The sequence below is a fragment of the Massilia sp. YIM B02769 genome, from assembly GCF_030411995.1.
Lineage (GTDB): Bacteria > Pseudomonadota > Gammaproteobacteria > Burkholderiales > Burkholderiaceae_D > Telluria.
In genome coordinates, this window is the sequence record NZ_JASNRC010000002.1 from 450187 (window position 1) to 534065 (window position 83879).

The window sequence follows — 83879 nt, forward strand, 5'->3', positions numbered from 1 at the left end:
ATCGAAGAATCCGGTCTACTGCACCGAAGACGCGCGCTACACGTATATCGATGAAGAGACCAAGGCCGGCGACGGCACCTCGCCGATGCGCCTGCGCGTGGACACCCTGGGAGACGGGCTGCGCTACGCCAGCGGCAACCGCGCCAAGGTGATTGCCGTGTCGGGCAAGGACCGCGGCGCCATCCTGCTGGCCGGGAAGACCGGTACCGCCTACATGTACATGGACAAGAGCGGCAACTTCGCTTCCAGCAGCTACTACATGGCGGCGCACCCGCAATGGGTACAGCAATATCGGGCGCGCCGGCCGCAGGACGGCTACTACGGCAAGACCTGGAAACCGCTGCTGGCCGACAGCGCCTATGCCGGCGACGCGCCCGACGAGCTGTTCCCGGCCACGCCAGGCGCGCCGAACCGCTTTCCGTTTTCCTTCTACAGCGACAGCGGGAGCCTGGATGCCGACTACTACAACCGCCTGAAGACCAGCCCCTTCCTCGACGAACTCACGCTGGAATTCGCGCGCGCCGCGGTCGAGGGCGAGCGCCTGGGCGGCACCGCCGGCGTGACCGACCTGCTGGGCGTGAGCCTGTCGGCGCACGACTACATCAACCACACCTACGGCCCGGAAAGCAAGATGTCGCACGACCACCTGCAGCGCCTGGACCGCATGCTGGCCGACTTCTTCACTTACCTCGACCGCAAGCTCGGCGCCGGCAACGTGCTGGTGGTGCTCACCGCCGACCACGGCTTTCCGAACACGCCGGAATTCGTCAAGGCAGCCAAGGGCGACGCCGGCCGCGTGAATGCGGGCGCGCTGGTGGCGTCGCTGAACGTGGCGCTGGCGGCGAAATACGGTGTCGAAAAACTGGTGATCGCGCAGTCGGCGCCGAACTTCCATCTCGACTACGCCGCCATCGACAAGCTGGGCGTGGCGCGCGCCGAGGTCGAGAACACGGCAGCGGCTTTCCTGCGCGCCCAGGAAGGCGTGGCCGAGGTCTACACGCGCAGCCAGTTCGAGGCCGACGCCCTTGGCGCCACGCGCATGGGTCTGCTGATGCGACGCACCTGGAACCGCGCGCTGTCGGGCGACCTGGTGGTGGTGAACAAGCCGAACTGGTATTTCAGCAGCGGCAGCAGCGGCACCTCGCACGGTTCGCCATATGCCTACGATACGAACGTGCCGCTGCTGCTCAGCGGCCGCAAATGGATCAAGCCGGGCTATTACGGCCAGTACGCCGAAACCGTGGACATCGCGCCGACGCTGGCGAACCTGCTGCGCCTGCGCCCTCCGGCGGGGAGCGAAGGGCGGGTGCTGGTCGAGGCCTTGCAGACGCCGTAATCTCCTATATCGTTTCATGCAGGGATGAACGCGGACATGGCGCGCCGCGTAGGGTGGTCGGCTCTACCCTGGCGTGTGATGCCACGAAGCGTATGCGCCGCCCACGCGTTCAACGGACGCATGCATCGACACGCCCTCAAGCGGAGCGGTTTTCGTACGGCCCTGAACGCGTGGACGGCGCCCCGGCCCAGGCACGCGCACACCTGGGTATAGCCGTCCACCCTACGAATAAGGCCCGATGACGCGTCAGTTCTGCCCGATCAGCACCACCGGATTGCGGGCATCGAACTGCACCTTCCCGCCCTTCACCACGGCGGTCTTGCCCGAGTACCAGTCGCGCACGGTCTGGCCATCCATGAACACGCCGGTCACCGGCACGGCGGTCGGCTTGTCCGTCGGCAGCCCCAGCGCCACCACCACGCGGTCGGTCACGTCCTTCGTTTCATAGGTGCGCTTGAAGGTGTAGGGATAGTGCTGGATCATCTGGTGCACGCCCGCGCCCACGGCCGGGTGGGCCTGGCGGAAGCGGCCCAGCTTGGCCCAGTGTTCGCGCACGTCGGCCACGCGGTTCAGGCCGCGCTGGGCGTTCGACGCCAGCTCGTCCCAGTTCATGAAGGAGCGCAGCGTGGCGTCGCCCTCGGCGCCCTCCACTTTCAGCAGGCGCGCGGTTTCGTCGCCGTAGTAGATCTGCACCGCGCCCGGCGCCAGCAGCAGCTTGTTGGCACTCTCGTAAGGGCGCTCGCGCATCGCGTCATACGGGTCGCCGTCGTCGTGCGAGCTGAGGTAGTTCAGGACCGACGCACCCTTCATCGGGCCATGCAGCGCCTTCGAATAGGTGCTGAACAGCGTCTCGTAGCTCTCCTTGGCGTCCGACTTCATGCCGAAGTTGATCATGCTGTCGAAGCCCTGGGCCGGGTAATCGACCTGCATGTCGCCCAGGTCGAAGGCGTGGCCGTGCTGCAGCGCGTAGTTGTAGACTTCAGCCGTCATGTAGAACGGCGTGTCGCCCAGCTTCTTGGCCGGGTTGGCGCGCTTCCAGTCCTCGAAGGCGGCGCTGGCGACTTTTTTCAGTTCCTTCCACACGCCGGGTTCGGTGTGCTTGACGGTGTCGGCGCGGAAGCCGTCAAAGCCGTACTTGCGCACCCAGTCGGCGTGCCATTTCATCAGGTAGTAGCGCGGCGCGCGCGGGTAGCCGGTGCGCTTGAAGAAGTCGTCCAGCTCTTTCACTTCGCGCTCGTAGCGCCCTTCCTTCTTCCACTTCTCCACCAGCAGCGGCGGCAGGGCCACCGCCTTGTTGCTGCCGGTGAGGATGTCGGGCAGGTTCTTCACCAGCGTGCAATCGATGGTCGTGCGCGCATCCTTGTAGGTGCAGGTCGGACCGGTACGCACCCAGTCGGCCGGCCAGACCGGGTCGGCGCTGGTGACCGGGCCGGTGTGGTTCATCACGACGTCGAGCAGCACGCGGATGCCCGCCGCGTGGGCGGTGTCGACCAGGGTGCGCATGTCGTCCTCGGTGCCCAGGTTCGCATCCACGGCCGTGAAGTCGCGCGCCCAGTAGCCGTGGAAGCCATAGCTCTTGCCGGTGCCTTCGTCGGTGCCGGCATGGATCTGCTCGACCGGCGGCGTGATCCAGATCGCGGTCACGCCCAGGTCGTTGAAGTAGCCCTCCTTGATCTTGGCCGTGACGCCCGCCAGGTCCCCGCCCATGAAGCCGCGCAGCACCGCCGCATCCTTCGCCCGGCCATAGGCCAGGTCGTTCGCCGGGTTGCCGTTGTTGAAGCGGTCCGTCAGCAGGAAGTAGACGGTCGCGTTCTCCCAGACGAAAGGCTTGGCCGGAGCCGCCCAGGGTGCGGCGATCCCGCTGCGGGCCTGGGCTTCCGTGTGGGCCTGGGCCTGGGCCTGGGGTGCAAACGCGATCAGCAACGCGGCGGCAAGTGCGGGTAGTTTCATGCAGGGTTCCTGTGGTGAGGGTTGGATCAGGTGATCACGCTCGGCTGCTGGCGGCCGGTGCGCTGGCGCAGTCCGGACACGTCGCCGGCAATCGCGATCAGGTTGGACAAGGCGTCCTGGGTTTCCAGGTCGTGCCGGCCTGGGTCGGCTTCGTAGCGTTCGAGGTAGACGCGGACGGTGGCGCCTTCGGTGCCGGTGCCCGACAGGCGGAACACGATGCGCGAACCGTCTTCCATGACGAGGCGCACGCCCTGCCTGGTGGCGACGGCGTGGTCGACCGGGTCGGTGTAGACGAAATCGTCGGCCACCGACACACGGTACTCGCCGAGCGCCTGGCCTTCCAGCGCCGGCAGCTTGTCGCGCAGCGCGTTCATCATCGCGTCGGCGGCGGCGGCATCGACGGCTTCGTAGTCGTGGCGCGAATAGTAGTTGCGGCCGAAGCGGGCCCAGTGTTCGCTCACCAGTTCGTTCACCGACTTGCCGGTGGCGGCAACGATGTTCAGCCAGAACAGCACGGCCCACAGGCCATCCTTTTCGCGCACGTGGCTTGATCCCGTGCCGTAGCTCTCCTCGCCGCACAGGGTCACCATGCCGGCATCCATCAGGTTGCCGAAGTACTTCCAGCCGGTCGGGGTTTCGAAGCAGGCGATGCCGAGGGCCTGGGCCACGCGGTCGGCGGCGGTGGACGTCGGCATCGAGCGCGCGATGCCCTTGATGCCGGCGGCGTAGCCCGGCGCCAGCTGGGCGTTCGCGGCGATGATGGCCAGGCTGTCGGATGGCGTGACGGCGATGCCGCGGCCGACGATCATGTTGCGGTCGCCGTCGCCGTCGGAGGCTGCGCCGAACTCCGGCGCGTCGGCGCCGTTCATCAGGGCGATCAGTTCGGCCGCGTTCACCGGGTTCGGGTCGGGATGGTGGCCGCCGAAGTCTTCCAGCGGCTCGGCGTTGATGACGGTGCCGGCGGGCGCGCCGAGCATGCCTTCGATGATCGCTTTCGCATACGGCCCGGAGACGGCGCTCATGCCGTCGAAGCGCATCGTGAAGCCGCGCGCGAACAAGGCGCGGATGGCGTCGAAGTCGAACAGGCTAGTCATCAGTTCGGCGTAGTCGGCCACGGAATCGATCACCTCGACCTGCATGCCTTCGAGCTGGGTCGTGCCGATGGCGTCGAGATTCACCGGCGGCGCGTCGCTGATGCGGTAGCTCAGCAGGCCTTCGGTCTGCGAATAGATCGCCTCGGTGATTTTCTCCGGGGCCGGGCCGCCGTTGCCGATGTTGTACTTGATGCCGAAGTCGCCGTCCGGGCCGCCCGGGTTGTGGCTGGCCGAGAGCACGATGCCGCCGAAGGCGCCGTGCTTGCGGATCACGCAGCTGACGGCCGGCGTCGACAGGATGCCGCCCTGCCCGACCAGGATGCGACCCACGCCATGGGCGGCGGCCATGTGCAGGATGGTCTGGATGGCGCTGCGGTTGAAGTAGCGGCCGTCGCCGCCGAGCACCAGGGTCTGGCCGGTGAGGTCGCCCAGGGTCAGGAAGATGGCTTCGACAAAGTTCTCGAGGTAGCCCGGCTGCTGGAATTCGGTCACCTTCTTGCGCAGGCCCGAGGTGCCCGGACGCTGTCCGGCGAACGGCGTGGTCGCCACGGTATGGATCGTCATGCTTGGCTCCTGTGTATGGGTTCGTTTATTAACAAAACGTTACGATACGACAGGCGCAAAAATCCCGGCGCAAGCTAATTCGTTATCGGTACCGGTACGGTGGGCACTCCGTGCCCACGCGGTTACGTGCATGCCCTTGCACCTGCGGCCGATGGAATTCGCTCGAAACATATCCGAAGTCAGAAAGCCGTGTCCGCCGGATATGGTGCGAGCGAATTGTCACGGCCACGTTTAAAAGGATGCGTACGTAACCGCGTGGGCACGGAGTGCCCACCGTACGGGATACGCCGCAGGCCACATGATCACGCCTGGTTCGGCGCCTTATCCGTCACCGCCAGCGTCAACACCGCCGCTACCAGCATGCACCCGCCACCCAGCACCAGCGTCTGCACGGTATGCCCGCCAAAGAACTCGCGCGTCACGAACCCCAGCAGCAGCCCGCTGACGATCTGCGGAATCACGACGAAGAAGTTGAACAGCCCCATGAAGTAGCCCATGCGCTTGGCCGGCAGCGAGCCCGCCAGGATCGCGTACGGCATGGTCAGGATCGACGCCCAGGCGATGCCGACGCCGATCATCGGCAGCATCAGCATTTCCTTCGAACCGATCAGCGCGATGCTGGCCAAACTCAGACCGCCAATGGCCAGGCAGACGAAGTGCACGGTCTTGCGGCTGGTGGCGCGGGCGAACACCGGCAGGATGAAGGCGGCCAGCGCCGACACGCCGCTGTACACCGCGAACATGATGCCGACCTGGTTGCCGGCTTCCTGGAAGGCGGCCGACTGGGCGTCGCGCGTGCCCCACACCGCGTCGGCAATCGCGCTGCCGGTGTAGATCCACATCGCGAACAGCGCGATCCAGGTGAAGAACTGCACGAAGGCCAGCTGCACCATGGTCTTCGGCATCTTGCCGAAGCCGCTCACGATCTCGACCAGGGCCGTGCCGACGTGGCGCGCCTGCTGGCGCTCGTGCTGGAAGCTGGCCAGGTCCGGCGGCGGCAGTTCGTCGGCGGTGAACACGGTCCAGCTGACGGCGACCATGAACACCACCGCGCCGGCGTAGAAGGAATAGCGCACGGTGTCCGGGATCATGCCGTCGACCGGCACGTTCGACACGCCGAAGTGGGTGAAGATGGTCGGCAGCAGCGAGGCGATCACCGCGCCGCAGCCGATGAAGAAGGTCTGCATCGCATAGCCCGCGGTCTGCTGCGAGGGGTCGAGCTTGTCGCCGACAAAGGCGCGGAAGGGCTCCATCGAGACGTTGATGGCGGCGTCCATCATCCACAGCACGGCCACCGCCATCCACAGCGCCGAGGAATTCGGCATCAGGAACAGGGCGATCGCCGCCAGGAAGGCGCCAACGAAGAAGAAGGGACGGCGCCGGCCCCACTTCGGGTGCCACGTGTTGTCGCTCATGTAGCCGATCACCGGCTGCACCAGCAGCCCGGTGACGGGGGCGGCGAGCCAGAACAGCGCCAGGTCGTCGGGGTTGGCGCCCAGGGTCGAGAAGATGCGGCTGGTGTTCGAGTTCTGCAGCGCGAAGCCGAACTGGATGCCGAAGAAGCCGAAGCTCATGTTCCACAGCTGCCAGAACGACAGGCGTGGCTTCGTGAGCGCGTTGGTGTGCATGTCCATCTGTGTCCCCAAGCGGCCGGCCTTCAGACCGGACTCTCTGTATGTGTGGCAAGCGGCCCCTGTGCTCCGGTCGGCGGGCTGGGAGCGCTCCCGTCCGGAAGGCCGGGAGGACGGGCGGGTTGCAGGGTAAATTTGTAGCAAAATAACATGGCGTTTTCCGAGTGTCAATCTGGCACTGACATAGTAGAATCGGCATGTCCGCAGACCCGGTACCCGGTTTTGTAGTCAAATAACACGATAAAACGATCGGAGACACCATGCTCGACATGCAGCGTCGGCTCAGCAATTCATTTTATGCATTGACCAGCCTGCCGGCGACCGCCATGGGCTTTGCCCTGTGCATCCAGATTTCCGCGCTCAGCTGGCTGCTGAGCACCAAATACCACCTCGACATCCACGAGATCGGCATCGTCTGGGCCGCCGGTCCCCTGGCCGGCATCCTGGGCCAGCTGATCATCGGCTTCATCAGCGACAAGACCTGGTTCTGGGGCGGCCGGCGCCGGCCTTTCATCCTGATCGGCGGCACCCTCGCCGCGCTGTCGGTGTTCCTGCTGCCGCGCATCGAAGTGGTGGCGGATTTGCTGGGCGTGACCAACCTGCTGGTGATCGCGGTGATCGTGGCGCTGACGCTGGATTTGTCGATCAACATCAGCTTCAACCCCACGCGCTCGCTGATCGCCGACGTCACGCCGGAAGGCCAGGCGCGCACCCGCGGCTACACCTGGATGCAGACGATCTCCGGCTTCTGGGGCGTGATGGCTTACCTGATCGGCGCCTTCATCGACAACTATGCGCTCATTTCGGTGGGCGTGGTGATCGTGCTGGCCTTCTCGGTGCTGCCGGTGTTCCTGGTCGCCGAGCCGCGCGAACTGGCGCCAGCTACCCAGGAGGCGTCCGCGCCCTCCTCCACGTCGACCGACTGGCCGCAACTGTGGAAGCTGTGGGCGGCCCATGCCTTCAGCTGGTTCGGGGTGCAGGCGATGTTTGTCTACATCATCGCCTTTATCCAGCAGCACGTGGTGACTGCCGGCGCCACGTTCGCCGAAGCGGCCGCGCAGTCGGGCCATGTGATCGCGATTTCGTTCGCGGTGATGAACGTGGTCGGCTTCCTGCTGCCGGCCCTGGTGCTGGCGCCGCTCGGCGCACGCATCGGCCGCGTGCGCACCCAGGCCGGCTGCATCGCCGTCATGGCGCTCGGTTATCTGGGCATCGCGCTGTTCGCGCGCACGCCGGCGTCGCTTTACGTGCTGATGGCGGTGGTGGGGATCGGCTGGGCGGCGGTGGTCAGCCTGCCGTTTGCGATCATGAGCGAAAAGGTCGACAAGCGCCGCATGGGCTTCTTCATGGGGCTGTTCAACCTGTCGGTGGTGCTGCCGCAGCTGGCGACCACGGCGGTCGGCTACGTGCTGAAGGACGCGGCGGACAAGAGTGTCCTGTTCCTGATTTGCGGCGGGTGTTTGGCGGTGTCTAGCGTGCTGTGGCTGCTGGTGAAGGATGGGGCGAGCGTGCCGCACGCGAAACCGGAGTTGGCAGCGGCTCACTGACGGCACGACGCATCGACGCGGCCGGCATTCATCCGGGCCGCATCAACGTAGGGTGGGCACTCCGTGCCCACGCGGAACGACGCATCGACGCGGCCCGGCATTGATCCGGGCCGCATTCACATGGCAGAGCATCCAAGAGAACATCGTTAGCGCAACGATGATGGCGAACGCCGCGGAACGAATCTTGTCTGCCGCGGACTCGCGGACCAGCACGTACCGCGTGGGCACGGAGTGCCCACCCTACGCGTCAGCCGCAGCTCTTACGACTTGCGCGGCTTCTTGAAACCCGGCTTCTCCGCCATCCGGCGTTCGGCACCGAACGATTTCTTCGGACCCGCTGCCTTCTTCGCTGGCGGCTCCTCGCCATCGCGCGTGATGTTCAGCTGCTGCCCCGCCACCCACACGGTCTTCAGGTGGTCCACCAGGTCCTTCGGCAGATCGTCCGGCAGATCCAGCGTGGTGAAGTCGTCGTAGATCTCGATGCGGCCGATGTACTTCGACTCGATCCCGCCTTCGTTGGCGATGGCGCCGACGATGTTGCCCGGCTTGACGCCATTCGCGTGGCCGACTTCGATGCGGTAGGTCGCCATGCCCGGCTCTGGCTCGCGCATCACGCGCTCCTTGCGGAAGCCCGGCTCACGTGCCTCGCGCGGCGCACGCGCCGGACGCTCTTCCCAGCCGGCGGCGTCGCGCGGCGCGCGCGGCAGGCGCTCGACGAAGTCGGTGCGCGCCGGGCGGTCTTCCCAGGTCGACGGCTTGGCGTCGCGGTCCGGCTTGTCCAGCAGCAGCGGCACGTCGCCGCGGCCGAGCTTCGCCAGCGCGGCGGCGATGTCCACCGCCGGCACGTTCTGCTCGCGCTCGTATTCCTCGATCAGGGAACGGAACTGTTCCAGGCCGCCCGCTTCCAGGGTCGCGGTGATCTGGTCCTTGAACTTGGCGATGCGCACGTCGTTCACCGCCTTCACGGTCGGCAGCGTCAGCGGCGACACCGGCTGGCGCGTGGCGCGTTCGATCGCCTTCAGCAGGCCGCGCTCGCGCGGGGTGATGAACAGGATGGCGTCGCCGCTGCGGCCGGCGCGGCCGGTACGGCCGATGCGGTGGGTGTAGCTTTCCGGGTCCGACGGCACGTCGTAGTTGATGACGTGGCTGATGCGCTCGACGTCCAGGCCGCGCGCGGCGACGTCGGTGGCGACCAGGATGTCGATCTTGCCGTTCTTGAGCTGCTCGATGGTGCGCTCGCGCTGCACCTGGGCCATGTCGCCGTTGATCGCCGTGGCGGCGAAGCCGCGCGCCTGCAGCTTGGTCGCCAGCTCTTCGGTGCCGAGCTTGGTGCGGGCGAAGATGATCATGCCGTCGAAAGGCTCGGCTTCCAGGATACGCGTCAGCGCGTCCAGCTTCTGCATGCCGGCCACCAGCCAGTAGCGCTGGGTGATGTTCTCGGCGGTGCCGGTCTTGGCGGCGACGGTCACTTCGGCCGGGTCGCGCAGGTAGGTTTTCGCGATGCGCTTGATGGCCGGCGGCATGGTGGCCGAGAACAGCGCGATCTGGCGCCGCTCGGGGGTCTGCTGCAGGATGTGCTCGACGTCGTCGATGAAGCCCATGCGCAGCATTTCGTCGGCTTCGTCCAGCACCAGGGTGGTCAGCTGCGACAAGTCGAGCGAGCCCTTCTCGATGTGGTCGATCACGCGGCCCGGGGTGCCGACGACGATCTGCACGCCGCGGCGCAGGCTGGAGAGCTGCGGGCCGTAGGCCTGGCCGCCGTAGATCGGCAGCACGTGGAAATTCTTCAGGTGGGCGGCATAGCTCTGGAAGGCTTCGGCCACCTGGATTGCGAGTTCGCGCGTGGGCGCCAGCACCAGCGCCTGCGGCGCGCTTTGTTTGGTATCGATACGGGCCAGCACCGGCAGTGCGAATGCGGCGGTCTTGCCGGTGCCGGTCTGCGCCTGCCCCAGCACGTCGCGCCCTTCCAGCAGCAAAGGAATGGTGGCTGCCTGGATCGGCGACGGCGTCTCGTAGCCGACCTCCTTCAGGGCCTTCAGAATGGGCGCCGGGAGGTTCAGGTCGGAAAACGATGGGATGGGGGTGTCAGACATGGATGAGTTACTCTTGAATTGAAACGAAAGCGACAGTTTACACCGTTGCCTCTTCCGACGCGCCGAATTGGCCGTGCGGCATGGATATTGAAAATAAAAACCCCCGCAAGCATTGCTGCCTGCGGGGGATATTGTTTCCGCCAAGAAGGCGGAAGCGTCTTACAGCTTGTAGTTCAGGCCCAGCAGCATTTGACGGCCGTATTTCGTGTAGCCGCGCGGACGGTCCTTGGTGCCGGCGTAGGTCTGGAAGTCGGTATCGGTCAGGTTGTTCACCTGGAACAGGACCGACAGGCCCTTCACCGATGCGAAGTCGTAGCCCAGCTGCAGGTCGACGACCCTGTCGGCCTTCACGAAGGTCAGCTCGTTGGCGCCGCCAATGCCGCCGATCTCGCCGACGAAGTCGCTGCGATAACGCTGGCTGACGCGGGCCGAGAAACCGTTCTTCTCGTAGTAGCCGGTCACGTTGAACACGCGCTTCGACAGGCCAGGCAGTGGAATGCTCATGCCGCCAAAGCGCTTGTCCTCGATCGAGATCTGGCTGGTGGTGAACGAGGCATTGGCGGTGATGCCGAAGCCGTCGAGCACAGGGTGCGCCATGTCCAGCGGCACCGACACGGCGAACTCGAGACCGGACAGGCGGCCGCCTTCGCCGTTCTTCGGCTGGGTCAGCGTACCGATGTTGCTCAGCGCGCCTTCCAGGTTATATTCCGAGAAATCGCTCGGCACCGTGATGTTGTAGATGTAGGACTTCAGGTCCTTGTAGAAGCCCGCGGCCGACACGTAACCCTTGTTGCCGAAGTACTTCTCGTAGGACAGGTCCAGGTAATTCGCACGCCATGGATCGAGCTGCGCATTACCGCCGTTGCCGAACGGCGTACCGGTGGTTTCCTGGGTCAGGCCAACTTCCAGTGCCGCGTTCAGCTCGTTCAGCTTGGCGCGCGCCAGGCTCTTGCCGGCGCCAAAACGAATGAATTGCTGCTCCGGCAGGCTCCAGGCCAGGTTCAGGCTCGGCAGGTAGTCGGTGTATTTCTTACCGTCGGTCAGCGGCACCAGGTCGGCGAAAGGCCACTTGCGCAGGGTGTTCGCAGTCGAGCTCTGGTCGGTCTTGACGACCTGGATGCCGACGTTACCACGCAGCGGCATCGCCATCAGTTCGGTATCGATATTCGCCTTGACGTAGCCGGTGGTGACCTTCTCGTCGATGGTCCAGTTCTTGGTGGCGCCCCACGGCACCAGGATCGCCGGGGTGTACGGGCCGAAGTTCTGGGCCAGCACGCTGTTGATGTCCCAGCTCAGGGTGTTCGGCAGGCCGTACAGGTCTTGCGAACCATTGATCACACTGTCAGCAAAGGTACCGGCGCCAATCTTCGTGAAGCCCGTCTCCAGGTGTTGCTTCTCCTTCGAACGCTTCGAGACATTGACGCCGAATTCGACGCTGCTGAAGGCGCCCTGGGCGAATTTGTATTCGAGGCTGGCGCGTGCCGAATTGAGCTTGTCGGTCAGCTGCGGCGCGTTCACGTAGCCGTCGCCGAATTCGCCGCCGATCGTCAGCTGCCGCGGATCGTCATACACGCCACTCAGGTTCAGGCCAGGAATGCCGCCACGGGTGTAGTCGAAGCCCAGGCTCTGGCGCGTCGGCAGCGACGCGTTGATCTCGATGACCTGTTCCTTGTGGTCGGCCTTCGAATGGCTCAGGTCGATGATGCCGACCCAGTCGCCCGAGGTGAAGCGGTTGTTCCAGCCGATTGCGGTGAGCTTGTCGTCGCGGGTGGTGCGGTTGTTGCGCACCACCGGAGCCACGTTGTTGGCGGTACCGCCCAGCAGCACGCCGTTGGCGATGTTCGGATTGGAGAAGCGGACGTTGCTGTCATCCTGCAGCTTGATCTCCATGCCGCGACGGACTTCATCCTGCTCGAAACGCGAATGATAGGCGTCGATGGTCGAGGTGAAGTTGCGGTTCGGACGGTATTCCAGTACGCCCATCAGGCCGTCGCGCACCTGGTCGCCAGTGGTTGCCATCGCCTTGATGCCCTTTGGCGCCTTGACGGTCTGGCCATTGACGGTGGTGTCGACCCAATCCCAGGTTTCGAACTGGTCGGACACATTCGGCTTGTCCTGGCGCGCATAGCCGATCGCCACGCCGACCGTGCGGTTGGCGAACTGGTCCACGTAGGAAGCGCTGATGCGGCTGCCGGTGTCCGGCGAACCGGCGCTGATCGAACCCTTCGAGTTCTTCTCGCCGCGCACGTTGACGCTGATGGCGCGCTCGCGCAGCGAGAGCGGCTTGATGGTCTGCATGTCGACCGTGCCCGACAGGCCCTGGCCGACGACAGCGGCGTCGCCGGTCTTGTACACGGTGACGGCGTTGATCAGCTCGGAAGGGTACTGGTCGTATTCGACGGTGCGGTTCGGGCTGGTGCTGACCTGTTCGCGGCCGTTCAGCAGCGCGGTCGACAAATCGCCCGAGGTGCCGCGGATGCTGATCTGCTGCGCCTGGCCATTCACGCGCTGGGCCGACAGGCCCGGCAGACGGGCCAGCGATTCGGCGATCGAGACGTCCGGCAGCTTGCCGATGTCTTCAGCAGAGATGGCTTCGACGATGCCGGTGGCGTCGCGCTTGACGGTGATCGCGTCTTCGATCGCGCGGCGGATGCCGGTGACCTGCACGGTCTGCATCGGCGCTTCGGCGGCCGGCTCGGTGACGGCGGTCTGCGCGTGGGCGCTACCGGCCAGTGCGGCCACGAAGATGGCGCAACCGGTTGCAACCGGGCTCAGCTGGAATACCAGGCCCGCCGTGTTCGCGGCGCGCTTGTTTGCGAAAATGTTCATTTGTCCCCTCAGATCAGAACTACATAATTTCCCGGAAAACAGCTGCAGAGCCACGGCACGGGATCCTCACCAACGTCTTTTTTAGACGTTCTGTCAACGATTCTGTACTAAAACTAGATGCACTGTCAACGGGAGTTGCTTGCCACTACGGGCCTACGTGGCGTATCTCGCTATTGTATAGAATGAACAACAGAAGACGTTGTATTCGGGCTACAGAACACGGTAAGGACACCTGTAGTCGGACTACAAGATGCTTGCTTTTCACCAAGCAGGTGCTCGCACGCACCAATCTGGTGCGATTTTCGGGTCGGGTCGTGTAAGCAGGACGACAACATTCCACCAAACCGCGTTTGACAACCTTACTCGGCTGACAAAGCGGAAATCCGGGCCGGGAACGATTGTCTACTCCGTATGTACCTAAACTAGATACTCGTCCGCGTTGTGTCGGACAGGTCTGTATAGTATTCTTTCCGCAATAATAGAGAGACAACTGGATAGCACCTGTTATACAGCCAATAAATCGTGTAGCGAAACTACCTTCTCCGCTCGCCTGCTTGCCGCAGCCTTCCCTTTTTCTTGCCGAGTCCGCCATGAGACGTTCTTTCGCAACACTTTTCCTCGCCTTCAGCCTGTCCAGTGCCGCCGCGGCCCCGACCATCGACCACATGGAGCCGCCCTTCTGGTGGACCGGCATGCAGCACAAGGGCTTGCAGCTGATGGTGCATGGGAAGGAGATCGGCGCCCTGCAGCCGTCCATCGATTACCCGGGCGTGCGCCTGGTGTCGAGCACGCGGGTGGCAAACGCCAACTACCTGTTCGTCGACCTCGAGATCGCGCCGGACGCCAGGCCGGGCGAGTTCGAGATCGTGTTCAGCGGCGCCGGGCGCAGCGAGCGCCTGCCCTACCGCCTGCTGGCGCGCGAGCCGGGATCGGCGAGCCGCCAGGGCTTCGGTCCGGGCGACGCCATCTACCAGATCATGCCCGACCGCTTTGCCAACGGCGACCCGGCCAACGACAACGCGCCCGGCATGCTGGAACGCGCCGACCGCAAGCACGGCGGCGGACGCCACGGCGGCGACATCGTCGGCGCCATCGCGCGGCTCGACTACATCGCGCAGCTCGGCTTCACCCAGCTGTGGCCGACGCCGCTGGTCGAGAACAATTCGCCCGCCTACTCCTACCACGGCTACGCCGCCACCGACCATTACCGCATCGACCCGCGCTACGGCAGCAACGAGGACTTCCGTCGCCTGTCGCAGGAAGCGAAGAAGCGCGGCATCGGCCTGATCCAGGATGTGGTGCTGTCGCACATCGGCAAGAACCACTGGTGGATGAAGGACATGCCGACGCCGGACTGGATCAACTTCGGCGGCAAGTTCGTGCCCACCCAACACCACCGCGTGGCGGTGCAGGATCCGTACGCCTCGCAGGCCGACAGCCGGAACTTCACCGCCGGCTGGTTCGTCGAAGGCATGCCCGACCTGAACCAGACCAACCCGCTGGTGGCGACTTACCTTATCCAGAACAACATCTGGTGGATCGAGTACGCGGGGCTGTCCGGCCTGCGCATCGACACCTACGGCTATTCCGACGGCGCCTTCCTCACCGAATACACGAAGCGCCTGATGGCCGAGTACCCGCGCCTGAACATGGTGGGCGAGGAATGGAGCACGCGCGTGCCGGTGGTGGCGCGCTGGCAGCGCGGCAAGCTCAACTTCGACGGCTACACCAGTTCCCTGCCCAGCCTGATGGACTTCCCGCTGGTCGAGGCCATGCGCGGCGCCCTGTTCAAGGGAGAAGAGAACGGCCTGAACGACGTCTACGAAACCCTGTCGCTGGATTACCTGTACCCGGAGCCGGAGAATCTCGTCCTGTTCGGCGGCAACCACGACATGGCGCGCATGTTCAGCGCCGTGGGCGAAAACTACGCGCGCTGGCGCATGAACCTGGTCTTCCTGATGACCATGCCGCGCATCCCGCAGTTCTACAGCGGCGACGAAATCCTGATGACCAGCACCGTCAAGGGCCGCGACGACGCCAGCTACCGGCGCGACTTCCCCGGCGGCTGGGCCGGCGACAGGACCGACGCCTTCAGCGGCGCCGGCCTTACGGCCCAGCAGCGCGCCGCCCAGGAACTGGTGCGCAAGCTTGCCAACTGGCGCAAGGGAGAGCCGGCGATCCACAGCGGACGCCTGATGCAGTTCGGCCCCGAAAACAATACCTGGGTCTACTTCCGCTACAACGACAAGAAACGCATCATGATCGCCATGAACAACAACGACAAAGCCATGACCCTGCCAACCGCGCGCTTCCAGGAAATGCTGAAGGGCGCCGCCGGCGGCGTCGACATCCTCAGCGGCCAGCAAATCGACCTCGCGCGCGAACTGCGCCTGGCCCCGCAGGCCGTGCTGGTCGTCGAACTGCCGGAGGCATGATGCGGCGCTCCCTCCTCGCACTCGCCCTCGCCCTGGCCCTGGCCTCTAACGGCGCCCACGCCGTCGAGAAGCCCGGTATCGACGCCTTTTTCGCGTCCATGGCAATCGACGCCGCACCTAGCCAGCAGGCGCGCTTCGTCGCCGGCGACAACCTGGCCGGCTATTTCGACGGTGTGACGCGCAGCTACGACAAGGGCGAAGGCTATGTCGTCAAGAGCGGCACGGTCTTCCGCAACTACATGGGTTTCACGGACGGCGTGCAAAACGACCGCACCGCGGCCGGCGCGACCGAAGCAGTCCTGCCTTGGGGCCACCGCGTGCGCTACGCGAACGGCGCGGCCGAGGAACTGGCGCTGCTGTCGAAGCAGCACGCACTGGCCCTGCGCGTGACGGCCAAGAAGCCCGCCACGCTGGCGCTGCGCCCGCTGCTGAAGACGGCCGGCGCGATCACGCAGGCGGATCATCTCGTGATCGTCGCGCCGGGCACGGGCGCCACCCAGTTCATGGCGCTGGCCGCCGACCGCCCCTTCACGCTGGGCCAGGACCTGACCCTGTCCACGCGGGCGCCGGCGCGGTCGTTCACCGTGGTCGCCGCCTTCGGCGCCAGCGCGGACGAAGCCGCCGGCCGCGCACGCGCCCTGGCGCAGGTGGACGCCATCGGCAACGAACGCCGCGTGACCTACGAGGCACTGACGCGCAGCTACCTCGCGACGGGCGACAAGGAATACGACAAGGCGCTGAACTGGGCCAAGGCCTCGGCGCGCATGTTCGTGGTGAACGAGTACGGCGCCGGCATGTGGGCCGGCCTGCCCTGGTTCCGCGAGAACTGGGGCCGCGACACCTTCATCGCCCTGCCCGGCACGCTGCTGGTGTCGGGCGAATTCCTTGATGCGAAAGCCGTGCTGGCCAACTTCGCGCGCTACCAGAACCTGCGCGAACCACGCGACAAGGATTACGGCCGCATCCCGAACCGCGTGTCGCCCGATGAGATCATCTACAACACGGTGGACGGCACGCCCTGGATGCTGCGCGAAGCGATGGAGTACATCCGCTACACCGGCGACCGCGACTTCGCGCGCCAGATGTACGCGCTGGCGGTACCGTATTTCGACGGTGCGATCGCCAACTATACCGATCCCGACGGCCTGCTGCGCCATGCGGCCTCGGACACCTGGATGGATGCGCGCATCGAGAACCCGACCCACCAGCCCTGGTCCGACCGCGGCCCGCACGCGGTCGAGATCCAGGCGCTGTGGCACACGGCCTTGCAGGTCGGCGCCACGCTTGCCACCTGGGCCGGCGACGACGCGCGTGCGCGCACCTGGGCCGAGCTGTCGCACAAGGTGCAGGCCACCTTCCTGCAGCGCTTCTGGGACGGCCAGACCGTGGCCGACCGCCTGCGCGCGGACGGCAGCCGCGACAACAAGCTGCGCCCGAACGCGCTGATGCTGTCCTCGATTCCCTTCGACGACTTCGTCCCCGACGGCGTGCAGGCCGCGGTCCTGAAGCGCACGGTGCCGGAACTGCTCTACCCCTACGGCATCGCCTCGCTCAGCCAGGACGACGTCTACTTCCACCCGCGCCACGAGAACCCGGGCTTCCACCACAAGGATGCGGCTTACCACAACGGCACCATCTGGGGCTGGAACGCGGGCTTCACGGTGACGGCGCTGAACCGCTTCGGCTACCAGGACCTGAGCTGGCCGCTGACCCAGAACCTGGGCCGGCAGATCCTCGGCCTCGGCACCCTGGGCAGCATGAGCGAAAACCTCGATGCCCTGCCCCACGAAGACGGCCGCCTGCGCCCTACCGGCACCTTTGCCCAGTCCTGGAGCGTGGCCGAGTACGCGCGCAACGCCTACCAGGACTACGTCGGCTTCCGGCCCGACCTGACCACGGACACGCTCGCCTTCGAGCCCGCCGTGCCAGGGCAGTGGACACGCTTCGCGGCGGTGCTGCCCTTCGGCGCGGACGAGCATGTGGAGGTCGATTTCAAGCGCGCCAAGGGCGGCGAGCGCTGGACCTTCACGCTGGCCGGCAAGACGGCGCGCACCGTGCGCATCGCCTACCTGGAAGCGGACAAGCGCCGCTCGCAGGTCGCCTTTACGCTGGCGCCGGGCAAGGCGGCGACGCTGGCGCTGTCCGGCAAGCGCGTCCTGCTCGATGGCCGCGCGCTGAAATCTGAGCCGGCGCGCGCCTCGTATGCGGCCCAGATCGGCACGCTGCGCTTCGCCCAGCCGAAGGTGTACCGGCCGCAGGACTTCCCGATGCTGCAGGGGCGGGATGTCCTGCGCGGCATCGTCGAACGCAACGAATACCGCTGACAGGAGCGCCCATGTTGTCACACCGCTGGCTGCTCGGCGCAGCCCTGTTCACCACTACCGCCACGGCGGTGGCGGCCGACCCCGGCCCGCTGCGCCAGGCGTTTTATGTGCGCGGCGGCTTCAATGGCTGGAGCCTGGCGCATCCGCTGCAGTACCAGGGCGGCGGCATCTACCGCGCCGACGTGCTGGTCAGCCCCGGCAACCACGGCTTCAAGCTGGGCAGCAAGGACTGGAGCCAGGAGTGGGTGCCGGATGCGGGCAAGAGCATCGCTGTGCAACCCGGCGCCACGCTGGCCCTCGATACCCAGGCCGGCCCGGAAGCCACCCTGTTCGTGCGCAGCACCGGCACCTACCGCTTCACGCTCGACGCGCGCCAGCCGCAGGCGCCGACGCTGACGGTAACGCGCCTGGACGGCGCCGCACATGTGGCGCAGGCCGATCCGCACGCCGGCCACGCGCGCGTCGCGACGCTGGCCTGGCCCACCTGGGACGGCAAGCGCGAGACGGCGCGCTTTTCGCTGGCCGATCCCGCCGCCCCGCTGCGCAGCTACACGCATTCCAGCACCATGCAGCTGCGCGACCCGGTGCCCCAGCACGCCAGCTATGCCGAGAGCGCGGACCGTCCCTACACACGCACGGGCAACCTCGCCTTCGATGCCTTGTTCGCGCTGGCGGGCAGCGAGATGGCGCAGGATGCCGTCAGCGCCATCCGCGACGGCAACTACGACGCCGGCGCGGCGATCCCCTGCGACTGTTTCGAGACCGGCGACAAGTGGCATTACGTGTGGACGCGCGACCTGTCGTACGCGGCCGACCTGGGCCTGGCCCTGCTCGACCCGGCACGCGTGCGCAATTCGCTCGACTTCAAGCTGGCCGGCTGGCGCGCCGCCGTCCCGAAAGCGCCGCAGGTTCCCGGCACGCCGGACGGCCTGCAAATCGTGCAGGACACCGGCAGCGGCGGCAGCTGGCCGGTCAGCACCGACCGCACCACCTGGGCTTTCGCGGCCGAGGAAGTGTTGCGTACCCTGCCGCCCGCCGAACGCCAGGCCTTCGCCGTCAAGGCCTTGCAGGCGCTGTCGAACACCATCGAGATCGACCGCGTCGCCGCCTTCGACCCGAGCGACGGCCTGTACACCGGCGAACAAAGCTTCCTCGACTGGCGTGACCAGAGCTACGCCGGCTGGATCGTCGACGACCTGGCCTCGATGGCGAGCGCCAAGTCGGTGTCGACGAACGCCACGCATTATCAGGCGCTGAAGCTGGTAGCGAAGCTGGCGCGCGAGCAGGGAGACGCGGCGCGCGCCACCCGTTACGACGGCTGGGCGCTTGAGCTGAAACGCGCGGTCAACGCCAAGCTCTGGCTGGCGGACGAAGGCATGTACAGCAGCCTCACCGCCGCCCATTTCGACGGTGCGCCCATGCACAAGTTCGACTGGCTGGGACAGTCGCTGGCGATCGTCACCGGCATCGCCGACGAAGCCCAGGCGCGCAGTATCCTGGCGCGCTATCCGCACGGCCCCATGGGTCCGCCCGTGATCTGGCCCCAGCAGCAGGGCGCGCCGGTCTACCACAACCGGGCGATGTGGCCTTTCGTGACCGGCTATGGACTGAAGGCGGCCGTCATCGGCAAGAACGCCAGCGTGGCCGATGCCGCCTACGAGTCGCTGATGCGCGGCGCGGCGCTGAACATCTCGAACATGGAGAACCTGGAATGGCTGTCCGGCCAGCCGCTGCTGCTCGACGAGCGGCACCCCGAGCTGATCGGACCGGTCATCAATTCGCGCCGCCAGCTGTGGTCGGTCGGCGCCTACATCGGCATGGTGGTCGAGCAGGTGTTCGGCGTGGCGGCCACGGACGACGGCATCGTGCTCGATCCCTTCGTCACGGCCAAACTGCGGCGCGAGACCTTCAAGGACACCGACCAGGTTACCTTGCACAACCTGCGCCTGCGCGGCCAGCGCATCGCCGTGCGCCTGCTGCTGCCGAAGGCGAGCGCCGGCGACGGCTACTACACGGTCGCGTCCATCCTGCACAACGGCGCCCCGAGCAGCGCCAGCATCCCCTGGGCGACGCTGCGCGACGGCGACACGGTCGAGATTCGCCTCGGCGCACTGGCGGGCCGCGACAGCACGATCCGCCGCGTGAACGCCGATCCGTATGTGGAGTCTCCAGTGGTCTTCGCGCCGCGCGAGCCGGCCATCGGCCAGCTGGAACGCGGTGCCGACGGCGGCACGCGGCTGCGCATCGATGCGGCCGATAATGACGCCGATAAGGGCGCCGGTACGGTCTACAACGTCTACCGCGACGGCAAACTGGTGGCCGCCAGAGTCCCGGCTGGCGCCTGGACCGACCGCGAGATCGCGCCGAACGCCTGCTACGCCGTCGAGGCGCAGTTCAGCGCGTCGGCCAACCGCAGCCACCACAGCGTGCCGCGCTGTGCTGCGCCGGCAACCGAGATCGCCGTGACCGACCCGCGCGTGCAGAGCAACCTGCACATCACGCCGGCGGGCGGCCGCTACGCCGCGCCGCGCCTGGCCGACTGGGGCCAGCCGACCGACCGTTTCGAGGTGCGCGACGTACAGATCGACCAGGCCGGCGACTACCGCGTGCAGGTCCGCTATCACAACGGCGCCAACCAGATCAACCTGGGCATCAGCGGCGGCGTGAAGTGGCTGGCCGTGCTGGATGCCCGGGGCAAGACCGTGGCGCAAGGCGTGGTCCAGCTGCCGCACGCGAAGTTCGACAAGACGCACACCCCGGCCGTGCTGTCGACGCCGCTATCCGCCCGCCTCCAGCCCGGCGCCTACAGCCTGCGCATGAGCGACTTCTACAACATGAGCTACCTGCAGAGCAACGCCAGCTTCAGCGGCGCCGGCGGCACGGCAGGCCCGTGGAACCGCATCGACATCGTCGGCATCCGCCTCCAGCGCGTGCAATGAAAACAGCCGGGGTCAGGTCTGACATTTAGACACGGCCTCGGCTGTCGATGCAGTTTCGCCCTCGGCTACCAGCCCCTTCTCACACCGATCCGACTGGATACGGCAGAGCTCGTGTCCGAATGTCAGACCTGACCCCGGCTGTTGCGCGAGTCGGCTGAGGCGTGGGGTGGCTTGAGCAGCGCCAGCCGCCCTTCCAGCACGCGGAATTCGAGCGGCATCTTCATGCGCGTGACTTCGCCGTCGGTGGCCACCTTCACGCTGCGCCGCGGCGACAGGCGGGCGTGCTTGACGGTCAGGCGCTTGAAGGAAAACGCAACCAGGTTCTCGGCCTCGCCCAGGCGCCCGAGCGCGCCGCGCAGCAGCAGGCCGAGCATGCCCAGCTTGCCCACGCGGCGCGGGGCGATGGCCGCCAGCTCGCCGTCTTCGAGCGCCATCTTCAGCGGCTCCATGCCTAACTGCTCCATCTGCAGGCGGTTGTTCCCGACGAACAGCGTGGGCGTGCGCAGCTTGCGCGTATGGCCATCGGTTTCCAGCGCAATCCGCAGCGCGCGGTGGCGGCCCAGCGCGGTCTTCAGCGCCGACAGGATGGCGACCACGCGGCTGCGGCCGTACTGCTGCTTGTCGTGTTCGCGCGCTTCGAGCAGGGTCGGGTACAGGCCGACGCTGGCGTTCACCAGGAAGATGCGGTCGTTCAGCAGCCCCACCTGCACCGGCTGCACGGTGGAGGTGAGCAGCGAGCGCACCGCCTCGGCCAGGTCTTCGGGAATGCCGTGGGTGCGGCCGAAATAGTTGAAGGTCCCTTGCGGCAGCACGCCGAACACGCAGCCCTGCAAGACCGCCTGGTGGGCCACGGTGTTGATGGTGCCGTCGCCGCCGGCCGCCACCAGCACGCCGTCGTTGTCTTTGGCCTGCTGCGCCATGCGGCGCGCGGTGTCGGCCAGGTCGGCCGCGTCTTCCACGATCTCGAGGTGGCAGGTGCGCCCGGCCTCGCCCAGCACGTCGCGGATGGTCGAGCAGCGCAGTTCGGTCTCGGAATGGCCGGAGCCGGCGTTGAGCACCACGTAGAAGGCAGCGTTCTTGTCTGGCTCGAGGTTCGGCATGAATGAAACTTTCGATAAAGAGGTCCGGTCGACCTCCTCATCGTATCACCGCGCCATGGCTCGTCCGTGCTGCACCGCACAGAGTGCAGGTCCGCTCATTCGTCGGTGGTGGGCCAGTGATCGGGATCTTGCAGCAGCTGGTACATCACGTAAGCGTCGACATAGCCCAGCCGCTTGTGCCGAAACGCCTTCGGCAAGGTGCCGACGATCGAAAAGCCGAGCTTTTTCCACAGCATCACGGCGGCGCTGTTGGTACTGACCACGTAGTTGAACTGCATCGCCAGGTAGCCCTGGCGCCGTGCTTCGTCCAGGCTGTCCTGGCCGAGCAGGCGCCCCACGCCGACGCCCTGCGCGTTCGGGCTGACCATGTAGGAGGCATTCGCCACATGGTGGCCGCGCCCGGCCTGGTTCGGCACCACGCGGTACATGCCGAGGATGCGCGCGCCGAGCACCGCCACGCGCGCCGTCACGCCGCTGCCCAGCCAGTAGGCGTGGGCCGCTTCGCGCGAGGTATCGGGGCCGAAAGGGTAGGTCTCGCCGGTAGCGACATGGGCGCTGAAGATGGTCCACATCGCGTCGAAATCGGCGCTGGTGGCGGGGCGGATCTGGATATCTTTCACGTCTCGGCTGAAAACTTATCAAAAACTACATCGGCTGGGGATTCTAGCACCGGGTTCCGGCGGCTCAGCGCCCGATACGAAAGTCGACGCTCCCGGGCCGCCCGGGCAGGTTCAGGCTGGCCTTCATGGCCGGCGCTTCGGCCACGATCGTGCCGCGCCGCACAACGAGGCGGCGCGCGGCGCGCAGGCGGATCGCTTCCACCGGCGTGGCGGCGTCGAGCAGCACGAAGTCGGCGTGGCAGCCAGGCGCCAGGCCATACCCTTCCAGGCCGAGGATGCGCGCCGGGGTGCCGGTCACCGCCTCGAAGCAGGCGCGCATGGCATCCTGCCCGGTCATCTGCGCCACGTGCAGGCCCATGTGCGCCACTTCCAGCATGTCGCCGGAACCGAGGCCGTACCACGGGTCCATCACGCAGTCGTGGCCAAAGGCGACGTCGATGCCGGCCGCCAGCAGTTCGGGCACGCGGGTCATGCCGCGCCGCTTCGGGTAGGTGTCGTGGCGGCCCTGCAGGGTGATGTTGATGAGCGGGTTGGCAATCGCCGCCACGCCGGATTCGCGCATCAGCGGCAGCAGCTTGCTCACGTAATAATTGTCCATCGAGTGCATCGAGGTCAGGTGCGATCCGGCCACCCTGCCCTGCAGCCCAAGGCGCCAGGTTTCATAGGCCAGGGTCTCGATATGGCGCGACAGCGGGTCGTCGGTTTCGTCGCAATGCATGTCCACGCGCAGGCCCTGTTCGGCTGCGAACTCGCACAGCAGGCGCACCGATTCGGCGCCTTGCGCCATGGTGCGCTCGAAGTGCGGGATGCCGCCGACCACGTCCACGCCCATGGCGATCGCGCGCTTCAGGTTGTCGAAGGCCCCGGGGCTGCGCAGCAGGCCGTCCTGGGGAAAGGCGACCAGCTGCAGGTCGATGTAGGGGGCCACGCGCCGCTTCACGTCGAGCAGGGCCTCGACCGCCAGCAGGCGCTCGTCGCAGACGTCGACGTGGGTGCGGATCGCCAGCAGCCCGCGCGCCACGGCCCAGTCGCAATACTGCATCGCGCACTCGACGAGGGCGTCCTGCACCAGCTGGGGTTTCAGTTCGCCCCACAGCGCGATGCCTTCCAGCAGCGTGCCGGACGCATTCACGCGCGGCATGCCGTAGCTGAGCGTTGAATCCATGTGGAAATGGGCGTCGACAAAAGGCGGGCTGACCAGGTCGCCGCCGGCGTCGATCTCGCGCGCGCCGTGGGCGGCCAGGGCCGGGCCGAGCGCTGCAATGCGGCCGCCTTCGACGGCGATATCGATACCGGTGCGTCCGTCCGGCAAGCTGGCATTGCGCACAACAAGATCCATGGCCACTCCTGAGTCTGGTCAAAACCATTGTAGCGGCTTCCCCGCCCCTGCCAAGGATAATAGCGTGTCACTTTGTAACAATGCTGCAGCGCAAGATTGTATGGATACGACAGCGAGCGGGCTCGGGCAGATTGTGCTTTTCAACACTCTGCAACCGGTCTACACTAGCCCATGTTGCAGTGCGCCATAACCGAACGATAGGGAATTCCGATGACCTCACTTCCAGAACAGTTCCAAGCAGCACGCCAGTTCCAGCTCGACCAACAATTTTCCTTCCTGCGCAACCTGGGCGACCAGGCCCTGGACCGCACCAGCCGCCTCGTGGCCCTGAACCTCGACCTGTCGCGCGCGGCCGTCGAACACTCCTCCAGCACCGTGCGCCAGTTGATGGCCGTGCGCGATCCGCGCGACCTGCTGACCATCGGCGCCCAGTCGCAGCGCCAGTTGCGCACCATGTTCGATTACGGCCACGAGCTGTTCAACATCGCCACCGGCCTGCGCGGCGCGGCATTGCGAACCTGGTCGGTGGCGGCGGCGCCTGCGCCGGCGCTGGCCGCGCCAGTCAACGTCGTGGAATCGGCCGTCGCGACGGTGCAGGAGGCAGTGCAGGAGACGGTAAATGAAACCGCATCGGCCACCGAACAAGTCGCGAAGCAAATCAGCGAACCAGCACCGGTCTCGGTCTCCGCCGCCGACACCGCGCCCGATACCTCGTCCATCGTGACATCCAGCATTGTCCCGCCGGTCGAGCCGACCCCGATCGCCAAGGCGACCAGCGAAATCCTCGACGTTCCGCTCGCGCCGCACCCGGTGGCAGCCAGCGTGCCGGTCGATGTCGACGTCGAGATCGAGCTGCCGAAAGTGGAGCCGGTCGACGCCACACCGCCGGTCGCCCCGCCATCGAATGGCGCGCCGAAGGTGACCGAAATCCGCAGCGGCCGTGGTCGCAGGAAAGGCAACTGAGGAAAAGGCAAGGCGCGCTGCGCCGCTCCGGCAAAGAAAGTAGACTAGCGGGCTTCGGCCCGCTTTCTTTTTCGCGGGCGGCAAAGCAAGGAAATTCCATGAGTTTAGCGAGTCTGGTGACCGGTTTCGTACGGCGCCACTGGAAGGCCTACGCGGCTTCCGCGGTGATGCTGGTCGGCGTCGCGGTGTGCAGCATCCTGGTGCCGCGCAAGGTCGGCGCCATGATCGACGGCCTGGCTGCGCACACGCTGTCGCGCCACGACCTGATCGTCGGCATCGTCGAGCTGCTGGCCCTGGGCGTGGCGATCTACGTCCTGCGCGTGAGCTGGCGCATCCGTTTGTATTCGGCGGCCTACCGCCTCGGCGTCGAACTGCGCATGCGCCTGTACGCGCGTCTCTCCGCGCAAGGTCCGGCCTTCTACCAGAAGCAGCGCACCGGCGACCTGATGGCGCTCGGCACCAACGACATCGACGCCATCGAGATGGCCGCCGGCGAAGCCATGCTGGCCGGCTTCGACGGCACCCTGACCCTGGTGATGGTGCTGGGCGTGATGCTGCTCGGCGTCGACTACCGCCTGGCCCTGATCGCCCTGCTGCCCTTCCCGCTCATGGGACTGGCCTTCTGGTACATCTCGCGCCACATCCACACCGCCGAAACCGATTCGCTGAAGCGTTTCTCGGACCTGAACGACCAGGTGCAGGAGTCCCTCTCGGGCGTGCGCACCCTGCGCGCCCTGGGCCTGGAAGCGCGCAGCGCGGCGCAGTTCGGCGAGCTGGCGGGCAAGGCATCCGCCGCCAGCCTGAGCGCCCAGAAGTGGGAAGCGGCCTACGAACCGGCCGTCGGCCTGACCCTGACCGCCGCCAGTACCCTCACCCTGGGCCTGGGCGGCTACCTGGTCTGGCAGAACCAGCTGACCATCGGCGCCCTGACCAGCTTCACCATGTACCTCGGCCAGCTGATCTGGCCGATGTTCGCGGCCGGCTGGGTGCTGTCGCTGATCGAACGTGGCCGCGCCGGCCTGGCGCGCCTGCAGCCGATGCTGGATGCGCCGTTGACCGTGGTCGACGAAGGCCGCCTTGAAGCCATCGAGGATGGCCCGCTGGTGCTGCGCGATGTCAGCTTCACGTATTCCAGCGCATCGCAGCCGGCCCTGGACAAGGTATCGGTGGCGCTGCGCCCCGGCATGACCCTGGGCCTGGTCGGCCCCACCGGCGCCGGCAAATCCACGCTGCTGCGCGTGCTGCTGCGCCAGGCCGAACCGCAACAGGGAACGGTAACCTGGGGCGGCCATCCGCTGTCCGACTACCGCCTGGCGGCGCTGCGTGCGGCCACCAGCTGGGTGCCGCAGGAATCCTTCCTGTTCTCGGCCAGCATCGCCGAGAACATCGCCCTCGCCCGCCCCGGCGCCAGCCGCCTCGAAGTCGAGGAAGCGGCAAAGATGGCGGCGATCCACGACGACATCCTGCGCTTCCCGCAGGGCTACGACACGCCGGTCGGCGAAAAGGGCATCACCCTGTCGGGCGGCCAGCGCCAGCGCGTGGCGATCGCCCGCTCGCTGCTGGCCGACAGCACGCTGCTGCTGCTCGACGACGCGCTGTCGGCGGTGGACACCGGCACCGAGACCAACATCCTGGAACACCTGAACGAACTGCGCGCCTCGCGCCCGGAACTCACCGCCATCATCGCCAGCCACCGGCTGTCGGCCGTGGTGAACGCCGACCTGATCGTGGTGCTGAAGAACGGCCGCGTGGTCGAATCCGGCAACCACGACACCCTGCTCGAACTGGACGGCTGGTATGCCAGCCAGTGGCGCTATCAACAACTGGAGGCGAGCATCGATGCAAGCTGAGAAATCGAAGACCGTCGACAAGGCAGGCCGCGCCGAAGCGAAGCGCGCCGCCGCCCTGCTGCGCCGCGCCGCCTGGCCCGACATCGGCCACCTGAAATGGGCCACGTTCTGGCTGATCATCGCGGCCGCGCTGGAAGTGATCGGCCCGATCCTCGGTAAAGCCCTGATCGACGACCACCTGGTGCCGCGCCACGCCGACTGGACGCGCATGGCCCTGCTGCTGGGCGGCGTATTGATTACCGGCTGGCTCTCGACCTGGCTGCGCTACCTGCAGCTGGTGCGCCTGTCCGGCCTGGCGATGCGCTCGGTGCAGCGCCTGCGCGAATGGGTGTATGGCCACGTGCTGCGCCTGCCGATGGCGTTTTTCGACCGCGCCATCACCGGCCAATTGGTGAGCCGCGTGACCAACGACACCGAGGCGGTGAAGAAGCTCTACATCCAGGTGCTGTTCGCTATCCTCGACAGCACCATCGTCCTGCTCGGCACCACGGTGGCCATGGCCTGGCTCGACTGGCGCCTGATGATCATCGTGCTGGCCTTGCTGCCGGCGGTGATCGTCATCGTCTGGCTCTACCAGCGCCTGTCGGCGCCGGCGGTGACGCGCGCACGCGCCCTGCGCAGCGACATCAATGGCCAGATGGCCGAATCGATCGGCGGCATGAGCGTGCTCCAGGCCAGCAACGCCGCCGGCCGCTTCGGCGAGCGCTTCGCGCATACCAACGACGGTCACTACAAAGCGCGCATCGCCGAGATCCGCGTCAACGCCTTCCTGCTGCGCCCGGCCCTCGACTTGCTGAACGTGGTGCTGCTGGCGGTGGTGATCTTCACCTTCGGCCAGCGCGAGATCGGCGCGGTGGAAGTGGGGATTTTGTACGCCTTTATCAGCTACATCGCGCGCGTGGTCGAGCCGCTGATCCAGATTACGATGCAGTTCAGCGGCCTGCAGCAGGCGGTGGTGGCGAGCGCGCGGGTGGAGGCGCTGCTGGCCGAAGCCGGCGCGGACGAACATGCGGCGGGACGCGCCGCCGGCACGCGCATGGCGGCTTCAAAAGATGCGCCGGCGGTGCGGGTCAAGAACCTGACCTTTGCCTACGTGCCGGGCCAGGACGTCCTGCACGACATCTCGCTCGACATCCCGCAGGGCGCCTTCTACGGCATCGTCGGCCACACCGGCAGCGGCAAGTCGACCCTGCTCTCGCTGCTGCTGCGCTACTACAGCGTGGAGCGGGACAAGGGCAGGATCGAGATCTGCGGCGAGCCGATCGCCGGCATCGACAACGAACGCTTCCGCAATGAGGTCGGCCTGGTGCCGCAGGATCCCTTCATCCTGGCGGCGTCGGCGCGCGAGAACATCGACATGGGACGCGGCCTGCCGTTCGAGCGGATCGAGGCGGCGGCGCGCGCGGCCCACGCGCACGACTTCATCGCGGCGCTGGAAAACGGCTACGACACCTCTCTGGGCGAAGGCGGCTCGCGCCTGTCCTCGGGCCAGAAGCAGCTGATCGCGATTGCCCGCGCCCTGGCCGGCGAGCCGCGCATCCTGCTGCTGGACGAAGCGACCTCGCGCATCGACAGCGCCACCGAGCAGATCGTGCAGCAGGCGCTGGAAGAAGTGCGGGGGCGCGTGACCATCATCGCCATCGCGCACCGCCTGTCGACCATCCGCGACGCCGACCGCATCGTGGTGCTGAACCATGGCCGCATCACGGAATCGGGGCCGCACGAGGAACTGATGGCAATCGAGGGCGGGCTGTACCAGCGGCTGTATCTGTTGCAGCAACTGGCGGTGTAAAACCCTCCAGTATTTCCATGCTGCACTGCGGAATATGCGGCCGCCAATATTGACGTTTTGGCGTCGCATTTTTACGATATCCGCATAAAAAAACGATATTTCCACTTTGCAACACGATTATAATGGTCGATGGCGCCCTGCATTGGTGGGCGCGACGACCAGATCGAGGAAGCTATGCCGGCAGTTTGGGAGACGAAAAAGCCATCGAAGCGCTTGCGTGCGCTGCTCGCATCGCTATTGCTGACGTCTTCCTTCGCGTTTGCCGAGGCCCCGGCGCCGCTCGCCGCCCGCCTGGCCGAGATCCGCGAAATCAACCGCTTCATTCCCGAACGCGCCCTGCCGATGCTGCTGAAGATCGAGCAGGAAGCGCGCGCCGACTCTGTGGCCAACAAGGCCGACATGCTGGCCGAGCTGTGCGTGGCCTACCAGAAGGTCGGCCGCAACGACAAAGCGCTCGCTGCCTGCGAAGAGCTGATCGAATTCGGCCGCCGCGAAAAGAACGATGCCGCCATCGCCAAGGGCCTGGTGCGCAAGGGCTACATCAAGTACGCGCAAAGCGAACTGGCGCTCTCGCATGAGCTGATCTGGGAAGCCGAGCGCCATGCCCTGGCCACCGACGACCTCGAGGTGCGCGTGCGCGTGGGCGTGTCGGCGGCCGAAGCCTTTGCCGAAGACGGCAACTTCCCGCGTGCGCTGGAAAAGATGCAGTCGGTGCTGGCCTATACGCGCCAGCATGGCGGCCCGGTGCACATGGTGATCGTGCTGAATGCGCTGACCCGCCTGTATGGGCAGATGCGCGAATACGACAAGGCGTCCGAATCGCTGGCCGAAGCCTATGTGGCGGCCGAGAAGATCAATTCGCCGGGCCGCATGGCCACCCTGAAGGGCACCGAATACGGCCTGGCGATGGACACCGGCCAGATGCAGCGCGCACTGAAGGCGCAGCTGGCGGCCCTGTCGCTGGAGCGCAGCATCGGCGCCCAGTCGATGGTGGCGCGCTCGCTGGTCAACCTGTCCGACTGCTACCTGAAGCTGCACGACTACCGCAACGCCCTCGCCTACGGCGAGCAGGCGCTGGACGCGGCGCTCGCCATCAAGGACGAGACCGCGGGCGCCACGGCGCGCGTGAACAGCGGCCCGGCCTACCGGCCCAGCGGCCGCATCGCCGAGGGCAAGCGCGCCTTCGAGGAAGGCCTGGCGATCTACGAAAAGAACGGCGACAAGCCCGAGCTGCAGACGGTGCTGGCCGAATACGGCGGCGCCCTGGAGCGCGCCGGCGACCATGCGGGCGCGATCAAGGCCTACCACCGCGAGCGCGCGCTGTCGAACGAGCTGTTCGAAAAGCGGCGCCAGAAGGCGATGCTCGAGCTGCAGGAAAAGTACGACGCCGACAAGCGCCAGCGCCAGATCGAACTGCTGGAGCGCGAGAACCAGGTGAAGTCGGCCGAGATCGACAACCGCCGCCTGCAACAGCGCATCTGGGGCTTGCTGATCGTGGTGTTCGCGCTGGTGACGGTGATCGTCGGCCTCCTGTACCGCAAGGTGCGCCATGCGAACGCCCAGCTGCACGAGAAGAACCAGGAACTCAAGCAGCAGAGCGTGCGCGACCCGCTGACGGGCCTGTACAACCGCCGCCACTTCCAGGACTTCATGCGCACCCACCAGCAGCTGGAAAAGCGCGGCGTCGGCACCTCGGGCGAAGACATGGTAAGCGCGCTGTTCCTGATGGACGTCGACCACTTCAAGCACATCAACGACACCTGGGGCCACGGCGCCGGGGACGCGGTGCTGATCAAGATCGCCGCCAGCCTGCGCGAGATCCTGCGCGAGACCGACATGATCGTGCGCTGGGGCGGCGAGGAATTCCTGGCCTTCCTGCCGGCGATCCCGCGCAGCGGCCTGGATGAGGTGGCGCGCCGCCTGCTGGCGGGCATTGCCGAAACGCGCATCGAGTACGGCGGCGAGACCCTGTCGGCGAACGTGTCGATCGGCTTCGCGCCCTACCCGCTGGCCCCGGCCGGCCAGCCGCTGCCGTGGGAACGCGCGGTGAACCTGGTCGACATGGCGCTGTACATGGCCAAGGGCCACGGCCGCAACCGCGCCTACGGGCTGCGCGGCTTCAGCGGCATGGCGCAGACCTCGATGGAAGAGATCGAGCAGAACCTCGAACAGGCCTGGCGCGCGGGGATTGTGGATATGTCGATCGTGACGGCGGGGTGGCAGGAGTTACGCGCGAGCGCGTAACTCCCGTAGGGTGGGCACCCCGTGCCCACGCGGAACGGCGAGCATTGTTGGCCGCATCACGGTATATCGCAGGCGCTTCTGGTTTTTGTCAGCGTTAACGCTGTGCCATGGGCGATGCCAACAATGATCCACGTTCCGCGTGGGCACGGAGTGCCCACCCTACCGTGCCGATTCCTGCATTTTCTCGCCGGCGCGCTCGACCTTCTCGCCCACCTTCGCTCTTGCCTTTTCCAGCCCGCGCCCGGCCTCGGCGGTGGCATCCGTGATCTTTTCGCGCGCCTCCTCGGTGCGCTCGGCCAGGCGGTCGCGTGCTTCGTCGGCGCGTTCGGCCACGCGCTTCGCCGCCTCATCGGCCTTTTCCAGCGGCGCCCGCAGTTCGCGCGCCACCTTGTCGCCGGCGTCGTCGATCGCCTTGCCGGCCTGTTGCGCGGGGCCTGCCTCGTCGTCGTCGCGCGGCGAGCAGCCGGCGGCGACGGACAGCACCAGCAGCGCACCCAACATGGTCATGGTGTTCATGATCGCTCCTCGTGTTCGCGTTTCGGCCAGCATACACCTTGCCGGAATTGCATGGCTCACGGATGAGCGCTCAACGCGCCCCGTCCGCGCGCGGATGCTCGGGGCTGCGCGCCTCGATCTTCTCGCGCATCGCACGTGATGCATCGTCCTCGCCCCAGCGCCTGGTAAAGGTGCGCAGGCGCTGGCGCGCCTTGTCGAACGACGACGCGGCCAGCGCCGACTCCACCGCCGTCTTCGCTTCGCGCCAGGCCTTGTCGCGCTGGCGCTTGCGCGTGCAGTCGGCGGCCGCGTCGTTCAGCACCTGCTGCACGTGCTGCAACTGGTCCGGCGTGGCGCGGGTCTTGCGCAGGGCGATCAATTCGCTCTGCGCCTCGCGCGGCTTGCAGGCGGTGGCCAGGCCGATCGCCTTGTCCATCTGCCCCTCGATGCGGCGCTTGCCCGGATTGGCGACCAGCCAGACCGCCCACAGCAAGGCCAGCGCCAGCAGCCACCAGCGCAGGCGCACGGGTTTGCGCTGCGGCGCCCCGTTCGAGGATGCGCGCACGCCGGGGCTGGGCGGGCGCGGCGGAAGCGGTATGCCCGGCGCGGGGCGCGGGGCGGGCGTGGGCGCGGGTGGCACCGGTGCGGGGGCGGATGTGGGTGCGGGCGGCGCCGCGTTGGGCGGCGGCTTGGCCTCCGCGCGCGGCGCGGCGGCGCTGGCGGCAGCGGTGGCCGCGGCGGCAGCCGGGACGGCCTGGGCCGGCTTGTCGAGACGAACACCCTGGCTGGGCGGCGCCGCGTGCGCCGCCGCATCGCCGCGCACGATTCCTTCCTGCTGCGCCGTGCCGCAATACGGACAAAAATTCACCCGGCGCGGCCAGCTGCGGCCGCACGAGGAGTGGATACAGCGATACACCGATGCTTCTGCCACAGGCGCCCTTTCTACTGCGGATCCGGAATGCCGTCATCCGGATCGGGAATGGCGTCGCCCTGCGTGCCATTTAGCCCGGGGATGTCGGCCACGGTCTGCCACTTGCCGAAGCGCGTGTCCTGCGCCATGTTCCAGGCGCGCGTGCCGGTGTCGATCTCGCCGCGCGCAAGCTGCTGCGCGATCTCGTCGACCGCGAACGGCCCGCGCTGTGCGCCGCCCACGAACAGCTTGTAGCGCAGACCGGACGCCGCTGCCGGCACCGGTGCGGCGGTGTGCGTGCGCCGCTCGGCCGCCTGCGCCGCACGCGCATCGCTGGCCAGGAATTCCGGCTTGATCACGCGCTTGTCGACCGGCTTTTCCACCTCCCAGGTATAGGCATCGGATGCCGAATCCGGCACGGCCTCGGTCCATTCGGACAGCATGGCCAGCGCCGCGTCGATCGCCGCATGCGTCAGCGACGGATCAGCCGCCACCGCGCGCCGGAACCAGGCGTCGAACAGGCGCTTGGCCGTGATGTTCGGCAGCGACGGCGAGGGCAGCTGGGCGCCGGTTTCGTCGACTTCCAGGCGCGGCTCGTACACCCGCAACTGGTAGTGGCGCATCAGCGCGGCCAGCAGCACCAGCTGGTGCGGACCGACCGCTGCCAGCCGGTTGCGCACGGCGCCGATCACCTGCTCGCGGTAGTAGGCCGGCAAGCCGTTCGAGCGGATCGCGAACTCGTTCCCGATCTGCAGCCACTCGCCGGAACCCGGCTCGACTTCGAACAGGTATTGCCCGCGCGGCTGGAAGCTGGCCTCACGGTCGCCCAGGTCGGCCTTGCGCCGGATGACGCCCAGCGCGATCGCCTGCAGGAACCATTCGTAGTCGTCCGCCAGGCGGTTCAATTCGTCCATCGACGGCGAAATCGGATGGCGGAAGCGCGTCGAATCGAAGTGCAGATGGGTCGGGATCTTCGGGTTCTCGATCTGGTACGAGGCGCGCCAGGTCGGCAGGCCGCGCAGCACCGTCATCGGAATGCCGGACAGTTCGATGTAGCAGACCGCGCGGCCCGGCACGCCGGTGTTCACGATCGACACCAGGTCGCCATGGAAGAAACCGGTCGGCACGGCGGCGCGGATCTCCGCCTCCATGCGGCGCCAGGCGCCCACATCGCCCACTCCGATAAAACACTTGAATTGGTCCGAATTCGGAGTGAACTCGGCCGAGAAGCGCGCATTCACCCAGGGCATGGCGCTGCGTATCCATTCGGCGAAGACGCGCTGGCGTTCCTGCGGCGTCATCGCGTTCAGGCGGTCGAGCAATGGGTCGCCCGGCTCGGCGGCCAGCTCACTGCTCGACAACTGCGTCTGCGCGCGGCGGAAGAGTTTGAGCAGCAGGTCGGCGCGCATGCGCTCGTCGCCCAGCTGCGGGAACAGTTTGCCGGAGCCGCCGAATTCGAGCAGCACTTCCTCGCTCCACGCGCTCACATCCTGCGTCAGGCGCACCGGCGCCGGCTGCACGTCGCCGGCCAGCTTGATGTAGGTGGCATGTTCATGGCGCGCATCGCTGCGCAGCTGGGCGATGCGGTTGTCGACCGCATGCAGGATCTCCTGCACGTGGCGCCGCCCTTCCTGGAATTCGCCGGCGATGCCGCTCCACTGCGCGTTGCCCTGCTCGTCCGTGCTCTGCGGGTCGCCCAGCCAGGCCGACATGTTGCGCATCACCTCGATCGACTGGCCGGCCGATACCGCCAGCAAATGGAAGCGCAGGTAGTCGGCGATGTCGCGCTTCAGGTGGGCCATGACTTCGCGCGCCTGGGCATCCTTGCCGAACAAACGGCCGGACGCCTGGCCCAGGTTGTTCAACGATTCCTCGACCTGGCGCGTGCGCAGCGCATCGCGGATGTCGCGGTAGCGACGGCCATTGCGTTCGGCGTTGATCAGGTCGCGCTGCAGCAGGCGCGCCTTGACCTGCTCCAGCAGCGACAGCACGAATTCCAGCCCGCCCTGCTTGCGGTCGTCGAGCAGCGCGTACAGGCGCTCGCGCACGCGTGATTTGAGGCGGCCGGTGAGTTCTCCGGTGTGGCGCTTGATGCGGTCTTCGCTGGTCTCAGCGGTGGCGCCGGCTTCGCGGATGGCGTCGCGCTCCAGCTGCGGCAGCAGCTCGGCCACCTTTTCGCGCCACAGCTTGATGTCGTAGCCAGCCATGATGCGGTCGATCTCGAGCTGCACCTTGCTCTCCACGCGCTCCAGCAGCGAGCGGCCATCCTTGTCCATCAACAGCGCTTCGGTGAGCGCGTATTCCTGGAAAGGCGTGACGTCGACCGTCCCCTTCTTGAAATCGGGGAATTCGCCGAAGGGACGCTCGCGCATCTCCATCTGCTCGCGCATGAAGCTGTCGCGTTCGGCATCGCCGGCACGCCGCGCCAGGGCGCCGTCGCGGCCCACCAGGCCGAAGAACTCCTTCACCATCAGCGCCGCCAGTTCGTAGGCGCGGATGTCTTCGCGCAGGCTTTGCTGGGTGTCGAGCACGGACTGGCCGAAGGCCGAGTACACCTTCGAGTAGGACAGGCGCATGTCGCCGAAGCGCGCTTCCGGCACGCGCGGGTTGTAGGGGCCGAGCTTGTGCTGCTGCTGGTTCACGGCCACCGAGCGCTTGCGGTTGGCGAAGTCGGCCGAGGCGAAATCCTCGAACAGGGTGTCGGCCACCATCTGGTAGACATCCTTTACGTCCTGGGTCGCCTTGTTGGCCAGGTTCGCGGTGTCGACGAAGTACACGTCGTCGAAGGGCGCGCCCTTGCCCTGGATGCTGTCCGGGTCCATCCACGACACGCGCGCGTTCATGTCGCGCATCGTCGTTTCCAGCTCCATCATGGTGGCGTAGGCATTCGCCTCGGTGCGTTCCTTGTTCGCTTTCGCAAAGCCCGAAGGCATGAACATCACCAGATCGACCTGGCTGTCCGATACTTCCTGGCGCGCGATGGCTTTCGCCATCCAGCCCAGGTCGATGGCGCTGCCGGCGCCGGTGCCGCCCGCGTTCGAGCCGATGACGACGATGCGGAATTTCGAGGTATCGACCTGCAGGCCGAGGCGCTGGTAATTTTCCTTGCGCTCGATGCCGGCGTTACTGCTCAAGAAGTTCAGCGCGCCCTTGATGCGGCCGCGCAGCTTGGGGTATTTGTCGAACAAATACAGGCGCGCCACCGAACGGATCTGGCCCGCCCCTTTCGATGGGTCGATGCCGAGCGAGCGCAGTTTTTTCGGACGCAGCGGCATCCAGCTTTCGATCAGCGGGAAGCGCGCCAGGCTGTCGTCGGACTCGTGATACTGCGGGAGATCGAGCGGTTCGACCAGGCGTTCTTCGTCGGTCAGACGCACCAGTTCGTACCAGGGGTCGGTACGCTGCGACTTGCCCTCGTCGATGATGGCGTTGTTGTCGAGGTCGAAGTGCAGGAAGCGCGCGACCGGGAAGTCGGCGATGGATTCGACGCGGGTCGGATGCTGCTTGTTCCAGACCGCCGACAGGATGCGGCGGCGGATGCGCATCATGACTTCCATGCCGGTGCCGCCGGCGCCGATGAACAGGGTCGGACGCAGGTCGACCTTGAGTTCGGCCTTGCGATTGATGCTTGCTGGGGTGGGGATATCTGTCATGGCGATGTCTTCCCTATCAGCGGCGGCCAATGAAGAGCGCGGCGACCAGCGCCACCGCGCCGACCACGACCAGCGGTGCGGTCACGCCCCAGGTGAGGTAGCGGCTGGCGTTGATGATGGCCAGCACCGCGGCGGCAGAAAGAAAAGCCAGGCCGACGAACAGCAGCCAGCCGGCGCTGCCCGCCGTCGATGGCGCCACGCGGCGCACCACCATGTGGTGCACGTAGGCGTTGCGGACAAAGAAGTACACGACCAGCAGCACCACGAACACGGCCGCGCCGATGGACAGGTCGCGCGTGGAGGTGTCGGTGGCGGCCGGCGGCAAGGGGCCGGGCACCACTTCAACAGGGCCGCCCGCCGTCTCGGGCGTGGTCTGGGGCAGCGCCGCATCGGGTGCATTTTTCTCTTCGGGCAGCTTGAAGCCGGGGTCGGCCTGGCCGCCGGATGGGGTGGTGGTCGGAGTCGCTTGCATATGGGTTCCTTTTGTTTGGGCTCAGTTCAGCGGCCCAGGCGCACCTGCGCACCTTCGCGCAGGTCCGTCAGCTGGTGGCCGAACAGGGTGGTCTTCAGGCGCGCGACTTCGTTGCCCGCCTTGTCGTAAATCGGCTGAATGGCGCCGGCGCGCGCATGCATGGTGCGCAGTTCGTCCTCGACCGTCACGTAGGCGCGCTGCGGCCGCATCCAGGCATATGCCGCCGCGCCGCCGGCCGCCAGCAGGGCCAGCACGCCGCCGCCCAGCGCCAGCAGCGGTGCCATCCCGTAATGCACGCGCACCTCGATCGGCAGCACGGCGGTGGAGGCCTGCACCTGGGCCGGCGGAATGAAGATGTCCGGCAGCGGGTCGCCCGGAAACAGCGCCGCCATGCGCTCGCGGAAGGCGCCCGACAGATTCAGCTTCTGCGCCGCCAGGTGCACTTCGATGGTCCCCGGCAGCACATAAGCCGAGCCGGCCGACTTGATCGCCGCCATCGACCACTGGCTCGGCAACTGCGCCACCGGCAGCTGCAAGGTCGACGCCAGCGGCTGCGGCTTGCCCGGCGCCAGCGCCGTTACCCGCGTGCCGCCCAGCGTGACGGGACGGTCTTCGCCGCCCAGCTTCGAGCGTGCGCTCAGGGTGGCGCTGGCGATGGTGTAGGGGTACATCGTGTTCTCGATGTGCCAGCCGATCTTCGCGGATGGAGACACCGCACCGGATGCCACGTCCGCGCGTAGTACGCCGTTCGGCGCCATCGTGAAGGACACGCCGGGCGCATCTTCCACCTTGCGCGGCACCAGGCGCACGGTGTTACGGTCCAGCGGTTTCAGGCGCGCAGGCGGCTCGGTAATAATCTTCGCAATGCTGCCGCTGGCCAGCAAGCGCTCCAGCGCCTGGGCCCCGGTGGGTCCAATCGCAAAGGCGTACACCATCAGGCCGTTCGCGCGGTAATGCTCGCCCTGTACCTGCATCCGTAGCGGGAAAGCGAGCGCCGTGCGGATCGCGCCGCCGCGGTGGATCAATTCATAGAACTCGCGGTTGCGCTGGGCCGTGGCCTGGTCGTTGTTCGGGCTGTTGCGGTTGTTCGTGACCAGCCAGACGATGCCGTCCTTGCCACCCAATGCCTGGGTCATGGCGGCGCTCACGGCTTCGCCGAGGTCGGTGTCGGCCAGGGCGCCGCCGGGCTTGCGCGCGGTGTCGAGGCCAGCGAGCGCTTTCGTCACTTGGGCACGGGTGCCCTCGCCTACCTTGGCGGACATCAGCGCTTTCGGCGACGGCGCGCCGGGCAGCGACTGGTTGAAGGCGGCCAGCACCAGTGCATCGCCCGGCTGCGCCACCGCCAATGCCAGTTCGGTCACCAGCGGCTTGAAGCGCGATTGCGGGTCGGCGTAGAAGGGCTCCATCCAGCCCGAGTTCTGGACCAGGAAGACCTGGGGCGTGGCATGGGCCGGCAGCACACCGCACAGCAGCGCGATGGTCACCAGCATGCGGGAGACGAGCGCGCTCACGACAGCGCTTCCAGGCGCCAGCCGCGCATTGCGTTCCAGTCGGGATGGTGCAGCCACAGCGCGCCGGCGTACACGAAAGGCACGCATTCGAGCGGGCGGGAGAGGCGCGCCACTTCGTCGAGGATCACGTTGCGCTTGCCGATCCATTCGATCGTGGTGCGCGCGATGGTGCGCACCGTCAGCGCCTCTTCCGCGCGGCCGGTGTACTTGTGGAAGCGCAGCACCAGGCCGCTCGGCTGGCTGCGGTTGTTGTTGAAGCTGCGCAGCAGCGGCAGCACCAGCGTATCGTCTTCATGCACGTCTTCGACGTGTTCGGCCGACCAGGGTTCGTCCAGCACCGCATGGCCGCGGCGGAACAGCAGGTTGGCAAAGCCGAGGCGCGCGCCGTCGATGGGTTCCAGCTGCGGTTGCTCTGCACCGAGTTCGAGGAAAGAATAGGCCTGGCCGTCGTGACCGATCTGCCACAGGCGGCCGTCGCGGCTTTGCGTGGGGCCGCCGAATTCCAGGCGGGGCGACCAGCCGCCCGGCCACGGCATCCAGCGCGGCATCTCGCCCGGCCGCCACACGAGTTGCCCGCCCTCGTGCAGCCAGAACAGGCGGTTGTCGTAGCCGATCGGACGCATCCAGCCGCTTGTGGGCGCATCGTCGCAGGGCAGGATGTCGCCGTTCGCCACATCGCTGTCGGTGGCCAGCAATTGCAGCCTGCCCTCGGCCACGATGGGGCAAGCGACGTGGCGGCGCATCGCGCCCGGCGCCGCGGCGAGCGCGCCCGAGAACAAGGGCTCCAGGCGGTAGCTTTCGTTCACCGGGTTGATCCACAGGCGAGACAGGCCAGCGTCCGTCGGCACCACGCCGACTTCGCCACGCGCTGGGTTCAGGGCCGGCAGCCAGCCGTACTGGCCTGCGCTGAAACGCAGTTCGCTGGCGGTGTTCTCGGCGGCCATCACGTGCCACAACTGAGCCAGCGGGTCCCAGTATTGCAGCACGCCGCGCGCCGGGGCGATGGCCAGCAGGCGTTGTTCGGGGAAGCCCCAGGTGGCGGCGGCAAACACGCAATGCGCGTTCGGCGGCACCGGCATCGCCAGTTCGGCGCGGCCGACGGCCGGCGCCGCCGGGCGTTCTTCCAGGCTGTCGCCCAGGGGTAGCGAGGTCACCGGCAAGCCGTGCGGCACGTGGCGCGGCAAGGACTGGTCGCCGGATGCGCCCCACCAGTCGGGCTGGCGAAGCACGCGGCCGCTCAGCTTGTGCAGGGCCTGGCCACAGGTCGGGCAAAAGGCGAAGCCCTCGGGATAGATCGGTGCGCAGGCGCAGGACGCCGGCAGCGAGGCGCCGAGCAGGTGGGCGAGGTCGGGCAACCGGCCGCGCGCATGCGCCTGCCAGTCGACGCGGCCCAGGCCCTCGGTGGCCTCGAGCGCGAACTGTCCGCTTTTCTCGTCCTCCAGCCAGATGCTGGACGGCGTTTCCCATCTGTATGTCATTGCGCTCCGCCGTCGAATGAAATATGCATGTCAGCACGTGTTGATTTCTGTCTAAATCATAACGCTGCCATAGCGGCGACGGCGCGCCATTCGGCCGGTAGCGCGAGGCGGCACTTCAAGGATCAACAGATGCGCTGTTGAGGGGAACTTTGGACCAGAACCGTATAATGGACAGCATCCGACATGCCCCTCACGCCGCACGCCATGACTTCCCTGCCCGCTTCCGCCGACATCGCCTCGCCCGACCTGCCCGCGCACGCCATCGATGCCGCCACCGCCCACCTGCGCGACATCCTCGGCTACGCCATCGAGCACGGCCCGGCCCAGCGCGCACTGGTGGTGTACGACGAGCGCACCGGCCTGGCGCGCGCCCTGGTCGAAGCCTACCGGCGCAACCTGCCGGACGCCGACTTCGTCGCCTTCGACAGCACGGGCCCCGACGAGGTGCTGGCCCGCTTTCGTGCGCTGGTGCCGAAAGACCTGGTGGTGCTGGTCCAGTCGACCAACTTCCGTTTGGAGGCTTTCCGCATCCGCGTGGAACTGTTCAAGCTGGGACTGAAGGTGGTCGAGCATGTGCACCTGTCGCGCATGCCGGGATCGCAGTCAGAGCACTACATCGAGGCGCTGGCCTACGAGCCTGCCTACTTCCGCGGCGTGGGCCGTGGGCTAAAAGCGCTGATCGACCAGGCGCCTATGGCGCGCGTGGTGGGCGGCGGCGAGGAGCTGGTGTTTGCTTCCCCGTTCGAGCCGGCCAAGCTGAACATCGGCGACTACAGCGAGATGCATAACGTGGGCGGCCAGTTCCCGATCGGCGAGGTCTTCACCGAGGCGCTCGACCTGGAAGCGGTGAGCGGGCGCGCGCAGATCCACGTGTTCGGTGACACCAACTACCGCTCGAACCGGCCCGACATGCCGGTGACGATCATCGTCGACAAGGGCCGCGTGGTCGGCACCGAGAATGCGACGCCGGCCTTCCAGCAGGTGCTCGACAACATCCGCGCCGACGAGGGTGAGGTATGGGTGCGCGAACTCGGCTTCGGCATGAACCGCGCCTTTACGCGCGAGCGCCGCGTGGACGACATCGGCACCTACGAGCGCATGTGCGGCATCCATTTGTCGCTGGGCGCCAAGCACGGCGTGTACCCGAAGCCGGGCTTCAAGCGCAAGGATGCGCGCTACCACATCGACGTGTTCGTGGTGACCGATGCCGTGTATTTGGGCGAGGAACGCGTGTATGCCGACGGCGCCTGGACCGCCGGCCCGGCAGACGACAGTGTTAGAATCCCGGGTTAACACAACCAGCCGCCGGGGAAGCGCATGGCAGTAGACCTTCGCAAGAGCGTGGACGAAATCCAGGCAATCGGCGTCGTACCCAAGATCCTGGAAACCGTGGCCGCCATGACCGGCCTGGGCTTCGTCTGCATCGCCCACGTCACCGAGGACGCATGGATCACCTGCGCCGTGCTCGACAAGCTCGAATTCGGCCTGAAGCCCGGCGACGAGCTCGATGTCACCACCACGCTGTGCGAGGAAGTGCGCGACACCGGCCGCTCCGTCATCATCGACCACGTTGCCGAGAGCACGCAGTACGCCGAACACCACACGCCGCGCATCTACGGCTTCCAGAGCTATTTTTCGATTCCGGTGTTCCGCACCGACGGCCGCTACTTCGGCACCCTGTGCGGACTCGATCCGAAACCGGTGAAGCTGTCCGACCCGGTCACCGTCTCGACCCTGCACCTGTTCGCCGAGCTGATCTCGAAGCAGCTCGATGCCGAAACGCGCCAGCAGGCCACCCGTTCCGACCTGCTGTCCGAACGCGAGACGGCCGAACTGCGCGAGCAATTCATCGCCGTGCTCGGCCACGACCTGCGCACGCCGCTCGGTTCGATCACGCTGGGGACGGAACTGCTGGCACTGAAATTGAACGACCCGGCGCTGCGCCCGATCGTCGAGCGCATCCGTCGCAGCGCGCTGCGCATGTCGGCCCTGGTCGACGATGTCATGGATTTCACGCGCGGCCGCATGGGCAGCGGCATCCGCCTGCAACTGCGCCGGCACGACAACGTGCACCTGACGCTGGAGCAGGTGGTCGACGAAATGCGCGGCATGCACCCGGAGCGCGCCATCACGGCCACCATCCCACCCCTGCTCTGCCTGCATTGCGACCCCGAACGCCTGGCGCAACTGCTGTCGAACCTGCTCGCCAACGCGCTGGTGCACGGCAGCGCCGGGGCGCCGGTGCAGGTGGAAGCGCGCGACGGCGACGGCAAGTTCGTGCTGACGGTATCGAACGAAGGCGCCGAACTGCCGCAGGATGTGATCGACCAGCTGTTCAAGCCGTACTGGCGCGCCGCCTCGCGTGCGGGCAGCGAAGGACTGGGCCTGGGCCTGTACATCGTCGACCAGATCGCCCGTGCGCATGGCGGCAGGATCGACGTGGCCTCCAGCGGCGGGCGCACCTCGTTCACGCTCACGCTCGACAACCAGCAAGCGGCTGGGTCCTGATCCATGCTCCCCGCCGACCGCTCACCGATTCTTTTTCACGACCGCACACCATGCTGACACCCGAACAGCGCGCCGGCTTCGAGCGCGACGGCTTCATCGTCCTCCCCAACTTCAAGTCCCTCGACGAGATCGCCGCGCTGCGCCGGCGTGCCGAGGACATCGTCGACGCCTTCGACCCCAGCCAATCGCGCGCCATCTTCACCACGCGTGACCAGGAACGCGCCAGCGATGACTGGTTCCTCGGCTCGGACAACACGGTGCGCTGCTTCTTCGAGGAAGAGGCCTTCGGGCCGGACGGCCAGCTGCGCCAGGCCAAGGCGCTGTCGATCAACAAGATCGGCCATGCCATGCACGACCTCGACCAGGTGTTCGAGCGGTTTACGCGCGACCCGAAACTGGCGGCCGTGGCGCGCGACCTGGGTTTAGCGAAGCCGCAAGTGTGGCAGTCGATGTACATCTTCAAGCAGCCCGGCATCGGTGGCGAAGTGCGCTGGCACCAGGATGCGACCTTCTTCGACTCCACGCCGATCAGCGTGACCACCTTCTGGTTCGCACTGGAAGACGCCACCGTCGATAACGGCTGCCTGTGGGCCGAGCCGGGCGGCCACCGCGGCCCGCTGCGCGAGCGCTTCCTGCGCGACGGCGACCGCATCCACATGGAAAAGCTGGACAGCACGCCGTGGCCGGATGACAGCACCGCCGTGCCGCTGGAAGCGGAGGCGGGGACGCTTGTCTGCTTCCACGGCCTGCTGCCGCACTACAGCGCGCCGAACCGTTCACCGGTGTCGCGCCATGCGTTCACGCTGCATGCGACCGATGCGGCGACCACGTACTCGCCGCGCAACTGGATCCAGCGTGATGCGAGTTTCCCGGTACGCGGCTTCGACTGACGCGAATACCTTCTGCGGAATAGTTATTGCTGAATGCCGAAGCCGCGAACGCTGGCGTTCGTAGTAAACGTTGCGAATGGTTGGCCTACTTCAGGCCATCACCATGCTAACGTCACGCGTGGGCACGGGGCGCCCACCCTACCGATTCGAACGCTTGCGACTCCGATAATTACCAGCGCTACGCCTCCTGCGGCTCCGGCCCGCGCGTCTTGCCGGGCGGCGGCGACAACTTCACCGCTCGCCCGCTCTTCGCCGACGCATAGATCGCCTCGATGATGCGCTGGTCCTGCAGCCCCTCCTCGCCCGGCGTATGCGGCTGCTTGTCCTGCCGCACGCACTGGGCGAAGTGGTCCAGCTCCTTGGCGAACTGGTTCTCTTCCTCGACCCCGATCTCGGCGGTCTGCTCCCTGCCCTGTTCCTTGCCGCCTTCCACGCGCGAGATGCGCAGCTTGTTGCCGTTGTAGGCATAGGCCGGGTTCATCTCGGCATACGCGGTGGTGCCGTTCAGGCGGAACATCTGCGACTTGTGCGAGCTGTAGCCGGTCGAGCAGGTGGCGATGAAGCCGCTCGGGAAGCGCAGCGTGAACTGGCAGGATTCCTCGACCTCCCTGAAGCGCGCGTCGCCCGGCGTCGCATACGTATGGCCGATCACTTCCACCGGCTCTTCGCCGCTCAGGAAGCGCGCCTCGTTGATGCAGTACAGGCCCACGTCCGGCAGCGCGCCGCCGCCGGCCAGGGCGCGTTTCAGGCGCCAGTGCTGCGGATCGGCCATGTGCTGCGAATTGCAGGACACGAACTCGCGCAGCTCGCCCAGCTTCTTCTCGCGGATCATCTTCACCAGCGTGCGCTCGACCGGCGCGTACTGGCGGCGGTAGGCGATCATCAGCTTGCGCTTGGCCTGCTTACAAGCGTCGATCATGCTCTGGCATTCGGCCACCGTGTTCGCCATCGGCTTTTCGCACAGTACGTGCTTGCCGGCGCGCGCGGCGCGGATGGTGTACTCGGCGTGCATGCTGTTCGGCAGTGCGATGTACACGCCCTGCACTTCGGGCATGCTGGCCAGCTTGTCGTAGTCGCGGTAGTCGAGCACCGCGCTTTCCGGGATGTCGTACTGGCGCGCGATCTTGAGGGCCTTGGCGCGATCGCCGCTGACCAGCGCCACCGGCCCGGTGTGCTTGCTCTGCGCGAAAGCGGGCAGCACCTCGTTCACCGAAATGCGGCCGACGCCGACGATGGCGATGCCGACCCGCTCGTTTATCGGATCGCCGGGCGGTTCGGTCTTCTCGGGCTTTTCGCTTTTCGCCTCGATCGGCGGGAAGGTGACGCGGTCCTTCTCGGCCGCGGCGGCCCCCATGGCGGGTGCGGACAGGGCGGCAAGCGTGCCCACATAGCGCAGGAAGTCCCGGCGCGGCGCTTCGTCGTGCTTCATTTGGGTCGATCCTTTCGGCAAAGTCGAGCTGACTGGAGTGCATTCCATGCTCGCATAGCCGTTCAAATGCCAGCGCTACATTGCCTGCACGCTAGAAACTTGCCGCCGGCGCGGCGCTTGCCATCCGTCGCCTCGGCTTGCCGTTCGTCGCAAGCGGCATGACCGCATGTCGCGCGACGGCGAGCATGGGGTTTTCCATCATCGTTCACGACAACCGCCATGACGCCTTTTGCCCGCCTCTTCCTCGCCGCCCTCTTCCTCGCCGCCCTCTCCTGCTCGCTGACCCTGATGGCGCCGCCCGCATCGGCCGCCATCGAACGCGCGCGCACCGACACCGTCGACGGCCGCAAGCTCGAATCGCTCACCATCCGCAATCCGTCGGCCAAGGTCACCGTGGTCTTCGAAAACGGCTCGCGCGCCACCATCGCCGGCTGGGACAAGGTGCTCGACGGGATCAAGGACAGCGCCACCGTGTTCGCCTACAACCGTCCCGGCTACGCCAACAGCGAGGCGGTCGACGCGCCGCGCGACGGCGCCACCATCGTCGAGCAACTGCGCGCCAACCTGCGCCACAAGAACCTGCCGCCGCCGTATGTGCTGGTCGGCCATTCGCTCGGCGGCCTGTACATGCAGCTGTTCGCGCGCCGCTATCCCGAGGAAGTAAAAGGCCTGGTGCTGGTCGATGCGCTGTATCCGCGCGTGGTGAAGAAACCGCAGGAGTTCCCGCTGTACACCCGCGCCGGCAAGTGGCTGTTCTTTTCGCGCACGGTGCGCGACGAGATCGACAGCATCTGGGAAACCGGCGAAATGGTGGCCGCCCTGCCGCGCATCGACGACAAGCCCATCATCCGCCTGGTGAACAAGCCGCTGTCGTCGACCGCGATCGCCGTCGATTTCGGCGCCTTCAACTTCGACGACGAGACCCGCGCTTTCGTACGCGGGATGTATCCGAAGGCGAAGACGGTGGTGGCCGACGCCTCGCACCAGATGCAGGTGACCCATCCCGACATCGTGGCCGCGGCCATTCGCGAAATCCTGGCAACGCCATAACCCATAGCGGGTGTCACAGCGGGGGTCAGGTCTGACATTCGGACACGACCTCATCCGTACTTTGCAGTAAAGGTCGTCCTATCCACGCAGGAACCGGCGACAAAGCAGAGCTCGTGTCCGAATGTCAGACCTGACCCCGGCTGTTATTTGGAGATGCGCAGGATCGCCGAGGCCAGGCGCGAGAAGCAGGGTGTCAGGTCGGCCTCGGTGGCGGCGTAGCAGTACATGCCGACCGGCTTGTCGGGGTTGTAGCAGGTCGATGGCGCGTCGGCGACGTTGGCCATGCACTTCAGGACGTTCTCGCCAACCTCGTTGTCGACGCCGCTCTTCGCTTTCAGCGAGGCGCCCATGCCGAGCGTGAACACGTAGATGCCCTCGTCGCGCGCCTTGGCGGCGATGGCTTCGGGCAGGTTGCGGGCGGCGCGGTCGATGTTGCGCTGGGCGGCGCTGGAGGTCGACAGGTCGGACGTGACGGTGCGCACGCCCGAGCCGCTCGTCACGATCGGGAATTCGCGCAGGTTGTCGTGGGCGTTGTAGAAGTCCGGCAGCCTGGAGATGGTGTTCGATATGCTGCCGCGGCGCTCGACATCGCAGCCGGTGAGCGCGACGCGTGCACTGCTGTTCAGGTCATACAGGCCATTGAAGCCTTTATCGAAGACGCCCGGCTTGCTGCAATCGGTGGCGACCTTGAATGGCAGCTGCGCGCCCAGGGCAGTCGGTTCGCCGTCCGAAAAGAACACGATCACGCGCAGGCTCGAGCGGTTCAGCTGCGGCACCTTGTTCAGTTCATTGCGCGCCTGCCACATGCCCTCCACCGACGCCGTGCTGCCGTCGAAGACATAGCTGTCGATACTGCTCACCATCGCAGCGCGGTCGAAACCGCGCTTCGTCCCGTTCATCGCGTTATCGACCTCGGCGCCATAGGCGAAGTGGATCAGGCTGACCCGGTCCTGAGTCACGTTGAACTTGTTCAGGAAGCTTTTTGCCGAGGCCTTTACCGCCGTGCGATTGTCATACAACGAGCCCGAGGTATCGACCACGAAGGCCATGTCCAGATCCTTGCGGATGGTCTGCGCATACGCCACCGGCGTCAGCGAGGTAAAGCCCAGCACGCGCATGAACGACACCAGCATCGGCGCCTCGGCGCGCACATCGATGGTCACGCGGCCGGTGTCGAAGGACACGTCCGTCGACAGCAGCTTGGGCGAGGACAGCAGGTAATTGCTCGGGATGTTCGCGGCAAAGAAATCGGCGGCGGCGGCGCGCGCAGCGGCGGCCTGCTCATCCTTGGTCGTCCCTTCGGGAATAGCGCGGGCGCCGGCCAGCGCGGCGGAGTCGACGGCGGCGTTCAAGCGCGCCTTGACCAGGTAGGCCAGGCCGCCGTCGACCACCAGGCCGACCAGGGCCAGCAGGACCAGCATCGCCACGGCGACCATGATGAGAACGGCGCCGCGCTCGCGGCGAATCGGTGTGCGCATGTCAGAAGACCGTGATCGAGTACAGGTCCGGCCCGAAAGTGGGCAGGCCGAGGTTGGCGACGGTGTAGGTAGGAAGCAGCATGTCGAAGCGGTAGAAGGTCTCGACCACGTACACCACTTCGCCGTCGCTCAGCTTGCCGTCCATGACGGTGGTGGCCGGGCGCGACTTGCTGCTCACGCTGGTGCACAGGCCGGCGTTCCACGAGGTGCAGCCATATACCTTGCTGGTCGGGGCGTAGCCGCTGGCGCGGAAACCGAGGTTACGGCCGGCGTCGTCCCAGCGGTACTGGTCGAGCACCACGCTGCGCGATACGCCGCCGCTCGCCACGCCCATCACGCGGGTGATGTAGACCATGCCCTGCTGGTTGACGTTGAGCGGCGGCGCGCTGGCCATCAGCGCGTAGATGATGTCCTGGCTGCCGGTTTCCAGCTGGGTGCTGCCGCGCGCGACCAGGTTGGCGCCTTCGCGGCCGATGTTGGTCATGATGATGTTGGCCTGCAGCGCGCGGCCGGCGTCGATCATGCCGAACAGGAGCAGCAGGAGCATCGGCAGCAGCAAGGCGAATTCGACGGCGGCCAGGCCGCCCTGGCGTAGGGATCGCTTCATGGGAAGTACTCATTGCGCATGGTGGCCGCCACCGCGAAGTGGTACTTTCCGTCCTTGAAGAACGACGACAGCAGCGGGGTCGTCACGATCCAGTCGCAGTCGAGCTGCAGCACGATGATGCTGCCGGCGGTGCCGAACATGCCGCTGGTGTAGGCGTTGCTGGCGTAGGACTTGCCGTTCACCGAAATGGTCGGCGCCAGCTTGTCGTACATGCCGAGCGAACTGTCGCGGATGCTCTGGATGACGGCGTTGTAGCGCTGCTGGCTGCCGGTGTTCGGGTCGAGGTTGCTCTGGCCCGTGATCGCGTAGCGCGCGCCTTCGCGCACCGCGTACTGCATCGTCAGGGTGGCGAAGAACATCATGCTGAATTCGACCAGCGCCAGCAAGATCAGCAAAAAGACCGGGGCCACGATCGCCATCTCGACGATTGTGGCGCCAGACTGACGGCGAAGGCCTGATGGTTTCATTTTTGCTGTATTGAAATAGGTTTTTATGGGCGCATGCGTTAAGCTTGGAGATTCTACAGGGCAAGATTTAAGCGCCGTTAATTAATTTCATCAATTTTTTGATTGCTGTCGGTACAGAACAACATGAGCTGGCTTCAAAGCATCGTCTTCCCCCTCCTTCCGTCCTTCGCCCGCACGCCGTCGCGCCCGGCTTCCGCTGCCACGGCGGCAGCCTCCCCCGATGCCGAAGCCTGGATGGTGTTCGGCATGCGCCTGCTGCTGGCGGTGTCGGCGGTGCTGACCCTGCACATCGGCGCCGACAGCGTGCGCCTGCCCGGCAAGTGGTCATGGCTGATCTTCGTGGCCTACGTGGCGCACAGCCTGACGCTGCTGGTGGTGGCGCGCTCGCGCGCCGGCTTCTGGCACGGCCCGGTGATCTACTGGGTCGATATCGGCTGGTATGGCCTGATGGTGTACGCCAGCGGCGGCGCACCGAGCCCCTTCTTTTCGTTCTTCTTCTTCGCGATCCTGGCGGCCTCGTTCCGCCACGGCTTCGATGCCGGCGCGCGCCTGACGCTGGGCGCGGTGGCGGTGGTCGCGGTCGCCGTGCTGAGTACCCAGGGCACGCACACCCTGCACCTGCTGCTGCTGCGCTCGACCTTCCTGCTCGCGCTGGGCTACATGATCGCGTTCTGGGGCGGCCTGTCGGTCGACCAGCGCCGCCGCCTGGCACTGCTGCGCGACGTCAGCCGCCTGTCGAACCCGCGCTTCGGCGTGCAGCACACGCTCGATTCGCTGATGGCCAAGATCCTGCGCTTCTATGGCGGCAGCACCTGCGTGCTGCTGATGGAAGACCCGCAGGGCGGCTGGATCCTGAACACCGTGCACCATCCGCGTAGCGGGCGCGCGGTGAGCCGCCTGCACGTCGACGAGGCGGCGGTGGCGCCCTTGCTGGCGCCCGGTGGCGGCGCCGTCCTGTACCGCGGCGAAGGGCGCCTGCGCATGCCGGGCACCGCGCGCGCCGAGACGCTGGCGCCGGACGCCGGCGCGTGGGCGGGCATGGACATGGACACTTGTGTCCAGATCGCCGACCTGCTCGACACCGGCGCCTTCATCAGCGCCTCGCTCCCGCTGCGCAAGGGCAGCGGCCGTATCTTCGTGACCTCGGCGCCGGGCCTGAAGCGCGCCGACGCCACCTTCCTGAACCACATCGCACAGCAGGCCTTCCCGGTCATCGAGACCATCGACCTGCTCGACCGCCTGGCCTCGGACGCCGCCTTCCGCGAGCGCCAGACCATCGCGCGCGACCTGCACGACAGCACCATCCAGCCCTACATCGGCCTGCGCCATGCGGTGGCGGCGATCCGCCAGCAGGCCGGCGACGACAACACGGTCGCGCCCGACCTGGAACGCCTGATGGCCATGTGCAGCGGCGTGATCGGCGACATGCGCGAATTTGCGCAGCGCTTCCGCAACGGCCGCCAGGAGCAGCCGGAATTGCTGCTGGCCCTGCAGCGCCAGCTGAACCAGGTGCGCGCCTTCTACGACGTGCATGTTACGCTCGATGCCGCAGGCGCCCCCGGAATCAACGACCGCCTGGCGGCCGAGGTATTCCAGATCGTGACCGAAGGCGTCAGCAACATCTGCAAGCACACCCGGGCGCGCAGCGCGCAGGTACTGCTGGCCCAGGAAGGCGGGCAACTCGTGATCGACATCGCCAACCCGGCCGACGGGCATGCTTACAAGGAGGCGTTCGCGCCGCGCTCGATCGCCCAGCGTGTGGACGCCCTGGGCGGCACCCTGGTCATCGACGCCGGCGCCGGGCAGACCGTGCTGCGCGTGCGCGTGCCGATCTGAATCAGACACAAAGGAGAAACATGGGTATCCGTATCCTGCTGGTCGACGACCACAAGACCATGCTGTGGGGCCTGGAGCGCCTGGTCCAGGCTGAAGGCGCCGCCTTCGAGCTGGTCGGCAGCGCCGGCGAGCCGGCCCAGGCCACCGCGCTGTGCGCCGAGCTGCAACCCGACATCGTGCTGCTCGACCTCGACCTGAAGGGCAGCAGCTCGCTCGACATCCTGCCGCAACTGCTGTCCAACGGCGTCACGCGCGCCGTGATCCTGAGCGCGAACCGCGACCAGTCCACGCTGGCCTCGGCCGTCAAGCTGGGCGCGCGCGGCGTGGTCAGCAAGGAAGCGCCGACCGAGGACGTGCTGGCCGCCGTGCGCAAGGTGCATGGCGGCGAATACTGGCTGGAGCCGGCGCTGATGCAGGCCCTGCTCGGCCAGTTGACGGCGCCGGCGCCGCGCGACGATCCCGATGCGCGCCGCATCGCCACGCTGACTGCGCGCGAGCGCGAAGTGATCGGCATGATCGTCCAGGGCAAGGGCGCCCTGAACAAGGAGCTGGCCGAACGCGCCTTCATCTCCGAGCGCACCCTGCGCAACCACCTCACCGCCATCTACCAGAAGCTCGACGTCGCCAACCGGCTCGAGCTGTATGTCTACGCGACCCGGCACGGGTTGTCCTGATCCTGCGGCTACGGCCTCTGCTTCGTAGGGTGGACGGGTTCCCCGTCCACGCGTCGATCGTTGGCGGCAAGATCATCGCACCCGAACACGAAGCCGATAACGATCCACGCGTGGACGGCATAGCCGTCCACCCTACGGCCACATCCGCGCCCAAAAAGCCGTCATCTAGGACATATGTCCCAGACTGGCATGGCACACCCTCCTACGAAAAAGGGGAGATTTGACGGATTCGCGAATTCCGGCAAATCCTTAAGATTCTACCTATGCGCTGCGCCTCGAAACATGCGGTGCCGCGATAAACAGCCCAGGAGCAAACGTGTACGACAAGGAAGACAGTCCGGAACAGCAGTACGAACGCAGCGGTACGCCGGCCATGTCGTATGTGGTGTTGATCGCCCTGGTGGCAGTTGTCGTCTTCATCGCGGCGTTGGCCGTATGGACGAGCGCATAAGCCGAAAACAATCACTCTTTTTATCCAAGGACTAGCAAATGAACTTCATCAAAAACTTCATCAAAGAAGAAGACGGCGTCACCGCAATCGAATACGCCCTGATCGCTTCGCTGATCGCCGGCGTCATCATCACCGCCGTGACCCTGCTGGGCGGCAACATCAGCTCGCTGTTCACCGCGCTGGCCAACAAGATCTCGACCACCGTCAAGTAATGCCCCCGGCGCCCGCGGGCGCCGCCGATCCGGAACGGTCTCTTCCCGTTCCGGATTTTTTTTCGCCAGATACCGCATTCACCGTGTCCACTCTTCCCCTCCTGCTCCTGCTTGCTCTGCTCGCCGCCGCCGTCTGGCACGACGTGCGCGCGCGCCGCATCCCGAACGCCGTCGTCTTTCCCGGTGCGCTGGCGGCGCTGGCCCTGCATGCCCTGCTGCCTGCCGGCGCGGGCCTGTTCGGCGCGCAGCCGGGAGGGCTGGGCATCCTGTCCGCGCTCGGCGGCCTGGCGATCGGCCTGGCCGTCCTGCTGCCGCTGTACGCGCTGCGCCTGATGGGCGCGGGCGACGTCAAGCTGCTGGCCATGGTGGGCGCCTTTGTTGGCGCCGGCCAGATCCTGGCGGTGTCGCTGTTCACCCTCGCCGCCGGCGGCCTGCTGGCACTGGTATTTGCCGCCTGCCAGGGCCAGCTCAAACCCCTGCTGGCCAACGCCTGCCGCATGGCCGCCTTCACCGGCATGACGGCGCTGGGCGGCCGTCCACTGGTGGCCGCGCCCGCCGCCGCCAGCGGCCGCCTGCCCTACGCCATCGCCATCGCCACGGCCAGCGCCGCCAGCGCGCTGTGGCTGCACGCCTTCGGGAGCCTTCCGTTATGACCACGCCACTCGCCCCTGCCCCGGCCGACCAGCGCGCACCGCGCACGGTCGAGGAAACCGGCCTGCCCTTCCTGTTCCTGGCCGAGCTGACCGCCAAGGTCCTGCACCAGCGCGGCCAACTGCGCCTGCCGGAACTGGCCCAGCACCTGAAACTGGGCGTCGGCGTGATCGACCCGCTGGTGGCCTTCCTGCGCACCGAAAAGCTGATCGAAGTGGTGCGCTCCGGCGCCAGCGGCACCGACGCCGACCTGGCCTACGGACTCACCGAAGCCGGCCGCGCGCGCGCCGCGGCGGTTCTGGCGCGCAATGCCTACGCCGGCCCGGCGCCGGTGACCCTGGCCGCCTACACGGCGCAGGTCCAGGCCCAGAGCGTGGCAGCCCTGCAGGTCACGCGCGCCCGCATGAACGCGGTCTTCGACGGCATCGTCGTCAATCCGCGCGTGCTCGACCAGCTCGGCGCCGCCATGAATTCGGGCCGCGCCATCTTCCTGCACGGCCTGGCCGGCAGCGGCAAGAGCTACCTGGCCGAGCGCCTGCGCGACCTGCTCGACGGCGAGATCGCCTTGCCGTACGCGCTGATGGTCGACGGCGAAGCGATCCCGCTGCACGACAGCGTGCAGCACCGCGCGGCGGGCGACGAGGCGCCGGCGGCCCTCGGCATCGATCGCGGCAGCGCCCCCGACATGCGCTGGGTACGCGGCCTGCGCCGCCCGGCGGCGCTGGTCGGCGGCGAACTCACGCTCGACATGCTCGACCTGCGTTTCGACCCGCACACCCGCCTGTACGTGGCGCCGCCGCACCTGAAATCGAACAACGGCATTTTCATCATCGACGACCTGGGCCGCCAGCGCTGCACGCCCGACGCGCTGATGAACCGCTGGATCGTGCCGATGGACCGCGGCGTCGACCACCTGACCCTGCACACCGGCCACGGCTTCCAGGTGCCCTTCGACGTGATCGTCGTGTTCTCGTCGAACTTCGTGCCGCAGCGCCTGTCGGACGGCGCCTTCCTGCGCCGCCTCGGCTACAAGATCGAGGTGCCGCCGGCCACCAAGGACGAATACGCCTGCCTGTTCGCGCAGGCCTGCGCCACGGTCGGCCTGGCGCCGGACCCTGGCCTGCTGGCGCAGTTGTTCGACTACCTGGTCGAGCGCCACCGCGCCGCCGGCGTGCCGCTGCTGGCCTGCCATCCGCGCGACCTGCTGCGCCAGCTGCGCGACCTGGCCCGCTTCGAGGAGCGCGCACCGGAACTGAGCCGCGAGGCCATCGACTGGGCCTGGACCAATTACTTTGCCGCCGGCGCGACGCCCGGCGTCACGCCTGACACCGACCGCCGCACGGGCGGCACCATGGAGAAACTCTGATGCGCAATACGAAAGCACTGCCGATCATCGGCGTGGCCCTGTTCCTGGCCCTGGCCTCGGTGCTGGTCGCCGCCAAGTGGATGGGCGACCAGGGCGTGTCCGGCACCCGCGTGGCCGTGGCCACCGCCGACATCGTGCAGGGCGCGCGCCTGGCGCCGGAACAGCTGCAGCTGGCCGAGTGGCCAGTGGGTTCGGTGCCGCCCGGCGCCATCACCGACCTGAAGCAGCTGGAAGGCCGCATCGTGCGCAGCGACGTCGCGCGCGGCGAACCGGTACTGGAATCGAAACTGGCGCCGCCAGGCACCATGGGCGGCCTGTCCGCCGTGGTCTCCAGCGGCAAGCGCGCCATGACGGTGCGCGTGAACGACGTGATCGGCGTGGCCGGTTTCGCCCTGCCCGGCAACTTCGTCGACATCCTGGTCAACCTGGAAAGCACGTCGACGGACAACGGCACGCGCTCGCCGTCGATCTCGAAGATCGTCCTGGAACGCATCCTGGTGCTGGCCGTGGCCCAGGAGTCGAACCGCGACGATTCGAAGCCGCGCGTGGTGAACGCCGTGACGCTGGAGCTGTCGCCGGACCAGGTGGAAAAGCTCGACCTGGCGCGCAGCATCGGTACGCTGTCGCTGGTGTTGCGCAACCAGGTCGACCCGCAGCCTGCGAATACCGCCGGCGCCACCCGCGAATCGGTGCTCGGGCTGCCTGAAGCGAAGCCTGCGCCCGCGCCGGTGGCCGCCCCCGCGCCTGTCGTCCAAGCTGCCCCGGCCCCTGTGCGTCCACGTCCGGCCGCGCCGCGCAACGACGGCGTCCTCGTGATCCGCGGCCTCGACGCCGCCCCGCAAGCATTCAACTGAAGAACACCATGACTCTCCTGAACGACAAGACCCTGCTGGCTGCCGCCCTGCTGCTGTCCGCCCAGGCCGGCCACGCCGCCCCGGCCGATTGCATCGACCTGCGCGGCACTGGCGACACCGCCCGCCGCTTCGACCTGGTGCTCGGCAAATCGGTCATCAAGCACTTCTGCTCGCCGGCGTCGCAAGTCACCGTCGGTGCGCCTGGCGTGGCCAACGTGGTGGTGCCGAGCCCGAACGAAGTGGTGATCGTGGCGCGCAGCGTCGGCTCGACCAATCTGATCGTCTCCAGCCGCGATGGCCGCTCGACCGTGATCGACCTGAACGTCGGCCTCGACACCGCCCCATTGCGCGCCCAGTTCGACGCCCTGTTCCCGCAAGAGAAGGACGTGCGCATCGGCAGCAGCGGCACCACCCTGATCCTGTCGGGCATGGTGTCGGATGCGGCCGTGGCCAGCCAGCTCATCGCCCTGGCCACGGCGTACAAGGAAAGCAGCGTGCCTGCCGCAGCCGCAGCCGGCACCCCGGCGCCGGCCGGCGTGGCCGCGCCCGCCCCTGCCGCCGCATCTGCGCCTGCCAACGCCGGCGTCATCAACATGATGTCGATCGCCGCGCCCCAGCAGGTGCTGCTGGAAGTGAAGATTGCCGAGATCTCGAAGTCGCTGGTCGACCAGTTCGGCGCCAACGCCGGCTTCGCGCGCACCAACGGCAGCTGGTCCTATAACATCGCCTCGAACCTGCTCACCGGCAGCGGCGTGATCGGCGGCGTGAAGACCGTCGGCGGCGTGGTGACCAAGCAGTTCGGCATCGACGGCGAAAACCGCGACGGCCTGGTGAAAATCCTGGCCGAACCGACCGTGATGGCTGTCAGCGGCCAGGAAGCGAGCTTCCTCGCCGGCGGCAAGATCTTCATCCCGGTGGCCCAGACCGGCCTGGCCGGCGCCAACACCATCACGCTCGAGGAAAAGGAATACGGCGTGGCGGTGAAGTTCACCCCGACGGTGCTGGGTGGCGGCCGCATCAACCTGCGCGTGGCGCCGGAAGTGTCGGAACTGAACCGCGAAGGCATCGGCGTGAGCGCCGGTAACAGCAACGCCACCGCGATTCTGCCGGCCTTTACCACCCGCCGCGCCACCACCACGGTGCAACTGCAGGATGGCCAGAGCTTCGCCATCGGCGGTCTGATTCGCAATAACGTGACCAGCAACATCAAACGCTTCCCCTTCCTCGGCGAGATGCCGGTGCTGGGCGCCCTGTTCCGCAGCAGCGACTTCCAGAACGACCGCACCGAACTGGTCTTCATCGTGACGCCGCACCTGGCCAAGCCGATGGAAGAAACCCCGGCGCTGCCGACCGACGGCTACGTGCAGCCGAGCCGCGCCCAGTTCCTGCTGGGCGGCACCCATGAGGGTTATCCCGCTCCTGCCAACAACGCTGCCACCAAGGACAAGCCATGAAACGCATCTCGACCCTCCTGCTGTTCGCGGCGCTCTCCGGCTGCGCCTTCTACGGCCCGCTGGGCCACGGTACCCAGGTGCGCGCCATCATGGCCAGCCAGATCGTGGCGCCGCAGCCGCACGCCGATACCGGCAGCGATGGTGTCGCCGCCGTCGCCGCACAAGCGAACTACCAGCGTTCCTACGTGACGCCGACGCCGCAGGCCGACAGCCCGACCTTCGGCAACAAATAAGCAGCACTGAGAAGGAAGCACCGTGAAAATCGCAGTCCTCTCGCGCGACGAGCGCAACCTGATCGACCTGGCGCGCCAGTTGCGCAGCCGTCCCGGTCTTGATGAAGTCGACATGATCGCCGGCACCCCGGCGCGCCTGTCGACCCTGGCCGACGACGCCATCCCCGACGTGCTGGTGGTGGACCAGCCGCGCCTGGACGCTGAAGACCTCGACCAGCTCGAACGCATCGGCCACCTATTCCCGCGCCTTGCCTTTATCGCGCTGTCGAACGACCTGTCCCAGGACTTCCTGCTGCGCGCCATGCGCGCCGGCGTGCGCGAAGTGCTGCCGGCCGCGCCCGGCGCGGCGGTGTTGATCCAGTCGCTCGACCGCATCGCCGAAAAGCTGGGCAGCCAGGGCGGTGCCCAGGGCAAGGTGCTCGCCTTTATCTCCTGCAAGGGCGGCAGCGGCTCGACCTTCCTGGCCACCAACCTGGCCTATGCCTTATCAAGCGGCGGCAGCAAGCGCGTGGCGCTGATCGACATGAACCTGCAGTTCGGCGACGCCTCGCTGTTCGTCTCCGACACCAAGCCGCTGGCGACCCTGTCGGACGTGGCGACCCAGATCCACCGCCTCGACCCCTCCTTCCTGGCCTCGAGCATGGTCGCCGTCACGCCGAATTACAGCATCCTGGCCGCGCCGTCCGACCCGGCCCATGCCAGCGACGTGAAACCCGAGCACATCGATGCCATCGTCAAGCTGGCGCGCCGCCAGTACGACTTCATCGTGCTCGACGTGGGCCGCAGCCTGGACCCGGTGAGCATCCGCGCGCTGGACCACGCCGACACCATCTATCCGGTGCTGCAGATGACCCTGCCCTACATCCGCGACGGCAAGCGCCTCTTGACCGTGTTCCGCAATCTCGACTACGGCAAGGACAAGGTCGAGCTGATCGTGAACCGCCACGACAACAACAGCGACATCCGCATGAAGGACCTGGAAGAGGCATTCGACGGCAGCACCTTGCGCACCGTGCCGAACCACTACGACGCCGCAGCGAAGTCGGTGAACCAGGGCGTGCCGGTCACGCGCCTGGCCCCAACCAGCCCGTTGAGCGCGGCCCTGATGGACATGGCGCGCGGCCTGACCGGCGAAGCGGCGCCGGCAGCGAGCGCCGGCCTGGTGGCGCGCCTGTTCAAGCGCCGTGCGACCGACAGGAAGGAAGCCGCATAATGAATATGAGCATGAGCCTGCCCACCGCCTCGCTGCGCGAACGCCTCGGCAACAGCGCACCGAAGCCGAACGCGCAGCGCGGCCCGATCGACAACCGCGCCTACCACCAGCTGAAAAGCCGCATCCACGAAGCCCTGCTCGACCGCATCGACCTGGAAAGCATGCAGCGCCTGTCGCAGGACCAGATCCGCGCCGAGCTGCGTTTGCTGGTCGAGCGCCTGCTGGAAGAAGAGCTGGTCGTCATCAACGACGCCGAGCGCAAGACCCTGACGCGCGACATCCAGAACGAGATGCTGGGCCTGGGTCCACTGGAGCCGCTGCTGGAAGACCCGACTGTCTCGGACATCCTGGTCAACACCCACAAGCAGGTGTATGTGGAACGGCGCGGCAAGCTGGAGCTGACCGACGTCACCTTCACCGACGAAGCCCACCTGATGAAGATCATCGACAAGATCGTCTCGCGCGTGGGCCGCCGCATCGACGAGTCGAGCCCGATGGTCGACGCCCGCCTGCCGGACGGCTCGCGCGTGAACGCGATCATCCCGCCGCTGGCGATCGACGGCGCCGTGATGTCGATCCGCCGCTTCTCGGCCGACCCGCTGCGCCTGGCCGACCTGGTAGCCTACGGCAGCATGACGGCCGACATGGCCGAGGTGCTGCAAGGCCTGGGCAAGGCCAAGGTGAACATCCTGATCTCGGGCGGCACCGGCTCCGGCAAGACCACCATGCTCAACGTGATCTCCGGCTTCATCGGCGCCAGCGAGCGCATCGTGACGGTGGAAGACGCGGCCGAACTGCAGCTGCAGCAGCCGCACGTGGTGCGCCTGGAAACCCGCCCCGAGAACATCGAGGGCAAGGGCGAAGTCACCCAGCGCGCGCTGGTACGCAACGCCCTGCGGATGCGCCCGGACCGCATCATCCTGGGCGAGGTGCGCGGCGCCGAGGCGCTCGACATGCTGGGCGCGATGAACACCGGCCACGAAGGCTCGATGGCGACCATCCATGCGAATACCCCGCGCGACGCCCTGACGCGCCTGGAGAACATGATCAGCATGGCCGCCGGCACCCTGCCGCCGAAGGCCATGCGCCAGCAGATCAGCTCCGCCGTCGGCGTGGTGGTGCAGGTGGCGCGCCTGACCGACGGCAAGCGCCGCGTGCTGTCGATCTCGGAAGTGACCGGCATGGAAGGCGACGTCATCACCATGCAGGAGATCTTTGCGTACAAGCAGACCGGCGTGGCGGACGATGGCACCGTGCTTGGCCATGCGAGCGCCACCGGCGTGCGTCCGCGCTTTGCCGAACGCCTGCGCACGTTTGGCGTGAACCTGGCGCCGCAGGTCTTCGAGCCGCGCTGATGAACACGACCTTCCTTCTCTTCATCGTGCTGCTGTTCGCGGCCGTGATGCTGCTGGTCTGGGGCATCTGGACCGGCTGGCAAGTCCACCGCAGCCCGGAAGCCGAGCGTATCGCGCGCCGCCTGCGCAGCGTGATCGGCAACGAGGTACGCCAGTCCGACATCACCATCGTCAAGGAGCGGCGCCTGAGCGAGAACCCGGAGTTCGATGCCCTGCTGCGCCGCCTGCCGGGCGTGCGCACACTGGACCGCATGCTGGTCCAGGCCGGCGCGAAGGGCTTGGTTGCCGGCCTGCTCGCCATGTGCGGCGGCGCCTTTGCAATCGGCCTGCTGCTGGCACTGGTGCTGCGCCTGCCCTTCCCCGGCGTGCTGGCCTGCGCGGCGGCGGGCGCCGGCTTGCCGCTGCTGCGCCTGAACCGTGCACGTGAGGCACGCCTGGCGCAGTTCGAGCGCCAGCTGCCCGACGCGCTGGACATGATGAGCCGCGCGATCCGCGCCGGCCATGCCTTCCCGACCGCGTTGAAACTGGTGGCCGACGAAGTGGCGGCGCCGCTGGGCGAGGAATTCAAGGCCGCCTTCGACGAGGTCAACTTCGGCGTGGCCATGGCCGACGCCCTCGGCAGCCTGGCCGGGCGCGTGCCGTCGATGGACCTGCAGTACTTCGTGGTCGCGGTGCTGATCCAGCGCGAGAGCGGCGGCAACCTGACGGAATTGCTGTCCTCGATCAGCGCGATCATCCGCGACCGCCAGAAGCTGGCCGGCCAGGTGCGCGTGCTGTCGGCCGAGGGCCGCATCTCGGCCTGGGTGCTGTGCCTGCTGCCCTTCGGCGCGGGCGCGATGATGACGGCCGCGAATCCGCAGACCATGAGTGTGCTCTGGACCGATCCGGCCGGACGCAAGATGCTGGGCGCCGCGGCGGTGATGATGGTGGTTGGGGTGCTGGCGATCCGCAAGATCGTGCGCATCCGCATGTAGAGAACGATGATGAACAAGTCCCAGATCCTGTTCTTGGCCCTGATGTTCGTGCTGGTGTTCGGCGCGAGCGTGCTGGCCCTGCTTTTGATGACGCGCGACCCGGTCAAGGCGCGCCTGTCGAACCTGGACGAGCGCGAAGCCGGCACGGCGAGCCTGGACGCCGAGGCTGCCGGCGGCGGCTGGCTGGAGCGCCTGGCGCGCCTGGCCGCGCCGCTGGCCAAGCTGTCGGTACCGGCCGAAGGCTGGGAGAGCTCGCCGATGCGCCTGCGCTTCATCAACGCCGGCTGGCGCGACCCGGGCACGCCCGGCCTGTTCCACGCCGGGAAGACCGCGCTCACGCTCGGCCTGCCGTTGCTGGTCTTCCTGCTGCTGCCGCACGACGGCACGCGCCCGGCCGGGCTGACCTTCCTGTGGCTGGTCGGCGCGGCCGCCTGCGGCTACTACGCACCCGACATCGTGCTCAAGCGCCGCGTGACACTGCGCCAGCGCGAGATCTTCGAGAGCTTCCCGGATGCGCTGGATTTGATGACGGTATGCGTGGAAGCCGGCCTGGCGATGGACGCCGCGCTGGGACGCGTGGGCGCCGAGATCGGCCTGAAGTCGCCGGTGCTGGCCGAGGAGCTGCAATTGGTGACGCTGGAAATGCGCGCCGGCAGCGGCAAGGACAAGGCGCTGCGCAACCTGGCCCTGCGCACCGGGGTCGAGGATGTGGACGCGCTGGTCAAGATGCTGATCCAGGCCGACCGTTTTGGTACCAGCGTCGGCACGGCGCTGCGCGTGCAGTCGGAACAGCTGCGCACACGGCGGCGCCAGCTGATCGAGGAGAACGCGGCGAAGATCGCGACCAAGCTGCTGTTTCCGCTGATTTTCTTCATTTTCCCGGCCTTGCTGGTGGTGCTGCTTGGGCCGGCGTGCCTGCAGATCTTGCGCGCAGTGATCCCCGTGATGGCAAACGGCGCGTCATAAAACCCGGATCGTCAACCGTACGGTGGGCACTCCGTGCCCACGCGGCTACGCACATATCCGTAGTCAGCGACAGTGAGAGATCGCCCGCAAAGCATGCGATGGACGGTGCTGCGTGGCCAAGATTACCGACAGCGGGCGACAAATCACGGCACGAAGTGCAAGGACACGCACGTACCGCGTGGGCACGGAGTGCCCACCGTACGGGAAACGTTCGCGCCACATCATCAACGGACACGCCAGCGAACATTCCCCCCGTCGCATCCCCGCCTCATGTATCAGCTTTTTTACAAATCAGCCAAGGCTTGCTCGAAAGATACGATTAGAATACTTTCTCCAAAATCCATCATAAAAACAGGGGAAACATGATCCGTTTGCCACTCGCGCTGGCGGCGCTATGCCTCGGCGCGTCCGCCTTTGCGGCCGAACCTTTCGACGACAAGTTCCGCCAGCTCGACGAGCTGCTGCCGACCGCAACGACGATCCGCACCGCCTCCGGCGCCCCTGGCCACGCCTACTGGCAGCAGCGCGCCGACTACACGATCCGCGCCACCCTGGACGAAGCCAACCGCGCGATCCGCGGCGCCGAGACCATCACGTATCACAACAACTCCCCTGATACGCTGAACTACCTCTGGCTGCAGCTCGACCAGAACATCTACAAGCCCGACTCCGGCGCGCGCCGCACCGCCACCTCGGTCCCGCGCGACGCCTGGGCCAAGCCGCGCAGCCCGGAAGAAGGCATGAAGTTCGACGCCCTGCGCACGACCTTCGAGGGCCTGACGTTCGACGGCGGCTTCAAGATCACCGGCGTGAAGGCCGGCGGCCGCCAGCTGGCCCACACCATCAACGGCACGATGATGCGCATCGACTTGCCGACGCCCCTGAAGCCGGGCCAGCGCTTCGCCTTCGAGGTCGAGTGGAACTACAAGATCAACGAGCAGAAGGTGCTCGGCGGCCGCTCGGGCTACGAGAAGTTTGACGAAGACAAGAACGACCTGTTCGAGATCGCCCAGTGGTTCCCGCGCATGGCGGCCTACTACGACGTGTATGGCTGGCAGCACAAGCAGTTCCTGGGCGCCGGCGAATTCACGCTCGAATTCGGCGACTACGATGTCGAGATCACGGTCCCGGCCGACCACATCGTCGCCTCGACCGGCGTGCTGCAGAACCCGGGTTCGGTCCTGACCGCCGCCCAGCGCGACCGCCTGGCCAAGGCCAAGAATTCGAAGAAGCCGGTGGTGATCGTGACCCAGGCCGAGGCGGAAGCCGCCGAGAAATCGAAAGCCACCACCACCAAGACCTGGCGCTTCAAGGCGAAAAACGTGCGCGACTTCGCGTTCGCGTCGAGCCGCAAGTTCATCTGGGACGCCCAGGGCATGAAGAGCGGCGACACCGACGTGATGGCGATGTCCTACTATCCGAAGGAAGGCAATCCGCTGTGGGAGCAGTACTCGACCCAGGCGATCGTCCACACCATCGAGCAGTACAACAAGTATTCCTTCGACTATCCGTATCCGACCGCGATCTCGGTGAACGGCCCGGTGGGCGGCATGGAATACCCGATGATCTCGTTCAACGGCCCGCGTCCGACCAAGGACAAGAAGACCGGCGAGCTGACCTACTCGAAGCGCACCAAGTATGGCCTGATCGGCGTGATCATCCATGAAGTGGGCCACAACTACTTCCCGATGATCGTCAACTCCGACGAGCGCCAGTGGACCTGGATGGACGAGGGCCTGAACTCCTTTGTGCAGACCCTGGCCCAGGAAGCCTGGGAAGAGCAGTGGCCGGAGATGCGCGGCGAACCGCGCCTGATCACCGACTACATGAAGAGCCGCAACCAGGTGCCGATCATGACCAACTCGGAGTCGGTCCTCCAGTTCGGCAACAACGCCTACGCCAAGCCGGCCGCCGCCCTGACCGTGCTGCGCGAGACGGTGCTCGGCCGCGACCTGTTCGACTTCGCCTTCCGCGAATACGCCCAGCGCTGGAAATTCAAGCGCCCGACCCCGGCCGACTTCTTCCGCACCATGGAAGACGCCTCGGGTACGGACCTCGACTGGTTCTGGCGCGGCTGGTTCTACACCACCGACCCGGTGGACGTGAGCATCGACGGCATCAGCGAGTACACCATCAGCTCGCAGAATCCGGAAACCGAGAAAGCCTGGCGCCGCAAGCTGCGCGATGCCGAGCCTGTATCGTTGACCGACCAGCGCAACAAGGGCATGCCGCGCCGCGTGGATGCGCACCCCGAGCTGAAGGACTTCTACAACGAGCACGACGACTTCACCGTCACGAATGCCGACCGCAACAAGTTCAACGAACAGCAAGAGAAGCTGGAAGACTGGGAAAAGGCGCTGCTCTCGTCGGGCAAGCATTTGTACCTGGTCGACTTCACCAACGTCGGCGGCCTGGTGACGCCGCTGGTGCTGGAGATCCAGCTCGCGAGCGGCAAGAAGTACATCGAGCGCATTCCGGCTGAAGTGTGGCGTTACTCGCCGAAGAAGATCACGAAATTGATCGTCACCGACGAGCCGATGACGGGTCTGGTCCAGGACCCGTACTGGGAAACTGCCGACATCGACCAGAGCAACAACGCCTGGCCGCGCAAGCTGACCCCGTCGCGCCTGGAACTGTTCAAAACCGAACGCGGTGGCAATGACCTGATGAAGGACTTCAATACCAAGCTGAAGACGAAGGAAGAGAAGGACGCCGCTGCGAAAGAAGAGCCGAAGAAGGAGACGGTGCCGCCGGTGCAGTAAATCGGGTTGTTGGCCGATGCGGGCCGCAGGTTGTACTCGGGCCGCGAGCCTTGACCCGTACGGTGGGCACTCCGTGCCCACGCGGTACGCACGGTTCCGCGAGCCCGCTGCCGCAAGGTGTCACTCGAAACGCTTGCAACGGCCTGCGGCCCTGCTTGATGTGTCGAGCGGGTCATCACCGCCAACACAAACATCACACGCACGTAACCGCGTGGGCAGTGGGGCCGGCTAAATGCCGGCACCACAAAGTGCCCACCGTACGATCCAAGCCGGTGGTCGCGCATAGAGCGCGGCCACCGGTTGTTTTGTTTTAAACGAAGCGACAATTCATGAACATGAACCACCTCGCGCGCTCGATCGCGCTGACCCTGGCCCTGGCCGCCAGCGCCCACGCCGCCGAGCCTTTCGACGATAAATTCCGCCAGCTCGACGAACTGCTGCCCACGCCCACCACCACCCGCACCGCTTCCGGCGCCCCTGGCCACGAATACTGGCAGCAGCGCGCCGACTACAAGCTGCGCGCCACGCTCGACGAAGCCAAGCGCGCCGTCAGCGGCGCCGGCACCGTCACCTACCACAACAAATCCCCGGACACCCTGCACTACCTGTGGGTCCAGCTGGACCAGAACATGTTCCGCGGCGACTCGGACAACCGCAACATCTCGACCATCCCCTCGCGCGAGGCCTGGCAAAAGGGCGGCGCCGACGGCGTGAAGTTCGACGCCATCCGCTTCGCCTACGAGAGCCGCGCCTTCGACGGCGGCTTCCAGATCGCCAGCGTGAAGGGCAGCGACGGCCGCCCCCTGCACTACGCCATCAACAAGACCATGATGCGCATCGACCTGCCCCAGCCCCTGAAGCCGGGCGCGAAGGTGTCGTTCGCCATGGAATGGCGCTTCAACATCCCCGAAGCGAGCGTGATCGGCCGCCGCATGGGCTTCGAGCGTTTCGATAAACAAGACAAGAACGATTTGTTCGAGATCGCCCAGTGGTTCCCGCGCATGGCCGCCTACTACGACGTGGCCGGCTGGCAGAACAAGCAGTACCTGGGCGATGGCGAATTCACGCTGGAGTTCGGCGACTACGACGTCGAGATCACGGTGCCGTCCGACCACATCGTCGCCTCCACCGGCGAACTGCAGAACGCCGGCGAAGTCCTCAGCGCTGCCCAGCGCGAGCGCCTGAAACAGGCGCGCACGGCGAAGAAGCCGGTCCTGATCGTGACCCAGGCCGAGGCGGAAGCCGCCGAGAAAACGAAGTCCACCACCACCAAGACCTGGCGCTTCAAGGCGAAGAACGTGCGCGATTTCGCCTTTGCCTCGAGCCGCAAGTTCATCTGGGATGCGCAAGGCTTGAAGAGCGGCGACAGCGACGTGCTGGCCATGTCCTACTATCCAAAGGAAGGCAATCCGCTGTGGGAGAAGTACTCCACGCAGGCCATCATCCACACCATCGAGCAGTACAACAAGTATTCCTTCGATTACCCGTATCCCGTGGCGATTTCCGTGAACGGCCCGATCGGCGGCATGGAATACCCGATGATCTCGTTTAACGGCCCGCGTCCGACCAAGGACAAGAAGACCGGCGAAGTCACCTATTCGAAGGCCACCAAGTATGGCCTGATCAGCGTGATCATCCACGAGGTCGGCCACAACTACTACCCGATGATCGTCAACTCCGACGAGCGCCAGTGGACCTGGATGGACGAGGGTTTGAATTCCTTCCTCCAGTTCCTGGCCGAAGGCGCCTGGGAAGAAGACTATCCTGCGCGCCGCGGCGAGCCACGCGACATCGTCGACTACATGCGCAGCCGGAACCAGACGCCGATCATGACGAATTCGGAGTCGGTGCTGCAGCGCGGCCCGAACGCCTATGCCAAGCCGGCCACCGCCCTGAACATCCTGCGCGAAACGGTGCTGGGCCGCGAACTGTTCGACTTCGCCTTCAAGGAATACGGCCGCCGCTGGAAATTCAAGCGCCCGACGCCGGCCGATTTGTTCCGCACCATAGAAGATGCCTCGGGCACGGACCTCGACTGGTTCTGGCGCGGCTGGTTCTACACCACCGACGCGGTGGACGTGAGCGTGGACGGCATCAGCGAATACACGGTCAGCTCGCAGAATCCGGAACTTGAAAAAGCCTGGCGCCGCAAGCTGCGCGATGCCGAACCGACCTCGCTCACCGAGCAGCGCAACCAGGGCATGCCGCGCCGCGTCGATGCCCACCCTGAGCTGAAGGACTTCTACAACGAGCACGACGACTTCACCGTCACGAATGCCGACCGCAACAAGTTCAACGAACAGCAAGAGAAGCTGGAAGACTGGGAAAAGGCCCTCCTGAGCTCGGGCAAGCATTTGTACCTGGTCGACTTTACCAACGTCGGCGGCCTGGTGACGCCGCTGGTGCTGGAGATCCAGCTGGCCAGCGGCAAGAAGACCATCGAGCGCNCCTCCTGAGCTCGGGCAAGCATTTGTACCTGGTCGACTTTACCAACGTCGGCGGCCTGGTGACGCCGCTGGTGCTGGAGATCCAGCTGGCCAGCGGCAAGAAGACCATCGAGCGCATCCCGGCCGAGGTCTGGCGCTATTCGCCGAAGAAGATCACGAAACTGATCGTCACCGACGAGCCGATGGTCGGCCTGACGCAAGACCCGTACTGGGAAACGGCCGACATCAACGTCGACAACAACGCCTGGCCGCGCAAGGTGAATCCATCGCGCCTGGAGCTGTTCAAGACCAACCGCAGCCAGCCGGACCTGATGAAGGACTTCAACACGCCCTTGAAGAACGCTGACACACCGAAGGCCGCGCAATGATGAACCGTTTCAGACTGCTCGCCTGCGTCCTGCTGCTGTGCGCCAGCACGCTGGCATCGGCGCACCGCTTCCACGCGGGCATCGCCGATGTCTCGTTCAACGCCCGCACCGGCAGCACCGAGATCGTGCACACCTACATGGCGCACGACATCGACGCGCTGCTGGCCAACCTGTACGGCCGCCAGTTCGACCTGACCGATCCCGACGACCAGGACGTGCTGCGCAAGTACGTCGAGGCGCGCTTCCAGGTGCTGGGCCCGGACAAGACGCGCCTGCGCGTGCGCTGGGTCGGCATGACGGCCGACGCCGAGCGCGTCACCATTTACCAGGAAATCGAACAGACCCCGTTGTGGAAGGCCGGCTTCATCCACAACGCGATCCTGGTCGACTTCCTGCCCGACCAGGTGAATACCGTGAACCTCAACGAAGGCAATGCCGTGCGCACCCTGAGCTTCGACCGCAGCAATCCCGAACAGCCGACCCGATAAGCAACACATGACCAAGCTTCGCCCTCTTCCCCTTGCTCTGGCCCTGGCCGCATTCTTCATCCACCACGCCGCGCAGGCGGACGACCTCGTGCTGCAGCGCGTGCTGGTCGAAGGTTCGCGCATGAGCCAACTCGGCATCGCCGATTCCGCGAATGCCGGCACCGTCGGCCAGAAGGAACTGGCCGCGCGCACGGTCTACCGCCCCGGCGAAATGCTGGAGGCGATGCCGGGCCTGATCGCCAGCCAGCACAGCGGCGAAGGCAAGGCCAACCAGTTCTACCTGCGCGGCTTCAACCTCGACCACGGCACCGATCTCGCGACCACGGTCGACGGCATGCCGGTGAATCAGCGCAGCCATGCCCATGGCCAGGGCTGGACCGACGTCAACTTCCTGATCCCGGAACTGGTCGCTCGCCTCGACTACCGCAAGGGCCCCTATTCCGCGCGCGAAGGCGACTTCTCCTCGGCCGGCAGCGCCCAGGTCAGCTACGCCAACCGCCTGGTGAAGGACATCGCCAGCGTCACCGTCGGCCAGGACGGCTTCGCGCGTGGCATGCTGGCCGGCTCGCCGGAAGTCGCGGGCGGCACCCTGCTGTATGCGCTGGAGCTGATGAAGAACGACGGCCCGTGGACCCGCCCGGACGACTACCGCAAGACGAACGCCGTGCTGCGCTACAGCCGCGGCTTCGCCAACAACGGCTGGAGCGTCACGGCCATGGCTTACCGCGGCCGTTGGAATGCCACCGACCAGATCCCGCTGCGCGCAGTGGAAGATGGCCGCATCGGCCGCTTCGATGCCATCGACGACACCGACGGCGGCAACGCGCGCCGCTACAGCCTGTCGGGTATCTGGCGCCAGACCGATGCCGATTCGGCGGCCAAGCTGAGCGCCTACGTGATCCGCAACCAGCTCGATCTGTTCTCGAATTTTACGTATGTGATGAACGATCCGGAGAACGGCGACCAGTTCGCCCAGCCGGACCGGCGCGTCACGGGCGGCGTGGACGCCAGCCAGACCTGGCACGTGCACCGTGGCGACACGGTCGCCTCCGACCTGACGGTGGGCGCGCGCCTCCAGAACGACAACATCTTCAATGGCCTGTACAACACCCGCGCGCGCCAGCGCCTGAGCACCACGCGCGAAGACCATATCGTCGAGACCAGCGGCGCCCTGTTCGTCGAGAGCGCCACGCGCTGGGGCGAGATGGTGCGCACCGTGGCCGGCCTGCGCGCCGACCGCTACCGCTTCGACGTGCGCAGCGACCGCCGCGAGAACACCGGCCGCACGAGCGACACGCAGGTCAGCCCGTCGTTCAGCCTGATCCTGGCGCCGTTCGAATCGACCGAGTTCTACGTGAACTACGGCCACGGCTTCCACAGCAACGATGCGCGCGGCACGGTGGCGGGGATCGATCCGGCCACGCTGGAGGCCGTCGAACGCGCGCCGGGGCTGGTGCGTTCGCGCGGCATGGAGCTGGGCCTGCGTACCGAAGCGATCCCGAAGATGCAGACCGCGGTGTCGCTGTACCGTCTCGACTTCGATTCCGAACTCACCTACATCGGCGACGCCGGCATGACCGAAGCGGGCGACGCCAGCCGCCGCTACGGCATCGAGTTCTCGAACTACTGGCGGCCCCTGAAATGGCTGTCGGTCGACTTCGACGCCGCGTTTGCGCGGGCGCGCTCGCGCGGCGCCAACCTGGATGGCGACCGGATCCCGGGCGCGGTGGAGGGCGTGGGCCAGCTGGCGCTCACCGTCGACAAGCTCGGCCCATGGTCGGGCGCGCTGCGCCTGCGCTACTTCGGCCCGCGTCCGCTCATCGAGGACAACAGCGTGCGCTCGCAGGCCAGCGCCACGCTGAACGGGCGCATCGGCTACCGCATCGGCAAGGACATGCAGGTCGAGTTCGAGGGCTTCAATCTCGCGAACCGGCGCGCCTCGGCCATCGACTACTACTATGCGTCGCAGCTGGCGGGCGAGGCGGAACCGGTCGAGGACATCCACTTCCACCCGATCGAGCCGCGTTCGTTCCGCGTCACGTTCACCAAGACCTGGTAACAACAAGCGGTTTGACGAAGGGCAGGCCGCGTGGCCTCCCTTCACTACCGGAAGCGAAAGGTGCTACGCTTCCGGGCATGATGACCTCCGAACCACCCTACACCGACCCTTCCCGCCTCGTCGACGCCTTGCGCGGCGAGGGCTATGCCCTGCTGCGTCCCGCCGACGTGGCGCAGCTGGCCGGCTGCCCGCTGGCCGAGCTGCAGGCGCTGGCGCCGAGCTGGGACCACCTCGAACTCGACAACTACCTGAAGGACGGCGGCCGCTACCGGCGCCGCCGCCACTCCTGCTTCGTCGACAACGGCGCCGCGCTCGAGCAGACGCCGCACCGCGCGCACTGGCAGCCGGTCGAGTACAACGCCCTGCACGGGGGCATGCACCGTTTGTTCGAACCGATCGAAGACGACACCATCGCCCAGCCGGCCTGGCAGCGTTTGCTGCAGGCGCTCGGCGCGGTGTGCTCGAACGTGAAGGGCGAACAGCCCTGGTACGTGGAAGCGCACCAGTTCCGCATCGACACCGCAGACGGCATCGGCCGGCCCACGCCGGAAGGCGCGCACCGCGATGGCGTCGATTACGTGGCCGTGATCCTGATCGACCGCGCCGGCATCAAGGGCGGCGAGACGCGCGTGTTCGAAGCGAACGGTCCGCGCGGGCAGCGCTTCACGATGACCGAACCGTGGACCATGCTGCTGCTGGACGATGCGGCGGTGATCCATGAGTCGACGCCGATCCAGCCGCTGGGCGAGCATGGGCACCGGGATACGCTGGTGCTGACCTGGCGTGCAGGGAGTTTCCAGGGCGAGGGAGTTTGAATAACGCTAGTACCGGATTGACCCGTAACGTTGACCGTACGGTGGGCACTCCGTGCCCACGCGGTATGCACGGGTCCGTAGTCCGCTGCAGCAAGGTGTTGCTCGCGGCGCATCACGTGGACGATACGTCGGGCATGGCGTGAGGCCAAGCTGCACGTTGGCGAGCGACGAGTCACCGAACGCAGTGCAAGGATAAGCACGTAACCGCGTGGGCACGGAGTGCCCACCGTACGGGTAACGCTACCTACTCATCACCCAAAAAAAACGCCCGCGTACCTTGCGGTACCGGGCGGTAATCCAGTATTCGGAGAAAACTGGAGGAGACGGTTCCAATATAGCGCGGTTTATTGTGCACCGCAATACGGTAAAACTACGGTACCAATACCGTATCGCCTCTCAGCAACTAGCCCCCCTCCACTGCCCCGGCACCACTTTCACCAGGATCTATGTCGCAGCGCATCATGCGGGTGCGTCTGCGCCGTGGATTGCACTGTTTCGGTGCAATTCACGCCATTTAGCGCCGCATACCTTCGTCCCCCGGCGCCCTGGCCTGCGCCGCCGGCTCACATTCGGTTACAACTTTTTTTGCCGCATCGTCTACCTCGCCGGCATCGCGGCGAGCGGCGGCAGCCATCGCCCGCGACGACGCGGACTCCACATGCGCCGGCACCCGGTTGGCAGGTGCCACCGTGCCGCGCTCGGGCATGGGCCGGGTGCCGGCACGGGCCGGCAAGGCGGCCGAGGCGCGTTGCGCTTCCTGGGCCTCGGCGCGGCAAGGCGGATCGGCGGGCGCGGCGTCCTGCGCCATCGCCTGCAGCGGCAGTGCGCAGCCCAGGGCCGCGATCGATAGCAAGGTCTTCATCTTCACCTCCAGCGCAAAAACCCATTGTAGCGGGATCGCATTTTAGAGGCCGGACTCGAACACCCGAGGAGCCGGCTTGCCTTTGCGATAAACTGCTTCGATTACGCCAACCGCGGCGCAGCCAGACCACGGAAACCTAGCCCATGCCATTCACGACCACCCGCTTCCCCTCGCGCGCCGGCTCGGCCGCGCTGATCCTTCTTGCGCTGGCCCTCGCCGGCTGCGGCAAGGATGCCGACGACAAGAAAAAGAACGCACCAGCCACGCCGGCGTTGACCGTTTCCACCGCACGCCCGTCGACGGCCGAACTGCCGCTGCGCATGGGCGCGAACGGCAACGTGGCCGCCTGGCAGGAAGCGGTGATCGGCAGCGAGTCGAATGGCCTGCGCCTGCTGGAGGTGCGCGTGAATGTCGGCGACGTGGTCAAGAAGGGTGAGGTGCTGGCCGTGTTTTCGGCCGACACCGTGAACGCCGACGTCGCCCAGGCGCGCGCGGCGCTGCAGGAAGCGCAGGCGAACGCCGAGGAAGCCGCCGCCAACGCGCGCCGCGGCGAGGCCCTGCGCAGCTCGGGCGCGATGAGCGAGCAGCAGGTGGCGCAGTACGTCACCGCCGCGAACACCGCCACCGCGCGCGTGGCCGCCGCCCGCGCCACCCTCACCCAGCAGCAGCTGCGCCTGAAGTACACGAATGTGGTCGCGCCCGACAGCGGCGTGATCTCGGCGCGCAACGCCACCGTCGGCGCCGTGGTCGGCGCGGGCACGGAGCTGTTCCGCCTGATCCGCCAGGGCCGCCTGGAATGGCGCGCCGAAGTCACGGCCGCCGACATTGGCCGCATCAAGCCCGGCACGCGCGCCATCGTGAAAGCGGCCAACGGCAGCGAAGTCACGGGCAAGGTGCGCATGATCGCGCCGACCGTGGATGCGCAGACGCGCACCGCGCTGGTCTATGTCGACCTGCCGCCGGCGATGAGCGGGAATGCGCCGCTGAAGGCCGGCATGTTCGCGGGCGGCGAATTCGAGATGGGCGCATCGAACGCGCTGACCGTGCCGCAGCAGGCGATCGCCGTGCGCGACGGGTTCAATTACGTGTTCCGCCTGAACGCGGACAGCCGCGTGAGCCAGCAGAAGATCACCACCGGCCGCCGCCTGGGCGAGCGCATCGAGGTGCTGGGCGGCTTGGCGCCGGACGCGCAGATCGTGGTCAGCGGCGCCGGCTTCCTGAACGATGGGGATTTGGTGCGGAATGTGGCGGCGCCTGCGGGTGCAGCAGGTGCAGCCGCGCCTGCTGCGCCCACGCCCGGCGCCGCTCCGGCGAATGCGCCAGCGAACTTGACGACAAGTGCGCAAGCCGGCGCATCGTCCGGCGCCGCGCGCTGAGGGGCAGCCGATGAATTTTTCCGCCCTCTCGATCCGCAACCCGATTCCGGCGATCCTGCTGTTCGCCCTGCTCACGCTGGCCGGCCTGCTCGCCTTCAAGGCCAACAAGATCCAGTTCTTCCCCGATATCGAGCTGCCGATCGTCACCGTCACCGCCACCCTCGACGGCGCCGCGCCGGCCCAGCTGGAAACCGAGGTCGCGCGCAAGATCGAGGACTCGGTCGCCACGCTGCAAGGCGTGAAGAACATCTACACGCGCGTGCTCGACGGCGTGGCCACGGTCACCGTCGAGTTCATCCTCGATAAAAATTTGTCGGACGCGGTGAACGACGTGCGCGACGCCGTGTCCCAGGTGCGCGCCGACATGCCGGCCGAGATGCGCGAGCCGAGCGTCACCAAGACCGCGACCGCCGGCCGCGCCGTGCTCACCTTTACCGCCACCGCCAAGCCAGGCGCCACCGCATTGGACGACCAGGAACTGAGCTGGTTCGTCGACAACGCCGTGTCGAAACGCCTGCTGAGCGTGCCCGGCATGGGCGCGGTGAAGCGCATCGGCGGCGTCGACCGCGAGATTCGCGTCGAGCTCGATGATGCGCGCATGGCGGCGCTGCGCGTCTCGGCGCTGGACATCTCGCGCCAGCTGCGCAACGTGCAGCGCGAAGCGCCGGGCGGACGCGGCGACGTCAGCGGCGCCGAGCAGTCGGTGCGCACGCTGGCCACCGTCGCCAGCGCCCAGGAACTGGCACGCATGGACATCCCGCTTCCCGACGGCCGCCGCGTGCGCCTGGACGAAGTGGCGAAGGTCATCGACACCGTGAGCGAACCGCGCGCCCTGGCCGAGCAGGATGGACGGCGCGTGATCGGCTTCGAGGTGTTCCGCACGCGCGGCGCCAGCGAGACCGAGGTGGCCGCAGGCGCGCGCGAGGCCGTGGCGGACCTGCAGAAGGCGCACCCGAACGTGATCCTGAAGGAAGTGGTCGACAACGCCGAACCTGTGCAGGAAAACTTCGACGCCTCGATGGAGATGCTGTACGAAGGCGCGGTACTGGCCGTGCTGGTGGTCTGGTGGTTCCTGCGCGACTGGCGCGCCACCCTGGTGGCCGCCGCGGCGCTGCCGCTGTCGGTGATCCCGGCCTTCCTTGGCCAATACCTGTTCGGCTACACGCTGAACATGGTGACCCTGCTGTCGCTGGCCCTGGTGGTCGGCGTGCTGGTCGACGACGCCATCGTCGAGATCGAGAACATCGCGCGCCACCTCCAGATGGGCAAGTCGCCGATGCAGGCCGCGCTGGAAGCGGCCGACGAAATCGGCATGGCGGTGATCGCCACCACCTTCTCGCTGGTGGCGGTGTTCCTGCCGACCGCCTTCATGAGCGGCATTCCGGGGCGCTTCTTCAAGCAGTTCGGCTGGACCGCGGTGCTGGCGATCCTGGCTTCGCTGGTGGTGGCGCGCCTGCTCACGCCGATGATGGCGGCCTACATCCTGAAGCCCGCGAAGCAGCACGAGCAGAAGGACGGCCGGCTGATGCGCCGCTACATGCGCACCATGCAGTGGTGCCTGCGGCACCGCCTGGTCACCGCCATCGTCTCGGCGCTGTTCTTCGCCGCCTCGATTGCCCTGGTGCCGCTGCTGCCGACCGGCTTCGTGCCGGCTGCCGACCGTGGCCAGACCCTGATTAATGTCGAACTGCCGCCCGGCTCGACGCTGGCGCAAACCCATGCGGTCGCCGAACAGGCGCGCCTGGCAACCATGCGGGTGCCGGGCGTGACCGGCGTGTTCAGCTCGATCGGCGGCGGCTCCAGCGGCGACGCCTTTGCACCCGGCGCGGCAGCCGAGGCGCGGCGCGCGGTGCTGACCGTGACCACCGTGCACCGCAGCGACCGCGACGCCAAGCTCGACGAACTGGAACGCCAGATGCGGACACAGTTGTCCGGTATTCCCGGCGCGCGCTTTACCGTCGGCCAGGCCGACACCGGCAGCAAGATGCAGCTGGTCTTGCGCAGTGAAGACCCGGTCGCGCTGGCTGCGGCGGCCCAGCGCGCGGAACGCGACCTGCGCACGCTGCAGGGCATCGGCAACGTCAGTTCCAGCGCCTCGCTGGTGCGGCCCGAGATCATCGTGCGGCCCGACTTCGCGCGCGCGGCCGACCTGGGCGTGACCGCCGCTGCGATTGGCGAGACCGTGCGCGTGGCCACCGCCGGCGACTACGAGCAGTCGCTGGCGAAGATGAATTTGTCCGAGCGCCAGGTGCCGATCCGCGTGAAGCTGCCGGATGCGGTGCGCGCCGACCTCGACGCCATCGGCCGCCTGACAGTGCCGGGCAAGAACGGACCGGTGCTGCTGGCCAGCGTGGCGAGCATCACCATGGAAAGCGGCCCCGCCCAGATCGACCGCCTGAACCGCAGCCGCAACGTGACGCTGGAAGTGGAGCTGTCGGGCCGCTCGCTGGGCGAAGTGAACGCCGAGGCGCGCGCCCTGCCCGCCTTTAATACGCTGCCGGCTTCGGTGACGATTGCGGAACTGGGCGACGCCCAGGAGATGCAAGCGCTGTTCGCCAGCTTCGGCATCGCCATGACCATCGGCGTGCTGTGCATCTACGGCGTGCTGGTGCTGCTGTTCGCCGACTTCATGCAGCCGCTGACCATCCTGGCGGCGCTGCCGCTGTCGATCGGTGGGGCGTTTGTCGCGCTGCTGCTGACCAACAGCGCGCTGTCGATGCCGACCATGATCGGCCTGATCATGCTGATGGGGATCGTGACCAAGAACTCGATCCTGCTGGTGGACTATGCGATCCTGGCGCGCCAGGCCGGCATGAACCGCTTCGATGCCCTGGTCGACGCCTGCCACAAGCGTTCGCGGCCGATCATCATGACCACGATTGCCATGGGCGCCGGCATGCTGCCGCTGGCCCTGGGCCTGTCGGGCGACCCGAGCTTCCGCTCGCCGATGGCGATTGCCGTGATCGGCGGGTTGATCACTTCCACGCTGCTCAGTTTGTTGGTGGTGCCGGCGGTGTTCACCTATGTGGACGACTTCAAGAACTTCCTGTGGCGCGGCGTGCGGCGGGTGAGCAAGCATCCCCATGACACGCCGGCGAAAGCGGGCGAGCCGACGGCGATGAAGTGAGGGTGTGGCGCTGGCTGGTGGCCGGCGCCCCCATCCTCTGGCCGGATCTGGCGCCGGCATGCGCCGGTTTTCGTAGGGTGGAAGGCTCTACCCGGGCGCTCGACGACACGCGGCGCCAACGCCTTCCACGCGTTCAACTCCGCTCGAATATCGCGCCGGCGCCGCCATGCGTTGAACGCGTGGGCGGCGCATGCGCCAACCAGGTTCACCTGCCCGGGTGGAGCCGACCACCCTACCAACGGCCGTGTCCGCCAAAACAAAACGCCGGCATTGCCGGCGTCTTGTTGTATAAGCTTGCTGTCAAGCTGCTGCTAGAAGATGATCGCAAGCAGGATGATGATCGGAATCGGCACCCCCAGCAACCAAAGTAGTATCGAACGCATGATGTTCTCCCTTTCTGTTGATCGATCGAGCGTGACGTTCAGTTGTCACGCAGGCGGCCGCCAATCGTGGCGCACCAGCTGGCGATGAAGGCGCCGATGAACAGCGACACGGTCAGCCACAGCGCCGTGCCGGCGGCTGCCTTGCGTGCCTTGTCGGCGGCCTCTTTTGCTGTCGCCTTGGCCTTGGCCGCCGCTGCCGCGCTGCGGGCATAGACGTCGTCGACACGGCGTTCGGCGGTCACGCGGTCCAGGCCGGTACGCTCGGCGATGCGGGTGGCGAGATAGGCGCGGTCTTCGGTCGCCAGGCTGCCGTTCGGCACGCTGTTGGCCAGGATGCGCACGGTTTCGCGGCGCAGGTTGGCGTCGTCGACAGTGCCTGGCTTTTCGCTGCGCAGCATCATGTCGGAGAAATAGTCGAGCGGATTGTCGCCCGCGCTGTTCCCGTTGCCGCCATCGCTGTTCGCCACCGCCGCGGTCGCGGCCGCGCCGCTGGCCATGGCGGCCTTGGCGACGCCGGTACCGGCATCGACCGCCGTGCCGGCCATCTTGCCCATCAGGCCGCCAAAGAAGGCGGCGGTGACCAGCGTGGCCACGGCCCAGGACAGCATGCCGTGCGCGGTGTCGCGGAAGTAGACTTCGTCAGTGCGCACGCTGGCCCATTTCACGCGCAGGCGTCCGGCCAGGTAGCCGCCGACGGCGGACGCCGCGAGCTGGGTAAAGGTCAGCCACAGGATGGCCGAGATGCCGAGCGCGACGCCGGAATTGTCCGACCATGGCGAGACGGCAGCGAAGCCGAGGCCCGAGCCGAGCAGGTAGAGCACGAGGGAGAGCGCAGCGGCGGCCACGGCGCCGGCGAAGATCGCGCCCCACGACACGCCGGAGCGGCGCGCTTCCACAGCGCCATCGGGCAGATTCTGAGCCGGGATGCCCCCCGTAGGGGCGTGCGTCGCCCCGCTCACCGATTGAGCTTGCATAAGTTCTCCCTTCTGAATTCTTGTTGAATGCCGAACCCCGGCCAGCACACCGGCGGCCGGGGTTAGGCGAAGCGACCGCTCAAGGCAGCGTGCTGCTGCCTCGGGCGCGATCAGCCGGTGCGATTAGTAATCGCGGCGGTTGCTGCCACCCAGCAGCTTGGCAAGGACGTAGCCGACGCCGACTGCGATGGCGATGGCGGTGCCCGGCTTGGCGCGGACATACTCGCGGCCCGAGTCGGCCAGTTGCTGGTAGGTGTCGTTGACTTGCTCTTTGCGGGTGCCGAAGCTTTCCTGGGCGCTGCTCAGCAGGCCGCTCAGCTTGTCGACGCCGGCGTGGGCGCTGCTGACGACGCGGTCGACCATCGGCTGGGCTGCCTCGGCGGCCTTGTCGATCGACTTGTGCATGTCTTCAGGCTTGACCGACGACAGCACGCTCGCGTCTTTCGACGACGAGTCTTTGGATGCATCGCTGCTGCCCGAAGCGGATGCGCCGCCCATGGCGCCCGACGAACCCGACGAACCCGCGCCCGAGGCCGAGCTGCCGGTCGACGAAGAGCCGATCGACGAACCGGTCGACGAGGAGCCCATGGCGCCCGACGAACCCGAGGTGCCCGACGACGAACCTGCGCCGCTCGACGAACCCATGCTGCCCGACGAACCGGCTGCGCTGCTGGCGTTGCTGGTGCCGCCGCTGGTTGCGCTGGTGACCGGGCTGGCGCTCGACGACGAACCGCCGCTCATGCTGCCCGACGACGAACCGGTGCTGCCCGACGAGCCGCTGGTGCCCTTCTGGCTGCTGGCGCCCGATTGCAGGTCCTTGTTCAGGCCCGATTGCTGGTCTTTACCGATGCTGTTGCCTGCGCCTTGCTTGCCTGCGTCAACGCCTTTACCCTCGTTCGATTTCTGATTATCCATGACTTTGTCCTCGTAAAAAGTAGATCACCGCGGAGTAGACCGAAACCCGATCCACATTCTCCCCGATTGCGCTCGAAACAAAACGGAGGCGCGAAAATGGACTGCGCTACATCAATGGATCATTCGGATAATGCCTTCGGTCAAGGATTCTCATCGATGACATCTGGCGACCTCAAAAGTTCCGTCGAATTCCTGTTCGTAACACGTCACTTTCGCATCCCGTCTCACAGCGTACGCCGCTCTGGCGTACCGCACGATTGCGGCCGTCGGGAAAACCGCGTCGCGATACAAAAGTTATAACAGCCGGGAAGGCGGGACAGTGCGCTGACTAACAGAGCTGTTAGATCGATGGACTTTAGGTAAAGATGGCAGTGAAAAGCGCGGCGTACAGGAAAAATCAGTTTCCGTTCGCAAACGAAAGAAGGTGCCGGCTGCCCTTTCGCCGGCACATGCTGCAAGATCAGAAGTAGTAACCGGCTTGCAGGTTGATCCGGCGGGTAAAACGGTCATGGTTCGCGGGCGTTGCAGCCAGGCCGCCGGCATCCGGCGAGAGGTAAGGGTGGTGCTTGCCGCGCATGAAGTCCAGGTAGAACGACCATTTTCCCGACGAGAAACTGAGGCCGGTGACGTTCTGCACCGAATCCTTGTAGCCGCCGATCTTCTTGTCCAGGACACTGTAGTCGTTGTAGACCTTGAAGCCGCTGAATGGCCCCAGCTTGCCGGGAATGGCGTAGCTGAGGTTAGCGATATAGATATTTCCTTTCGATGCCACCGGATACGGATAGCCGAAGGCGCCGAGCATCACGAAACTGTTGGGATCGAGGCCGCCATAGGTCTGGCTGGCATCGTGCGCCGTCCGGTAGCGGTAGCGCACCGCCTCGAGCATCAGCTTGAAGGGGCCGACTGGCCCGGCATAGTGCACGGCGGCCGCGTTGCGCCGGGTATCGACGCCCGCGCCGTTGCGAATCTCGCCGGTCAGGCCGGAGATACCGATCTCGTGCTGCGCGTCAGGTCCGACATGCCAGGCCATGCGTCCGACCAGGGTATTGCGCTCGCTGTCGTCCTGGCCCGTGCCGAATCCCTGCTCGCTGTCGTCGGCCACGATGTTGTACGAATAGCGGTTCGACGCGCCGGCCGTGTTGCCGCCGCCGCCATACGAGCCGCCGTCGCGCGGATAAAAGCCGAGCTGCCACTCGAACGGGCCGGGCTTGCTGGCATAGGTCAGGCCCAGGTCGTACTTGTCCTCGAAGCCGGCGTAGAAGGCAATCGACGAGTAGAAATTATTCGATGCGAAGGGGAACAAGCCGAACACCTGCTTGTCCAGGCCGACGTGCAGCGTGCTCTTGTCGGCGAAGCGCATGCCGACCCAGCCGTGGTGCAGGAAGTGCTGCCAGTAGCCGCCCTGCCCTTTCGGGTAGTTGTTGTAGCGGTACTCGGCCGATCCGATCAGGGTGCCGTCGTCGTAGTCGACATTCAGGCGCGCCGTGTCCAGGCCGAAGAAGCCGCTCTTGTAATCGTCCTGCCAGCTCTTGTAGACGTAGTTGAAGCGGACTGCGCCGCCGATTTTGAGGGGAGACGCGACCGGTTCCTCGGCGCGGGCCGGTGTGCAAACGAGAATGGCCACTGCCAGCGCAGCGGCGCGCTTGGTGTTCCTTGCTGTCATTGATTCCTTTCTTTCGGCTCCAGAAGCCGCGCACCGGTATCCACAGTCCGTTACGGAGACCAGGGTGTGCCTGCACCTGTGCCCTGCTCGGGCAAGGAAACAGGCTGTTCATGGATAGCCTTGCTTTTCGCGGCCATTGGCGGCAAAGCCGTCCTGTTCAGGACAGGGCTGTGCCTGGAGCATGCGTTGTGAACGGCCTGTCGATCCGGGCCAAGCCAACGCTGTTAGTGGGGAGGTAGTGCGTTCAAGCGGACAGTATTTTACCAAGACAATCACATTTCTACAAATGTAAATGTATTTTACGCAACTTTCAGCCGATCATTTTCTGGTGAATGCTTGCTGATGTGGGAGTAACGGTGCGACAAGGATGGCGCCTGGATGGCAGGCAGGCAGGAATGCTCGGGCAAGAAAAAAGGGCTGCACGCTTTCACGTACAACCCTTGATTTCCTGCTGAATTCTTGGTGCCGCTGACCGGAATCGAACTGGTGACCTTCGCATTACGAATGAGAAGTTCAATGTATACTGATTTGTTTTAGAGCGTATTGAAAAACGTAAAAATCCATATATTTCAGTATCTTACAGTATTTCTTCACAAGCCTTGTGTTGATCTGAGTACACAACTATACTCACTGCTGGGTTACACAGCGGTTACACGACATTCAGCACTATGGCAAAAATTAAATTCACTGCGGCACGAGTCGACGCGTTTACTTGTCCCGCCGACAGTAAACAGGCGTTCATGTGGGACGCCACCGCGCCATGCCTCGGCCTTCGAGCGGTATCTAGTGGGGCCAAGGCATACGTCTTCCAGGCCAAGCTCAACAACCAAACCATCCGCATGACGATTGGCTCGCCGTCGACCTGGGATATTGCCAGTGCTCAAGCGGAAGCGCGACGCCTTAAAGTGTTGGTCGACAGCGGGCACGATCCTAGGGTGCAGAAGGCTGAACTTGTCGCAGAGCAGGCAGCAAAGCGCGACGCCTGCCGCCGCGCCGAGACTCCCGCGCGTGAAGCGTGGGATGCCTACATGGCGGCTCGAAAGAACCGGTGGAGTGCCCGCACCCTGCTGGACCATCAGCGACTGGTTGATCCAGGCGGCCGGCAAAAAACCCGTGGTCGCAAAAAGGGAGAAGGGGAAACCACCCTGCCCGGCGTGCTGGTCACAGTGCTCGCCCGCCCTTTGCGTGACATTGACGCAGAGTTTGTGCGGAAATGGTTGAATGGCGAGGCGCATAGGGCCACCGTGGCAATGAACGCCTTCGTGCGCTTACGTGCATTTCTGAACTGGTGCGTCATGCGCGCCGAATACAAGACCGAAATCAGCCCCGACGCATGCGCTTCGTGTGTCGCCAAGGACGAACTCCCCAAGCCGGCGGCGAAGTCGGATTGTCTCCAGCGCGAGCAACTGGCGCCGTGGTTCAAGCAGGTCCGGCAAATTCAAAATCCTATCGCTAGCGCCTATTTACAAGCCCTCCTGCTGACTGGCGCGCGACGCGAAGAAATGGCCGGATTGCGCTGGACTGACGTGGACTTCAAGTGGGGCACGATGGTCTTGCAGGACAAGGTTGAAGCTAATCGAACGATTCCGCTGACCCCGTACGTGTCTGCGCTGCTAGACGCCCTGCCGCGCACCAATGAATGGGTATTCAGCAGCCGCACCGCTGCCAGTGGACGCATCCAGGAGCCGCGCAAGGCCCATAACAGCGCCCTAGAGGCAGCCGAGCTGCCGCATGTGTCTATCCACGGCCTGCGCCGCTCATTTGGCACGCTCAGCGAGTGGGTAGAGTGCCCAGCCGGCGTGGTAGCGCAGATCATGGGGCACAAGCCTAGCGCCATCGCGGAAAAGCATTACATCCGCAGGCCGATCGATCTGCTGCGGATGTGGCATACGAAGATTGAAGTGTGGATGCTGAATCAGGCAGGGGTAGAAGTTCGAGTCGCTTCCGAACAACTGAGCGCCTGAGCGTACAGGGGAGCTCCAGGCAGCGTGCCTGGGGCGTACCGGGCTTTATGTGATGTATTAGGTTTGGCCGCTCAACAGCCGCACAATGGCATCCACCGGCCATGCGAGGCGGCCATTAATGCGAATTGGACGAACCGGGCCGTTCTCGAAGCATGCCCACGAACGCAGGGTCTGGGGGGAACGGTTGAGCCAAAAGGCCGCGCAGGCGGTTGGCACATGAGTGCGAGTTTCATCAGCAAGTGCCACCGGCAGCACGTTGTATCCAGGAATATACGAGGGCATTTCAAAGTTTCCATAACAGTCGACAGGCGTTTATTATTTGCTGCAAAAAGTTATTCGACTTTATGAAACACAGTTGTCTTAGAGCGGCCACAAAACCTAATCCGCAATATGCTCCGGCATTCCACATATGTTGCAAAATAACAACATGCGTAGTTACTCGTATTCCATGCCGAGCCGTTGGCGGCCCTTCGGTAGCATTCTCTAGCTATAGACGGGCCAGAGAAGGCCAAGAAGCACTATCCATGCGGGTTTTAGCCGTTTTCTCTGCATTCTCGCTCTCTTCTAGAGAGGGAGGAAAGACGAGGCTCGGAATATTCAAAAAATACCGAAAAGACGGAGGGGTAGAGAAGTAGAGAATATATAGATATTTTATATATATATTTACTAAATCTTCCTATGACAGACCCCCGCCAAGTGCGTTCTCTGAACGCGTAGGGAATGCGCGCGCTTTGACGCCTTTCAGGCCGTCGACGTCTTTCGCGGTTTTGGATGACGCCGGGACGGTACGACCGTCCCAAGGTTCATGCGCGCGCGTGGCCGGCGAAAAACCGCGTGACTTACGGCGGCATCAGCTCTACAATTCAACTATCAACCGGACCCTGCGATATGGTCCAAGCTATCTACCCACCGACTGACCTGCCAACCTAGCTGGTCTCATAGCGCCTCGACCGATCTGCCGACCTGGCCGGATTCGTGATGCCTTGATCTACCTACCGATCTACCAACTGACCTGCCGACCTGGCTGGTATCATCGCGCCTCTACCTACTACCGATATACCGATATACCGATATACCGACCGACCTGACGACCTGCCGACCTGGCCGGACTCGTGATGCCTCGATCTACCTACCGATCTACCGACCGACCTGCCCGGACTTGTGATGCCTCGACCGTCTACCGACCGACCTGCCGACCTAGCCGGACTTGTGATGCCCTTGACCTACCTAACGATCCACCTGTTTCCGGCTGTGTTCACACAGCTTTTTACACAGTTCACGCTGAGACCCGCATAAATGCTGGGCTGCTGGCTTCCTAAATTAGGAACAGGTACATGGATGTCGACGAGCGGGAGCAAGTAGGCTTCCTCAAGTGGACACGCCGACCCGACGTCCGCGCACTCGGACATGAGCTAGGATCAATGTTTCACTGGCTGGGCAGTAGGAAGCATTACGCCCTCGCCAGCAATCGGGTTCTCGTTCTCAAATGCACAGCACATGCTCCGGCTTTGCTTATGCTGCCCTACGAATATGACCATGCTGGGTTGTCCATCGGATTCGAAAGTACAACCGGCGGGGCCGTCGAGCGCCAAAGAGAATGGCTTCGGCACCTCAGTTGCGCCGGGTGGATCGGCCTCTTCATGGGTACGGCAGGCGCAGCGCGCTGGGCCGACTCGCGCTACCTGAGCATGGAGACGCTTCCACTGTGATGCTATCCAACTCTATCGTCAAGGCGCTCGCAGGCCAAACTAAGCCACTGTCCGGCCATGATGTTGCCCAAGCGGCCGGCATCCCTTACAAGGCCGCTATCGATGCACTGTGCCGGATGTACGATGCGGGCACTGTCGTCCGGTTCGGACGCAAGTACAGAGCCGCTTGGGCGCTGCCCGGCTCGCCCGCTGCCCTCCGGCCTGATCCAATGGGGACTCTGGAGGCACTGTGGCGAGGTAAGTAGGCGCACCATCCCCCATGTCACTCTCGCAACCAGCGAGGTCGTTGGCGCTATCGTACGCTCTTTAGACGGACAAGCGATGCAGTCTCAGCCGAGGAAACCGTGCCGGTACCCGGCAGTCCCGGACTTCGCGTTACGATGACTGCCCCTCATACGCCTTAACGAAACTATCGATCGACGTGCCATAAGCGTCAAGGAATTCGGCAAATCGGTGCCCTCCACTGCCCGTGCACTCTGCCCACGCGGCGGCCTGCCAACCCAGCTCGATCAAGTCTGAAGCGATAAAGACGAATTCGAGGCTTTCGGTCATCAGATCGATAAAGGGTTCAACTGCACCGATATCGAAATCACTGCCGTGTACCAAGTGGTTGCGGCACTGGATCGCCGCCTTGAGCATCGTTTGAAGCGACGGCAGCTTGGCAGCGAGGTGCAAGAGAACGATATCCCCGCGTTGAGCCACTTTTTTAGGGAGAGACAGCTTTCCAACCCGGCCAAGGGCATTTAACACACTGTCCCGATCTATGCTTCCGGGCAAGCCCCGGAACATGGCCTTGGCTTGGGCCACTGCCTCGGCGACGTCGGATTCCAATGCCCCTGGCGCAGCGTAGACGGGGTCCGGCAGCAGGTCGAACATATTGGCAGCGGCAACTAGCCGGTCAGCTGAGTAGTGGCGGCCGTGCTCGATACATCCCACATACCGCACGCGCGGCCAGTGCCACGCCTCGTCCCGGGCGAACCATCCTTCCAGCACCGCAGAGAATTCGTCTGGCCGTCGCAGCCGGTCCAGCGGAAGTGCGAAACGGCGGAGCGGAAAATCGGATTCGGCCGGCCCTTTCGGCGATAAACACCACTCCAGATTCAAGCGGATTGGTCCGCTTGCTCCAGGCGGGTTCGCGCTATGCAGCGTAAGTTTGATGGCGTCGAGCGCCTGCGCACGGCCTGCGATAACGGTCAGGCACTGGCGGACCTGATGCAACCTATCGATACTTTCCTTGAAGCCAATGGGCGCGTCGAAAGTGATCGACATAGCCAGGCGATGCGTGAAGGGGTGCTGCGAGTCGAACTCGATCACGTTGCGTACCGAAATCCTGCCGATCACGGTTTGGATGGCCCAGACCTCGGCCTGACCGTCGTAATAGCTGACAACAGGCCTTTCGCCGGCAGTCGACGCGCTTTCTTTCTTCGCTGCCGTGAGGATCGATTCCATCAGAGCTGGCGAAGCCAAGAAGCTACCGACGGCCCCTGCCCCACCGAACAAGACGTCGATATCGGTAAACCGGAACATTACGCTCGCTATCGCGCCGGCTTCGGGGTCGAAGAATACGTTTCCATGGAGCACGTAATGGGGAAAGATCGTCGCTTGCTCTGCCTTTGACACCCCATCGAACGTCCACTGCGCCCCCATCGAAACGCAATCGACGCACGAAACCTTTCCGCGCGTTGTCTGGCCGTAGATGGTTTTTGCCGTAGACGTGTCGGCCAAATTCTGCCCCATGAGGCGAATCACCGTGTCTGCTCCGTTGACGGTCAGCTCGCCATAGTGTTCGGTAGGGACGGCAGACCCAAAAGCGCCTAAAAATCGTTGTTCGCTCATGTTCCCGGCGCAGCGCGCCTGCTCCAGATTATTATGTGCTGAACATCATACTTCAGGCCGGCTACCTTATACGTCCACCCATCAACGCACTAGAGCCGCGTAGCGAATACCCTACCCAGGGGGGGAGGCACGAGCCCGCCCCGGCCTCGTGATTATTCATAGGTCACTCCCTCAAAAAATTTTCGGCCGTGAATTTTTGGCATCCTATTAGCGCGACACGGCTTTGTTGCACAAATCAGGCTCGCCCAGCGTAGAACCTGTAGGTCTGGTAGCCTGAACGAATGAAACCAGCTC

Annotated in this window: 56 protein-coding genes and 2 pseudogenes (1 of these 58 running past the window's edge); 35 read left to right on the plus strand and 23 right to left on the minus strand. The window is 66.0% G+C overall.

Going from position 1 to position 83879, the window contains the following annotated elements:
• A protein-coding gene (locus QPK31_RS04795; protein WP_290421797.1) for an alkaline phosphatase family protein crosses the window boundary here: on the plus strand, positions 1–1336 show its 3' portion. The gene continues 329 nt to the left of window position 1, outside the view; only the last 1336 of its 1665 coding nucleotides appear in the window; its start codon lies off the left edge, out of view; it ends in the stop codon at positions 1334–1336.
• Positions 1337–1582: 246 nt separating this feature from the next.
• On the opposite strand, the gene QPK31_RS04800 is transcribed toward QPK31_RS04795, so the two are convergent.
• The 3 genes from QPK31_RS04800 to QPK31_RS04810 form a co-directional block, all read right to left on the minus strand.
• Positions 1583–3286 (minus strand): alpha-amylase family glycosyl hydrolase, encoded by a 1704-nt coding sequence (locus QPK31_RS04800; RefSeq protein WP_290421798.1) that lies wholly within the window; start codon positions 3284–3286, stop codon positions 1583–1585.
• A 26-nt stretch (positions 3287–3312) separates the two neighbouring features.
• Positions 3313–4944, minus strand: a complete 1632-nt coding sequence (locus QPK31_RS04805) for an alpha-D-glucose phosphate-specific phosphoglucomutase (RefSeq protein ID WP_290421799.1) — start codon at positions 4942–4944, stop codon at positions 3313–3315.
• Between the two features lie 302 nt (positions 4945–5246).
• Complete coding sequence (locus tag QPK31_RS04810; protein ID WP_290421800.1) at positions 5247–6578, minus strand: MFS transporter; 1332 nt, start codon at positions 6576–6578, stop codon at positions 5247–5249.
• Positions 6579–6835: 257 nt separating this feature from the next.
• On the opposite strand from QPK31_RS04810, the gene QPK31_RS04815 reads away from it, so the two are divergent.
• Entirely contained in the window at positions 6836–8122 is a 1287-nt protein-coding gene (locus QPK31_RS04815; RefSeq protein WP_290421801.1) for an MFS transporter, read from the plus strand.
• Positions 8123–8382: 260 nt separating this feature from the next.
• Here QPK31_RS04815 and QPK31_RS04820 read toward each other — a convergent pair whose 3' ends face one another.
• Together QPK31_RS04820 and QPK31_RS04825 are read right to left on the minus strand one after the other, a co-directional pair.
• The gene (locus QPK31_RS04820) at positions 8383–10215 is read right to left on the minus strand and encodes a DEAD/DEAH box helicase (protein WP_290421802.1); all 1833 of its coding nucleotides are present in this window, start codon (positions 10213–10215) and stop codon (positions 8383–8385) included.
• A 159-nt stretch (positions 10216–10374) separates the two neighbouring features.
• On the minus strand, positions 10375–13044 hold the full coding sequence (locus tag QPK31_RS04825; RefSeq protein WP_290421803.1) for a TonB-dependent receptor: 2670 nt from the start codon (positions 13042–13044) through the stop codon (positions 10375–10377).
• 590 nt (positions 13045–13634) lie between these two features.
• Between QPK31_RS04825 and QPK31_RS04830 the strand changes: the two genes are divergently transcribed.
• Genes QPK31_RS04830 through QPK31_RS04840 form a run of 3 tightly spaced genes read left to right on the plus strand, consistent with a single transcriptional unit; the run spans position 13635 to position 20742 of the window.
• Positions 13635–15479: a glycoside hydrolase family 13 protein gene (locus tag QPK31_RS04830; RefSeq protein WP_290421804.1), complete on the plus strand. Its 1845-nt coding sequence runs from the start codon at positions 13635–13637 to the stop codon at positions 15477–15479.
• Positions 15479–17803 (plus strand): amylo-alpha-1,6-glucosidase, encoded by a 2325-nt coding sequence (locus QPK31_RS04835; RefSeq protein WP_290421805.1) that lies wholly within the window; start codon positions 15479–15481, stop codon positions 17801–17803. Before QPK31_RS04830 ends, QPK31_RS04835 begins: the two co-directional genes overlap by 1 nt.
• Before the next feature lie 11 nt (positions 17804–17814).
• Positions 17815–20742 carry an esterase gene (locus QPK31_RS04840; protein WP_290421806.1) on the plus strand — a complete coding sequence of 976 codons (2928 nt, stop codon included), beginning with the start codon at positions 17815–17817 and terminating at the stop codon, positions 20740–20742.
• A 122-nt stretch (positions 20743–20864) separates the two neighbouring features.
• On the opposite strand, the gene QPK31_RS04845 is transcribed toward QPK31_RS04840, so the two are convergent.
• From QPK31_RS04845 to QPK31_RS04855, 3 genes are all read right to left on the minus strand, one after another.
• A complete protein-coding gene (locus QPK31_RS04845) occupies positions 20865–21842 on the minus strand; it encodes a diacylglycerol kinase family protein (protein ID WP_290421807.1) in 978 nt (325 codons plus the stop codon).
• Between the two features lie 95 nt (positions 21843–21937).
• A complete protein-coding gene (locus tag QPK31_RS04850) occupies positions 21938–22462 on the minus strand; it encodes a GNAT family N-acetyltransferase (RefSeq protein ID WP_290421808.1) in 525 nt (174 codons plus the stop codon).
• Positions 22463–22526: 64 nt separating this feature from the next.
• Complete coding sequence (locus QPK31_RS04855) at positions 22527–23801, minus strand: amidohydrolase family protein (protein WP_290421809.1); 1275 nt, start codon at positions 23799–23801, stop codon at positions 22527–22529.
• A 210-nt stretch (positions 23802–24011) separates the two neighbouring features.
• On the opposite strand from QPK31_RS04855, the gene QPK31_RS04860 reads away from it, so the two are divergent.
• From QPK31_RS04860 to QPK31_RS04875, 4 genes are all read left to right on the plus strand, one after another.
• The gene (locus QPK31_RS04860; protein ID WP_290421810.1) at positions 24012–24764 is read left to right on the plus strand and encodes a phasin family protein; all 753 of its coding nucleotides are present in this window, start codon (positions 24012–24014) and stop codon (positions 24762–24764) included.
• Positions 24765–24862: 98 nt separating this feature from the next.
• Entirely contained in the window at positions 24863–26614 is a 1752-nt protein-coding gene (locus tag QPK31_RS04865; RefSeq protein WP_290421811.1) for an ABC transporter ATP-binding protein, read from the plus strand.
• A complete protein-coding gene (locus tag QPK31_RS04870; protein ID WP_290421812.1) occupies positions 26604–28406 on the plus strand; it encodes an ABC transporter ATP-binding protein in 1803 nt (600 codons plus the stop codon). The genes QPK31_RS04865 and QPK31_RS04870 overlap by 11 nt, the downstream gene beginning before the upstream one ends.
• Positions 28407–28535: 129 nt before the next feature.
• Positions 28536–30650, plus strand: a complete 2115-nt coding sequence (locus QPK31_RS04875) for a tetratricopeptide repeat-containing diguanylate cyclase (protein ID WP_290421813.1) — start codon at positions 28536–28538, stop codon at positions 30648–30650.
• Between the two features lie 159 nt (positions 30651–30809).
• Here the strand turns inward: QPK31_RS04875 and QPK31_RS04880 are convergent, their stop codons facing one another.
• From QPK31_RS04880 to QPK31_RS04905, 6 genes are all read right to left on the minus strand, one after another.
• Positions 30810–31166, minus strand: coding sequence for a hypothetical protein (locus QPK31_RS04880; protein ID WP_290421814.1), 357 nt, complete (start codon positions 31164–31166; stop codon positions 30810–30812).
• A 70-nt stretch (positions 31167–31236) separates the two neighbouring features.
• On the minus strand, positions 31237–31968 hold the full coding sequence (locus QPK31_RS04885) for a hypothetical protein (RefSeq protein ID WP_290421815.1): 732 nt from the start codon (positions 31966–31968) through the stop codon (positions 31237–31239).
• Positions 31969–32087: 119 nt separating this feature from the next.
• Complete coding sequence (locus tag QPK31_RS04890) at positions 32088–35708, minus strand: tubulin-like doman-containing protein (RefSeq protein WP_290421816.1); 3621 nt, start codon at positions 35706–35708, stop codon at positions 32088–32090.
• A 16-nt stretch (positions 35709–35724) separates the two neighbouring features.
• Positions 35725–36180: a hypothetical protein gene (locus tag QPK31_RS04895; protein ID WP_290421817.1), complete on the minus strand. Its 456-nt coding sequence runs from the start codon at positions 36178–36180 to the stop codon at positions 35725–35727.
• 26 nt (positions 36181–36206) lie between these two features.
• A complete protein-coding gene (locus tag QPK31_RS04900) occupies positions 36207–37691 on the minus strand; it encodes a hypothetical protein (protein WP_290421818.1) in 1485 nt (494 codons plus the stop codon).
• A complete protein-coding gene (locus tag QPK31_RS04905; protein WP_290421819.1) occupies positions 37688–39169 on the minus strand; it encodes a hypothetical protein in 1482 nt (493 codons plus the stop codon). Before QPK31_RS04905 ends, QPK31_RS04900 begins: the two co-directional genes overlap by 4 nt.
• Before the next feature lie 204 nt (positions 39170–39373).
• Here QPK31_RS04905 and QPK31_RS04910 point away from each other — a divergent pair, with 204 nt between their 5' ends.
• From QPK31_RS04910 to QPK31_RS04920, 3 genes are read left to right on the plus strand one after another with little or no spacing between them, the layout of a single operon-like run.
• On the plus strand, positions 39374–40462 hold the full coding sequence (locus QPK31_RS04910; protein ID WP_290421820.1) for a hypothetical protein: 1089 nt from the start codon (positions 39374–39376) through the stop codon (positions 40460–40462).
• A 24-nt stretch (positions 40463–40486) separates the two neighbouring features.
• Positions 40487–41677 (plus strand): ATP-binding protein, encoded by a 1191-nt coding sequence (locus tag QPK31_RS04915; protein WP_290421821.1) that lies wholly within the window; start codon positions 40487–40489, stop codon positions 41675–41677.
• Positions 41678–41727: 50 nt separating this feature from the next.
• Entirely contained in the window at positions 41728–42567 is an 840-nt protein-coding gene (locus QPK31_RS04920; protein ID WP_290421822.1) for a phytanoyl-CoA dioxygenase family protein, read from the plus strand.
• A gap of 178 nt (positions 42568–42745) precedes the next feature.
• On the opposite strand, the gene QPK31_RS04925 is transcribed toward QPK31_RS04920, so the two are convergent.
• Positions 42746–43996 carry a Gfo/Idh/MocA family protein gene (locus QPK31_RS04925; RefSeq protein WP_290421823.1) on the minus strand — a complete coding sequence of 417 codons (1251 nt, stop codon included), beginning with the start codon at positions 43994–43996 and terminating at the stop codon, positions 42746–42748.
• 219 nt (positions 43997–44215) lie between these two features.
• Here QPK31_RS04925 and QPK31_RS04930 point away from each other — a divergent pair, with 219 nt between their 5' ends.
• Complete coding sequence (locus tag QPK31_RS04930) at positions 44216–45046, plus strand: alpha/beta fold hydrolase (RefSeq protein ID WP_290421824.1); 831 nt, start codon at positions 44216–44218, stop codon at positions 45044–45046.
• A gap of 143 nt (positions 45047–45189) precedes the next feature.
• Here the strand turns inward: QPK31_RS04930 and QPK31_RS04935 are convergent, their stop codons facing one another.
• The 3 genes from QPK31_RS04935 to QPK31_RS04945 are packed head-to-tail and all read right to left on the minus strand — an operon-like array spanning position 45190 to position 47598.
• Positions 45190–46524 (minus strand): VWA domain-containing protein, encoded by a 1335-nt coding sequence (locus tag QPK31_RS04935; protein WP_290421825.1) that lies wholly within the window; start codon positions 46522–46524, stop codon positions 45190–45192.
• Position 46525: 1 nt separating this feature from the next.
• Positions 46526–47131: a TadE/TadG family type IV pilus assembly protein gene (locus QPK31_RS04940; protein WP_290421826.1), complete on the minus strand. Its 606-nt coding sequence runs from the start codon at positions 47129–47131 to the stop codon at positions 46526–46528.
• Complete coding sequence (locus tag QPK31_RS04945; protein ID WP_290421827.1) at positions 47128–47598, minus strand: TadE/TadG family type IV pilus assembly protein; 471 nt, start codon at positions 47596–47598, stop codon at positions 47128–47130. The genes QPK31_RS04940 and QPK31_RS04945 overlap by 4 nt, the downstream gene beginning before the upstream one ends.
• 123 nt (positions 47599–47721) lie before the next feature.
• On the opposite strand from QPK31_RS04945, the gene QPK31_RS04950 reads away from it, so the two are divergent.
• The 19 genes and pseudogenes from QPK31_RS04950 to QPK31_RS05040 all read left to right on the plus strand — a co-directional run bounded on the left by QPK31_RS04950 (position 47722) and on the right by QPK31_RS05040 (position 68776).
• The gene (locus tag QPK31_RS04950) at positions 47722–49434 is read left to right on the plus strand and encodes a sensor histidine kinase (protein WP_290421828.1); all 1713 of its coding nucleotides are present in this window, start codon (positions 47722–47724) and stop codon (positions 49432–49434) included.
• Between the two features lie 20 nt (positions 49435–49454).
• Positions 49455–50108 (plus strand): response regulator transcription factor, encoded by a 654-nt coding sequence (locus tag QPK31_RS04955; RefSeq protein WP_290421829.1) that lies wholly within the window; start codon positions 49455–49457, stop codon positions 50106–50108.
• A gap of 316 nt (positions 50109–50424) precedes the next feature.
• Positions 50425–50559, plus strand: a complete 135-nt coding sequence (locus QPK31_RS04960; RefSeq protein ID WP_290421830.1) for a hypothetical protein — start codon at positions 50425–50427, stop codon at positions 50557–50559.
• A 38-nt stretch (positions 50560–50597) separates the two neighbouring features.
• Positions 50598–50771, plus strand: coding sequence for a Flp family type IVb pilin (locus QPK31_RS04965; RefSeq protein ID WP_290421831.1), 174 nt, complete (start codon positions 50598–50600; stop codon positions 50769–50771).
• Positions 50772–50854: 83 nt separating this feature from the next.
• Positions 50855–51424, plus strand: coding sequence for a prepilin peptidase (locus QPK31_RS04970; protein ID WP_290421832.1), 570 nt, complete (start codon positions 50855–50857; stop codon positions 51422–51424).
• Complete coding sequence (locus QPK31_RS04975) at positions 51421–52788, plus strand: ATP-binding protein (protein ID WP_290421833.1); 1368 nt, start codon at positions 51421–51423, stop codon at positions 52786–52788. Before QPK31_RS04970 ends, QPK31_RS04975 begins: the two co-directional genes overlap by 4 nt.
• Entirely contained in the window at positions 52788–53642 is an 855-nt protein-coding gene (cpaB, locus tag QPK31_RS04980; protein WP_290421834.1) for a Flp pilus assembly protein CpaB, read from the plus strand. Before QPK31_RS04975 ends, cpaB begins: the two co-directional genes overlap by 1 nt.
• 8 nt (positions 53643–53650) lie before the next feature.
• The gene (locus QPK31_RS04985) at positions 53651–55096 is read left to right on the plus strand and encodes a type II and III secretion system protein family protein (RefSeq protein WP_290421835.1); all 1446 of its coding nucleotides are present in this window, start codon (positions 53651–53653) and stop codon (positions 55094–55096) included.
• On the plus strand, positions 55093–55329 hold the full coding sequence (locus tag QPK31_RS04990) for a hypothetical protein (protein ID WP_290421836.1): 237 nt from the start codon (positions 55093–55095) through the stop codon (positions 55327–55329). The genes QPK31_RS04985 and QPK31_RS04990 overlap by 4 nt, the downstream gene beginning before the upstream one ends.
• A gap of 22 nt (positions 55330–55351) precedes the next feature.
• On the plus strand, positions 55352–56542 hold the full coding sequence (locus QPK31_RS04995) for an AAA family ATPase (protein WP_290421837.1): 1191 nt from the start codon (positions 55352–55354) through the stop codon (positions 56540–56542).
• Between the two features lie 11 nt (positions 56543–56553).
• Positions 56554–57897 carry a CpaF family protein gene (locus tag QPK31_RS05000; protein ID WP_290421838.1) on the plus strand — a complete coding sequence of 448 codons (1344 nt, stop codon included), beginning with the start codon at positions 56554–56556 and terminating at the stop codon, positions 57895–57897.
• The gene (locus tag QPK31_RS05005; RefSeq protein WP_290421839.1) at positions 57897–58871 is read left to right on the plus strand and encodes a type II secretion system F family protein; all 975 of its coding nucleotides are present in this window, start codon (positions 57897–57899) and stop codon (positions 58869–58871) included. The genes QPK31_RS05000 and QPK31_RS05005 overlap by 1 nt, the downstream gene beginning before the upstream one ends.
• Before the next feature lie 9 nt (positions 58872–58880).
• Positions 58881–59837: a type II secretion system F family protein gene (locus QPK31_RS05010; RefSeq protein ID WP_290421840.1), complete on the plus strand. Its 957-nt coding sequence runs from the start codon at positions 58881–58883 to the stop codon at positions 59835–59837.
• 362 nt (positions 59838–60199) lie between these two features.
• Positions 60200–62599, plus strand: a complete 2400-nt coding sequence (locus QPK31_RS05015) for a M1 family metallopeptidase (RefSeq protein ID WP_290421841.1) — start codon at positions 60200–60202, stop codon at positions 62597–62599.
• 329 nt (positions 62600–62928) lie between these two features.
• Positions 62929–65039: pseudogene (locus QPK31_RS05020) on the plus strand (M1 family metallopeptidase); the annotation flags it as partial.
• Between the two features lie 99 nt (positions 65040–65138).
• A pseudogene (locus QPK31_RS05025) lies at positions 65139–65414 on the plus strand (aminopeptidase); the annotation flags it as partial.
• Positions 65414–65902: a DUF6702 family protein gene (locus QPK31_RS05030; protein ID WP_290421844.1), complete on the plus strand. Its 489-nt coding sequence runs from the start codon at positions 65414–65416 to the stop codon at positions 65900–65902. The pseudogene QPK31_RS05025 and the gene QPK31_RS05030, both read left to right, overlap by 1 nt.
• A gap of 7 nt (positions 65903–65909) precedes the next feature.
• Complete coding sequence (locus tag QPK31_RS05035; RefSeq protein ID WP_290421845.1) at positions 65910–67961, plus strand: TonB-dependent receptor; 2052 nt, start codon at positions 65910–65912, stop codon at positions 67959–67961.
• Between the two features lie 77 nt (positions 67962–68038).
• Complete coding sequence (locus QPK31_RS05040) at positions 68039–68776, plus strand: 2OG-Fe dioxygenase family protein (RefSeq protein ID WP_290421846.1); 738 nt, start codon at positions 68039–68041, stop codon at positions 68774–68776.
• Positions 68777–69290: 514 nt separating this feature from the next.
• Here QPK31_RS05040 and QPK31_RS05045 read toward each other — a convergent pair.
• Positions 69291–69638: a hypothetical protein gene (locus QPK31_RS05045; RefSeq protein ID WP_290421847.1), complete on the minus strand. Its 348-nt coding sequence runs from the start codon at positions 69636–69638 to the stop codon at positions 69291–69293.
• 143 nt (positions 69639–69781) lie between these two features.
• On the opposite strand from QPK31_RS05045, the gene QPK31_RS05050 reads away from it, so the two are divergent.
• Complete coding sequence (locus QPK31_RS05050) at positions 69782–71014, plus strand: efflux RND transporter periplasmic adaptor subunit (protein WP_290421848.1); 1233 nt, start codon at positions 69782–69784, stop codon at positions 71012–71014.
• 10 nt (positions 71015–71024) lie between these two features.
• The gene (locus tag QPK31_RS05055) at positions 71025–74141 is read left to right on the plus strand and encodes an efflux RND transporter permease subunit (protein WP_290421849.1); all 3117 of its coding nucleotides are present in this window, start codon (positions 71025–71027) and stop codon (positions 74139–74141) included.
• A gap of 421 nt (positions 74142–74562) precedes the next feature.
• On the opposite strand, the gene QPK31_RS05060 is transcribed toward QPK31_RS05055, so the two are convergent.
• The 3 genes from QPK31_RS05060 to QPK31_RS05070 all read right to left on the minus strand — a co-directional run bounded on the left by QPK31_RS05060 (position 74563) and on the right by QPK31_RS05070 (position 78076).
• Positions 74563–75498 carry a hypothetical protein gene (locus QPK31_RS05060; RefSeq protein ID WP_290421850.1) on the minus strand — a complete coding sequence of 312 codons (936 nt, stop codon included), beginning with the start codon at positions 75496–75498 and terminating at the stop codon, positions 74563–74565.
• 123 nt (positions 75499–75621) lie between these two features.
• Positions 75622–76413 carry a YqjD family protein gene (locus QPK31_RS05065; protein ID WP_290421851.1) on the minus strand — a complete coding sequence of 264 codons (792 nt, stop codon included), beginning with the start codon at positions 76411–76413 and terminating at the stop codon, positions 75622–75624.
• Between the two features lie 460 nt (positions 76414–76873).
• The gene (locus QPK31_RS05070; protein WP_290421852.1) at positions 76874–78076 is read right to left on the minus strand and encodes a hypothetical protein; all 1203 of its coding nucleotides are present in this window, start codon (positions 78074–78076) and stop codon (positions 76874–76876) included.
• A 668-nt stretch (positions 78077–78744) separates the two neighbouring features.
• On the opposite strand from QPK31_RS05070, the gene QPK31_RS05075 reads away from it, so the two are divergent.
• On the plus strand, positions 78745–80040 hold the full coding sequence (locus tag QPK31_RS05075; protein ID WP_290421853.1) for an integrase family protein: 1296 nt from the start codon (positions 78745–78747) through the stop codon (positions 80038–80040).
• 2084 nt (positions 80041–82124) lie between these two features.
• Here QPK31_RS05075 and QPK31_RS05085 read toward each other — a convergent pair.
• Positions 82125–83585 carry a hypothetical protein gene (locus tag QPK31_RS05085; RefSeq protein ID WP_290421855.1) on the minus strand — a complete coding sequence of 487 codons (1461 nt, stop codon included), beginning with the start codon at positions 83583–83585 and terminating at the stop codon, positions 82125–82127.
• Positions 83586–83879 lie beyond the last annotated feature (294 nt).

Coding starts and splice junctions, on each gene's coding strand:
- QPK31_RS04825 (WP_290421803.1), bottom strand. CDS start 13,044: ATGAACATTTTCGCAAACAAGCGCGCCGCGAACACGGCGGGCCTGGTA.
- QPK31_RS04835 (WP_290421805.1), top strand. CDS start 15,479: ATGCGGCGCTCCCTCCTCGCACTCGCCCTCGCCCTGGCCCTGGCCTCT.
- QPK31_RS04840 (WP_290421806.1), top strand. CDS start 17,815: ATGTTGTCACACCGCTGGCTGCTCGGCGCAGCCCTGTTCACCACTACC.
- QPK31_RS04945 (WP_290421827.1), bottom strand. CDS start 47,598: ATGAAACCATCAGGCCTTCGCCGTCAGTCTGGCGCCACAATCGTCGAG.
- QPK31_RS04965 (WP_290421831.1), top strand. CDS start 50,598: ATGAACTTCATCAAAAACTTCATCAAAGAAGAAGACGGCGTCACCGCA.
- QPK31_RS05060 (WP_290421850.1), bottom strand. CDS start 75,498: ATGCAAGCTCAATCGGTGAGCGGGGCGACGCACGCCCCTACGGGGGGC.
- QPK31_RS04880 (WP_290421814.1), bottom strand. CDS start 31,166: ATGAACACCATGACCATGTTGGGTGCGCTGCTGGTGCTGTCCGTCGCC.
- QPK31_RS05055 (WP_290421849.1), top strand. CDS start 71,025: ATGAATTTTTCCGCCCTCTCGATCCGCAACCCGATTCCGGCGATCCTG.
- QPK31_RS04800 (WP_290421798.1), bottom strand. CDS start 3,286: ATGAAACTACCCGCACTTGCCGCCGCGTTGCTGATCGCGTTTGCACCC.
- QPK31_RS04955 (WP_290421829.1), top strand. CDS start 49,455: ATGGGTATCCGTATCCTGCTGGTCGACGACCACAAGACCATGCTGTGG.
- QPK31_RS04915 (WP_290421821.1), top strand. CDS start 40,487: ATGGCAGTAGACCTTCGCAAGAGCGTGGACGAAATCCAGGCAATCGGC.
- QPK31_RS04990 (WP_290421836.1), top strand. CDS start 55,093: ATGAAACGCATCTCGACCCTCCTGCTGTTCGCGGCGCTCTCCGGCTGC.
- QPK31_RS04950 (WP_290421828.1), top strand. CDS start 47,722: ATGAGCTGGCTTCAAAGCATCGTCTTCCCCCTCCTTCCGTCCTTCGCC.
- QPK31_RS04830 (WP_290421804.1), top strand. CDS start 13,635: ATGAGACGTTCTTTCGCAACACTTTTCCTCGCCTTCAGCCTGTCCAGT.
- QPK31_RS04810 (WP_290421800.1), bottom strand. CDS start 6,578: ATGGACATGCACACCAACGCGCTCACGAAGCCACGCCTGTCGTTCTGG.
- QPK31_RS05010 (WP_290421840.1), top strand. CDS start 58,881: ATGAACAAGTCCCAGATCCTGTTCTTGGCCCTGATGTTCGTGCTGGTG.
- QPK31_RS04890 (WP_290421816.1), bottom strand. CDS start 35,708: ATGACAGATATCCCCACCCCAGCAAGCATCAATCGCAAGGCCGAACTC.
- QPK31_RS04975 (WP_290421833.1), top strand. CDS start 51,421: ATGACCACGCCACTCGCCCCTGCCCCGGCCGACCAGCGCGCACCGCGC.
- QPK31_RS04930 (WP_290421824.1), top strand. CDS start 44,216: ATGACGCCTTTTGCCCGCCTCTTCCTCGCCGCCCTCTTCCTCGCCGCC.
- QPK31_RS04985 (WP_290421835.1), top strand. CDS start 53,651: ATGACTCTCCTGAACGACAAGACCCTGCTGGCTGCCGCCCTGCTGCTG.
- QPK31_RS04845 (WP_290421807.1), bottom strand. CDS start 21,842: ATGCCGAACCTCGAGCCAGACAAGAACGCTGCCTTCTACGTGGTGCTC.
- QPK31_RS04935 (WP_290421825.1), bottom strand. CDS start 46,524: ATGCGCACACCGATTCGCCGCGAGCGCGGCGCCGTTCTCATCATGGTC.
- QPK31_RS05085 (WP_290421855.1), bottom strand. CDS start 83,585: ATGAGCGAACAACGATTTTTAGGCGCTTTTGGGTCTGCCGTCCCTACC.
- QPK31_RS04855 (WP_290421809.1), bottom strand. CDS start 23,801: ATGGATCTTGTTGTGCGCAATGCCAGCTTGCCGGACGGACGCACCGGT.
- QPK31_RS05070 (WP_290421852.1), bottom strand. CDS start 78,076: ATGACAGCAAGGAACACCAAGCGCGCCGCTGCGCTGGCAGTGGCCATT.
- QPK31_RS04925 (WP_290421823.1), bottom strand. CDS start 43,996: ATGAAGCACGACGAAGCGCCGCGCCGGGACTTCCTGCGCTATGTGGGC.
- QPK31_RS05000 (WP_290421838.1), top strand. CDS start 56,554: ATGAGCCTGCCCACCGCCTCGCTGCGCGAACGCCTCGGCAACAGCGCA.
- QPK31_RS05040 (WP_290421846.1), top strand. CDS start 68,039: ATGATGACCTCCGAACCACCCTACACCGACCCTTCCCGCCTCGTCGAC.
- QPK31_RS05065 (WP_290421851.1), bottom strand. CDS start 76,413: ATGGATAATCAGAAATCGAACGAGGGTAAAGGCGTTGACGCAGGCAAG.
- QPK31_RS04905 (WP_290421819.1), bottom strand. CDS start 39,169: ATGACATACAGATGGGAAACGCCGTCCAGCATCTGGCTGGAGGACGAG.
- QPK31_RS05005 (WP_290421839.1), top strand. CDS start 57,897: ATGAACACGACCTTCCTTCTCTTCATCGTGCTGCTGTTCGCGGCCGTG.
- QPK31_RS04820 (WP_290421802.1), bottom strand. CDS start 10,215: ATGTCTGACACCCCCATCCCATCGTTTTCCGACCTGAACCTCCCGGCG.
- QPK31_RS05075 (WP_290421853.1), top strand. CDS start 78,745: ATGGCAAAAATTAAATTCACTGCGGCACGAGTCGACGCGTTTACTTGT.
- cpaB (WP_290421834.1), top strand. CDS start 52,788: ATGCGCAATACGAAAGCACTGCCGATCATCGGCGTGGCCCTGTTCCTG.
- QPK31_RS05030 (WP_290421844.1), top strand. CDS start 65,414: ATGAACCGTTTCAGACTGCTCGCCTGCGTCCTGCTGCTGTGCGCCAGC.
- QPK31_RS04940 (WP_290421826.1), bottom strand. CDS start 47,131: ATGAAGCGATCCCTACGCCAGGGCGGCCTGGCCGCCGTCGAATTCGCC.
- QPK31_RS05045 (WP_290421847.1), bottom strand. CDS start 69,638: ATGAAGACCTTGCTATCGATCGCGGCCCTGGGCTGCGCACTGCCGCTG.
- QPK31_RS04860 (WP_290421810.1), top strand. CDS start 24,012: ATGACCTCACTTCCAGAACAGTTCCAAGCAGCACGCCAGTTCCAGCTC.
- QPK31_RS05015 (WP_290421841.1), top strand. CDS start 60,200: ATGATCCGTTTGCCACTCGCGCTGGCGGCGCTATGCCTCGGCGCGTCC.
- QPK31_RS04875 (WP_290421813.1), top strand. CDS start 28,536: ATGGCGCCCTGCATTGGTGGGCGCGACGACCAGATCGAGGAAGCTATG.
- QPK31_RS04910 (WP_290421820.1), top strand. CDS start 39,374: ATGACTTCCCTGCCCGCTTCCGCCGACATCGCCTCGCCCGACCTGCCC.
- QPK31_RS04805 (WP_290421799.1), bottom strand. CDS start 4,944: ATGACGATCCATACCGTGGCGACCACGCCGTTCGCCGGACAGCGTCCG.
- QPK31_RS04870 (WP_290421812.1), top strand. CDS start 26,604: ATGCAAGCTGAGAAATCGAAGACCGTCGACAAGGCAGGCCGCGCCGAA.
- QPK31_RS04920 (WP_290421822.1), top strand. CDS start 41,728: ATGCTGACACCCGAACAGCGCGCCGGCTTCGAGCGCGACGGCTTCATC.
- QPK31_RS04865 (WP_290421811.1), top strand. CDS start 24,863: ATGAGTTTAGCGAGTCTGGTGACCGGTTTCGTACGGCGCCACTGGAAG.
- QPK31_RS05035 (WP_290421845.1), top strand. CDS start 65,910: ATGACCAAGCTTCGCCCTCTTCCCCTTGCTCTGGCCCTGGCCGCATTC.
- QPK31_RS04895 (WP_290421817.1), bottom strand. CDS start 36,180: ATGCAAGCGACTCCGACCACCACCCCATCCGGCGGCCAGGCCGACCCC.
- QPK31_RS05050 (WP_290421848.1), top strand. CDS start 69,782: ATGCCATTCACGACCACCCGCTTCCCCTCGCGCGCCGGCTCGGCCGCG.
- QPK31_RS04815 (WP_290421801.1), top strand. CDS start 6,836: ATGCTCGACATGCAGCGTCGGCTCAGCAATTCATTTTATGCATTGACC.